Consider the following 115,343-nt stretch of genomic DNA (forward strand, 5'->3'; position numbering starts at 1 on the left):
TGGGCCAGTTTCTGGCCCGAGCCCCCACTATTGGTGGTAAGGCGTGAACAGGTCACCATCACGCCCCGGCAAACACGGCCACAGGCGTCCTCCGAGGCCCGGCACCCCTTTGCCCTGCCCCTTATAACTCCACGTCGCCATCCGTGACCAGGGGCCGCTGGGATGGCCTCTTTTTCGATTCTGCGGCGGACAGCAGACTGTGACGGCCCGAAGCCACAGTCTGTGCTCTACGGCACCCGAACCGGGCGCGAAATACCACGCAATGATGGAAAGGTCTCCTGTTGAGCGACGGACTCGATTTTGTCACTTTGTTCCGCAACCGAGTTGCCGAAAACGCCGACAAGCGTGCGCTCGTCTTTCTCCGTGAGTCAGGGACCGGCATGACCGAAGAGAGCGTGACATATCGCGATCTCGATTCGAGGGCCAGGCGTGTCGCGATCTGGCTGCGGGAGAACACCGAGCCGGGTGAGCGAGCGATCCTGCTGTTCCCGCCTGGGCCAGAGTTCGTTGTCGGCTTTCTGGGATGCCTCTACGCCGGCGTCATCGCGGTACCCGCGCCGCTTACCGCATCAGGCGGGAATGGCGCTGCTCGTTCCCGGGCCCTCGCGCACGATGCTCAAGCGAGCGTGATTCTCACCGAAAGCAGCCACGCGGCGACCATTCGCGACTGGCTTGATCACCACGTCCTGCCCCGCCGGATGCGTCACGCCGCGACGGACTTGCTTCCCGCGGCCTCGCCGCGCGCCTGGTTCCCCGTCAAACTGAGCTGGCAGACGACCGCCTTCCTCCAGTACACGTCGGGCTCGACCGATCGGCCCAAGGGAGTCGTGGTCACTCAGGGGAACCTGATGAGCAACCAGCACCTCATCCGGCAGGCACTGGGCACGGGCCGGGATATCTCGCTGGTGGGCTGGCTTCCGCACTTCCACGACATGGGTTTGATCGGGCAGCTGCTGCATCCGCTCTACTTGGGTGGAACTACGCACTTCATGTCCCCGATGACGTTCCTGATGCGCCCACACCGGTGGTTGTGGGCGGTCAGCCGCTACCGCGCCACCGTGAGTGTCGCACCGGACTTCGCCTTCAGGCTGGCTACGGACAGGGTCACCGACGAACAACTCGCCGAACTGGATCTGTCTTCACTGCGTGTGCTCTGCAACGGGTCCGAGCCCGTGCGGCACGACTCACTGAAGGCCTTCATCGAGCGGTTCCGGCCCGCCGGACTGGATGAACGCGCGATCCTTCCGTGCTACGGGCTCGCCGAGTCGACTCTCTTCGTCACAGGTACCAAGAGCCGGGGAATGGTGACCCGCGCGGTGGACGCCCAGGCGCTGGAACGAAACGAACTGAAGGACGCGGATTCGGCGGCGAACAGCAGTGTTCTGGTGAGCTGCGGAACGCCATCGGGGGTCACGGTCCGAATCGTCGACCCGCTGACGCGGAGGCCCTTACCGGACGGCCAAGTGGGTGAGATCTGGGTGCGCGGCGGCAGTGTGGCGGCGGGATACTGGAACCAGCCGATGGAGAGTGTGCAGACGTTCCGTGCGACGGCCGCCGACGGTGACTATCCCTTCCTCCGTACCGGAGACCTCGGCGTGCTGGACGGCGGCGAACTCTATGTGACCGGCAGGCTCAAGGAGCTGCTGATCGTCAACGGCCGCAACCTCTACCCGTGGGACATCGAGCGAACAGCCCACCTGGCCCATCCCGCGCTGGGCAGGGGAAGGGCTGCCGCCTTCGCCATCGGCGAGCGCTGGGACCAAGTGGTTCTCGTGCACGAAGTGAGCGCGGCGCGGTTGCGGGAGGCCAGTGCCGACGAACTCGCCGCGCTGGTGCGGCGCAAGGTACGAGCCGACCTGGACGTCCAGTTGGCCCACGTGGTCATAGTGCGCTCCGGAGCGATCGCGAAGACGACCAGTGGCAAGGTGCAACGACGGCTGATGCGGGAGAAGTTCCTCTCCGGGCAGCTGAAGCCCCATCAGACGTCCTCGACCACCGTGACCTTCGCCGACTCGAAGGTGGGTCGATGAAATACCGGCCTTGGGAGCCCATACAGCGTTTGGAGCCGGTCCTCGGAAACCCTGAGGACCAGGGTCAGGAATTCGGCTATGCCCAGCTTGCCGCGCTTGACCACGCCGGCGAATTCCCGCATGGTGTCTGCCGGTACTTGGACGAACTCGGTCTGGGCCGGTACTACGTTCCCGCGCACCACGGCGGCCTGCTCACCAGCTATGAAACCACCGCGCATTTGGTGCGGATGCTGGCGAGGCGGGACATGGGAGTCGCCGTCGCGCACGCCAAGACCTACCTCGGTGCCGTTTGCGTCTGGATTGCCGGGAACCGATCCCAATCGACTTCCCTCGGCCGCATGATCACCGCCGGCGTCCCGGTGTCCTGGGGCCTCACCGAGCGGGATCACGGGAGCGACCTGGCCGGCGGCGAACTGGTCGCGGAGAAGTCGGGTTCCTCATACCGGTTGCGGGGTGAGAAGTGGCCGATCAACAACGCGACCAGGTGTGGCGTGATGTGCGTACTGGCGCGGACCGATTCTCTGGGTGGGCCGCGAGGGTTCAGCCTCTTCCTCGTCGACAAATCCACGCTGCCCGGCAGCTACCGATGTCTGCCGAAAGTTCGCACGCTGGGCAATCGGTGCGCTGATGTCAGTGGAATCGTGTTCTGTGACGCCGAGGTTCCGGCGGATGCGCTGATCGGCACCGAGGGTTCGGGGCTGGAGAACGTCCTCAAGGGGCTACAGGTCACCCGGACGTTGTGTTCCGCACTGTCCCTCGGCAGCAGCGATCACGCGCTCCGGATCGCCATCGACTTCTTGGAGAACAGTAGCCGGGATGGCCGCCCCGTCATCGATCTCCGGCGAGCGAGGAGGACCATAGCACTCGCGTACGCGGATCATCTGCTGGCGGAAGCGCTTTCCGTGGTGGCCGTTCGCTCCGTCCACGCGCTCACCTCCGAACTCGCTGTGATCGCCGCCGTCACGAAGTACCTCGTCCCCACCCGCACGGAGGCGGCGATCGCGCGCCTGCGGCACTTCATGGGACCGGCCGCGCTTCACCAGGACAACCAGCGCCGGGGCAGCCTCGGCAAGGTCGAACGCGACCATCGCGTCGTCTCACTCTTCGACGGCAACACCGTGGTCAACCTGCATTCGCTGATCAGCATGTTCCCACTCCTTTCCCGGGCGCGCGACAAACGGCTCGCTCCGGATCACGAAGGGCTCGCGGCATGCTGCGAGCTGTCCCGGCCGACACCACCAGCCAAACTCGACAGGCTGGCTCTGATACCGCGAAACGGAGCGAGCTTTCTGCTCGCCGCGGAATCGTCGATTTCGAAGGTCGCCGCGCTCGCGAACGACAACCCACTGCTCATACCACTCGCCACAACGGCAAAACGGCTCGGCGAGGCACTGGACGAACTGTGGATGGACATCTCCGAGGAACCTTTGTCCGGAACGGACATCTCGAACCGCCTCTTCGCTGTCGCCAAGCGTTCCGCCCTCTTTTTCGCCGGCGCGGTAGCGATCGAACTGTGGTTGCGAAACCATCGAGAAGTACCGGTACGGCGCCCCACGGGACGTCCGAGGCAGGCCGAAGATCTGCTGTGGCGCAACGGTGTCTGGCTTCATGCCGTGCTATACCGGATCCTGGCCACGACCGGCGACCGGCACGGCGCCGTCGCCACCCCGCCGTTCGACGTGCTCTTCGACGTCTTGGCCGACCAGGTGAAGGACGAGCGACTTCCGTCGCTCTTCGGTTTTCAGCTCGCCGAGGCGACGACCGCGGGGACCCCGAACAGTTACGGCAAGCTGTCATGACAGTGGATCTCGAGACCGAGTTCGGAGATCCGTATCTGCCCGGAAACCCGCTCGGACACAATGCCATCATCGAAGCGGACGAACGAGGCGAGGTCTTCGAAGCCGGCGAGGAACTCCTCGATTGCTTGTCCCTCAATGCCGAGTTCGTGCCACCGCGGCTGGGTGGCAGGCTGGGCACCGCGGACGAGTTCATCAGACGTTTGCGACCGGTGTTCCGGCGCGACGCCGCCCTGGGCATCGGCTACGGGGTGCCGACACTGCTGGCGTCTCTCAACGTATGGCTCGCGACGGACAACGCCCAGCAGCAGAATGCCCTTGCCGAGAGGATCTTGGGCGGGAGCAAGGTCTGCCTGGCCCATGGGTCACCGGGAATGTACCCGGACCCGGCCGCGCTAGAGCTCACGGCTCGTGAGCGAGGCGACCGGTACGTCCTCGACGGACACGCCGGTCTCGTCTTCAATTCCGACCGTGCCGACAGCGCTGTCGTCATCGCGCGAACGGCCTACACCCAGAATCAGCGCTCGAGGTCGCTCCTGCTCGTCGACTTGACGGCACTGCCCGACGAGAGCCGACGGAGATCACCCAGGGTCCGCACCCTCGGGCTGCGAGATTGTCATCTCGGTGGACTGGAGTTCAGCATGTGCCCCGTCCCGCGGGACAGCCTCATCGGCTGGTCTGGCACCGGCGCCAGTCTCTCGTGTCGCGCTTCCGAGATCGGCGGCTGCCTGACCACGGGACTGTCTCTTGGCATGCTCGACGCCAGTCTTTTCACCGTGTTGCGTTTCGCGCTTCACCGCCGGCTCTACGGCCGGGCCGTCAGCGACATGCCCCATGCCAAAGCGACCATCGCCGGCGCGTTCGCCGATTTGCTGGTCGCCGATTGCCTCGTCACTACGGCGGCCCGGGCCCTGCATCTACTACCGGGCCATTCCCGGGCCTACGCGGCGGCTACTCGGTATCTGGTTCCGCTATTGATCGAAAACGCGATGAACGAGCTGTCAGTGGTCCTCGGCGCGAGGTATTACCTTCGCGAGGGGGAACATGCGATCTTCGGCAAACATTTCCGTGATCTTCCATCCCTGAGCTTGGTCTACCCGGACCACACGCCCTATGAGATCACCATCGCGGCGCACCTGCCCGCCTTTGCCCACGCGCAGCGCCATCCCTCGAGTTCGACCGAATCGATGTCCATCTTCACTCCGGACACGACGCTGCCCCCGCTCGAGCACAACCCGCATCCGACGCGCGCGCAGGGCGATCCCCTGCTCGCCTGCCTTGAGCCCTGGCTGGACGAGTTGCGCGGTGAGACGAGGACGACCACGGACCTCTCGACCATCGCCACCCTCCTGCTCACCGAGTTGGACCACCTCGCGACCCACGTCAGCAGAGCACACGTTTGGCAGCTGGACCCGGCGAACCATACGGACGGCGGGACTCTGTCGGAACGCTATGCGATCTTGCTGGCAGCGACCGCATGCCTGGGCATCTGGCGGCACAACAGAGATCGGCGTGTACTGGCCGGCTCGGCTTGGATCCGGGTCGCTCTGCGACGGCTGCTCAGTCGGCTCATGCCCGGAACCCCACCCGGCGCGAGTGAACTGGACGACGAGCTGTTCAGCGAGCTGCTCACCCGCGCGGCCGAAGAGACCAGCTTCTGCCTCGACGAAGACCCCGTCCGCCGAACGCTGCCTCGTTGAGTGGCGAACCGCCCTCCCCCACGACAAGGACAAGATCATGCCCGCAAACGAAATAGCCAGGTGGCTCATCCAGAAGGTCGCGAGCTATCTCGCGATGGAGCCGGACCGTATCGACATAACCCGTCCGCTCGCCGAGTACGGACTCACTTCCGTCTACGCGCTCACCTTGTGCGGAGAAATCGAAGACCACTTCGGCGTACCGGTCGAACCGACACTGGCGTGGGACTACCCGACCGTGACCGCGATGTCCGAGTACCTGCGCACTCAGCTGGCGGCGCCGCGATGACATGGGGAGCAGGACCGATCAGTCCCGTGGCCGTGGTCGGAATCGATTGCCGATTCCCTGGAGCGCCTGACAAGAACGCATTCTGGGATATGCTGCTCAAAGGTGATCATGGAATCACCAGGATTCCCTCCGACCGATGGGACGCTGAGGCGTTCTATTCGGCCGAAGGTAAACCGGGAACCATGAACACCACGATGGCAGGCTTTCTCAGCGACCCGGCGTCCTTCGATCACGAGTTCTTCGGTATCTCACCGCATGACGCGCGCGAAATGGACCCTCAGCAGCGTCTCCTGCTCCAGACGAGCTGGCGTGCGATCGAGGACGCCGCCATCGACCCGGCGTCGTTGGCAGGCAGCCGGACGAGTGTCCACGTCGGAATCATGTCCAGTGAATGGGCCATGCTGCACATGGCCGACTACGCGGAGATAACCCCGCAACGGGGCACGGGCAACGGCTACCACATGGCGGCGAACCGTATTTCCTACCACCTAGATCTCAAGGGGCCGAGCGTGGCGGTGGACACGGCCTGCTCGTCGTCCCTCGTGGCCGTACACCTCGCTATCGCCGCGTTGTCCGCCGGCGACTGCGACCTCGCGATCGCGGCCGGCGTCAACATCATCCTGACTCCCGCGCTTTCGATCTTCTACACGCAGGCGGGTCTGTCCGCGGCGGACGGGGAGTGCAAGCCGTTCAGCGCTCACGCCGATGGGATCGGCCGGGGCGAGGGGGTAGGCGTGGTCGTGCTGCGGCGGCTGAGTGACGCGATCGCCCACAAGCAGCCCATCTACGCGGTCATCGAAGGGTCCGCGGTCAGTCACGACGGCCGAAGCAATGGCGTGACGGCACCGAACCGGTGGTCACAGCAACAGGTCATCGGTAACGCGTACGCCCGCGCCGGAGTAAGGCCCGGCGAAGTCAGTTTCGTCGAGGCACACGGAACAGGCACCACGCTCGGCGACATGATCGAAGTCCAGGCTCTCGGCGCTGTGCACGCGGGTGAACGGGAACAACCTTGTGCGCTCGGTTCCGTGAAGGGGAACATAGGACATACGGAAGGAGCGGCCGGCATCGCGGGGTTGATCAAGACTTGCCTCGCCTTGGATCGTCGAATACTGCCGCCAAGCAGGCACAGCGACGACGAGAACGCCGATCTGCGCTTGGATCAGCACGGCCTGTGGCTGGCCCGGCTGCCGATGCGGTTGCCCGCCGAGGGCACGGTTCGCGGCGCGGTGAGCAGTTTCGGCTTGGGCGGTACCAATTCTCACCTGGTATTGGCGACTCCCCCGGTCGCGGACCGCCGGCCGGAACGAGGTGGTGCGGGGGTGCTGACCGTCTCGGCCGGCACTCTCAAGGCGCTGCGGCGCAACCTCGCCGCCCTCGCCGAGGTGATCGATCGCGAGCCGTCGGAACGTCTCCCTCAAATCTGCCACAGCACCAACCTCGTGAAGACCTCCCTCAAGCACAGGTGGGCCTTGCCGGCTTGGAATCGTGAGAAGCTCAAAGCCGACCTGCGCTCGCAGATCGGCGATCCTCGAATGCCGGTCGGCAGCGGGTATGCCACTCCGAAGGTGATCTTCCTGTTCACCGGACCCGGTTCCCAATACCCCCGGATGACCCGCGCACTGTACGACAACCTTCCCGCTTACCGCGATCGGTTCGATGAGGTCGACTCGGCCATGCGCCCGTATTTCGGCCGGTCGATAGCCTCCGTGGTCATTGACGACATGTGCCCCGACGGCGCCTCCATTCACGACCCCGGGCTGGCCCAGCCCGCATTGTTCGCGGTCGGGTATGCGCTGGGCGCCACCCTCCGGGACCTCGGCGTGTGGCCGGAGGCGATGCTCGGGTATGGCATCGGCGAGTACGCCGCCGCAAGCCTCGCGGGGGTTCTGTCGCTATCCGCCGCCTGCGAGATCGTCGTGGCGCTCGCCGCATCGGTCCAGAAATTGACCGACTACGGCGCCATGGTCGCCATCGAGGCGACGGCCGCTCAAGTGCAACCGCACGTCGACGCCGAGCCGCATGTCGCGATCGCCGCGTTCAACGGCCCTCGCGACTTGATCATCGGAGGTGACGCCGACGCCATCACCCGGCTCAGCGGCACGCTCAGTGAAGCCGGCATCGTCACGAAGCCGGTGCTCGGCGCGCCTGCCTTGCATTCGCCACTGATGGGGCCGATGGTGACCGAGTTCAGCAGGACCGCCGACGGTATCACCGCTCATCGTCCGGCCGTCCCGATCGCGTCGACCGTGCACGGCCGTCTCGTCACAGACGATGAGCTGGGCTCCGCCTACTGGGTCGAGCAGGTCACCGCCCCGGTCCGGTTCGATGCCGCACTCGGCGCGGTACGTGCACTGACGCCGACCCACCTGATCGAGATCGGTCCCACGTCGGTCGCCTCCGACCTCATCCGGCGCGCCGATCCTGGCCATGAGATGGCCATCCTCACGCCGTGCCCCGGCGAGGCGGCCACCGGCCACGAGGTCGCCCAGGTACTGGCCTCGTTGTATCGCGATGGGCTCACCCCGCGCTGGCAGCGGCTGTACACCAAACAACAGCAGGTGCCTTGGCGGCTGCCGCCATACCTTTTCGACGATCACGCCGTTCCTTTGCCCGTCATGACCACCCGGCGCGCGAACATCGAAGGTGGCACGACGGCCCCTGCCCCTGCCCCTGCCCCTGCCCCTGCCCCCGCCCCTGAATCTATCGTCGAGCGAACGCTCGCGGCGCTGGCGGAGGTCGGTGGGTACGCGACGGCCGACCTGGCGATGGACGCCCGGCTGCTCGACGACCTCGGATATGACTCGCTCACCCTGATCCGGTTGAGCGACCGGCTCACGACGATCCTTTCCCTCGACGGGTCGATGGATCTTTCCGAACTCCCCCAGCTCGAAACCGTGAGGGACGTTGTCTCGTACATCTCCTCGCGGCACAACGCTTCCTAGAGAGGAACGACCATTGCCCGCGGCACATATCGTGTCCACCGGAACGGCCTTGCCCGGCGACGCGATCGACAACGAGGTCATGGCCAAGAAACTCGGCATCAGCGCCGAGTGGATCGAAATGTTCATCGGAACCAGGAAGCGGCACTTCGCGATCGACCTGGAAACCGGCAAGCCTACGCACACGCTGGCGGATCTCGGTGCGCAAGCCGGTGCTCAGGCACTCGCCAGAGCGGGTCTTGAACCCGAAGAACTGGACTTCGTCATTCTGGCCACGGCCACTCCCGACACACTGATGCCCGCGACCGTGAACCTGATCGCCAGCCGGCTCTGCCTCAATCACGTCTCCACGTACCAGCTCCAGTCCGGCTGTGCCGGTGCCGTGCAAGCGTTGGACCTCGCTCGACGACTACTCGATGACCAGCACCGTCTCGGACTGGTCATCGGTGGCGACGCCAGCGTGAAACACTTCGTCGCCGACCGGGAAATGCAGGGCCTGCCCACCTCCGAACTCGTCAACTACCTCCTGTTCGGCGACGGTGCGGGCGCCGTCGTGGTCACGGCGGATGCCGTGCCGGGGGCGATCGTGCTGCGCCAGGTGCTCAACCGGTTCACCGGGCTCGGCCGCGCACCCGGGCAAGTCGTGCGCTGGTTCGGTGCGGGAGATCTGGCCCGTTCGCAGTCCGAGCCCGACCCGCCGTTCGAAGAGGACTACAAGGCGATCGAGGAGCAAGTACCACAGCTGGCCAAGGAAGCTCTCGACGAGATCCTGTCCTCGACGGACTGGGATCGTGAGTCGACGTCTTATCTGCTGCCTCCGCAATTGTCAGGACGGATGACCAGCAGGATCACCTCCGATCTCGCCCTTGGCCACGCGACGGAGATCAGTTGCGTCGCGGAAACCGGCAACACCGGTAACGCCACACCGTTCTTCCAGCTCGATCTGCTCTACGACCGAATCCGGCCTGGCGAACGTGCGGTCGCGATCGCGATCGAGTCCAGCAAATGGATCAAAGGCGCATTCACCGTGGAGGGAAAGTGACGACGGCCACCACGACCCAGTTGCTCGGCAGGTGCCCGGCACCCGGCGACGTCCGCCTCAGCCACCTGCACGCCACCGGAGAACTCATCGACAGCTACACCGCGGTGCCGGGGCTGCTGGCGGGTTTGGACGAAGCCGCCCTCCTTCGCGCCGGAACCGTGCTGTCCCAAGTGCACCCCGATGCCCTGATCCGACGTCATCCCGACCTTCCCGAGGCGACTGTGGCGATCACCGGAAGCTCCACCATCCGGCCGCTGGTGTCGCCGTTGAGCGCACAGCTGGCCCGGCATGGTTTCATTCCGCGCATACAGGTCGGCGGTTACGACCAGTACGCGATCGAACTCCGGGAAACGCACAACGAGCTGTTCGCGACCGAACCGGATGTCACGGTGTGCCTGCTGGACGCCGACGCGGTATTCCGGCGGATCCGGACTCCCTGGACACCGACGGACGTCCGGTACACGCTGCGGCAGCTGAGCACGTCGCTCGAGGAGATCACCGACGCGTATCAAACCAGGCACACCGGCACGTTGGTCTTCAACACGGTTCCGCTGCCTTGGTACTGGGCCGCTCAGCTCATCGACCACCGTTCGCGTGCGCTGCTCGGTGCCGCGTGGCGAGAATTCAACGCGCATCTGCTCAGGTTCTCCACGAACCGGCCGGGGGTGCTGGTCGTGGACACCGAACCGCTGCTCGGCGAGTCCGGTGTCCTCGCCGACCCCCGGGCGAGCAGCTACGCCAACGTCCACTTCTCGGACGCGTTCTTTTCCACCTATGCCAGGGAAATCGGCCATGTGGTGCGATCGCTCACCGGGCGCACCGGAAAGTGCCTCGTTGTGGATCTCGATGGCACGTTGTGGGGTGGAAGCCTCGCCGACGACGGCCCGGACGGTATCGAAGTCAGCGAGGGTTTCCGGGGTGAAGCCTTCCGCTCCTTCCAGGCGGCCGTGAAACAGCTCAGCGCCCAGGGTGTGCTGGTCGCCGTGTGCAGCAAGAACGACGAGGACAAGGTCCTCGAGGTGTTCAAACAGAACCCAGACCTGGTGCTACGTGCGGACGACATCGTGGCGATGGCCATCAACTGGGGTTCCAAACCCGGCAACCTGGCCGAGATCGCCGACAAGCTGGGCATTGACGTGAGCAGCCTCGTCTTCGTCGACGATTCGGCGGCCGAACGTGGCATGGTTCGCGGCGCCTTGCCCGGTGTCCCGGTGATCGAGGTCGACGCCGACGAGCCCGCGCTGCATGTTCGCCGCCTTCTCGCCGACCGCTGGTTCGTCACCGACGAGATCACCCAGGCCGACCGAACCCGCGTTCAGCGCTATCTGACCGAGCGGAAACGCGTGAAGCTCCGCGAACAGGCCGAATCGAAAGCCGAGTACCTGGCCGGCCTTGGGACCACGGTAGAACTGTTTCACGCCGGCCACGGCAACGCCGGGCGGGTCGCACAGCTGACCCAGCGCACCAACAGGTTCAATCTCACGGCGGACCGCCTGGACACCGCGGCCGTGCTCGACCTGATCGCGGGCCAGGACACCGAGGTGATCGCGGTCCGCTGCACCGACCGCTTCGGCGAATACGGGACGGTCGGCGCGGTCTTCACGCGCCGACGAGGTCCGGAGCTTCGAATCGACAACTTTGTCCTGTCCTGCCGCGTCCTGGCCCGGGACGTCGAGACCGCCTGCCTGCGGGCGATCCTCCGCCAAGCGGCACAGGCAGGGGTCACAAAGGTCACCGCCGCGTTCCGTCTGACCGGGATGAACGACGCGGTCAAGGACTTCTATCCGTTGAACGGGTTCATCGCCGATCCCGACTGCGAAGACGACGACACCGGGTTCGTGCACGACCTGAGCACGGTGCCGCCGAACCCGTCTCACATCGAGCTCATCGTGCGGCTGAACGAACGTCTCGGCGATCGGGCGGCCAAATGAGTATCGACGAATTCCTGGAGATCGTGGGCAGGGAATGCGGTCTGTACCTCACCAAGGACGATCTGCGGACCGATTTCGACCAGTTGCCGCGGTGGGATTCGTTCCACTTGCTGAAACTGCTGTCCGCGTTCGAAGCCGCGACCGGCCGGCTCCTGTCCGCCACCAGCTTTCTCGAAGCACGCAGCCTGGCCGACCTCCACGCACAGGTGGGAGCGACCAAATGACGACGATCCGGTGCCTGCCCGCCGCACGACGGCATACCTGGCACTTCCTCCGATTCGTCCGGGCGGCCAGCCCCGTATACCTCGACACCGAAGTGGACGCCACGAAGCTGCTGGCGCACAAACATGCGGCGAACCGCAAGTACTCCGTGGTGAGCTACGTGATGCACGGCGTCAGCCGCGCGGTGGCCGAGTACCCCGCGGCGAACGCCGCCTGCGCGGGCGGTCTCCGTCCTCGCATCGTGTACCGCGGCTCCGTCGATGTGAAGCTGGCTCTCGACAAGGGAATCGGCAACCAGCGAGCGGCGCTTTCGGTCGTGGTTCCCGACAGCAACCTCATGAGCATCGACGCGATCCAGGACACTGTGGACCGCCTGCGGGACACGCCCAGCGACGAGATCCCCGAACTTCGCGGCGCTCGTGCCTTGCAGCGGCTTCCGTTGCCCGTGGGACGGGTCGCCTTCGGCTGGGCCAATCGGCCGCGAAGCCGCCATCGGCGAATGGGGACCGTCGCGGTCACGTCCTTGGGCCACCGGCCGGTGGCCCGGTTCTTCTCCTCGGGTGGTACCACACTGACCTTCGGACTGGGCAAGATCACAGACCGCCCGGCGGTGCGTGATGGAGGAATGTGCGTCATGCCGATCCTCCCGGTCTCGCTCACCTTCGACCACCGCACCATCGACGGTGCCACGGCGGCCGACGTCCTCGGCAGTCTCAAGAACCGGCTCGAAACACTCACGAGCCGGAACGCCGGCGGGCCGATTCCCTGATGCCGTACCTCGCCGAACTGAGCGATCTCGTCCGGTTGCACGCGCGAGTGCAAGGGCTTCCCGGCGCAGTGTGCAGGGAAATACTCGAACGCATCGACCACACCGACGGTGACGGGCCGGGATCCTGGTGCTGGGAATGGGCGCTCGCCGCCGACCGGATGGCCGAAACAGGACGTCACCTCGAGTCCTGCAAGCTGAACAACCTGGCGCGTTTTCCCTATCCGTCGAACCCGGCGCAGGAGCGCGCCGCACACCGGTGCGTGGCCGAGTTCGATCAATGGCGGTCGAGCCGGGGAGGGATCGATCGGCTCGAACTGGAACTGTCCGGGCACCGCGTGCCGGTGTGGGCCACCGGCCTCGACCCCGATGCGCCCCGCCCGCTGCTGCTGCTCATCGGCGGGATCGTGAGCGTCAAGGAGCAATGGGCTCCCTCACTTCCGACGGCAAGGAAGCTCGGCATGGCCGCCGTCGCCGCGGAAATGCCCGGCGTGGGGGAAAACCCGTTGACCTACGATCATGACAGCTGGCAGATGCTTTCCGGCCTGCTCGACAGGATCAACGAGATCGCCCCGGTGCGCGAGGTCTACGCGGTCGCCATGAGCTTCAGCGGGCACCTCGCGTTGCGCTGCGCCGCACACGATCCGCGGCTGAGCGGTCTGGTGACCGTCGGCCCGCCGGTGTCGGCCTTCTTCCAGGACCGCACCTGGTGGGCAGGGGTGCCCGAAACCACGAAGCGAACGCTTGCTCATCTCCTCGGGGTCCCGGAAGGCGACGTCCCGGAACGTCTCGGCACCTTTGCCCTGCGGCCCGACGAGCTCACCCGGGTAACGGCTCCCGTCCATTCCGTGGTGAGCCTCCGCGACGAAATCATCCCCTCCGCGGACACTCGCTTCCTCGAGCGGCACCTCGCGAAGTTCAAGTCGATTCGGTTCGACGACGTCCATGGCTCACCCGGTCACGTGCTGCGGACCAGGCTGTGGATCGCGCACTCCCTCCTTCGCTTTCGTACGGCCCGTTATACGGCCTCGTTATTCAAGGGGTTCAATGGATAAGTTGTCCGTGGATGTCTGTGTGGTCGGCGGCGGACCGGCAGGGATGGCCCTCGGCCTGGAGCTTGCTCGCCGCGGGTGCGACGTCGCCGTCGTGGAGCAGACCAGTCATTTCAACCGATCGTTCCGAGGCGAAACGGTATCCCCCGACGCCGTATCACTGCTGGCCCGCCTCGGGATCCTGGAGAACATCACGGCCGCCGGCGCGTTGGTGAATCGGAAGATGAAGCTCGCAGAACACGGGCGAACGCTTCTGGAAGTCGATTTCGACGACTTTCCGCATCACCATCGACACCCGCTGGATGTACCGCAGCCGACCTTGCTGGCCATCATGGAGCATGAGGCCCGCCTCCACGCCAGCTTCACCTTGCTGCGGAATACCTCGGCCATCGGCCTCGTGGAATCCGATGGAGCCATCGTGGGTATCCGCAGCCGAGGTCCGGCCGGCGAGCAAGAGATCCACGCACGAATGACTGTCGGCGCCGACGGTCGATACAGCAACATACTCGAAATGTCAGGCCTCACGTACCGCCGGGAGCCGCTCGAGCGCGATGTCGTGTGGCTGAAGCTTCCCGTCCCGGCGGACTGGACGAGCGACACGTACCACATCCGGATCGCCGGTGGCCGGCACGGCTTGTTCATCCCGACCTATCCGGACCTCATGCGAGTCGGCTTCAACATCCCCAAGGGCGGACTCCGGAACCTTCGACGAGCCGGTCTGACGAGTTTGCACACCCGCTTGGACGAGCTCGCACCCGAACTCGCCGACTTGGTCCGAGACAACATCCGGAACTGGTCGGATACCTCGGTTCTGGACATCTTCACGAGCGTCGTGCCCCGGTGGTCCCGACCGGGGCTGCTGCTCATCGGCGACGCCGCGCATACCCTCTCGCCGATCTTGGGCCAAGGGGTCAGCCATGCCTTGTTCGATGCCATGACACTCGCACCGCTCCTGTCCGAAGCACTGCCCAAGGGCCGGGACGAACTCACGCTGGCGGCCAGGGAGTTCCAGCGGATCCGAGAACCGAGCCTACGGCGATCCCGTTCACTGCAGCTTCGCCAGGAAAAACTGTTCACCTTTTCCGACCCGGTAAGGGTACTCCTGCGGTCCACGTTCTACCGGTCATTGAATCGGACTCCTTGGCTGAAGAAGAGGCTCTTGAACAACGTCTTCTTCCAACTACAGAAGCAGTGAGCGAGGAGACAACAAAGCATCAGCCCCATGATCGCGCCGGTCACTTTCCCTACGCATGTCTCGCCAAAGCGGCTTTCGCGACACTATCCCGGCACCTTTCCTTGCCCGTCAAGAGAAGCTCTGCCGAACTTCCTGGATTCACCCATTCGGCCTCGCGCCATCCGCCAGGAGGGAGCCAGTCACCTGGCATCTTCCGGCCTACCACAAACCCTGGAAAGAATCGCTGCGTCCTGAACGAAAAAGAAAGGTAGGCACCAGCGTGCGTCGAATCTTCTCGGTTCTGCTCATCACCGCGGCCGCGATCGCCATCCCCTTCGTGGCTCCTGCGACCGTCGCCGCGGCACCGCGGCCGGATGCCGTTTCCGCGAGCGGCGTGGACCTTGGGGTACGGCTGGGCGGGCTGGTCGGGACGATCCACCTCGACCGCGGATGCGTCTCCGAAGAGCTGACCGGGGAGCTCTTGCGCCTCGATCAGTATCTGACTCTCGGTTGCTGATCCGCGACAGGCGTTGACCCCATGGTGCCGCCCGGTTGCCGGTTCGGGCGCCGGGCGGCACCTTCTTCGAAAGGCTCTCATGAACGGCAGCACTACCGGTTTTGTGGAACGGCCCGACGGAAGGCTCGCCTGCACGGTGATCGGGGAAGGGCCACTCGTGGTGTGCTCCCCCAGCCTCGGTGATCTCAGGAGTACCTACACCTATCTCGCCGACGACCTGGCGTCCGCCGGATTCAAGGTGATCTCGGTCGACTTGCGTGGTCACGGTGATTCGAGCGTCGGCTGGCAGTCCTATTCGGCCGATGACGTCGCCGATGACCTGCTCGCCGTCGCCCGCGCGCATGATGCGGATACCGTGACACTACTCGGAAACGGCTTCAGCGGGGGCGCCGCCGTCATCGCCGCCGGCAAGGCGCCCGAACTGGTCGCCGGGGTGATTCTCAGCGGCGCCGTCGTCCGTGACGTGCAGCTCGGTGCGGCCGAGAGGGCGATGATGCGGCTGGCGAACTTGCCCCGGCTGGGACAGACCTTGTGGATGTCCTACTGGCCCAAACTTTTCGGCTTCGAGAAACCGGCCAACTTCGAGCAGCGCCGGCAGGAGCTGGCGGAGAACATGGCCGAGCCTGGCCGGTTCGCGGCAGCCAGGGAAATGCTCAGGAGCAGCCGGGCCGCTGCGGAGAAGGCACTCAGCCAGGTCAGCTGCCCCACGCTCGTTCTGATGGGTGACCATGATCCGGACTTCCGGGATCCCGCCGTCGAGGCGCAGAACACCGCGACCCGCCTCGGCGGTCCGGCGACCGTCGTGATGGTCCCGGGGGCCGGGCACTATCCACACACCGAAGACATGGAAACCGTCGCTCCGGTGGTGATCGACTTTCTCCGCACTGTGGCGCCGGCCAGGTCCTGAACCTCACCACGGAGGGCTTCAGCGATCCGTGGGCGCTTGAGAGGTGGATCGCTGGGTGCCGTCGTCCGCAACCGGGTTGGGAACCAGACCACGGAAGGCAACCTGAAGGCCGGCCTGAAATCGGGTGCGGGCACCCAGTGATTCGATCAAGGAGACCAGTCTGCGCTGGAACGTGCGGTAGGACAACCCGAGTTGCCGCGCGATGGCCTGGTCGGGAAGGCCGGCTGTCAGCAAACCGATGAGACGGAGATCTTCGGCGCTGATCGAGTCCGCGGACATGCCCCCCCGCTCCGCTGCCGACAGCGGAGCGGCCGATCGCCATAGCACCTCGAATAACGCACCGAGCGCGTCCAGCAGAGCCGAGGGATGAACGATGACGACACTCTCGACCATTGTCGGATCCGACTGAAGTGGCAGCATGGCACGGCGGTTATCCGACAAGATCAGTTTGACCGGCGCTTCGGGAAGCACCCTCGCCTGCTCTCCTCGCGCGATCGCAGGTTCGACCTCGGTCTGCAAACTACGTGTCGCCAGTCCGGCCGTGTCATAGAGCGCACGGAAAACGACGCCCCGTTCCAGCATCTGTGCCTCGACCGGAGCGAGAACCTTGGGCGCCACCACGTATGGATGCTTGTCGATAAAGCGAATCTCATTGCTGGTACCGCGGAGAAACTGTTCGACCCGCAGAGCGACCGCGTCCGCACCGGTGACGACCTCGACCAGTTCGGAGGGCTCCCAGCCGGCAGCGGTGCGGAGATTGCGAGCCGAGAGTTGCTCGGCATAGATCCGCGCACGCTTGATCCGCTCCTGTTGCTCGAGGAGCAGAACTTCAAGTGTGGCATCGGGAGCCGGTGTCATGAACGCCGGCGGTCTGTTCTCGGTGCGGGCGACAAGACCGAGGGCTTCCAGCCTGTCCAACAGCCGCCGAAGCTGCTCCCCGCCGAGCCCGGTCTGATCACGGATATCCTCGAAAGTGACCGGCGGGCTGCCGACGAGGAACTCATATACGGTCTGTGCGGCAGCGTCCAAGCCTACGATCTCAAGCATGAGTCGATCCTCTCGCTTACCCCAGCTCGATCCGGCGACAAAACTGGCGGGAAGTCGAAAATGGCCAGAATACGCCACCGGTCGAGATTGACGGTTCGCGTGTTCATCCAGAATCATAAGACCTACGGCAACGCAGGGAGTGGTGACGGAATCGCCACTTGGGAGTGTGGAATAGTCGCTAGTGTACAGCGACTGAGGAGGGATGCCGGGTGGAACATGTGGAGCAGCACTGTTCCACTCGGCACTTCCTCAGAGAAACACTGGTTTCGTCAGTAGCAGGCCGTAGAGCGCCCCTGAGCTGTTTCCGCCCAGGGAAGCCGCCTGCCGAGTGCTTCCTCGGTCATCTCTTCGAGCGCCCGCTGAACGGGAGCACGCAGGAGTTCGGGTTCCGGCTGCACGATCTCCTTTCCCACCAGATAGAACTCGCGTGGCATCGTCCGCATCGTGGCGGCGTACAGCACGTTGTCGGCCGCTTCCGAAACCACGCCTCCCGGAAGCACCACCAACTTTCGTCGCAACTTGGTCTCGGTGACGCCAGGGTCAAGGCAAACTGCCGTGCATCGACTTCCCGCGAAAGCCGACGCCAGCGATGCGGTGTGCACCGCCAAGGCGAACTTCGACTGCGCATAGGCGAGCAGGGGATGATAGCGCCGGCCGTCTACGCACCCCAGGCCTATCGCCCTCGCCTGCCGATGTATGTCACAGACTACGTTGACAACACGGCAACAACGGGCCGCCCGCAGCAGATCGTAGAGTTCGGCCACCAACAGCACGGGGGAAAGATAGTTCACCTGGAAGATCGACTCGTTACCATCCTCGGTCAGCGCACGTGGGTGCTGGCCCGCGGTCGCGGCGTTGTTGACGAGAATGTCGATGTGGTCGAACGTAGCCCGGATCGAGGCGGCCATACGCCGTACGTCAGCGAAGGAGCGCAGGTCAGCCAAGACCGGGACGATACTCGTGCCGGGGTGGGCCGGAGCCAGCTCCGCGGCGAGTGCGCTCAGCAGAGAAGCCGACTTACCGTGTACCAGCAGTGTATCGACGATCCCGGCGAGGCGATGCGACACCGCTTCCCCGATACCGTCCGTCGCCCCGGTGACAAGAGCCAATAGCCGTTGCCCGGTCGATGTGATGCCTCTCCGCTCCGACCGGCCACGAGTAACTGAATTGTTTTCCGCTGATCCCATGTATCACAACCTTTTGTCCACCGGCGCGACCCTCGCCATCGTGCGCAGAACCGGCATTCTCCAGCCGATCGATCTCACTCGCCAGGTAGCTATCAAGGCACACCGCGCCCCCGGCCGGCCAAAGCCCGGAATGGCCAGACCGCCTGCAATGGGGACAAACCGCAAGAAGGTGTTGCATCACAGCGTGACGAGCCCAAGCTTCGATCATCCCCAATCTCGCCCAACTGGCCGTCAGCGCGTGACCGACGCTTAACGTGATGCAATACTGGCGCGACCCCATATTTCACACAACACCCGATCGTGTGGTTCGATTACATCCTCTGAGTAGGATGTTAATTGCCAACGTCTCGGTGACCACTGCCTGGGCGCGTCGCACCGTCACTCGAATGGCACAACAGGATGTTTCGTCCCACTCCGGCTTGAACTCCGTTCAAGAAGATCCACAGCCGAATCGGTCGCGAATACGATCCAGGTTCTAGTACTCGTAGCAGTCGTTGATACGCCGGCGAATTCGATAGAGCGCCGAGTACGTTCCCTGCGGGGTGGTACGCAGCACTTTCGCGATCTCCGCAGGGGGCAAGCCATCCGTGACCATCGACACCAACTTCCGGTCGCGCGGCGAAAAGTTGGCAAGTCGGCGCCTGACCCAGTGCGCCTCAGCCCTGTCGCATACGGACTCGGAAGGATCCTGTGAACTCGCTGGGAACAACCTTCGGTCCCTGGCCATTCGCACAGCGACCGCGGTGCGGCGATTTTCGTCGATGCACAATCTGATCACGACCGTGACGAGAAACTGCGGCAGGCGGTCCATATCGAGTCTGGAATAGCAGGCTCCGCGAACGAGCGCCTCATGCACGATGTCTTCCGGATCGCCGGACGGGGAACACCTGCTCGCCGCTACCCGTATCAAAAACCCGCGCAATTTGGCGGACTCCCGCCAGTAGGTGCTGGGCGAGGCGGTCATGACGTCCCCCCAACCGCCGCAACACTCCTCAGGTCAAGGTGATCCCAGACCTGCATCAACGATCGCTCCCGTACAGAGAATTTCAGTCAACGTATTTGTTCCACGAGCGTCCGCATACAAGACAGGACCGCTTCATGAAGGAACGCTAACGTTACCTGAACGAAAAGGCCAGGGCCTTAGGACCCTCGTTCCACTCGGCCGTTCGACTGTATGGCGCAAGCGGCGGGGGCCATCCGAGTTAATCGCGTGAGATCCGCCGACGCACCGCGAAACATAGTGGAGGCGAGGCACTGGAGACAGCCTGTCCTTGCGCGAGTGTCATCCGATCGTCAGGCGTGAACACGTGGACGGGAAGAAGGGCGAAGATTCGAAGTGATCTACAAATACGCTCTTTGGCCTTTGCTGGCCATGATCCTTATCTCACACACCGGGACCGCCGGTGCCACCGGCACCGCGACCGTGGCCGAACTACCGCATCAACGGTCGAAGCATTTCATACAAATGGAACTGAAGGTATCCGACGGGCCGACCGGGTCGGTCGCGCGCACTCGTTACCTGTACTGCGACCCGACCGGCGGCAACCATCCCTACGGAACCGGCGCCTGCCATGATCTCGATGTCGCCCACGGTGAGCTTGACAAGCTACCTGGTAAGCCCGGCAAGCCCTGTAGCGGACTTTACGCTCCGGTCAAGGTCACCGCGATGGGCGAGTGGCGAGGTACACCGGTGTATTTCAGCCACACCTACCGGAACCAGTGCATTCTCCGCACCAGCACTGGGCCGGTGTTCCAGTTCTAGATGTTCGCCGGGTCTCAGCACACCGGTCACCGCGCGAGGAGGACCACGTCTCCATCGCGCGGCGACCGGATACAGTGGCGTTATGGAGCGGGGTGTTCCGTAAGCGCGTACGCCCGTTCGAGAGTTTGACTCATCCGATTCCCGGCTGTGTCCCAAGCTTCAGCACGAAGCGAGACGAACCCCGATGTCTCACCGAGCCTCGGATGCGCAACCCGTACCGAATAACGGCCGTCAGCAGAACGAACCACCTCCGCTCGGTCCCATTTGGCGCCGTCATTCGTCGAGTACCAGAGCCGAAACTCGTTGATGCGGCCCGCTCCCTCTGCACCGTGATGGTGTCCAGCCGTGACGTCGAAGACATGGAGCTTGCCGGCCGGCGCCTGGTTGAGCAGATCAAGCCCGAGCTGGTAACCAATGGTGATGAGCGGTTGGTAGCTACATTTCCGCCAGTCGTCGAGGCAGCCATACCCGGGCGGGATTGCCTCCGGGGGAGCCGACCTGAACGTCGATGTCGTACTGATCCGCGGTGTCAGGCGGTGCACTGCCTTGTTCGGCCAGCCGAACACCGGACGGTCCGGCACGGTGTCCTCCGAATCGAGCCGGAAGGTCCCCGTTCGTCTGTCGAGCTGGAAGAGAGGGATGGGCAGGTCCGGGCGCCGCATGGCAGGAATCTCTTCACCACCCTGGCGCAAGGTGACCTTACTGAGGTACTCCCCGGACTGCCAGGGCTCGCTGTAGTGCCCCGACGTGGAATCCATCCACTGGGCGGCAGGCAAGAACTCTCCGTTGTCGCCGCGGCACAGCGAGCACAGTACGGGGAAGGCGCCTGGGTTGTGGTCTGCCGCGCCACCACGAATCGGTGACTGGAACCATCTTTCCTCCGGTGCGCGTCCGGCATTCGCGAAGATGTTTTCCGCGATCATGGTGAAGGTTGTCGAAAAGTCCGGCACGCCGTTCTTACCCGGTGCCATCTGAGTGACGTACCGCTTCCAGAACACCGTGTCGTCGGCGGGCCCGACGTACTCCGTCCATTTGCCCTGCCCCTGGAACTGGGTCCCGCTGAGCGCGATGCTGGACGGGCCGTCCGTGGGCAAGGCGAACCACCTCTTCCGGTACACCAGATCTGCGCGGTCGCCGTGATAGCGGGTGTCGATGGCCAACATCCGCCGACGATCGACCTTGTTGACATGCTGCGCGGGCACGCCGTTCCGATCACGGAAGTAGACGTTGTACATGTATTCCGGCTGTTTCCGGCTGCTCAGCAGAAGGAGAGCATCACCGCCGCGGATCAACTGCTCAAGCCGGTCGCTTTCCGGCCGGTCCAGTGACAGCCGAACCTTGCCACCGGTCAGCATGTCCAGGACCTTGGTGGGTTCGAAGCCGGACGCAGCCATCGAAGCCGGCACCGCCACCTGCCGCTCGCCGGCGTTTTCGCCGGCGACCGCGGCGGGATCGTACTCGGGATGCAGGATCTGCTCGCCGGCCCGCGTTCGGACTCGCAGGCTGACCAGTGCCTGGCCTAGCGTCAGATAGTCCTGTGACCCCACCGTTCCGCGCCCGGCTGGGGTGGCCGGTGTGACGAACATCTTCCATCCGGCTCCGGACGTGAGAACACCACTCGCGAAAGCGACCGGCGCGCCGGGGATGGTGCGATGTACCGAGGTGAACCGCTCTCGAGTGTCGGTGAGTTCCTGGGTCTGGATCTGCATCGGCACTGTGGCGCGCGCGTCCAGGGCGACGGTGCTGGGCTTGTGAACAGGGAAGCCGGCCGCGACAAGCAGGCTGGCACGCCGCGTCTGCCCCCTTCGCTCGGCGATCGTGGCCGTCACCGAATAGTGCCCATGCGGCACTGAGATGGTGCCGGTGCCTCCCTGCACCGTCACCGAGTAGACGGGCGGAAGGAACGGATCGTTGTTCTTCCAATTGCTCCAGTCGTAGTCGTCACGAACGACGGTCAGTGATTGCGCCCCAGGAGCCTTGCCCTGGGAGTCGATCAATTTCACGGTCAAGGAGACCTTTTCGGGCTCCTTGTAGAAGCTGATCGGTGTCTTGACGTCAGCCTTGCCATCAGCGGCCTTCGCCCTGACCACACCGCCATAGGCACCTGATCCCCCGCCGACGGCGGGATCGATCGTCACCGTGGCGGTGGCCTTGCCGCCGCTGGGCACGACGAGGGTGTCGGAATCGAGCGTGACCATGCCGGCAGGCGCCGGCTCACCTTTCCACGTCGTTACGGAAGCTTCGAGCGAAACCGTGACGGCGCGGTCGGAGAGGTTGGTGTAGGTCACCGGACGCTTCACTTTCGCGCTACCCGCCGAACCAGGTAGGCGGCCGAAGGAGATCGCCGACGGTGCGAGCACCGTGCTCGCCAGTGTCTTGGGAATGTCGACTCGGCCTGCGCCTTGCTCATACCAGGCGACACCGACGTCCTTACCCGTCGAGGTGAGCATCGCCTTCAGCTCGCTCGACCGCCATTGCGGGTGCTTCTGGGCGAGAATGGCCGCCGCTCCGGCAACATGCGGTGTGGCCATGGACGTACCGGAGAGCCGCGTGTAACGCTCACCCACCGGTTCCCCGATGTTGGTTCCGCTGGCGCGGGCAGCCGCGATGCCCACGCCCGGCGCAACGATTTCGGGTTTCACCATCGCGTCGGTCAGCCGCGGCCCCTTGCTGGAGAATCGGGCCGTCTTGTCCGCCTTGTCCACAGCGCCCACCGCGAGCGCCGTACTCGCCGCCGCCGGAGTCTCCACCATGGCGATCCCGCCCGAGTTACCCGCGGCGGCCACGAAAAGCGCGCCGGTCGCCGCGGTCAGCTTGTCAGCCATCTCGCTGAGCGGGTCACCACCGGCCGAAGGGCCCGCGCCGAGACTCAGATTGATCACTCGTGCTCCGGACCGAGCCGCCCACTCCATACCGGCCATGAGCTGTGATTCCTCGCCATAGCCCGCGCTGTCGAGAACCTTGGCGTTGAGCAGCTTCACCCCCGAGGCCACGCCGCGATACTTGCCCGCCGACGCCGTGCCCGATCCGGCGATGATCGAGGCCACATGCGTGCCGTGGCCGTACCCGTCATTCGTGTCCGGGTCCGTGGTGAAGTTCCGCGAACCCGCGATCTTGCCCGCCAGATCAGGGTGCGCGGCGTCGATACCGGTGTCCAGCACCGCAACGGTGACGCCGCTGCCGTCGAGTCCTGCCCGCCAAGCCTGGGGAGCACCGATCTGCGCCGCGCTCTCGTCCAAGTTCACCCTGACCCTGCGGTCGAGGCGAATCTTCACGTCACCGCTGAACGCCTCTGGGTTACCACCTTGGCCGACCAACGCCCGCCAGAACGCTCCCGCCTCGGCGCGGCGGACCTTCACGGCCGCCGCGTTGATGGTGGACAGGGTCAGCGTCCGGTCGCTCGCGGGAAAGGCATCCGCCTGGTGGGCGACGACCTCGGCAGGCGTGTCATTCCCGTAGCTCACTATCACCGGCAGCTTCCCGGTCTTGGCATCGGTCAAACCCTGACGGACGAGTTCCTTGATGTCGAACAGGTCCGGGTCGATCGCACCGGATACCAGGTAAGGCTCCACATCCGAGGGGATCACAGAGAAGCCGTCCGAATCGGTCCTGGTCAGAAAGATGGGTGGCTCCCCGGGCCGGGGAGCCGGCTCGATCGACACTCCTGCTTGGCCGCCTGCACGTTCGAAGTAGGTGACGACGTCACCGGTCAGCAAGGTCACGCGATGCGACTGCTCGTCGCCACTCGCGAGCCTGTCCGCACGAGTGGCGACGGACTGCTCTGCCGACGCTCCACCTACGACGATCATGGTGAGGAGAAGGCTGAGCACTATCAGGAACAGACACGGGCGGCTGCGTAGAACACCACCAGCCAGCGGATTCAAATGGGCCTGCATAACACCCTCGTTTCCAAGAAAACACAGAGAACATGGATCGGGCGTCGACTGCAGGCTGTATCGCCTTCATCCGCCCGGCACGTCTGCCCTCCTTTGTCATCCGTCGGTCGACTTCGTCAACGCATGATGACCTGGTTCTCTGGCCCCTGGTTACAGGAATCGTCGGCGGAATCTCGACAATGACCACTACTCGCCGTCACACGTCGAGGTGGTGAGGGTGCACTCAGCGAGGCCACGGGCCTGCTTCCGTGGCCCGTCGACGACGTCAGCCGCCCTACCTCCGCCAGTTGGGGCACGCGAGTGTCCTCCTGGGGCAGGGGACCGTGGTTCAGTATCTCGCGGCACGTGCGGCGACAAGGGCGCTTACCACGGCCTCCCTGCCGCGTTCATCGGCGCGAATTGTGCTACTCACCTCGATATGCACGAAAGCCGTGCGTTTGGCAGCCGCCATCTTTCCCTGCACATTGGTGTCACCCTCGAGGCCGCGGCACGATTCAGTCCAGGCATGACACAGCGCGAATCCGGCCGCCGTCAGCCGATCGGCCACGCCCAACGCCATGTCATCGACCTCGGCCGCCCCGGTGGAGAGCACGATATCCTTGCCGGGTTGGCTCGAGTCGTGAAATCCATGGAGCTGAATTTGACCGTACCCGCGTTCGGCCAATTCCGTGGCGATGGCGTGAAACATGGAATTCTCCCGATGCGCGACATCCGCTTGTGTACCGGCGCGCCGGTGAGCTCCCGCCATCAGCAGCACCGCACCGGGGACCATTCTGAAGTAGGACAATCCCATCTGTTCGGTGCGCAGATCCGAGTTGGGATGCGGTATCTCGACAACGATCGACGGAGGTGCTGAACGATCGATCAGGTAGACGCCCCAGGCACGCTCGGATTCAGGTTCGTTCATCACGAGCGTGTAACCTCGGCCGGTCGCCGAGTCGACACCGTCATGAACGGAAAATCCCAGCTCGTCAAGCCGGGATCCGGTCGCCTCCCCGCGGTCGAGGAGCGCGGTGAACCCATCGGCCCCAGCACGGCGTTCAGCCACATTCGGTGACCGATACGGTCGTTCTGCATCAAGTCCGGCGACGAAGGACGAGATATGCGGGGCCAGATCGAGGCCCCTGGACGATTCCTGAGGACCGCGTCCGAGCTTGAAGATCACCACCAGGACAATCGCCAGCGTGACAGCTACGCTGACCACGGCGACGACTCGAGATCTGCTACGCATTCGAGAAGTGTATTACCGGCGGCCGTTCAGCAGAAGGTCCAGCGCTTCCCATCAAGAATAATGCATACCTGGCTTGGCTGGAGGAAACGGTGATACTGTCTGGAGCTGCGATTCGAATGGACAGGCACCAAGACGGATCCGGCCGGCGCATTCGGATTCTTGATCATTTTCCTTTACGAGGCCCCGCCGGCTGAGGACACCTACAAGGAACCGGTCACCCCGGAGAGGACTGAAACCCTTGCAGACACGTGGCACGGCCACCTGATCCCGGCGCCGGCCGTTCACTGAAGGTGAATTTCCCTCGAATCCAAGCCACATGAGGCGTGATGAAGCCGCATTCTCGCGCAAGACCCGCCCTGATCACGGCGAGGACTTGTCCATCGACGTCGAAGCGGCCAGCAGACATCCTTGACCTCCGGCTCTCGCGCGCAGATCCACTCCGGTCCCGCGGCAAACGTCCCAGGTTCGGAGCGGACCCGATGGTGATCTCCCGCCTTCGACCCGCGGGGACCAGCCTTGGCACCGCGGTCCATCACCATGTGATACCGCGAGTCCCCACCGGCGGGAACTCGCGGACCGCGGCTAATCCTTCCGGCAGTGGTCGACGAAGGTGACCGTGGTGACCCTGTCCTTCACAACCTTGACCACGGCGGTGGCTCTCTTGACATTGATGCGCTCGAAAGGTCCCTGCACCCTGATGTTGACGACCTCGCAGTTCTTGGGCATGTCCCGTTCCCTCACCTGATAACTGCCAACAGCAAGCTTTGACTCCGAGCGGCACTCCCAGCCGCGCAACAGCCACTCCGCGATCTTTCCTTCGCCAGGTTGACGGATGATGAATCTGAACTTCCCCTTCACGTCTTCAAAACCGCGAACCTGCTTGCACACCCTGATTTCCCCCAGGTCCTTGCGATCAGCCGCCGCCTCTGGCGCCACCAGCGCCGACCCACCCGACATGAGCGCGAAACCAGCCGTGAGCGCGACGGTCGAACGGCCGCGAACTTGCCATTTCATCGGCATTACTCCTCCCGTATCGGCCGATTTTTAATATGACCTCAGTAGCATTGCAGAATTCCATGAACAGCTAAAGATTTCCGCATGGCGAATATTCGTCACTGACCGATGTGAAATATTCCGCAAGAAGGAACACTGTTCGCGATTAACCCGTGCGCCCATGACGACAGGCGAGCCCGCCGACGGCGAACTCTACCCGGCCACCTCGTTTGGCCGAGCGATTGCGCCAAAATGCGCAAGGGAGGGGTCCGTGTGCGAGGTGTCGAGGTGACGCGGTCCGCACAAACGCCTGTCGAACCAGACGCCCTGTCCCTTGTGTCCCCTGGTCGAAGACGCCGTCGGCGACTTCCCCCGGTGACCGCCGCGCGCACGGTCACGTTCCTGCTGCGCACCGGTGCGATCGTCACCGGAGTCATGATCGTGGTGTTCGGTGGCCACGATCATGACGGGCCGCCCGCGCGGTGGTGGTCGCTCGCCCGCGGCGCCGGGGTCGCCCCAATGTCACGTAGCTTAAGTTGATCTTGGGTGAGGTTGACAGGTGGGGTGAAGACGCTGTCGTAGAGCCCGGTCTGCCCGTCCGGCACGGCGCGGACGGCGCGCAACCGGTCGACGGCGGCCAACTGCTGACGGACCGGCGCCATCGGCAGGATCTCCCGGTAGTCCCGCTCACCGTCCACTTTGGTCGCGAAGGCCAGAAAACGGATCTGTGACGTGGATTTGAACAGATGCAAACCGTTCTCCGCCGCCTCCAGCGTGATCCGCAGGCGGGACTTGCCGGTTCCCGGGACCGGCGCGCTCATCGAGCCGGACACGTCGATCAACACCTGGACCCGGGCACTCGCGTTCACCCCGGCCCACTGACTGAGCGTTTTGGCGACCTCCTCGGCGGCCGGGATCTCGGCACTGCGCTGGCCTTGAGTCTCGACGCGTCGATCGGTTTCGATGAGCCGCAACGCTTGCCCGCCAGGGGCACGCAGCTCGGACCGCGGGCCCGTCGCGGCACCGTAGAGCAGGGTGCGTTTCAGTTCCGCGACGGCTTTGCCCTGCTGCGGGGTCGCCCCCGCGACCTCGACGAACGGGTAGTCGAGCGCTGGAGCGTCGGGTGAGTACACGGCCACCAGCGCGGTCCCGCCTTCGAGAAGCCCGGAGTTGTGGCGCAGCACCACGTTCTCCGCCGCGGGGAACACCGTCGCGCCGGACGTGGTGGCGGAAAACTTCCGCAGCGAAGCGACGTACGCGGCGGCCGGATCCGAGGCGCCCTTCGTGACCTCGCGGAGTGCCACCAGTGCGGAAACCCCGGCGGGATCGCGTACCGGATCCGGCATTCCCGCGACGATTCCGGCGTGGCCGAGTACTTCCGGCCAGGTCGGCGACTTGCGCGGCCAGCCGAGCGCCCGCGCGACCGGCTCCGCGACCGCGAGCACCACCGGCGAACTGGCGATCGACGGGCCTGAGGCGGGAGCACCGTCGGCTCGCCTGAGGAAAAGCGTCGAGGACGGGATCCAGGCTTGGGGCTTGGGCGCGGTTCCGGACAGCTCTTCCGCCACTTGGACGGATTCCCGGGGCTGCACGTCGAAGGCGACGCAGGCGAGATCGAGGGCCCGGGCGGCTTCGGTGACCGCGGGGGCGATGTCGGGCGACGCGGCGACGACCACCCGCACGGGCTCGCAGGCGGGTTCGGACCTCGCCATGGCCACCGCCACCCACGTGGCCGCGCCGAGCACGACCGCCAGCAGTGGAATCAGTATCCGTCTTCGGGTCCGGGTGGTGGCGTGGCGTCCCATCGACTCTCCCGGCATGGGGTTCGAGGAGCGTCCGAGGGTACGCCGCGAGCACCCCTAGGGGAAGGCTGCGACTTTCGGCGTAGAAAAACCCCACCGAGGCGGGAGGTGCCCCGACGCGGGTCGCGGAACACTTGCCCGGTAAGGAAAGCACTCGAAATCGGGGGAATTCGTGATGAACCGGCCCACCCGTGCGGAACAGCGCAAAGCCCGCAACGCCCTGTTCGGTCAGGCGATCACGGTCGCCCTCGCCCTGCTGCTCGCGGCCGCCAGTCGCGCGTGAAGGCCCCCTTCCTTCGGCCAACTGCGGCGGCGCGCTTACACGCCTGTCGATTTCAGCGGGCTGGTCGCNGCGGGGTCCGCCGGGGCGAACACGGTGATGGCCTGCTGGCTGTTGAGCGTGTCCACCAGGTTGGTGGCCTTCACCGCGGCGACCAGCTTGGTCAGCAGCGGGTTGGTCGAGGCGGCGCTGGCGACCGGCTGCGGGCCCATCGAGTCCAGCGAACCGGGCGCACTGCCCTGCGGCAGCTGGGAACAAGCGGGGCCGAACACGTCGGCGTTGGTGGTGACGCCGTCACCGGAAGCGGCGCTGGACATCGGGGCCGACATCGACGAGGACGGGGCGGGCGCGGGGGCGCTGCTGGAGCTGCCGGACGAAGCGCTGTCGTTGCTGCTGCAGGCGGCCAGTGCCAGCGCGGTGACCGCGGTGAAACCGATTCCTGCGACGCGAAGCTTGCTCACGGAAAATCACTCCATTTGTTTTTCGGACTCTTGCCGGGTATTCGGACCTACTGCGAAATCGGATTGCCACTCTTTCGAGTGACGCCGATCACCGTGCGGTGAAACTGATGACATGCCAGCCCGTCGCGCCGTCCGGAACGGTTCCCGCACGGGCGTCGGTCTGGGTGTAGCCGGATTTGTCCACAGCCCGGACGGTGACCTGATGACTTCCGGCCGGGACGTCGAATTCGGTCCACCACATCCGCCAGGTGTTGACGCCCACCTCGCGGGAAAGTGTTGCGGGCTGCCAGTTCCCGTTCGCGCCGAGCCGGACTTCGACCCGCTCGACACCGGTGTACTGCGCCCACGCCACGCCCGAGATCCGGACCTTGCCCGCGGGTACCGTTTCGAATCCTTTCGGGCTGTCGATCCTGGACTGCGTTTTGATCGGGGCCTGTTCACCCCAGCCACGGTCGAGCCAGTACGCGCGGCGCGCTTTCCAGGTGGTGATCTCCAGGTCTTGGACCCATTTCGTCGCCGAAACATAGCCGTAGAGGCCGGGGATCACCATTCGCGCGGGAAAACCGTGCTCGACCGGGAGCGGTTCGCCGTTCATCCCGATCGCCAGCATCGCGCCCCGCTCCGGGTCGAGCGCGGCCACGACCGGGCTGCCCGCCGTCCAGCCGTCGACACTGGTGGAGAAGATCTGTTCCGCGCCGGGCAGGACTTCGGCCTCCCGCAGCAGGTCCCCGAGGTCGACGCCGATGAAGTTCGCCGTGGACACGTAGGTGCCGCCGACCTCGTTGGACACGCAGGTCATGGTGATGGTGCGCTCGATCAGCGGCCGGTTGCGGATGTCGTCGTAGCCGAACCGTTTTTCGTTGCGCACCATGCCGTGCAGCCGGAGGCTCCAGTCCTCGGCGCGGACCTGCGGCACCGACAGCGCGGTGTCGACGCGGTAGAAGTCACGGTTCGAGGTGAGGAACGTCGGCGTGCCCAGTTTGGCGAAATCCGCGTCGGCCGGGATCGGCGGCGCCGGCTCGGCGGGAACGAGCCGCCCGACGGCCGCACGGGAAGACTCCGCGTCTCGCGTGCCGGAGAGAAGCTGCCCTCCGGCCCCCGCCGCACCCGCGGCGACGACGGCACCGGCTCCGGCCAGCAGCACCGACCTGCGGGACGGGGCGGCGCCGGAGGTCTCCTCTTCGGCCCGCGACCTGGCCGAGGCCAGGCGATGCAACCAGAGGAAGACGCCGACCCCGGCGATCAGGCTGGCCAGCGGCGCGAGCAGCGCGACCAGGGAGAGGTCGGGACGCTGCGACACGGCGAGTCCGCCCAGCAAACCGAAGGCGGCGATCAGCACGACCCCCGGAACGGGTGACCGGCGCGAGACGATTCCCGCCACGGCGGCGGCGAGCACCATCACGACGGCCATCCCGGCGAGCAGCACGAGTTTGTCGTAGACACCGAACGTCCGGACCGCGAAGTCCTTCAGCTCCACCGGTGTCAGATCGATCGCCCCGTTGCCGACCGCGAGGTACGGCGAGGCGTTGGCGCTGATGAACCCGGCCACCAGATGACCGGCCGCCAGTGCCGCGGCGAGGGCCACGACACCGATCAGCGCCGCCCCGAAGAGAGGGAGGCGTGGTTCCCGGTCGGCCCGCGAAGTCTTCATGCCAGGTATTCGGCACGGACGGGTCCGCGGACAGGTCGTGAGTGGCGATTCGGGTCAGGGCCAAGAGTGCCTTAGGTACCTACTGACTGGGTTTGACTGCGGCTGATCGTGGGTCAGGTAGTGAAGGCCTCCTTGCCTACCCTGAAGGTAGNGAAGCGGGATCTTGCAGGCGTCACCCGAGGTGAAGCCCTGCGCGGTGATGTCGAGCGCGCTGTTCATCCGGGCACGCATGTTCTCGAGGCCGATCTGGTAGGTCAGCTCGATCACGCTTTTGCGGCCGAACTCCCGTTCCAGCTCGGCGACCTGCGCGGTGATGTCGAGCGCGCTGTTCATCCGGGCACGCATGTTCTCGAGGCCGATCTGGTAGGTCAGCTCGATCACGCTTTTGCGGCCGAACTCCCGTTCCAGCTCGGCGACCTGCTCGTCGGTGACGGTCACCGGGCTCGCGGTCATCGCGTCGGCGTACGCGAGCGCGAGCCGTTCCTGGTCGGTGAACGCGGGCGACTTCGCGTAGTCGTCGATGTTCTTCAGCCGTTCGATGTCGAGACCCTCGTGCAGCTGCAGCATGGTCCCGAAGTCGATGCACCACGAGCAGCCGAGCTGGGTCGCGACGCGGTACACGGCCAGCTCGCGCACGTTCGACGGCAGCGTCTTGCTGGCCTTCTCCGCCATCATTTCGTGCATGCCGTTCGCCCGGAGCAGCGCCGGGTGGTGCGCGTAGACGGCCATCGGCTCGGGCACGGCGCCGAAGCGCTTGCCGGCGAACTTGTAGAACAGCTTCAGCAGGAAGCCGGCTTCGGCGGTCTTCACGGCGGGAATACGCGGCATGGTGTCCTCCTCGTGCGGTTGCGATCACCGAATGGACGAGACGGCCCGCGCGGACGTGACAGTGACGCCGGTGACGCGCGCCACGCGACCGCAAGGGCCTCGATTTAGCCTTTTCGCCGGAACCCCGAGTCGATCATCGAAGGTAGGCTGGCGAGTCGGCCCTTTCCCTCTCCTCCCCCTCTCCTCCCCCTCTCCTCCCCCTCTCGGCGTGGGAGATGACGCGCGAGGCCGAGCTCAAGGCCCGCGACTTCGTCACCCTGGTGCAGCGCGGCGTGCACACCGAGACCGAGGTCGGCGTGGTGCAGCGGCTGCTGCTGCAGGCGCAGACGGCGCTGAACTCGTACGCGAACCCGGCGTGGGCGGCGGACAAGGGCTGGCCGGAGTTCTCCGCGCGGCTGCTGGAGCTGGCGCAGGGCGCCGAGGCCGGTTCGGACCACCAGCTGGCGTTCGTGAACTCGCTCGCCGGATGCGTGCTCGACGACAAGACGCTGGCGATCATCGCGGGCTGGCTCGACGGCACGGCGCCGCTGGAGGGCCTGACCGTCGACACCGACCTGCGCTGGCGCCTGCTGCACGCGCTGGTCGCGCATGGCAAGGCGGAGAACCCCGAGATCGACGCGGAACTCACCAAGGACGACACCGCCGCCGGACGACGTCAGGCGGAGCGCTCGCGGGCGCTGCGGCCGACCGAGGAAGCGAAGGCCGACGCGTGGCAGCGGGCGGTGTACGACGACGAGCTGCCGAACGCGGTCAGCGACTCGCTCATCACCGGCTTCTCCCACCCCGGTCAGAAGCACCTGCTCGGCGGCTACGTGACGCGCTACTTCGAGGTCATCGACGAGGTGTGGCAGCGGCGGTCCAGCGAGCGGGCGCAGCCGACCGTGGTCGGGCTGTACCCGTCGTGGGCCGTCGAGCCGTCGACGGTGGAAGCGTCGGACGAGTGGCTGGCCGGGGAGCACCCGGCGGCGCTGCGCCGTCTCGTGTCGGAAGGCCGGGCCGGGATCGTGCGGGCGCTGGCCGCCCGAGAGTTCGACTCGCAGGCCGGGGTCTAGAAAGAGCTGAAGGGGCCCTTCACCGCATGCGATGCGGTGNACCGCTCGGTACCGCCCAGTGGATCGCCACCGGCTATCTGCTCGCACTCGCCGCGATGGTGCCGGTGAGCGGCTGGGCGAGCCGCCGCTTCGGGACGACGCGGCTGTGGCTGGTGTGCGTAGGTCTGTTCGCGGTGCTTTCCGCGCTCTGCGCGAGGGGCCAGGCTCACAGCGGCCGGATGGCGCCTGCCTGCTCGAGTCTGTCGCGGCGATCGAGGATCGCCTTGGTGACGGCCTCCGGGGTCAGCGCGCCCGGACCGTACTCGTGCGCGAGATCGATACCCAGTTGCACGGACGCCTGGTCGGCGGGATCGGTGGGATGGCCGTCCTTCCAATCGGCGGCGTTGGCGCCGGCGTGCAGGGTCCATTCGTCGATTCCGCCGACGGTGCCGACGTATCCGTAGTGGATGTTGGACCAGACGTCGTACCGGATCTGTCCCTGCAGCCCCGGCAGCGGGGTGAACGTGTTGTCCCCCGTGGTCATGTCCAGGATCCTGCCCTTGTGGTCCCACTGGGCGCCGGTGTTCACGAGGTCGTACCACTCCTTGAGCGCCTCGACCTTGTCACCGATCGAGGTGAAGGGATTCACCTTGTCCTGCAAGAGATCTCGGATGTTCCGGATATCCGTCGACTGCCCGTTGCGCACCATCTCGTCGGTGATGAACGCGAGAATGGCGTCGTATTCGGCGCCCGGGTTCTCCGAAGGGTTCTGAGTGGTGACGCCCGAATCGAGACCGGTGACCGACGCGACGCCCGCGGTGAGCAGGTCCCGGACCGCGTTGGCCACGACGAGGACGAAATCGCGCCGTTCCCCTTCGTCCCGCATGTTCGCGTAGGGCTGCTCCCGGTCGTCGACCGTCGCGCGGATGGCCTGCTTCACTTGCGCGACCAGCGACGCGAACCGGCTGACGTGGTCGAACAGCTGCTGACAGCTCGTCCTGACGTTGGTGGTCGTGCGTATCGTGCCCTCGACGCGCTGCGCGAACATCTCGCCGGCCTTGTCCCGCCACGCGTCCCGAATGTCGTTCGGCTCGACCCGGACCGGTGTGAACGCCAGTGAGGCGTCACGCCAGGCGACTGCGAGCGCCTGGACCTTGTCCTCGTCGGTGTCGGGCCAGGCCATCGCGGGCTCCCGGCTCCCCCGGACCGCTTCGATCTCGGCTCTGACGGCCGCCCACAATCCGTGGGCGTTGTTCGGCGGCGGCACGACCATCCGGCCCTACTTCCCGAACCCGGAGGCAGCGTCCCGATCCGCCTGGGCGTAGGTCGCCGCGGAGATCTTCGCCCCGTAGCCGTCGGCCTGCCACAGCGCCGGGAGCGGATCGGCGTGACTCAGCACCGAGATCTCCGACGGCCGGTATTCGCCGAGGAAAGCCGTGCCGAGCGGGTCGACGCCGATCCCGGCCCGCTCGGTTTCGACGGTCCGCCGGAACTTGCCCCACTCGCGTTCCATGTCGTCGCCGATCGCGACGAGTTGTGCCCCGATCCGGTTCACCGTGGTGATATCCATGTCGACGGACATCGGCCCTCCGTTCCCTTCGGGTGATTCTCCGGCCGCTCGACGAGGACCGGGCCGTCGTGACCGGTACCGGCCAGACCGTGTCCCCGGCGTGTCAGCGCCGTGGCGGTCCGGTGTCAGGCCGGTCGGTGATCGTTGCTTTCACCAAGAGAGATCACCACCACCGAGGAGTTCGAGATGTCTGTTTTCCCCACGCCGGAGCCGATCACCGCCACGCTGACCATCGCCGGTGCCCGGGTGCGCGTCGCCGCGAGCGACCGCCAGGACACGGTGGTGCTGGTCGAGCCGATCGACGCCGCGAGCAAGTCGGACGTGAAGGTCGCCGCGAACACCAAGGTCGCCTTCGACGACGGGAAGCTGTCGATCGAGACGAAGAAGGCGGGCGGCAAGGAAGGCTCGGTCGCGATCACCGTCGAGGTGCCCGCCGGTTCACAGCTGGTACTGAACACGGCTTGGTCGGACGTCAGCGCGGAAGGGCGGTTCGGCGACTGCTCGCTGGAAATGTCGTCGGGTCAGGTCCGGATCGACCGCGTCACGGCGGTACGAGGCAACCTCTCGGCCGGTGAAGTCGCGATCGGGCACGTCGACGGGACCGCGGACCTCGAAGGCGGCTCGGCCGGGGTGCGGATCGGCGAGGCAGGCGGCGTCGTCAAGTACTCGGGTGCGACCGGCAAGGTCTGGATCGGGCACGCCCGGTCCGACGTCGACCTCTCCGGTTCGAGCGGGAGTTTCGACATCGACCGCGCAGACGGCGACGTCGTCGCACAGGCCGCCGATTGCCCGATCCGCGTCGGACGGCTGTCGCGCGGTTCCGTCGAGCTGGCGAACGCGTCCGGCGGTATCGAGGTCGGCGTCGACGGGGACACCGCGTCGGTGGATGCCAAGAGCACCAAGGGTTCCGTGCGCAACTCCGTCGCCGAGGGCGGCGGCGTCAAGGTCCACGCGCGCACGCGACTCGACGACATCGTCATCCACCGCGCCGCGTGAGCCCGGTCCGAGGTGGTCGCAATTAGTCGGCTGATTGCGACCACCTCTCGGCCTGCAGTCTTTTCAGTAGCTGCTTCGCACCCTTAAGGCGCTTCGTCGCTTTAAAGCGCCTTCGCAGTTGCCATTTTCTGGCAATTTTCCACGTAGGGCCATTTGAGCTAGCGCATGTGTTCGATACGGAGTAGCTTTGCGGTCGTGGCCAGCAACGATGCAGCTCCGGGAACGTCCACCGAGTGGTGGCGCGTCGNGAATGACGGGCTACGGCACCGAGCGGGAGGCCTATCTCAAGCGCCTGCGCCGGATCGAGGGACAGATCCGCGGCTTGCAGCGGATGGTGGAGGAGGACAAGTACTGCATCGACATCCTGACGCAGGTGTCCGCGGCCACGAAGGCGCTGCAGTCGTTCTCCCTCGAACTCCTGGACGAGCACCTTGCCACCTGCGTGGTCCACGCCGCCGCCGCGGGTGGTGAAGAGGCCGACCTCAAGGTCCGGGAGGCGTCCGACGCCATCGCCCGGCTGGTCCGGTCCTGATCAGGCGTTCCCGCGGAACCGTCGTAGCCGCAGGCTGTTGGTGACGACGAACACCGAGGAGAACGCCATCGCGGCCCCCGCGATCATGGGGTTGAGCAGGCCGAGCGCGGCCAGCGGCAGCGCGGCGACGTTGTAGGCGAACGCCCAGAACAGGTTGCCCTTGATCGTGCCGAGCGTGCGGCGCGAAAGCCGGATGGCGTCCACGGCGGCGCGCAGGTCTCCGCGGACCAGGGTCAGATCACCGGCCTCGATCGCGGCGTCCGTCCCGGTCCCCATCGAGAGACCGAGATCGGCCTGCGCGAGCGCGGCCGCGTCGTTGACGCCGTCGCCGACCATGGCGACCACGCGGCCTTCGGCTTGCAGCCGCTTGACGACGTCGACCTTGTCGGCGGGCAGGACCTCCGCGACCACCTCGTCGATCCCCACTTCGGCGGCGACGGCCTTCGCGGAACCGGTGTTGTCGCCGGTCAACAGGACCGGGCGGAGCCCGAGCGCTTTCAGTTCCGCCACGGCCTTGGCCGAAGTCGGCTTGACCGTGTCGGCGACGACGACCACACCGCGTGTCTCGCCGCCCCAGGCGACGACGACCGCGGTGGCGCCACGGTCCTCAGCGGCCGTCTTGACCTGGGCATACTCGTCGCCGACAGCGATGCCGTGCTGCTTGAGGAGAGCGGGCCGCCCGGCCAGTACGGTCTTGCCTTCGACGTCGCCGAGCACGCCCAGGCCCTCGACGCTGCGGAACCCGTCGACCGGCGGCAGCTCGCCGAGCCGCTCTTCGGCGGCCGCGACGATCGCGCGGGCGATCGGATGCTCGGAAGCGTGCTCGACCGCCGCGGCCAGGCGCAGGACTTCGGTCTCGTCGCCGCCGAACAGGTCGGTGAGGCTCATCGTCCCGGCGGTCACCGTGCCGGTCTTGTCCAGCACGACGGTGTCGACGGCGCGAGTGGACTCGAGCACCTCCGGCCCCTTGATGAGGATGCCCAATTGCGCGCCGCGGCCGGTGCCGACCAGCAGCGCCGTCGGCGTGGCAAGGCCGAGCGCGCACGGACAGGCGATGATGAGGACCGCGACCGCGGCGGTGAAGGCGGCGTCGGCTCCGCTGCCGGCTCCGAGCCAGAAGCCGAGCGTGCCGACCGCGAGCGCGATCACCACCGGGACGAACACGGCCGACACCCGATCGGCGAGCCGCTGGACCCGCGCCTTGCCGTTCTGCGCGTCCTCGACCAGCCGCGCCATCTGCGCGAGCTGGGTGTCGGCGCCGATCCGGGTGGCGCGGACGACGAGCCGTCCGCCGGCGTTGACCGTCCCGCCGACGACGGTGTCCCCGGCGCCGACCTCCACCGGGACCGCTTCCCCGGTCAGCATGCTCAGGTCGACGGCCGATCCGCCGTCGGTCACGACGCCGTCGGTGGCGATCTTCTCCCCCGGCCGCACGACGAACTCGTCGCCCGTCTTCAGCGCGCCGATCGGGACCCGGCTCTCTGTGCCGTCTTTGAGGACCTCGACATCCTTCGCGCCGAGTTCGAGCAGCGCCCGCAGCGCGGCGCCGGAGCGGCGCTTGGACCGGGCCTCGAAGTAGCGGCCCGCGAGCAGGAAGGTGGTCACCCCGGCGGCGACTTCGAGATAGACGTTGCCCGCGCCGTGCCCGCGGTCCATGGTCAGCTCGAAGCCGTGCCGCATACCGGGCACCCCGGCGGTGCCGAACAGCAGGGCGTACAGCGACCAGAGCGTGGCTGCGACGACGCCGAGTGAGATCAGGGTGTCCATGGTGGCGGCGCCATGGCGGAGGTTCGTCCAGGCCGGTCGGTGGAACGGCCACGCGCCCCAGGTGACGACCGGCGCGGCCAGTGCCAGCGAGACCCACTGCCAGTAGGTGAACTGCCAGGCCGGGACCATCGCCAGCACGATCACCGGCACGGCGAGCACGGCCGAAACGACGAGACGCGTACGAAGCGCGCCAGTCTGGTCTTCGTCTTCGTCGGGTTTGGGCGGCTGAGCCGTGTAGCCGGCGGACTCGACGACACCGACGAGGTCTTCGACCGAGAGCGCGGCGGGGAAGTCGACCTGCGCCTTCTCGGTGGCGTAGTTGACCGTGGCGGAGACGCCGTCGACCTTGTTCAGTTTGCGTTCGACCCGCGCGGCGCAGGACGCGCAGGTCATACCGCCGATGGCCAGCTCGACCCGCCGGGATGTCGCGGCGCTCACGGCGTGCCTCCCGGGTGGCCCTCGTGATGGCCTTCGTGCACGCTGGTCGGCGCCGGTGCCGGCGTCTCCTCCAGCGGCCCGACGGCGGAACCGATCGCCCAGGCGACGGCGAACACCGCGACCAGGGCCGCGGCGAACGCCGACACCTTGACGGCGGTGCTCACGAGACGAGCTGGTAACCGGCCTCGGTGACGGCCGCGTCGACGGCTTGGACGTCCAGCGGCGCGTCGCTGGTGACGGTGACCTTGCCGCTGGCGACGTCCACGTTCACGGCGCTGACGCCCGCGATCCCGCTGACCTCCTCGGTGACGGAGGAGGCGCAGTGCCCGCAGGACATGCCCTTGACGGTGTAGGTGGCTTCGGCCATCGGTACGAACTCCTCTACAGGACAGGTGGAGCGATCACTTCCTTTATACCCCGTGGGGGTAGGGGTTTGCACAGAGGGTGCGGGCACACTGCGGAAATGAGGAAGATCTCCGCCATCGGCATCGGCGCCGGCGACCCGGAACACCTGACCGTCCAGGCCGTCCGGCGGCTGAACGAGACCGATGTGTTCTTCGTCCTCGACAAGGGTTCGGAGAAGCAGGACCTGACGGCGCTGCGCCAGGAGATCCTCGACCGGTTCGTCGAACGGCCCGGCTACCGCGTCGTCCGGGCGCCGGACCCAGAACGCGACCGTACTCCGGACGACTACCGGAAGGCCGTCGCCGACTGGCACCGGCTCCGGACCGACGTCTACGAAAGCATGATCGCTTCCCTGGGCCCCGACGAGCGGGGCGCGTTCCTCGTGTGGGGAGACCCCGCCCTCTACGACTCGACCCTGACGTTGCTGGACGCCGTACTGGTCAGGGGGAACGTCGAGTTCGAGTACGACGTCATCCCAGGCGTCAGCAGTGTGGCCGCGCTGACGTCCCGGCACCGGACCACGATGAACCAGATCGGCCGCCCGGTCCTGGTCACGACCGGCCGCCGTCTTGAGGCCGGCTGGCCCGCGGACGTCGACGACGTCTTCGTGATGCTGGACGCGAACTGCACTTTCTCGCAGTTCGTCGACACGGGCCTGGAGATCTACTGGGGCGCATACCTCGGAACCCCCGATGAACTCCTGCTGTCCGGTCCCCTGTCCGCCGACCTGGCCGCGGAAATCCGCACCGTCCGCGCCTCCGCCCGGTCCCGAAAGGGCTGGATCATGGACATCTACCACCTACGCCGCCCGACCCGTTCCTAACCCCTCACCCGCCACGCCCCTCCCGTCACCCACGTGCCCAAACCCGTGACTCGTGTGATCAGGGGCGTGACTGGCGTGATCAGGTGGACGACACGCGTGTTTGGGTGGACGACACGGCCCACGACCTCGGGCGACGCCGTGTCGTCCGTCTGATCACGGGAGTTACGTCCCCTGATCACGCGAGTTCCGGATTCCATCNGCACTGGCTCGCCTCCCCGTGGACGCCGGCGCCTGGAGTACGCCGGGGGCAGCCTGTCCGAAAGGGTCTTACTTGACCTGGAGCAGCTTGTTCGCCGTTCCGCCGGTCGGGTTGCTGATCTTGCCGTCCGCGGCGGCGCCGACCAGGCCTTCGGCGACCTGGGCCGGGGTGGCGTCAGGGTGCGCCGAGAGGTACAGCGCGGCGGCACCGGCGACGTGCGGCGCGGCCATCGAGGTACCGCTGATGGTGTTCTTGGCGTCGTCACCGGTCGCCCAGGACGAGGTGATGTCGACACCCGGCGCGTACAGGTCCACGACCGAACCGTAGTTCGAGAAGCTGGCCTGCTTGTCGGTCTTGTCACTGGCCGCCACCGTGATGGCCTCCTTCACCCGGGCGGGCGAAGTTGTGCCGGCGTCGGAGGACTCGTTGCCCGCCGCGAGCGCGAAGGTCACGCCCTTGTCGATGGCTCCCTTGACCGCCGCGTCCAGGGCGTCGTCCGCGCCGCCGCCCAGGCTCATGTTGGCGACCGACGGGCCCTTGGCGTTCGCCGCGACCCAGTCGACACCGGCGACGACGCCTTCGGTGGTGCCGCTGCCGTTGGCGTCCAGCACGCGGACGCCGACGATCTTGACGCCCTTGGCCAGGCCGTACTCGGTGCCGCCGATGGTGCCGGCGACGTGCGTGCCGTGGCCGTGTTCGTCGTTGGGGGTGTCGTCGTTGTCGACGAAGTCCTTGCCGCCGGTCGCACGGTCACCGAACGTGGCGTGCGAGCCGCGGACACCGGTGTCGATGACGTAGGCGGTGACGTTGTCGGCCTTCGTCGGGTAGGTGTACTTGTTGTCGAGCGGCAAGTCGGCCTGGTCGACGCGGTCGAGGCCCCACGACGGCGGGTTGTCCTGGGTCTCGCTGATCTTGAACGTCTTGTTCTGGACGACGTACGCGACCTGCGGGTCGGCGGCGAGACGCTTCGCGGCGGCCTCGTCGGCCTTGATCGAAAAGCCGTTCAGCGCCGAGCCGAACGTGCGGGACAGCGTGGTGCCGTACTGACCGGTGAGGCCCTGCGCCTTGGCGGCCACGTTCGCGGTGATCTCGTTCGCCGCGGCCACGCCCTGGCCGACCGCGGTCGGCTTGAGGACGACGATGTAGCTGCCGCCGACCGCGTTGGCCGCACCCGCGCCGCGGATCTCGCCCTGCTGCTCGGCGTTGGCCGCACCCGCGCCGAACGTGGCGACCGCCGCGGTCACACCGGCGAGGGCGACTCCCGCCACGAGGCCGCTACGGGTCTTTCGGGACTTCAGGTTCTTCCGGGACTTGCTCACTGGTTCCCTTCCTGCCGCGCCGTGCGGATCACCCGGGAGGATGATCGTTGTTGAGAGCCATGCAAGCCGGTGCGCTGGTGGCCGGGCAATGATTCACAGTTACCAGTACTAGGCCATAAGGCGTAACGGCGCTGGTCCGGAAAGTCGTTTTCGCCTGGCAGAAGGCGCCCCTGAAGCGTTACCTCAGACTGTTAAAGTTATTCGTGTTGTTATCAACCGGGCGGTGTCAGGGAACGGCAGACGGGGGCGGTCGGGCAGCATATGGTGGCGGGGAGCGCGGCGGACCGAGTGACCACGGACGATGAAGACCAGCCGCGTACCGCGTTCGCCACCGCGTTGAGATCGGCCATCGCCACCAGCGGCCTGAGTCTCGACCGTATCCAAGCCCGGCTCCTCGCGCGCGGCGCGTCGGTGAGCGTGACCGCGCTGAGTTACTGGCAATCGGGCAAACGTCAGCCGGAACGGCAGAGTTCGCTGTCCGCGGTCCGGGTCCTCGAGGAGGTCCTGGCGATCCCCGCCGGTTCGCTGCTCAGCCTGCTGCCGCCGCCGCGGCCGCGCGGGGCGTCGTCACGCCGCAGCCGGGCGACCACCGAGCAGCCGCTGACCTTCCCGCTCGAGGCGCTCCAGGCGCTACTGGAGAAGGTCGGTGCACCCAACGCGCTCGAACAACACCATCAGCTGAAACTCGTCGGCCTGCACGACCTGTGCGAGATCGCCGAGGACGGCGGGCAACGCGCGGTGACCGCGCGGGCGGTGTTCCAGGCGGGCGCGGACGGGCAGGACCGCTGGCTGCTCGTCTACGCCCAGGGCGATCCGGAGGCCGGGCCGCCGGTACTGAACACACTGCGCAACTGTCACGTCGGCCGCGCCGAGGTCGACGATGAGCACGGGCTCACCGTCGCCGAGTTGCTCTTCGATCGGCCCATCGACCGCGGCGAGACGCATCTGATCGAGTACTCGCTGACCAATCCCGGACCGCCGTACCCGGAATGCCGGAACACGCATTACCGCGAGTTCCGGCGTCCCGTGCGCGAATACCTGCTGGAGGTCCGGTTCGCCCCGGGCACCGTCCCGGCCAAGTGCTGGCAATATTCGCGCCAAGGCACCTCGCCGATGGACCGGAAGGAACTGAAACCGGACCAGGGCAACGGCGTCCACGCCGTCGCGCTCGACTTCGGCCCCGGCGTTTTCGGCATCGACTGGGAGTACTGATCGCCTCAGTGCAGCTTGTTGCGCAGCACCTTCCCGGTCGCGTTGCGCGGCAGCTCGTCGAGGAACTCCACGTCGCGCGGCACCTTGTACCGGGCCAGGTTGGCCTTGACGTACTCGCGCACGCCGTCGACGTCCAGATCCGATTTCTCGGCCCGCACCACGAAAGCCTTCAGCCGCTGTCCGAACTCGGGATCGTCGACCCCGACCACGGCGGCTTCGATCACGTCCTCGCGTTCGACCAGGAGGTTCTCGACCTCGATCGGGAAGACGTTCTCGCCGCCGGAGACGATCATTTCGTCGTCGCGGCCGTCGATGAACAGCAGGCCGTCCTCGTCGAAATGGCCGACGTCGCCGCTGGAGAGCAGCCCGTCGATGATCTCCTTGTTACGCCCGTCGGTGTAGCCCTGGAAGCTCAGCCCGCTGCCGACGAACACCCGGCCGGTCACATGCGGCTCGGTGATCTTGCCGCCCTTTTCGTCGTACAGCGCGACCTTGCAGCCCACCGGCGCGCGGCCGACCGTGCCCGGCGCCTTGCGCCAGTCCTCGGGCGTCGCGACCGTCGCGACCGCGACCTCGGTGGAGCCGTAGAGGTTGTGCACGACGTCGCCGAACGCTGCGGTCGCGCGGTTTCCCAGATCCGGTGACAACGCCGAGCCGGCGACGAAGATGATCCGCAGGCACGAGGTGTCGTACTTGGCGCGAACCTCCTCGGGCAGGTCGACGATCCGCTGCAGCATCGTCGGCACGAGGACCAGCGTGGTGCAGCGGTTCTCCGCGACACCGCGCAACGTCTCCTCCGGCACGAACTTGCGCCGCATGACGACCTTCGAGCCGAGCGCGAAGGACAGGATGAACTGCGACAACCCGGTGCCGTGGAACAGCGGCGCGCCCATGTAGGTCGCCTCGCCGGTCCGCAGCGGGATGCGGTCGAGGAACTGCGCGGAGGCCAGCGCGGAGGTGTGCGGCCGCGGCGCGCCCTTCGGCGTCCCGGTGGTGCCGCTGGTCAGCAGGATGAACCCGCCCGGTTTGGCGGGCGCGGGCCACGGGCGGTCGTCGGTGCTGGCGACCAGTTCGGTGACGATCGGGATCTCGTGCCCGGAGAGCTCGGCGTCCGAATCGACCCACGCGAGGTAGTGGTCGACGTCGCCCTCGACCGCGTCCAGCAGGTCGGTGAACTCCTGGTCGTACACGAGCGCGGTGACGCCTTCACGCTTCGCGACGTCCGCGAGCTGTGGTTTGGCGAACCCGGTGTTCATCAGCAGCAGCTTGGCGCCGAGCTTGCCCGAGGCGAGCATCGTCAGCACGAGACCGCGGTGGTCCCGGCACAGCGCGGCGATCACCGAACCCGGGCCGAGGCCGCGTTCGGACCACGCCCTCGCCAGCGCGTTCGACTGAGTGTCGAGCTGTTTGAAGGTCAGCGGGCCGAGCTCGTCGATGATGCCGGTCGCGGTCGGGTCCCGGCGGGCGGCGATCATGTTCGCGCCGGCGAACGGGCCCCATTTGCGCACCATGACCAGCGAACGCAGGCCCTCGTCGACCCGCGGGATGGGGAGCAGGCCCGCTTGGCGCATCACGTCGATGCTGCGCACGGTCTCGGTCACCTTGCCCGCCACCAGGGTGGCGAGGCCGGTGGGGTTTCTCATCCGGGCACCTCCGTTGCTGCTGCGGCGAGACACCATGCCCCCGGCGGGTTCGCGTACCGGCGGTATGGGGTTGCTACTCGACAGTAGCCGACCGATAGCGCAGGCGCACTAGCCCTCCCCGCCCCACTACCACCCTCAACGGACAGCTGCGCTGACCTCCACACCCAAGTGACAGAAATGTCGGGGGGAACCACCACAATGTGAGTGTGCAGGCGATCGCAGGTCAAGAGGAGGATGGCGACTTCGCGATCGCTTTTTCCGGGCAGCCGCCGCGGCAGGGCCTGAAGCTCCCGGAGTTCGTCGGCGAAGTAAGGCGGTTGGAGGCCGAGCACTCACCCCGTTGGGTGTTCCCGTCGGTCGACGGGACGTATCCGGCGCTGATCAAGGCGGGTGTCCGGGTGCGGCGCTGTCATGACCTGGCGCTGACCGAGGGATTGCTCCTGGCCCACGAAGGCCGTCCGCAGGAGTCGCGGAGCCTCCGTGCCGCGCTGGCCAGGGCGAACGGCCAAGAGGCGCCCGCCGACGAGCCGCCGCTCTGGGCCGAGGACGACCAGCCGACGCTGTTCGAGACGCGGGGGCCGCGGCTCCCCTCCGGTGTCACGGTGATCGACGCGGCGCGCCGGGTGCTGGCCGAGCAAGAGAAGCGGGTCGCCGCCACCGAGCGCCCGGAGCGGTTACGGCTGCTCTTCGCGGCGGAGTCGGCGAGCGCGCTGGCGGCCGCCGAGATGTCGGCCGACGGGCTGCCGTGGCGGGCGGACCTGCATTTGGCGTTGCTCGCCGACCAGCTCGGGCCCCGCGTTCCGGCCGGGCACCGGCCGAAGCGGCTGGTCGAGCTGGCGGCCAAGATCAGTGCCGCGTTCGGTGGGCGTCCGGTCAACCCCGACGCTCCGGCCAGCGTCGTCCGCGCGCTCGGCAGGGAGGGCATCGAGGTCTCGTCGGCCAGGAAGTACCTGCTGCGCGACATCGACCACCCCGCCGTCCCGCCGCTGCTGGAGTACAAGGAGCTCGCGCGGCTGCATTCGGCCAACGGGTGGACCTGGCTCGACGAGTGGGTGCACGACGGCCGGTTCCGCCCGCACTACGTCGTCGGCGGGGTCGTTTCCGGCCGGTGGGCGAGCCGGGGCGGGGGCGCGCTGCAGATCCCGAAGATCCTGCGGACCTGCGTCCGGGCCGATCCGGGCTGGAAACTGGTGGTCGCCGACGCCGCCCAGCTGGAGCCGCGGGTGCTCACCGCGTTGTCCGGAGACCGGAAACTGGCCGAGGTCGCCGCGGCCACGGATCTGTACGCGAGCCTCGCCGAGGCGATGTTCTCCGGAGTGCGCCGCGTTCCGGTGCCCGCGTGGGACGACCGGGACGACCGAGACCGCGCGAAAATCGCGATGCTGTCGGCGATGTACGGCGGCACGTCCGGCGAGGCGGGACCGTTGCTGGCGTTGCTGCGCACCAGGTTCCCCGACGCGGTGTCCTATGTGGAGCGTGCCGCGCAGGCCGGCGAACGCGGTGAGCGCGTCCGGTCCCGGCTCGGCCGCACTTCGCCCGCGCCGTCCGAAGCCTGGCGAGCGCTGACCGGCGGGGCCGCGGAGGACGAGGCCGCCGAGCTGAAAGCACGCCAGGCGTCCCGCAACTGGGGCCGCTTCACCCGCAACTTCGTCGTGCAGGCGAGCGCGGCGGACATGACCGCGGTCCTGCTCGCGACCCTGCGGAGCAGGCTCCCCTCCCCCGCGCATCTGGTGTTCTTCCAGCACGACGAGGTCCTGGTGCACACCCCGGCCGAGTTCGCCGACGAGGTCTCGCAGTCCATTGTGGACAGTATGACCGAGGCGGCGCGGATGCTCTTCGGTCCCGCTTGCCCGGTCCGGTTCCCGCTGCACATCGCCGCCGTGGACACCTACGCCGACGCGAAGTGACCCCCTCCTCCATCCCATCCCGTCCCATCCCGCGAGTCGTCCGTTCAAACACACGTGTCGTCCGTCTGATCACACGTGTCGTCCATCGGATCACGCGAGTTCCGTTCCAGGCGATGGGACACGTGACCAGATGGCGAACTCGCGTGATCCGATGGACGACACGCGTGATTGAACGGACGACACGCGTGATCAGGCGGCGGCGAACTCGCGTGATCGGAGGCGTAACTCGCGGAGCACCGCAAGTAGCTGACTAATTGCGGGGGGCGGCGGCGTCGTCCAGTGCTTTGATGACGCGCTTCAGCGAGACGGGGTGGGCGGTACCGAGCGTCTGGGCGAAGAAGCTGACCCGCAGCTCCTCGAGCATCCACCGGATCTCCCGCAGCGCGGGCGACGAGGTGCCTGGCGGCAACGCGTCCAGCGCCGCCTGGTACTCGTTGCGGAGCCACGCGATGTCGCCGGTGCGCTGGATGTCCCGCGTCGGCTCGGTCGGGAGTTTCTCCAGCCGCCGTTCGATCCCCCGCAGGTATCGGATGACGTGCTTCAGCCTGTCCTGCCCGGTCTCGGTGACGAAACCCTTGTGCACCAAGCCGTCCAGCTGCGCGCGGATATCCGCGAGCGAGTCCTTCGGGCCGCGCGTGTCGGCCAGCCGGGTTTCGACGTCGTTGGCCGCGCGCAGGATCTTCTCGACGTTGGTCAGCACGTCGAGTACCCCGGGGTTCAGCCCGGCGCGCACCTTTTCCAGCAGGACGGCGAATCCGGCCTCGTCCCAGCGCGGGCCGCCGTTGTCGGCCACGAGCTTGTCGACCGCGCAGTCCACACAGTCTTCGAGCAGTGCCGCCACGGAGCCGTGCGGATTCCGGTTCAGCACGAGTTTCGACGAGTTGCCGAGGTTGCGGGTGATGAACTTCATCGGCGACGGGATGTTCAGCCGCAGCATCCGCCGAGTACCCGCCCACATCGACTGTTCCTGCTGGCCCGGCGTGTCCAGCAGCCGCACCGCCACGGAACCACCTTCGTCGACCAGCGCCGGATACGCCTTGACGTCGTGCCCGCGCTGCTTGCTCGCGAACACCTTGGGCAGCTCGCCGAACGCGGGCGTCGTCAGGCCCTCACGCTCGATGCTGTCGGCGGCCTTGGAGATCGTCGCGCGCACCTGGCCGCTCAGATCTCGTTTGAGCGCCTCGATGTCCTTGCCCTCGGACACCTTCTTGCCGCGGACGTCGACCACGCGGAAGGTCATCTTCAGATGTTCGGGAACCGCCGGCAGTTGCCAGGCGTCGTCGGGGATCACCACCCCGCGCAACGCTTCCAGCTCGTCGGCGACGACGTGCAGCAGCGGCCCCTCGGCCGGGCCGACCCGCGACAGCACCAGTTTCGCGTGGTCGGGCGCCGGCACGAAGTTGCGCCGGATCGCCTTGGGCAGCGACTTGATCAGCTGCGTCACCAGTTCTTCCCGCAGGCCGGGGACCTGCCAGTCGAAGCCGTCCGCGGTGACCTGGTTCAGCACCGGCAGCGGGATGTGCACGGTGACGCCGTCCGCGTCGGCCCCCGGCTCGAACTGGTACGTGAGCTTGAAGGTCTGGCTGCCTTGGGTCCAGAAGTCGGGGTAGTCGGCCTCGCGCACGCCGCCGGCGGTCTCGTTGATGAGCATCGTCTTCTCGAAGCTCAACAGGTCGGGCTCGGTGTGGCGCGCCTTCTTCCACCAGCTGTCGAAATGCCGCGCGGAGACGACGTCGGCCGGGACGCGCTGGTCGTAGAACTCGAACAGCGTCTCGTCGTCGACCAGGATGTCGCGGCGGCGGGCGCGGTTCTCCAGGTCCTCGACCTCGTCGAGCAACGCACGGTTCTCGCGGAAGAAGTGGTGCCGGGTTTCCCAGTCGCCTTCCACGAGCGCGTGCCGGATGAACAGCTCGCGGCTCGTCTCCGGGTCGATGCGGCCGTAGTTGACCCGGCGGTCGGCGACGAGCGGAACGCCGTACAGGGTCACCTTCTCGAGCGCCATCACCGCGCCCTGCTTGCGCTCCCAGTGCGGCTCGGAGTAGTTCCGCTTCACCACGTGCCCGGCGAGCGGCTCGACCCACTCCGGCTCGATCCTCGCGTTGACCCGGCCCCACAGACGGGAGGTTTCGACGAGTTCGGCCGACATCACGAACCGCGGCTGCTTCTTGAACAGCGCCGAACCCGGGAACACCGAGAACCGTGCCCCGCGCGCGCCGAGATAGTCGCCCTTGGCCGGATCCTTGAGGCCGACATGCGACAGCAGCCCGGCGATCAGCGACGTGTGCACACGTTGCGGATCGGCCGGGCCGGAGGTGTCGAGGGTGATACCGAGCGGTTTGGCCAGCTGACGCAGCTGGCTGAAGATGTCCTGCCATTCGCGGATGCGCAGGTAATTCAGGTACTCGTTGCGGCACATCCGGCGGAACTGGTTGCTGGACAACGCCTTCTGCTGCTCGGTGACGTACTCCCACAGGTTCAGGTACGCGAGGAAGTCGGACGTCTTGTCCGCGAACCGCGCGTGCTGCTCGTCCGCCGCCTGCTGCTTCTCCGCCGGCCGCTCGCGCGGGTCCTGAATGGACAGTGCGGCGGCGATGATCATCACTTCGCGGACGCAGCCGTTGCGCGAGGCCTCCAGCACCATCCGCGCCATTCGCGGGTCGACCGGGAGCTGCGCGAGTTTGCGGCCGGTCTCGGTCAGCTTCTTGCCGTCGGACATCTCGAACGCGCCGAGCTCCTGCAGCAGCTGGACACCGTCGGTGACCTGACGGCGATCCGGCGGCTCCACGAAGGGGAACGCCGCGATGTCGCCGAGGCCGAGCGAGGTCATCTGCAGGATGACCGACGCGAGGTTGGTCCGCAGGATCTCCGGATCGGTGAACTCGGGCCGGGCGTCGAAGTCGTCTTCGGAGTACAGGCGGATGCAGATACCGTCGGACGTCCGGCCGCAGCGGCCCTTGCGCTGGTTCGCCGACGCCTGCGACACCGGTTCGATCGGCAGCCGCTGCACCTTGGTGCGGTGGCTGTAGCGCGAGATCCGCGCGGTGCCGGGGTCGACGACGTACTTGATGCCCGGCACGGTCAGCGAGGTCTCGGCGACGTTCGTCGCGAGCACGACACGGCGCCCGGTGTGGCGCTGGAACACCCGGTGCTGGTCCGACGACGAGAGCCGGGCGTACAGCGGCAGGATCTCGGTGTTCCTGAGGTCCTGTTTGGACAGGGCGTCCGCGGCGTCGCGGATCTCCCGCTCGCCGGAGAGGAACACCAGGATGTCACCCGGTCCCTCGTGCTGGAGTTCGTCGACGGCGTCGCAGATGGCCTGCGTCTGGTCGCGGTCCTGATCGGCGTCCGGATCGTCCGGATCGATGATCGGCCGGTAACGGACCTCGACCGGATACGTCCGGCCGGAGACCTCCACGATCGGCGCGTCGTCGAAATGCTTGGAGAACCGCTCCGGGTCGATGGTCGCCGAGGTGATGATCACCTTGAGATCGGGTCGGCGCGGCAGGAGCTGCTTGACGTAGCCGAGGATGAAGTCGATATTGAGGCTGCGCTCGTGCGCCTCGTCGATGATCAGCGTGTCGTACTGCCGCAGCATCCGGTCGGTCTGGATCTCGGCGAGCAGGATGCCGTCGGTCATCAGCTTGACCAGCGTGTCCTGGCCGGAGTGGTCGGTGAACCGGACCTTGTAGCCGACGGTCTCGCCGAGCTCGGTGTTCAACTCGGAGGCGATGCGATCGGCGACCGTGCGCGCGGCCAGCCGCCGTGGTTGCGTGTGCCCGATCTGGCCCCGGATACCGCGGCCGAGCTCGAGGCAGATCTTCGGCAGCTGGGTCGTCTTCCCCGAACCGGTCTCGCCGGCGACGATCACCACCTGGTGGTCGCGGATGGCCTCGGCGATCTCGTCCTTGCGCTGGCTGACGGGCAGCTCTTCGGGGAACGAGATCTTCGGGACGCTGTCCCGCCTGCGGGTGATCCGGAGTTCGGCGGCCTCGATGTCGGCCTCGATCTGGGCGGCGATCGACTCGGCGTTACGCGCTTTCCGGGCACCGTCGAGCCGGCGCCGGAGGCGATGCTCGTCGCGCGACATGAGTTCGGGCAGGCGAGCGCGCAGGGCGCCGAGCGGGGAAGGTTGAGAAGCCATGACCGGCACCAGGATAGCCGTGCGTGACGATCCGGGCCTCCGAATATGCCGGAGGCGACACCGCGCTGGTCAGGAGCGGGTGAGCGAGCCCGGCGTGAGGTCGGCGAGCCGCCGGTGCCCGGACAGGCCCATGGTCAGGTCGAGGTCGGCGAGCAGGCTCCGCAGCACGTGCCGGACGCCGTCCTCCCCCGCGTGCGCCAGGCCGTACACCCACGGCCGCCCCACCAGCACGGCCTTGGCCCCGAGCGCGAGCGCTTTGGCGATGTCGGCGCCGGTGCGGATGCCGGAGTCGAACAGGATCTCCAGCCGGTCGCCGACGGCGGCCACGATCTCCGGGAGCGCGTCGAGTGAGGCGATCGCGCCGTCGACCTGACGGCCGCCGTGGTTGGACACGACGATCCCGTCCATCCCGGCCTCGACGGCGCGGCGCGCGTCGTCGGGGTGCTGGATGCCCTTGAGCACGATCGGCCCGTCCCAGTGCTCGCGCAGGAACGGCAGCCGGTCCCAGGTGCTGTCGGTGCCGGTGATCATCGAGATCCAGCGCAGGATCGCGGTGGGCGGATCCTCTTCGGGCGTCTTCTCCAGCAGACCGCGGAACACCGGGTCGCTGAGCGGGACACCGAGCCCGATGCCCTTGATGAACGGCAGGTACGCGTGGTCGAGGTCGTTCGGGCGCCACGCGAGGGTCCAGGTGTCGAGCGTGACCACGAGCGTCGTGAAGCCCGCGGCCTTCGCCCGCGCCAGGATGCTCGCGCAGACCTCGTTGTCCGTCGGCCAGTACAGCTGGAACCAGCGCGGCCCGTCTCCACTGGCCTCGGCGACGTCCTCGATGCTCGTGGAGGACGCTGTCGACATGACGTACGGCAGGCCGACCGACGCCGCGGCCCGCGCGGCCGCCGGTTCGGCGCCCTCGTGCACGATCGACTGGACGCCGACCGGCGCCAGCAGCACCGGCGCCGGCACCGGCGTCCCCAGCACCGTCGTCGACAGATCGCGTTCGGTGGCGCCGGTGAGCATCCTGGGCACGAGGCGCCAGCGGTCGAACGCCTCCCGGTTGGCACGCGCGGTGGCGCCCGATCCGGCCGAGCCCGCGACGTACCAGAACGGTCCGGGCTCCAGGATCTCCCGCGCGGACTCCTCCAGTTTCGTGGCGTCGGTGGAGCACGGCGGGAAGGTCCCGCCGAGCCCCTGCAGGTAGATCTCGTTCTGGTAGCCGCCGAACCGTTCGGTCACCCAGGCCTCCTCGTCACGTCGCCCTGGCCGGCTCGTCGCGGCGGGTCGAGCCTCGGACAATACTCGCCGGTAGCAACCAGGTGAGCTTCTCGGAGCGGATGACCGCGACTGGACCGATCACGGCCAGCAGCAGGACGTAGCCCGCGACGAACGGCGCGACCCGCGAGTCGAGCCCGGCCGCGGTCGCCATCGCCGCGAGCACGAGCGAGAACTCGCCGCGGGTGAGCACGGTGAGCCCGATGTTCACCCCGGCCTGGCGGCCGAACCCGTGCAGCCGCGCGGCCAGCGCGCCGGCTCCGAGGTTCAGCACGATCGTCAGCGCCACCGCGATCAGCACCGGCACGACCACCGAGCCGACCGCGTTCGGATCGATGCTGAGCCCGAAGATGAAGAAGAACAGCGCGCCGAACGCGTCCCGCAGCGGGAGCACCAGCTTGTGGATACGCGGCGCGACCTTCGAACCGCCGAGCATCATGCCGACCATGAACGCGCCGATGGCGTCGGACACGCCGACCTCTTCGGCGACAGCGGCACCCATCACCGCGACACCGACGAAGCAGACGGTGAGCAGCTCGTCGTCGGCCGAACCGAACAGCTTCGACACCACCCGGCCGCCCCAGCGGGCGAGCGCGGCCATCACGATCAGGAACGCGAAGGCCTTGCCGAAGTCGGCGAGCGCCGAACCGAAGCTCCCGGCGCCGGACAGCACCGGCTGCAGCAACGCCAGGTACAGCGCGAGGAACAGGTCCTCGATCACGATGATGCCCATGATCAGCCGGGATTCGGGATTGTTCATCCGGCGTGATTCGAGCAGGAGTTTGGTGACGATCGCGGACGACGAGATACCGATGGCACCGGCGATGACCAGCGCTTCCCTGGTCCCCCAGCCCAGCAGGAAGCCGAACGCGAGGCCGCCGCCGATGTTGAGGATCAGGTAGATCAGCCCGGACCAGACGAGTTTGCGCCCGCCCTTGGCCAGGTCGTCGAGGGAGAACTCGAGGCCGAGGTAGAACAGCAGGAAGACGAGACCGAGCCCGGCGAGCACACCGAGTTCGGCCGGATCGTCCACAAGGGACAGTCCGGGAGTGTTGGGGCCGAAGACGAAACCGGCCAGCATGAACAGGGGGATGGTCGGCAGCCCGATACGGGCGCCCGCTCTGGCGATGACACCGGCGGCGAGGAACGCCCCGCCGACGGCCAGCAAGGCATGACCGGAACTCATGGAGACCTCCGATGGTGGCTGATGCGGCGATGTGAGAACCGGTCAGCGCGGAGGGGCCCGTGCGGGCGCCTGGGGCACCGCTCGGGTGATGACGACGGATTCGCCCTGCTCAGGGGCGTGGCCGGCGTCCGGGAGGTCGACGGTCTCCGCTTCGGCGGGAGCGTCGGCGAGGGGAACGGCTTGCCCGCCATGGAAGGCGGGCAGCGGATGGGTCGCGAAGACGGCGACGGGATCTTCCTTCGCGGTCCGCCCGTGCCCGTGGGGAACGGTCGGCGTGACGAAGGCGAAGACGAGCAAGATCAGCAGGAAGAAGACGGAACGGTGCCGCGTGGCGGGGGCACCGTTCGTCGTCATCTGCCCGCCACTTTACCAGTCCTTTATAGACATATCGACGAGAGATCTGTCACGGCTCGCGCCACATCGGCCGCATCGGCGGCCCGCCCTCGACCGCGAAAGCCGGTCCGTGATCGCGGAAACCCAGCAGCCGGTACAGTTTCGCGCTCTCCGCGCTGCTCACCTCCAGGTACGCGGGCACCGCGCCGCAGCGGTCGAGCCCGTGCTTCAGCAACCGTGCGCCGATCCCTTGCCGCCGCGCGGTCTCGCGGACGCCGATGAACTGCGCGTGGTGGTACTCCCCGCCGGGAGCGTGCTCCGTCATCAGCTCGGACAACGCCGTCAGCCTGCCGATTTCTTCCCCGGTGAGCCCGGCGAACGCGTCGTCGTCCAGGTCCTCCTCTCCGGCCGGCGTCCAGAGGACGGCGCCGGACAGGTCGCCGGAGACATCGACGTGACCGCCCGCGGCGGCGCTCGTCCCCTGGGAAGACCCACGCGCTGACCAGGTCGTCGTGGAACACCTCGGCAAGCACGTCGATCACGGTGTCCATTTCGGACGGTCGGCGGCCGGACGATCATCGCCCCGCTCTCAGCGCGACGGGTTCGTCCTCTTCGAGCGGACCGCCGATGGCGGCGTACGTCTCGGGATCCTTTGTCCGCAACACTTCCGCGCGCAGGAAGCCGGCCAGTGCCGCGACGAGCACGAGACCGGACAGCCCCCAGCGCAACAGGAACGTCCCGGCCGGGCCGAGCAGCAGATCGAAGTTGAGCAGGATCAGCGCGAGGACGGCCGACAGGGCGAGCATCGCCGCCCCCGGCGCGATCCAGCGGCGCCAGGCGTTTTCGGCGTCGCGGCGCCGTTTGAAAAAGCCGATCACCGAAAGGGAGACGGCGATCATGATCACCACGACACCGGTGGACGCCGTCGTGCCGAGCCAGGTGAACAGTTCGGTCACCGGATCGCGGCCCGCGATCGCGAACAGCGCCACGACCACCAGCGCCAGCGCGGTTTGCGTGAGCGAACCGGCCACCGGCGCGCCGGTGCGTTTGCTGGTCTTGGCCAGTGAGCGCGACAGCAGCCCTTCCCTGCCCAGCGCGAAGAAATACCGCGCGACGGCGTTGTGGAAGCTCAGCAGCGCCGCGCACTGGCCGGTCACGAACAGCGTGTACGCGACATCGGAGAACGTCTCGCCGAGGTGCTCGCCCGCGAGGTTGAACAGCAGGTCCGGGCCCTGCGCGGCCGCGGTGGTGACGATGACGTCCGGCCCGGTCGCCACCGCCAGCGCGAGCGACGAGACGACGTAGAGCACCGCGGTGAGCCCGATCGCCGCGTACGTCGCGCGCCCGACCGTGCGGCTGGGTTCCCGGGTCTCCTCGCCGTAGGTCGCCGCGCCCTCGAAGCCGATGAACGCGGCGGCGGAGAACGCGAACACCGCGCCCACGCCGGTGGTGAACAGGCTCGACGGCTCCAGCGGGGCCCAGGAAACGGTGCCACCGGCCGGATTCGCGAACAACGCGATGTCGACGATCGCGACGACGGCGACTTCGAGGCACAGCGCCACCCCGAGCACCTTGGCGTTGAGATCGACCCGCAGGACGCCGAGCGCGCCGACGATCAGCACCATCACCAGCGCGCACAGCCACCACGGCGGCGGGGATCCGGTGAGCGTGCCCAGCCAGGTCGACACCGACCAGCCGAACAGCCCGTAGATGCTGATCTGGATGGCGTTGTAGGAGATCAGCGTGACGAACGCGATCCCGGCGCCGGTGGATTTGCCGACCCCGTTGGCGACGTAGGGGTAGAACGCACCCGCGTTGGTGATGTAGCGGCTCATCGCGGCGTATCCGACCGCGAACAGCCCCAGGATCGGGCCGAGCAGGAGGAACGACAGCGGCACCCCGATACTGCCGGTGACCGCGTAGTTGGTCGGGACCCCGCCCGCGATGGCGAACAGCGGACCCGCCGCGGCCACCACGAAGAACACGATCTGCGCGGCTCCGAGCCGTCGATGGCCGAGACCGCGCCGCGGTCTTTGCGTACCCATGAACCCGTCCCCCCGGACGTCGGTTTGGCGCTGAAGATTCTTGATCTTGCGAGAGCCATCCCACCCTAGGGCCGGCCACTTCGGCGAGGTACGTCCGTTCAGGCTAAAAACGGGCCTCGGGTCGCAGTGGTCCGTGCGCTACCGCTACTTTGGCCGTCCCGCACTACAACGCCGGAGGGCGTGCCATTCATGCGTCGGCTGACCTTGGTCGATTCCCTGTTCTTTCTCGCCCACGACGAGTTCACCGGAAAACCCGCGCTGCGCGGCACGGGACTCGGCATCGGAATTGCCGGTTCCGCGCTCTGTGATCTCCTCCTCGCCGAGCGGATCACCGTGGAACGCAAACGAATCCGGCCGCTTTCGCGCCGCGGCCTCGCCCATCCACCGCTGGATCGGGTGTTCTCGGAAATCCTCCGCGAACCCGAGCGGCACACCGTCCGGGAATGGGTCGGCCATCTCCGCCACGATCTCGGGGGAACGGTCGCGGTGAACCTGCTCGCCGCGGGAGTGATCGACCGCGAAACCGACCGGATGCTCCTGCGGAAGAATCACCGGTATCCGCCACGGGATCTGCTGATGTCGACGGCCGCGCGCAGCAAGGTGCGGGCGGCCGTCCTCGGCACCGAACAGCCGGATCCGCATTCGGTCTGCCTGGCCCTGCTGGCCTGGACCATCGGTCTCGACGATTTCTGCGAACCGGAGCTCGACCGCGCCGGCCTGCGGGCCTGGGCCGGGTCCACGCACCGGGAACTCCCGAAGGCGCTCGCCGAACTGATCTCGGGGGTGGACGCGGTGAGCGCCGCCGTCGTCTACACCGGCGACAGGCGATGACCCCTCGTGAGTGGTGAGGACGGGCCAACCGCCTGGGTACTGCTGCTGTGGTGGCTGCGGCGGCGGGAGTACCCGCTCCCCGACGCGGGCCTGCGGGCCGTGGCCGCGCTCGGCGAGATCAGGCCGTGGCGGCGGTGACGTCGAGCTCGACGAGCTGCCCGGGATACCCGAGCTGCGCGACGCCGAGCAGGGTGCTCGCGGTGGTGAAGGCCTCCCCGATCTCCGACTCGACGAACCGGTCCCACACGGCCGAGAGCACGTCGGCGTCCGGCGTGACCACGTAGATCACCGTGCGCACCACGTCGGCCGGGGTCGCCTTGGCGAAGGCGAGCGCGGCGGCGGTGTTCGCGACGACCTGGTCGACCTGGGCGAGCACGCCGCCCTCGACGACCTTGCCGTCCTCGGCGAGCGGGCACTGGCCGGCGAGGTGGATGTCCCGCCGTCCTTCGACGATGGTCACGTGGTGGTAGGTGGGCGTGGGGTGCAGACCGGGCGGATGGTGGCGTTGAATGGTCACGAGCCGCATCCTCACCGAGGCGGTCGCGACGGGACAACCGGATTTCACGGGAGAGCCATGCGCAGAACGATCGACTGGACCGGTGGCGCGGTCACGATCATCGACCAGACCGTCCTTCCCGCCGAGTATCGCGTGCTCGAACTGCGCACGGTCGGCGAACTCGTCGACGCCCGGCGTGGGAGATGACGCGCGAGGCCGAGCTCAAGGCCCGCGACTTCGTCACCCTCGGCTGAGCCGAGAGAAGGGGGCCTTCACGCGTGTTACCCCCTCTCGCGTTAAGTCCTCTGAATGCGGTAGTTACGTCCGCAACCACCGCATGCAGAGGACTAAATGCGGGGCGTGATCGACACACTGGTCCTTTCGAGTGAAAGAACCGCCGGAAGAGTGTACTTGCGGGTGATGACAGCGAGCTTTCGGTATCGGTTGTATCAAGGGTAAGACCCACACGGCGACCGGCACAGACCTGCCGGAGCCGCCGGACCGGGTTCACAAGGAGGGGGTTCCTTGCCATGTCCGTCGATCTGACCATGCCCTTGGAATGGAAGACCGCGACCGGCGACGCCGCGAAGATGCTCGACGAACTACAGCCGAACATCCTCAAAGCACACGCTCGCGACCATTTTTCCGCACTGTTCCTCCGTTTTTCGGAGGCCCAGGACGCGATGGAGTTCCTCGCGTCGCTCGTCCCGCTGATGAAGTCCGCGAAGACCCACCTGACCGAGGTCGAGCGCTTCAAAACCGAAGGGGTGAAGGGGTCGCCCTACGTCGGCACCGGACTGACCGCGGCCGGCTACCGGTTCCTGAAAATCGAGGTGCCGCAAGACGCATCGTTCCGTCTCGGCATGCGTGCGCAGGAGACCCGCGAGAAGCTGAACGACCCGCCGCGCTCCACGTTCGACGGTGGATACCACGACGAGATCCACGCGGTCGTCATCATCGGCGACGCCGAAGACGCTCCGACGACCGCGCGCCGGAACGAGGTTCTGGCGCTGATTCCGTCGACGGTCTCCGTCGTCGCCGAGGAAACCGGACTCGGGCGGGTGAACGCCAACGGGGACGGGATCGAACATTTCGGCTACGTCGACGGCCGGAGCCAGCCGCTCTTCCTGGTCGAGGACATTCACGCGGAAAAGACGGAAACGGACGGTATCGGCGTCTGGGATCCGACCGCTCCCCTGAACCAGGTGCTCGTCCCGGATCACGCCGCCCCCGATCCAGGAGTGCATTTCGGCAGCTACTTCGTTTTCCGCAAACTGGAACAGAATGTGCGGCGATTCAAGCAGTCCGAGGAGGCCTTGGCGGATCAATTGGGCCTCGTCGGCGAAGACCGGGAACGGGCGGGCGCGATGATCGTCGGCCGTTTCGAAGACGGCACCCCGCTGACCGCGCAACGGGAAGAGGGTGCGGAAAGTCCGGTACCGAACAACTTCGACTACGGAAGTGACGCCGCCGGCGCCAAATGCCCATTCCAGGCCCATATCCGGAAGACGAACCCGCGCGGCAGCGGAGGCGCGGAACAGCCGCCGCGGGAACGCCTGCACCTGATGGCGCGACGGGGCGTGCCCTACGGCGAACGAGCCGACGACCCGAACGCCGACCTGCCGCCGTCGGCCCGGCCCAGCGGCGGCGTCGGCCTGCTGTTCATGGCGTTCAATTCGGTGCTGGGCAACCAGTTCGAGTTCACCCAGGCGACCTGGTCGAACAACCCGGGGTTCCCGATCCCGCCCGTCGGGGTCAAGCCGCCGGGCCTCGACCCGGTCATCGGCCAGGGCCCGCGGCCGGAATCCGTCTACACCACGGAATGGGCGGGCGACCGCACGGTGACCGCGGATCCGATCCCGCAGTCGGTGACACTGAAGGGCGGCGACTACTTCTTCATGCCGTCGCTCGCCTTCCTGCGCGGGCTCGGCGGAAAGGGCTGATCGGGCAGCGAATATCCGCTGAACGTCACCGGAACGGGCGTAAATCCGATATCGGTTCGGAGTCCGCGGAGATAGCCTGCGAAACGGGCCGGTCCTGGGCGTGCCGGCCACCGGGCGGACGTCGTCTCGGCACCGACCGCCGTCGCCACCAGCCGCCGGCACGGCCACGATCTGGGCGCATCCAAACAGCTCAGTGTCTCGCTTCCGGCGCGACCGGCGAACGATGAGAGCGGCTACCAGGGAACGCGCNTTTTGGGTTAGAACCCGAAACGCCACTCACGACCAACCCGACCCACGACCAAGGCCGAAGGCGCCCCTTCGTCGCATCAGACGCAGCGAAGGGAGCCTTCACCCCACATGTCAACCTCACCCAAGATCAACTTAAGCTGCGTGACATTGGGCGGTCACGACTCGTCGCACGAACGCGCGGAGCGGCAGGCTAGGTTGACCGGATGAGTCTTCTCGATGACGTGGCCGAGCGCGACGGCTGGCGCTGCTGGGTGTGCGACGAGCCGGTCGACCCGGACATGTCGGTGAACGACCCGCGCGGGCCCAGTGTCGACAGCCGGACCGCCGACCGGAAGGCCAAGATCCCCGAGCGGCTCGCGCATCGCGGGTGCAACACCCGCAAGGGCGCGGTCAAGGTGGTCATCGCCTGGCCGGACCGTCTGCACGTGGCCGACCCCGCGCCGCTGATCACGGTCGCCGGACGGCTGGAGCGCAAGGGAGGCCGCGAACTGGTGGCCCGCTGCCCGACCGAGCAAGACGCCAAAGAGGCGGCGGAATGGCTCGAAGATCGGTTTTCCCGCCTGGTACCCGGATTACCGGTGACCGCGGGCGTCGAGCCGGGTGGAGGCCAGTTCCTCGTCATCCTGGCCGCCGGCCGCCGGTGACGCGAGCGACGGACCAGGTCTGTCCACAGAGGACATTTAGCGGTCGTCGTCCGTGAAATAACCATATGTTCGGCCAGGGACGCCCTGCCGGCGACAGGGCCTTGATCGCTCGGAAGCGAGCGACACCACGGGCGAAAAAGCCTTACCGCGCAGGCTGGACACGATGGGCGGCAGGCCTCTCGATCACCGGCTCGGTCACGGCTTCGGCCGTCGCTGGGTGGTCGTGAGTGTTTCGTGTCGTTCTAACGACACAAAACACTCACGACCCCCGCGGCGGGTGAGGCGTACACGGTCACCCAAGGACCCGAGGGAACGTTCTCCCGCGTCGGCCTCCGCAACGAATACGCCTGGGTGGACGGTTCCCGGCCGGGGCCTGAGTCCACGAAAGACCACTTGAGCCCAGAATGAAAACTTCACCCGAAAGTGGGTACGAAGTCCGTGATCTCCCGCATTTCATCGGTATTTCATCGGCGCTCATTAGCGTTCGTCGAGGAAATTCGACAGTGGGGAGAAACCGATGAGAAGAGCCGGAGCACGTCTGCTCGCGACCGCCGTCCTGTCCGTGGTCACCCTGGCCGGAACCATCGCCGGATCGGGGGCGGCACAGGCGGCGCCCGCGCGGCCCGATGGCCCGTGCGGACCCGTCATGTTCGTCGTGCCGGGATATCAGGACGGCGGGGCACAGAAACTCCTGGACCGGGCGTTTGCGCCCGGCGGCGCCGACCCGGTGCGCATTCCGTATCCGAACGGCGCCGGGGACGTGAATCTGTACGCCGACGTCGACGCGGGTGTCGCCAATCTCCGCACGGCGCTGTACAACCTCTACGTCACCTATGGCTGCGACCTCGAAACGAAGGTCTACATCGTCGGATTCAGTCTCGGCGCGCTCGTCGCGGGCACGGTGCTGGAGACCGAACCGCCCGGACGGAACATCCAGGGTGTGCTGTTCGCGGACGGGCGGCGGCAGCCCGTCGAGTCGAACTGGCCGGGTGACCCCGGCGGGCTGATCGGGCACCTGCCCGTTCCCGGCCCCGGCGGCGCCGGTTTCCGGCCGGTGGATTCGTTCCGGTACCCGACGCTCAGCCTGTGCAACGGGCCGAGGGCGGCCGGCGGCGCGGATCTGATCTGCTTCGGTGGTACCAATCTGGACAGCTATTTCAGCTCGCACCCGTATTACAGCTTCGAGGTGAGCAACGAGTTGAACATCCACGGCGAAGGCCCGTACCCGAACAACCTGCGCAACCGCGTCATCCCGTAACCGGCTTCGCGGCCTCCTCGGCGTTTCGCGTTCCACGCCGGGGAGGTTGCGCGGCGAACCGAGGTCGTGCCCCCGAGGACACGACGGTTCGAACCTTCGGGCAACTCCGCGCCGTACCGGCTTTTCGGAGCTACCCCATTCCGCTTCCGGCGTCTTCCGGACAAAGCTTCACCAAGGAATGCGAGAGGGGCGCTGAAATGAAATTCACCGCGAAGAAGACCCTCAAAACGGCCATTGTGGGCGGGGCGGTCGCCGCCACCGCACTCCTTTCCGCGTGCGGCGGGGAAATGTCGCGGGAAATGGTTCTCCGGTGAAGAACGCGGCCGTCGAACAGGCGCAGGTGGGCGGTGGCCAGGGGGCGGCCGCCGGTGGTTCCGGCGCCGAGTCGTCGGGCGGCGACGTCAACTGCGGCAAGCACGGTGGCCGCCCCGGCGCGCCGGGGCGGCCGAAGATGGATCTGATCGCGGTGGCCGCGACCGACGGCACCACGCCGGGCTGCACCGAGGCGTACAACGTGATCACCGAGTACTACGAGAAGCTGCCGCAGGCGGAAGGCCCCGGCGAGCGGGTGCTCGACGTGCGGGGCAAGTGGACCTGCGCCCGTCTGACGGAATCCGGGACCGAGGTGGTCTGCGGCGTGCCGAACAGCTCCCTGCAGCTGGAGACCAGGCCCTCGGGCGCCGGGAAAGCGCCGGTCGAGCGGAAGCGCAAGTTCCCGAACACCACCCAGCGGGTGCGGTTCACCGGATACGACGCCCCCCTGCGGATGGCCCGCTTCCAGCTGATGACCGACGGCAAGACGTACCGGCTTCCGCTGGAGCCGGGTGCGGAGGTGTTCAGCGCGGCCACCCTGTGCACTGGCGAATCGGTCACCATCGACGACGAGGGCTACGGCAACCAGCCGTGCGCCAAGGAGCAGCTGATCCAGCAGGTGCGTGAAGGCAACCCGGTACTCGCGCAGATCACCGTGAACGGTGAAGACCAGATCACCACGGTCAAGGAGATCTACCGCCCCTGATACCGGAAGACGAAAACCGGCGGCCGGGAATCCACCGTCGGCCGCGTCGGCCGCCTCGATCTNTGTCCGGGGTTCACCAGTTTCGCGCCGACGTGGACGAGCAGGCCGGCCAGCGCGGCGAGCGGGATGTTCTGGATCAGCCCGGCGAACGCGGCGACGAACACCAGGATCCAGACACCGTGCAGGATCGCGGACACGCGGGTGCGGGGGGCGGGCCACCCGGGTTGCGTTCGTGTGGCACATCGCACTCTCACTGCACGCACCCCGGGCCGCAACCGTCTCCCCTCATGAGAGCACTTTCGGTGAAAAGTTCACCGGAAGCGTGGGAGGGAGAACACCATGCACCACACCGGCATCATCCGTACCGCCACCATCACCGGCGTCGCCGCCGCACTGAGCCTGGCCGCCGTCGTCCCGGCGCTGGCGAGCCCGCTCAGCAGCTCGATGGCCGCACCGTCCGGCGACCCGGTCACCACCGTGGCCGACCTCGACGGCGACGGGGAGATCGAGACCGTCACCGCCCAGCTCACCGGCGACAACGACCAGGTCATCTCCGCCACCGTGCACGGCACCTTCACCTCGATCCACCTCGGCGCCGACAGCTCCGTCCCGCTCGAGGCCCCGCGCGTCACCGACCTCAACGGCGACGGCCGCGCCGAACTGATCGTCACCCAGTCCGTCGGCGCCAACACCACGTTCTTCACCGCCCTGCACTACGACGGCCGCAACCTCAGCCAGGTCGTGGACAACGACAGCAAGCCGCTGTCGGTCGCCGAGGGCGGTGGTGTCGCCGCCCATCTGGGTTACCAGTGCACCCCGCTCGACGGCGGCGGCCGCACCTTCGAAACCGTCGCGGCCGAAGCCGACGACGTCGGCGCCGACCCGCTCACCTACTCGGGCACCCGCACCGTCTACACCCTTCGCGACGGCGCGCTGACCACCCAGAAGAGCATCCCGATCCATAACCGCCCGGTGACCGACCCGGTGCTCGGCACCGACGCCGCGAGCTGCGACCAGGCCGGGAGCTGACGCCGCTCCGCGACGTCGCGAAAGCCCAAGCGCGTGAAGGCTCCGTCGTCCAGCGAAGCCGCCGCGCCTGATCGCCNGCGGGCGCGACGATCCTTTACCGCCTGTGGGACAAGAACGTCCCGTACCGCCTCACCCTGACGACGTGCGAACGGTCCGCTGTCGCCGAAGCGGTGTGGGACGTCCTGTCGTCTCCTTCCCTCGGCTGAGCCGAGGGAAGGGGGCCTTCACGCGCTTCACTACGGGGCGTAGGTCAAGCAGTTGGCGGCATGGTCACCCTCGCCCGGTCCCACCCGGACACTCGATGCGGTGCATTCCAGCGCGGAATTGTGGCGGCAGTCGGACCGGGAGCAGGCGCCCACCTGTGCGGTCACTCGATCGAGTCCGCCCTTGGTGTTGAGCGGGACGAACGTTCCGCAATCGGCCGATCCGTTGCCGCCACCGACCGTGATGGCGAAAGCGTGACAGCCGTCGTGGTTGTACGAACAGCCGCTGACCGTGCATTCGTGGACAGCGGGCATTTCGGTGGTGGTCATAACGACTCCTGTACTTCGTGGTGGTGGTGTCGTTCGGTATGACCAGGGTTACACCGGCCCGTTCCGGCGGCAATTCGGGGAAATTCCTTCATGTCCGGGCAGCGGCAGGTCCAGCCGGATCAGAGATCGAGGTCGAGACGTGACGACGCGCGGGAGACACAGCAGTACATCCGTCCCGGTGGCGCGCCGATGTCGTCGCGGTGGTCCGGTTCGCCGCCGGCGACGCCGATCTCGCAACTGCCGCAAACCCCTTCACGGCAACCGGACGGGATACGGAACCCCGCGTGGTTCAAGGCGTCCAGCAGCGACTCTTCCGCGGCGACCGGTACCGTTCGCCCCGATCGGACACAGTGCACTTCGAAGGGCTCGGTGGGCGCGAATTCCTTGGCCACCGGCCGGAAACGCTCGATATGCAGTCGATGTGCGGGGAACGCCGCTTCGGCCGCGGCGAGCATCGACGCGGGACCACAGCAGTAGACCAGCGCGTCCGGGCCGAGCCCGGCGGCCAGCGCGGCGAAGTCGGGCCTGCCGTGCTCAGCGGTGGAGTGAAGGCGCACCCTGTCGCCGTACGCGGCCTTGAGCTCGGCGGCGAACGGCATCGTCGCTTCGGACCTGCCGACGTACACCAAGCTGGCCGAAGGACCCGCCGCCGCCAGCATCGGTTTGAGGGGCGTGATACCGATCCCGCCGGCGACGAACAGGTGTTCCGGCGCGGGAAGCAACGGGAAGTTGTTGCGTGGCAAGGAAACGTCGAGCGTCCGGCCCGCGCGCAGGAACAGGTGGACGTACTCCGAACCGCCCCGGCTCAGCCGGTCGTACCGGACGGCGACCCGATAGCCGCCGCGATCGGCCGGGTTCCCGCACAGCGAATACTGCCGGGTCAGCCAGTTCGGCAGCGCCACATCGACGTGCGCGCCCGGCTCCCAGGGCGCCAACGGGCCTTCGGCGCCGCGCAAGACGAGCGAGACGGTTCCTTCGGCGACCGGTTCCACGCGGTCGAGAACGGTCTTCTGCATCAACGAATTCACCTCAGTACAACTGCCGATAGCCGGTTTCGAGCATGGCCTCCACCACGGCCGGATCGACGTCGAGCCCCATCTGCTCGGCGGCGACCTCGCCGACGGACGGCAATTCGTCCGCCAGTGCCTGGCTCGCGGGATCCCAGAGCCGGGACCGGATCAGCGCGCGGCCGCAGTGGAAGAAGGTCTCCAGCACGTCGACGATGATCGCCAGTTCCGCCGGTTTGCCCTCGGTGCGCATCCTGGCGAGCACGTCCGGCTCGTCGGTGGGATAGGCGCGGCCGTTGACCCGGAACACCTCCCGCACGCCGGGGACCACGAACATCAGGCCGATGCCGTCGTTCTCGGCGAGGTTGCGGAAGGAGTCGGCGAGCTTGTTGCCCGGCCGGTCCGGGATCGCCAGGGTGCGCTCGCCGAGCACCTTGACGAAACCCGGGTAGTCGCCACGCGGCGAGCAATCGGGCAGGCCGCTCGCGTCCGACGTCGCCATCGCCACGAACGGGGCATGGGCGATGAACCGATGGCCGTGCCGGTCGATCCGGTCGTGGACCTTGGCCCTGATCATGGCCTCCGGCTCCCCCAGCCGGGCACGGACCTCCTCGGGCGAAAGTCGGCGCGGGCGCGTATCACTGCTGGTCATGGCACAATTATGAGCAATTGTTCAGCCCGCTCGCTACTCGCTTTCGCGCCGCTTCACCGGGAGTGTCATGACGTCGGAGCAACGACGGCTTCAGCCACGTAAACAGCCACGCCAGGTCCGGGCCGAGCTGACCAGGCAGCGCATCCTCACCGCGGCTGCTCACGTTTTCGCCGAGTACGGCTACGCCGCGGGGACGACGAACCGGATCGCCGAACGGGCCAGGATCTCGATCGGTTCGCTGTATCAGTACTACCCGAACAAGGACGCGATCCTGGCCGAGCTGCTCACCCGCCACCTCGACGGCGACCGGGCCACCGACACGCTGCGCCGGTACAAGGAGTCGCCGGAGCCGCTCGAGACCGTCATCCGGGAGTTCGTGCACACGGTGATCGAGAACCATCTCGACGATCCGCGGCTGCTGCAGATCATGATCGAGCAGGCACCGCGCTCCGGTGAGCTGCTGGAACGTGTCACCCGGCTGGAATGGGAGATGATCAATGATCTGCGGGACCTCCTCCACGGCCACCCCGAAGTCCGGGTGCGGGACAAGGACACCGCGGCCAGGCTCGTGGCGTCCACTGTGGAGTTGACCGTGCACCAGCTCATCGCCGCGCCCGGCTCCATCGACATCACCCGGCTCGAGAACGAGCTCGTGGCGATGATCACCGGCTATCTCCGCGCCTGATTTCCGGGGGTTGACCAGGCGTAGAGCGGGTATCCGGCGGTGTGAGCCGAGAACGGGAGAGACTGCGCGGCCTCACCGCCCGGTGGCGGTGGCGGGGCGGCACCCTCGCGCTGATCTGGACGCTGATCACCCTCGGTCTGGCCACGATGCTGTGGGCGTCGGGTTTCCGCGCGTGGCCGGTGTACCTGACGGCGGTGCCGGGCGCCGTCGTCTCCGTCCTGCTGTGGATCGGGGTCGCCCGCACTCGCCGCAGGAGGGTCGTCGAGAAGCAGCCGAACGGTTGAGCTATTTCGTCGCGCGCATGGCCAGCTGGTCGAACTCGCGGTCCGGCAGGGTCCTGTTGAGTTCCAGGAGTTTCTCGGCGAGGTGACCGACCGCGTAGCGCGTTTCCGGGTTGTCGGACTCGATGGCGGGCGCGCCGCCGCAAACCCGGTCCGCCGAACTGGTCGCCAGGCTGGAAGTCAGCCCCGCGTCGGTGTCCGAGGCCGTGGGCTGGCTCGAACAACGCGGCCTGATCATCCGCGAGCGCGAGGGCGGACGGCAGCGGTACGTCGTCGACGACGACTTCGGCTATCGCGCCTGGCGCATCAGTCTCGACGCGATGACCCGATGGGCGGAGGTCACCCGGCGGGGCGCCGGGCTGATGCCGGTTCTTCCGGCATCCGCACAAGGACATGAGCGAGGCGGCGGAACACTGGCGGCGAACGCCGCGGTGATCACCACACGGCAGGGCGGGCGGCCGAAGCCGTCCGAACGGCTCGTCGAGGCCTACCGGCTGATNCCCGCAAGCTCAGAAAGACCAGCACGAATCTGAGTCGTATGCGCGGCATCAATCCACCACACCAGATCATAATCCTGAAGATGCCGATAAATATACTCAGCAGCCATCTGAGTCTTACCAATACCACCAAGACCATGCAACGCCGAAGGAAGCACGGCGGTGGTACCACTGCTCAATCGCTTGGTGAGCTGCTCGAGCAGTTCGTCGCGACCGGTGAAGTTGGGGTTCCGCGGGGGGACGTTCCCGAAGATCAGCGGCGGGTCGTCGGGCTGGCGGTCGGGGAAGTGCCGGGAACTGTCCACCGCCGACGGGTGGACGATCCTGGTCGTCGGTTCGTTCGCGTCGGGCTCGCTGAGATAAGTCGACCGTCCCTGTGGCACAGGTGTCGAAGCAGGTGGACGTTCGGCCGTCTCAGGCATTTTTGGGCTCACAGCCTTCTTTATTGATTCAGATTCGAATGCGACGAGACCCCGGCCCCGTACCGCGTTCCGTAGCCGGTCGGCCCGGGACAGATACGGTCCGGACAGCGCGCGCATGAGCACGCTTTCCAATTCCACATCGGCCGGGGACTCGCGGGTGAGGTCTGGGTCCGGTGTGTTGTTCGGGTCGGCGATGGCGTCCCGGAGGTGACCGAGCAACCTGATCCGGTCACCGAAATGGGTGGCGGCCACTCGGACGACGCTGGCCGTTTCCGACCGTCGCGCGCCGCTGAGCAGCAATTCCCGGACTGCCTCGGGAAAAGCGAAGACCCCGTCGGTGTCCCAAGTGGACTTGCCCTCCCTGAGTGCGGGAGCGTACATCATCCCCGAAAGCAAAAGTTCGAGGAGGTGCTCCACTCCCGCTTCCGGCACGAACCGTTGTCCCACCAGCTTCGCCACGTCGAGACGGACCGGTACCGCCGCGAGCAACTGCGCCAAGCGTAGCGCCGGCGGCGACGCAACACTGCGGAATCTGTGCACTCTTTCGGCGGGTGACAAAGTTACCGGCGGGTCCGTGAAATCGGACCGGGAAATCCGTTCCGTGGTGAGGACGACCGTTCCTTCGACGGCACCGGTGTTTTCGCCGGTCATCAGCCCGGCCCACCAGCCCAGCGACCGCGGCCGCAGTTCGAGCACCGGCACGGGGACGAGGTGGCCGGGCACTTCCGAGCCCGGTTCGAGCCAGGCGTCCGCGAGGTCGCAACCCCATCGGCTGTTGGGTGCCAACGCGTTCGGGACACGTAACCACGCCTTGTGCGGCTCCATTCCGCACCGGCCCCACAGCCATGGCGGGAGCAGGTGGACGATGCTCACCGGCATCCGCCTGCCCCAACGCGCGAGCATCGGGTACAGCGCGTCCTTGTTCTGCCAGGCATCGCCGACACCGTCGGTCAGCAGCAATACGGCCCGCCGTCCCGAAGAATCCACGATCTCGTCCGGGTCGCGGGCGGGCGCGCCGGGCGTGCCACCGCGAAGAACGAGACCCTCTTCGCTGTCCTTCGCCGTTTCCAGCAGCCGGACCTGAATGGTGCGGAAAGCACCCACCTGCCGGAGTAATTCGACGAAGGCCGACACCCTCGGCCGCCACAAGGCCATCGAGGGACCATTGTCGAGGACGAGCGTCAGGTCCAGCCAGCGCTCTTTTCTCGATCGGGTGACCGGCCACCACCGGCCGGTCTCCGCGACCCGGACGGCGGTCGCCACTTCGTCCAGGACCACGTTGTTGTGTCGCCGCGACACCGTCTCCCGTTTCAGTGATCTCAGTGCGCGGAAGTACTCCAGCGATTCGAGGAGTACCACTCCCCCCGGCCCGGTGCCGTCCACCGCGGGTTCGGGCAGCTCACCGGGCACGGCCTCGATCCCGACGACCTCACCGTCGTCCCCGGAGGGCACCTCGGTGTCGACGATCCGCGACGGCCGCGACTCGGGAGGTTCCGGGTTCTCCCCGCGTTCGGCGGGAGCATTGCGGATCCGCGTTTTCTCGGAAGGCCGCTCCGGCTCCTCGGCGGGCTCGGCTCCGTCTGCGGCCCGCCGCGGCGAAATGGCCGCGGCCAGCCACACGATGTCGGCGACGTCGGTCCAGCTCAGGTCCTCGAATCCGAACCGCTCGACCCCCTGGGGGGAACCGGTCTTCCGCCGCTCCGCCACCGGGGCGGAACGCGAGTCGGACACACCGCCCGGCCCCTCCATGTCACCGCACCGTCAGTCGTTGCCAGAGGGCGTCCACCAGCCGCGGCCATGCCTCCTGATCCGGCTGGTACGCGCCCGACGTCGCGAGATAGACGGCGTCGAGCAGCCTGTCGGTGGGGAGACCGCCTTCCGCCTTGCTCCGTTCGGCGAATTCCCGGATGAGCCTGTCCCGGTGTTCGCCGTTCTCGCCGACCAGATGGCCCGCCACGATCGCCGCGAGCTGCTCCTCGTCCGGGTTCTCGATCCGCAATTGGAGGCAGCGGCGCAGGAAGGCGGGCGGGAACTCCCGTTCGCCGTTGCTGGTCATGACGATGATCGGGAAGGCGTGGCAGGCGATCCTGCCGTCGCGGACCACCGCGGTGCGCTGCGGATCGGCGGTGTGCACGGTGACCTCGGGATGCCGGTTGCGCACGCGCGCCAGTTCCTCGATGGAGAATTCGCCGTCCTCGAAGACCGACAGCAGGTCGTTGGGCAGATCCGCCTCGGATTTGTCCAGCTCGTCGATCAGCAGTACCCGCGGCAGCCTGCCCGGGAGGAAGGCGGTGCCCAGCGGGCCGAGCCGGACGAAATCGCCGATCGGTGGTTCTTCCGCCTCGCCGCCGCGCTGCGCCTGACTGGTCGCCGCGGCCTGGACCCGGCCGATCGCGTCGTAGCCGTAGAGGCCGGAACTCAGCGCGGTGTGACTGGTGATCGCCCAGCGCAGCACCCTGCCGAGACCGAGTTCCCTGGCGATCCGGTACGCGAGGCTGGATTTCCCCGTCCCCGGGTTTCCGGTGACCAGCAACGGACGGCGCAGATACAGGGCGGCGTTGACCATGTTCAGCTCGCCGTCGTCGACGGTCAGCTCCGAAAGCGTGAACGCGGTGCCGAGACGGCGCTCCGCCTCGCCGTCGTCCGGCGGCGGCACGTCGTTCTCCGGTGGCGGGTCGCCGCGATACGAACGCCACGGCGGCGGCGCGGGCAGCAACTGCGCGAGGTCGATGTCGTGAATGGGCCTTCCGGTTCCCCGGTAGATCCACCAATCGGGTGCGTCGTGCTGAGGCGTCCGGCCGTTCACGGCCGCGTCCTGATCGTTCCCGCTCATCCGCGGCATCCCCTTACAGTCGAGTCGGGATCAACGGTTGGTCCAGAACGATCACCCGTTTCGGGTCGTCCCACATTACCACCAGATCGTGAGCCAGAGAATTCTTGAACGGTACCGCCGCACCCGAATTCGCCAGTTTGCGGCGATCCGGGAGTTCGATAAAACCGCTGTCCGCGGCCAATACCCAGTCGAGCAACTCGCGCAGGTTCTCCGGCTCGGCGTCCGGATGCCAGAGCACCACCGGAAGACCGCTGCGGAGCGCGCTCGTCAGTTCGTCCGGCACGCCGCCCGGTTCCGCTTGGGACGAAGGGGGTTTCGCCAATACCAGGCCGACCCAGTGATCGTCGCTCAGGACGGCGTCGATCGGATGATCCTCGAACTCCACGCACCCGGAATAGTGCAGCCGATCGGCGGCGGGGTCCTTCACCATCGAATCCCAGCGAACATGCCATGCGCGATGCCAATGCCTCGCCCGCATCCTCTCCAAAGACCGTATTCCGAGCCGGTACCCGTAGCGCAACGGCTGGGGATGGCCGGTCTCATGTTCCTTCGCCCAGCGCTGCACGGGCAAATTGATCAACGTCCTCGGCAGCAGGAATTCCACCGACGCGGACATGCTCTGGCCGGACCAGACGCCTTCAGTCTCCAAGATGACGTCATCGACCCTGAACTCGACCTCTTCTATCCCGATTTCCCGCACTCCACCGAGTGACGGCGGCCAGACCTCCGGATCGTCCTGCCGCCAGAACGCGAGCGTGCACCGCGTGGGGTCCCCGGAAACCGGTTCGAGCATGATCAACAGATGGAGATGGGGCCGCTCCGGAATCGGTGGCCTGCTCTGCCGCTGATGCAGAAGGGCGGGGCCGAGCCGCAACGACCTGGCCTGGTCAGCGATCCAGTTCGCGATCATGGCCGCGGGCTCGCCGTCCACGTTTTCCGCGAGCAGGCCCAGAAAAGTCATGGCCGGCGGGATACCGTCCGGCCCCGCGTTGAAGTCGGCGAGCAACTGGAAAGCGCCCCACGCGTCGGTGATGCCCTCCAGCCGGGGCAAGGGGACCGCGGGGCCGAGCGCGCGGCTCACCATGACCGCCAAATGGGGGACTTCCAGCCGGGTCAGCCTTCGGTGCAGGCCGGCCAGGTCCTTGCGGGGGATCAACTCCAGAACGGCGCTGTTCAGGTCGGCCAGAAACAGGTCTTCGGCGGCCACGACCGCCGGTTCGGGGAATTTGGCGGCCGTCGCGGCACCTTCTCCGTGCAGCCGTAAATAAGCCGTTCCGGTGAAGGTCTTCACCGAAACGGGTATCGGACTGTATGACTCGGGCAACAGGCCCGGGTCCTTTTCGATGACGTCGGCGAAAAATCGCTGCGAACAGATGAACGCGATCATGCGGCCGGATTCCGCGAACGCGTCCTTCGCCTGTTGCGCGTCCAGAATGCGGAAAGCGATGTCGACCGCTTCCCCGACCCACCCGTTGCCGTCGTCGATCACCTCGCCGGAGTTGAAGCTCACCCGGAGCCGCATCTGCGCCTGCGGCGTCCGCGTGTGGTTGTACCGGCGGAGGGCGACCGCGATGCGATCCGGGAACAGGTCGGCGACCAGGCTTTTGGTCGTTCCGGGCGGCAGAAGGACCAGCACACCGTCGCCGCGGTCCTCGTGCGCGCAGGAATCGAAATCGATACCGCTTTCGGCGAAGGCCGTCTTCAGCACCTCGTACATGCCTTGGTGCACGGCGAGTCTGTCGAGCCGGTTGCGGTCCGGCGCGGTGAACCCCACGACGTCCACCACGACGATCGTGCGGTCGAGAGCCCGCGTCGGTCGCGCCACTGGCCCCCTCCCAAGGTCCACGGCGCCGCCCCACCGGCGCCGACCGCCACATTATCGCGTCGATCGGCCCTGAGGGTGAGTGTCAATTGACAAATAGGGGGCGGCGGGAGCGTGCTAGGGCTCGTGAGTGGTGAGGACGGTTCTAACCGTATCCGCCCCAACTCGTCGTGGACGATGCCGCCTACGCAGCGGACGGTGCTGTCCGGGAACCGGCGAGCGATACGGCTTTCCCTCCCTGGAAACCGGACCGCCCGGTCTGGGTCAGGCCGTCGTGGACAACCGGCTCACCCGGTCGAACACGAGCGGCACCGCGACAGCGGGATTCAGTTCGGCGAGGACCGCTTCCGCGTCCAAGCCCGGCAGGTGGATCCACGCGCTGTCCGCGAAATCCGGTGTCGTGACGCTGATCCTGGCGCAGCGGGCCGGCGGGACCAGCGCGACCCCGAACGGCTCGACCACGTTGCGCCACACGGATTGCGAGACGATCATCCCGGCACCGAACTTGTCGCCCGTCGGATCCGAACGACACCAGTAGCCCACGGCGTCGTTGAAGGTGGAGGCGCACAGCAACCGGGTCAGCGTGATGTACGTGCGGTGGTAGCGGTGGTTGTCCGCCATCGGTCCCATGTGGACCGCCACGCGCGCCCGCATCGGGACCCGGGCGTAGCGGTTGCGGGTCCGGAGGAGATGGTCCAGGTGGAACACGACCTCGCAGAGCTGGCCGACGGCGTGGTCCGGGTACGCGACCATCAGCCCGTCCCCGGTCTCCCGGAAGTGACGCGCTTCCCCCGGCGCGAGCCCGACCGCGGTGAACGAGCGGGAAACCAGCGTTTCCATCTCGGTCTTCATCGGGTCCAACAGGTCGTCGCTGGCCTTGGACGAACCGACGATGTCGACGGACAGGACGGCGTGGGTGTGCGCGTTGTAATGGCCTGAGGTCAGCACCTGCATCTCTGCGACCCCTCCCCTGATCGGTGAAAACTGGCGGCAGGAAGCAGTGTTCCCACTCCTCACCGGAAGTTCTGTTCGGAACCGAACAGAACGTGACCTCGCGTTGGTCAACGCCAGTGAGCTAAGTCACACCTTTTTCCGTGACCACCCGCAATGCCTCGCGATCGATGACGGTGATCGCCCGGCGCGAACTGGCCACCACTCCCGCCTTCCGGAGTTTGTCCAGTGCCTGCGCGACCATGGTCCGGCCCATCGGGATGAACTGCGCGAGTTCGTCCTGGCTCAACGGGATCCCGATCCGCCAGCCGGCGGGTGTCCGGATGCCACAGACGTCGACGAGATAGTCCAACCTGGTCGCGACCCTGGCCACCGCCTGCGGTTTCCAGGACTGGGTCCGCTGCCGCTGGGCGAGCACGAACCTGCGGGCGACGCTGACGAGCACCTCCCGCATCGCCGCCGGATGCTCCAGCAGGAACCGGTTGAACTCGCTCGCCGCGATACGCCGGACGTGCACTTCTTCGATGGCGACGACGTCGGCCATCCGGATGCCGCCCGCGATCACCGCGATCTCGCCGTGCAGATCTCCGGGGACCCCGACGTCGAGGATGACCGTCGCGCCCATCCGGTCGGCGCTGGTCACCTTCACGTAGCCGTGCCGCAGCAGCATGACGAAGTCGCCGGGTTCGCCCGCCCGCATGAGCGCCTGCCGTCCCTCGTAGGTCTGCGGGGTGCCCATTTCCAGCAACCGGGCGCGGACGGGTTCGTCCAGTCGCTCCAGGAACGGACGTTCTCTTTCTTCGGCGGCCTCCTGGCCCAAACCCACGAAACACCCTCCCAGGCAGTCGTGAACACCTATCGCGGAGAGTAACCGAATCGGCCACCCGATCCGGCGGCGGAACCGTCGTGGGTGGTGAAGATGCCCAGCCGGACCAGCTCCGATCTGATCCACTCGGCCAACCGGTGCAACGGTCCGTCTTCGGCCTCGACGAAATAGCTGTCCACGATCTGGTGTCGTCTGTCGGCGTGTTTCGCCGCATAGAGCAGCGCTGACCGTACCTCCGACACCTTCAGCGGAGCGACCTTGATTCCCGGAGCGGGCCGCACGGTGCTCTTGGCGGCCATCACCGCCAGCACGGCCTCCTCCAGGCTGAACCGGTGCTCCACCGGTACGACCACATGTTCCACGCCCTCGACAACCCGGCGCCCGATCAACGGCATACTGTCAGATCAGCATGACGCACGGCCGTAGTCTGTTCGGCACCGAACACTCAGCGCGGTTCGACCGCCGCGAGAGCGTCTTCGAGCGTTTCCCGGTACAGCCTCATCCGTTCGACGAGCATCACCGGATCAGGGTTCTCGTCCCGCGCGTGTCGTTCCAGCTTCTCGGTGGTCTGCTTCACCGTCACCCGCAGTTCGACGACTTCGGGAGTGTTCCGGTCCGTCCGGCTCTCCAGTCTCGCCACCGCACGCCGGAAGACCCCGGCGAGTTCCGTCTCGCCCGGCCGCACCGCTTCGATGGCCGTCAGCGCCCGCCCGAGCAGGCTGTAGTGGTCGTAGGCGACGGCGGGTTCCGGCACACGCTTCTCCCGCACGGGCTTCGGCCGCCTTCCGTTCAGCACGAAGAACGCGGTCTCGGCCGGGACCAGCACGGCCACCGCGGCGACGGCGGCGAAAAGCCAGGCCTGCGGATGCGGATAGGTCACCGCGCGGCCGATCATCCCGGCGATCAGGCTGAGCACCACCGCGACGACGTGGAACGGGCGGTTGTCGTGAGCGGCCATGTCAGAAGTTGCTGAACACGTTGACGAACATCTTGTCGATGCCGTACGGGTCGATGGCCTGGTAGCTGCGGGCCTTGGACTTCTGCGCGATCTCGTCGAGAACCCGGCTGTCGGCCTGCGCGCCGTAGGCCATGGTGAAGATGCGGACGGAGTTGTCCAGTCGCTCGGCGTCGACGTTCTGCAGCACCTGCTCCTTCGTCCCGGCCTCGGTGTTCTCGCCGTCGGTCAGGAAGACGACGGCGTTGATCAGGTTCGGGTCGAACTCCCGCCGCATCTTCTCGTTGGCGGCCATCACGGTCTCGTACAGCGCCGTATCGCCTTTCGGAGTCAGGTTTTCGACCAGGTCGAGCATCGGGCCGCGGACGTTCTTCACCTTGCCGATCGGCATCTTCTCCTCGTACCGGTCGGAGAACGTCCAGAGCCCGACCTCGTCTTCGGGATGCAGGTACTCGAGCTGTTTGCGGATCGCGGGTTTCAGCAGGGCGATCCGGCTCTCCGAGTACGGCTTGTCCTTGCGGTTCTTGTCGAACGGTTCGTTCATCGAGCCGGACAGGTCCAGCACCAGCAGGATCCGCCCGCGCCGCTGTGTGTACTCCCAGCCGTCGAGCATCTTCTGGATCTGCTCGCCGGTCGGGACGCCGATCTTCGGGGGCTCCTGGGTCTGCTGGGTGCCCACGACCTTGGCCAGCTCCGGGTTCCCGCTACCGCCGGGGTCGCGGAACCCGAGCTCACGGAACCGGTCCTGCTGGGCGGCTTCGAGGAGGAAGTCGTAGAAGTCCTTGGCCGCCGCCTGCTGCTCCGGCGACGCGTTCGCGGTGGTCAGGAAGGGATGGTCGATCAGCATCGTCCCTTCCCTGGGGTGGACGGCGACCAGCGGGCGCAGCGGCGCGACGGGGTTTCCCTTCAGCTGCGCCGGATCCCCGGTCGGCACGCCGCGGTTGTACAGGTAGACCATCTGCTCCTGCATCGCCATCGCGCTGATGTAGGGCGTCGGCTTCTTGCGGTCCTCGTCGTACAGCGTCTTCAGGAAGGCCACCGAATCGTCGCTGTAGTAGGCGACCGACGCCTCGATCCCGCGGACGAACCGCACGGTCTCCGCGGTCTCGATCTTGCCGTAGTCGCCGCCCGTCGCCGCGAAATAGGTCGCGATGGTCGCGGCGAGCCCGGACGTCGACCGCCGCGGGTTGTCCTTGCCGAGCGTGAAGTTCCCCCACTGGGCGTACGCGGCGCCCTTCGAGGCCCAGCCACCGTTCCGGTTCACCTCCAGAACGTCACCCCAGCCGAGGGTCCTTTCCGGCCAGCCCATGGCCTTGGCCATCGGTTCCGGCATCGCGATCACCATCGGACTGGTCGCGAGCGACGTCTTCGGACCGGTCCTGATCCGCTCGCCCTTTCCGCGCTGGCGCAGCAGATCGAGCCAAAGCGACGAACTGGGCATCCAGACCTGGGGCTCGGGCTGGCGTTCGTCGATGTCGTTCCAGCCGTCGGCGATGAGGTCGAGTGTGGCACCCGAGGTCTTCTTGTACGCCTCGACCTTCGCGCACCGGCCGCCGTCGAACGTCCGGCCGGTGTTGTTGTACCGCTCGGCCAGTTCGGCGATCAGGTCGCCCTTCTCCGTGGAGGAACTGGTGACCAGCCGGACGCAGTCGGCCCTGGTCGCGTTCGAGGGCGCGGTGACCGTGGTGGCGAGCAGGACGAGCACGAGCGTCCCGACGAGCGCGCCGAAGACGAGCGAAAGCCAGCCTGATCTCCGCATGCGCCGCCCCCTAGCCGTCGTAGCGGGCAAGTGTAGCTACAACGTGGTTCCCGGTTCCGTCTCCTCGGTCACGAGATCGTAGGTTTCGAAACTGAAGCGGGCGAGGGTGCCCACCCAATTCCGATAGACCTGTAGATCATCGAAGGATTCGGCGTCTAGCCGCCATTCAGGTGGAAAGGCCTCCCGTAACGATTCGCCTGCCGAAAGGGCGATGAACGTCTCGCGCGCGGCGTCGGGATCGGCGACCAGCAGGGTCAGCAGGACGAGGACCGCGCGGTAGGGGCCGCCGACGAACCGCGCCAGCTCCGCGTCCGGAATGCCGATGCGCACGAGCCGGTAGAGGTTGACCAGCTTCCGGATCTCGCGCGGCGTGTTCAGCCTTTTCCGCAGCACGTGGACGAAAGCGCGTTCGACCTCGGTGAGCCGCAACCGGTCCGGCCGCATGTTGTAGAACGTCGGCGGGGCCGTTTCCTGGACGACGACCTCCCTCGTTTCGCCGGGTTCGGGGTTGCTCTCGTCCTCCGGCCATTCTTCGGGCTCGGACGGCTCCGATTCCCGTTCCTCGATCGGCATCAGCGCATCGATCAGCTCGTCCGCCGCGCTTCCCATGGGGCGCAAGGCGAACACGATCTGGAAGATCTTGTCGAGGTACTCCGCCCGTCGCGCCTCCCCCGTGCCGAACAGTTCTTCGTGGTGCAGATCGAGGCAGCGCCGCAGCCACCGCGGGTCGACCGCGACCACCACGACGAATGCGGGCAGCGCCAGCAGTAGATGCACCGCGGCCAGTACTTCGATCACCTTCGACGGCGGGCAGCGGTCGAGATCGTCGATGTAGAGCACGATCCGTTCCAGCGGCGGCTTGCCCGTGCCGCCCGCCCGCAGCCATTCCTCCCTGGCGTCCACCAGATCGGCGCTCAGGTTCGCGAGGTCTTCGCGGACCCGGGCGAAAACCCCTTGGTAGTCCCCGTATCTCCCGGTTTTCGCCTCTTCGATCAGATCACCGAGCCTGCTCGCCGCGTCGAGCCGCCGGAGCCGTTCCTCGGTCTCCCGGACCTCGGTCTCGAACCGTTCCGCGCGTTTGTCTACGTCGTGCCGCAGCTTGTCCAAAGTGGACTTCACCGGCGCGAGGGCCGCCCTGGCGGTGGTGAGCGCCGGGGTCAGCACGGCACCGAGCGCGACGACGGCGCCCGCCGCGGCGAGGATAGCGTTGTGCCACAACGCCCAGCCGGTGATCGCCGCGGCGACACCGAGCACGCCCAGCACCGCGTATCCCGCGACGGCGAGCCTCCGCCGACGGCGTTCGGCTCGGTCCGCCCCGGACACCAGCAGCCGCCAGCGCCAGGTGTGCGGGGAATCCGCCTTGACCGCCTTCAGTCCCGCGAGCCGATTGCGCAGCTCCTCGCGTTCGGCGCGGACCTCGCCGGCGTCCGCGTGCGTCTCGGGCGCGCCGAGGTTGCGGAACAGGTGGTCCACGAGCCCGACCCACAGATGGTCGTCGTGGTACTGCCAGGCGTTGAACCGGATCTGCCGGATCTCACCGGTGAACACGCTGTTGGCGGCGTCGCCGCGGGACCGGCGCGCCAGTTCGGCCACCCGGTCGGTCACCTGCCGGACGAAACTCGATTTGCCGGAGCCCCACGGGCCCAGCAGCGCGACGCACAGCGGCGGGCTGGTCTCACGGTCGGCGATGACCGCGGCGAGGGTGCGCACGTCGTCGTGGAAACCGATCAGGTCGACCGGACTTTCGACGTCGGGCGTGATCCGCGGCCGCGCCCGGCCCGGTTTGGGCTCGACGAAGCCGGTGCCGTCGATCTGGTTGCCGAAGCGGTCCCACACCCGGATCGTGCGGTCGTCCCCGACGGTGACGATCTTCTCGTTGCCCGCGGTGCAGACGATCGCCCGGACGTTCCCCTGATGTCCCTTGAGGAGCGTGTAGTCGCGCGGGTCGTCGATCTCGCGGACGCGAACCTCGCCGTCGGAACCGCCGGAGAGCACCAACCTGCCGTCCGCGCCGAAGGCCAGCGCCCGCACCACGCCGGTATGCCCGGGGAAGACGAGGGCCGGATCGCCCTTGCGTCCCCACAACCGGACCATCTCCCCTTCGGCGGACAGCACCTGCCGGCCGTCCGCCGAGATCGCGACCACGTGGACCGCGCCCGCGCCGCCGAACCGGTAGTGGGAAACGATTTCCCCGTCCCACAACCGCACGCCACCGGCGTCGTCCCCGGCGACGACCACCCGGCCGTCCGGGGTCACCGCGACCGACTCCACCTCCGGGCCGCCGGTGCGCAGAGCCCGTACCGTCGCGCCGTCCAGCCGCCGGACCTCGACGGTGCTTCCCGCGCCGGACACGGCGAAGTCCTTCGCCACCGCGACCGCCACGGTCCGCCTGGTGGTCTGGACCTCCGGGGGATGCGCGCCGGTACCGGTGATCCGCCAGCGCCGCACCGTCGCCCCATCGCAACCGACCACGTACTGACCCGAAATACCCACCGCCAGCACCGGCCGATCGTGGCCGCTCAGCGCGAAACGCTGCTCTCCGGTCTCCAGGTCCCAGACCCGCACCGTCCGGTCCGCACCGCCGGTGACCAGGCGGTTTCCCTTCACCGCGACCGCGAGGATCGGTTCGTCGTGTCCGGTGAAACGCGCCGTCGTCATAACGGCACAGTCTTCCGGTCGCGTCAAGATCATGGTTAACGACAGGCGACTATCGGCGGGTACCCCGACCGCCTCGAAAGGTTCAGTGTCGACACTGCTCCGAAATTCCAGCACGCCTTAAACGCGAGGAGTTCAACGTGCTTCGACGTACCTTCGCCGCGGTGCTCACCGGCGCCGCGCTCTCCATCTCGGTGCTCTCGGCCCCCTCCGCCGGTGCCGCCGAGATCATGGCGACCACCCTGACCTACGACGACAGCCAGGCCGCGGAGTTCAAGGAAGCGGTGGCCGCCGGCGTCAACGTCTGGAACACCAACGTCACCAACGTCCGTATCGTGAAGGCGACGCCGGGGCAGCGGGTCAACATCCGGGTCATCGCCGACAACGGCTGGCCGCGCGCCACGCTCGGCCCGGTCCGCCCCGGCGGCACGGTCACCGTGTGGATGGGCAGGCAGGCCGTCCAGCAGGGCTACCACACGCCCCGGATCGCTTCCCACGAACTCGGGCACAGCCTCGGCCTGCCCGATGTGAAGCCCGGCCCGTGCTCGTCGCTGATGTCCGGCTCGACCGGTGGCGTCAGCTGCACCAGCGTGAACCCCAACGCCCAGGAGAAGGCCAGGGTCCAGCAGCTCTACGCCGGCACCGCGGTGCAGAGCGCCGACGCGGGCAAGGTCCTCGCGGAAATCGGCTGATCCCGCGCCAGGGGGTGCCCGCCCGGCACCCCCTGGCCGGTCATTCGCTCGCCGTGATCGCCGCCGCCGGACACAACTGCACGGCGTCGCCGATCTCCGCCGGGTCCCGGTCCAGCAACCGGACACGGCCGTCTTCATCGTCCTGTGCGAACACATCGGGCGCGGTCAGCACGCACATTCCGGCGCCCACACAGCGTTCCCGGTCCACTTCGAGTTTCATCGCGATCAGTCCCACGCCACCGGGAGCGCGTACACCCCGTAGATGTCGGAATCCGTCCGCATCGGGATCTCTTCGGCCGGAACGGCCAGTCGCAGCTTCGGGAACCTGGCGAGCAGCCCGGTGAAGGCGACCTTCATTTGTACCCGCGCGAGCTGCTGACCGAGGCACTGGTGGACCCCGTGCCCGAAGGAGGCGTGCCCGGCGGCGTTCCGGCGGACGTCGAGCCGGTCGGGATCCGGGAATTTCAGCGGATCACGGTTGGCCGCCATGCCCGACAGCGCGACCGCCTCCCCCGCTTTGACGAGCTGGCCGCCGATCTCGACGTCTTCGAGCGCGGTTCGCGCACCGGTGTGCGCGATCGTCAGGTAGCGCAGCAGTTCCTCGATCGCGCCGTCGATACGCTCCGGGTCTTCACGCAAGACCGCGAGCTGGTCCGGATGCTGGAGCAAGGCGAAAGTGCCCAGCGCGAGCATATTGGCCGTGGTGTCCAAACCGGCTCCCAGCAAGAGGAACGCGATACTGGTGAGCTCCTCGTCGGTGAGTTCCGTGGTCGTCAGTTCGCCGAGGATGTCGTCGGTCGGCTCGGCCCGTTTCGCCAGGATGAGCTTGTAGAGGTACTCCCCCAGCGCGTTGATGGCGGCTTCCTGCTCCTCGGCCGGAGCGTCCGGCAGGTTCAGCGGCAGGACGTTAAGGCGGAAGAACTCGTGGTCTTCGTAGGGAACGCCGAGCAGCTCGCAGATCATCAGCGCCGGAATGGGCTGCGCGAAAGCCGTCACCAGATCGGCCGACGTACCTTGCCGTTCCATCGCGTCGAGGTATTCGGTGGTCACCTGCTCCACCCGTTCGGAGAGCAGCCGCATCCGGCGGACGGTGAACTTGCCGGTGAGCAGCTTGCGGTACCGCGCGTGCTCCGCACCGTCCATCCTGATGAACATCCCCGGGGCCGCCGGTGGCATCTCCACCATCGCGGCCGCTCCCGGCAGCGGTGAGTGCATCAGCTCCTGCCGGGCGCTGAACCGGGGATCCGCGAGGACCGCCCGGGCGATCGCGTGGCCGGTCGCGAGCCAGCCTTCGTGCCCGTCGGGAAACGTCAGCCGGACGAGCGGGTGCTCGTCGCGCAGCGTGCCGAGCTCGGCGGGCGGGTCGAACGGGCAGCCCTTCGGCCGTTCGAGGGGCAGTTCGGTGAGATGAGGCACCGATGTGGTCATTGCTGTTCCTCCCAGTTTTTACCGATGCCCAAAGGCTACGTTGCATTTACAGATCGCTCAAAGCTCAAGGCTGGCTTTTTCGGCGTAATAGCTGGTAGATTTCAGTAAATCGTTGCAACGGTCGTGGCGGTGAATGCAACGTCTCGTTGCAATGATCTGCGCGTGAACGCACAGGAGGTGCCCGTGCCGGGCGGCAGGCTGACCCAGGAGGACCGCCGGCTGATCGCGACCTGGCTCAAGGACGGTCTCGGTTACGCCGAGATCGCCCGGCGGCTCGGGCGGCCGACGTCGACGATCAGCCGCGAGGTCGCGCGCAACAGCGGCCGTTCCGGCTACCGCGCCGACGAAGCGAACCGCGTGACCGGCGAACGCGCGCGGCGCCGCAAACCGCAGCCGCGCGCCGTCCCCGTCCTCGAGAACGGCTACGGACGGGACCCGGAAGCCGTACGCGCCTTCGAAACCGACTTCGCCGAGATGATCGTGGCGACCGGACTCCCCCGGATGACCGCGCGCGTCCTCGCTTGCCTGGCCGTCAGCGACGACGGCGTGCTCACCGCCGCCGAACTCGCCCGGCGGCTCCAGGTCAGCCCGGCCTCGATCTCGAACGCCGTCGCCTATCTCGAAGCGCAGGCGATGCTCAAGCGGGAACGGGACGGCCGCCGTGAGCAGTACGTCATCGACGAGGAAATGCCGCAGCGAGTCTGGGCCGAAAGCGTCCGCTCGAACCAGGAATGGGTCAAGATCTCCCGCCAGGGCGCCGAAGTCCTCGGCGTCGCGACACCCGCGGGCGCCCGCTTGGACGATCTCTCCCGGTTCCACGCCCGCATCGACGAAGTCATGCACGACGACCGCGTCGCCGTATTCGCCGGTGACGCGCTGACCGTACTCACCGCACTCCTCCACGCCGAGCGCGCACTCTCCCTTCCTGCCCTCGCGTCCGCACTGGATTGGTCCACCGAGCGGGCGGCGGCCGCCTTGCGGGTGGCGGAAGAACATCCGCACATCGCCGGCCCGGTTCGGGTGGATTCTCGCGCTGGGGAGTATCGGGCGGTCCCGTTGGTGGAACGGCTCACGACTGCGCAGTTGGCTGCTTTGAGGTCTTGAGTGGTCCCGGGTGGCTCGGGTAGGCGATGGCTGTGCCCGGTTTGAGCGGAGTCTTGCGGACTCGCCGCCTATTGCCGCTTTCGGCGACGCTGGCCTAATGGCGAGTCTTGGCAGCGGCTTTTGAAGGGGCCGATGCGGATCCCTGCGCATGCGGTGCCCGTCGCCACTTTCCGGCAACGCGAGTCCAATGGCGAGACTTGCCAGCGCGGACCTCGAAGGGCCAACGCGGAGCCCCCTGNGCAACGCGAGTCCAATGGCGAGACTTGCCAGCGCGGACCTCGAAGGGCCAACGCGGAGCCCCCTGCGCACGCAGTGCCCGTCGCCACTTTCCGGCAACGCCTCCAATGGCGAGACTTGCCAGCGCGGACCTCGAAGGGCCAACGCGGAGCCCCCTGCGCACGCGGTGCCCGTCGCTTTCCGGCAACGCCGGTCTAACGGCGCGACTTGTCGGCGACAGCCCCGAAGGACCAAAGCCGAGCCATCCACACAGGCCGCCCGTCGCCACTTTCCGGCAACGCCTCCAATGGCGAGACTTGCCAGCGGCGGACCTCGAAGGGCCAACGCGGAGCCCCCTGGCCGGAAGCCAGCGATGCTGCATGGTGGCTGAAGTCGGTGGTCTGCCTTTCGTTGTCGAAAATCGGCGATCCCGCCACTCGTCGTGAAGCCGGAAACTGTCGGTGGCCGGTCGTATGGTCGTGGGGTGGACACACATTCCGCGCCCGTGGCGCTACTGGAAAAACTCACTGACCCCGAGGTGCTGGAAGCGGTGAATGCTTCGGTCACTTCGTTGGACGACAAGGATTCCGTCGCTGTCGCGCAAGCGGCGTCGGCATGGATCGCGCGGCTGGAAGCGGTCCGGTTCCGGGCGCTGGCACAGCTGAACCGGCATCGCGACGGGGCGCGGAGCGTCACGCAGGAAGTCGCCTTCGCGCTGTCTCTTGTGGACAATCATGCCGGTGCGATGGTCGCCGCTGCCGACGCGTTGACCGCCCGCCTGCCCCGCACTCTGTCCCTGATGGACCAAGGAGAAGTGAGTGGCTTCGGCGCGATGAAGGTCGCCGCGGCCACCGCGTGGCTGTCGGACGAGGACGCCCGTACCGTCGATGCGCTCCTGGAGGAGCGGTTACCGGGCAGGAACCCTGACCAGATCCGGAAAGCAGCGAACCACGCGGCGACCACCGTCGACCGCGAGGGCGCCGAAGCGCGGGCCGAACGCCATCGCGAAGGCCGTCGCCTGACCTTGCGGCAGGGCGAAACGGGAGTGGCGTCGATCGAGGTCGAAGACGGACCGGTCGAGAAAGTCACCGCCGCCTACCGGCGCATCGATCGGGAAGCACGGGCGCTCAAGACCGGGGAAGAGACCCGCACCCTGGAGCAGCTACGCGCCGACGTCGCGCTCGACCTCCTGCTCGGCGGCCAAGGCGGCACCGGTGAACGCACCGAAGTGTTCCTGTACATGGATCTGTTCACCTACCTGGGCCTCGACGACGACCCGGCGGAGATGGCCGGACACGGTACAGTCCCCGCCGGACTCGCCCGGCACATCGCCACCGGCCCGAACACCGTGCTGCGCCGCATCATCACGGACCCGCTCTCCGGCCAGGTACTCGATCTCGGGCGGGGCCGGTATCGACCCACCGCTGGTTTGGACGAGTTCGTCCGGGTCCGGGACCGCGAGTGCCGAAGACCCGGCTGCCACCGTCCCGCGCAAGCATGCGACATCGATCATTCCGTGCCCTGGCAGCACGGCGGCCATACCAATGTCGACGAACTGATCGATCTCTGCCGACGTGACCACCGCCTCAAAGACGAACCCGGCTGGACCTACCACCTCGCCACCGACGGCACACTCACCATCACCACCCCCACCGGACAGAGCTACGACAGCTCACCCCCGCAGCTTCACGTACCCCGCCCAAGGACTCCGCTCGCCGACGAATCGCCACCGTTCTGAGACTCATTGCCGGGAATCGGCGACAGGCGGCTTTTGTGCGGAGGGCTCGACTTTCACTTTCAAGGACGTTCACGGCAAGTCTTGCTGTTAGAACCGCGTCGCCGGAAAGCGGCGACGGGCGGCCTGTTTGGAGGGCTCGGCTTTGGTCCTTCGGGGCTGTCGCCGACAAGTCGCGCCGTTAGACCGGCGTTGCCGGAAAGTGGCGACGGGCACCGCGTGCGCAGGGGGCTCCGCGTTGGCCCTTCGAGGTCCGCCGCTGGCAAGTCTCGCCATTGGAGGCGTTGCCGGAAAGTGGCGACGGGCACTGCGTGCGCAATGAGAACTCGACGTACACCACCTATTACGACCACAGTCCGGCATCCCCGACCTCCGACAACGAGGAATCCGTGCAGCGTCGCCGACTTCCGGCAACAAGGTCTCAGCCGAGACCTGCCGATAGGCACCACCGGGCGTCCGTCGCCGGTTTCCGGCACTGAGTAGCCACCGGATCACGTAGCCGATTTCCGGCGACAAAGGCAGACCGCCGACAGAACCTGCCACCCGAACGCCCAGCAAGAACCCGCCGAGAAGCAACCGAGCCCATCCACCGGGAAAGCCCTACATCACATCACGCACGACCATTCGCTCCGAAGCGCGCTCGATAGCCGCCTCGACCGCGCCGACCCGGTCGGCCAGCAAGCCCATCGCGCCGACCGCGCGGCTCATCGGGTCCTCGTCGTCCCCGCCCAGCGCCTGCGCGCGCAGGTAAGCCGCCTTCACGTCCGCCCATCGCTTCGCCTCCGAGGAGCTCAGCCGTCCGCGCAGTTCGGCCAGCTTCAGCAGGTTCGCTTCGGCGCCCGAGGTGAGTGTCTGAGCTTCGCCGGCGTAGTGGTCGTCGATCAGCGCTTCCAGTTCGGCGTCGTTCATCGCGGGCACGATCCGGCCGGCGAGTTTGTTCATGTTCCGATACGAGCCTTGCAGCTGGAACGGCGGTTCGACGCGGGACGAGTCCGCTTGTGCGGCCGAAGCGATGTATGCCTGATTGTTCGTCAGGACGATCCGCTGCACCTTGATCAGTTTCCGCAGTACGGCGAGGATCTGCTCCAGCTCGGTGGCCGAGTAGGCGTGCTTCAGCTGATCCGCCCGCACCGAGCCGTCGCCACGGGCCAGCCGGACGAGAACGTCCACATCGGACCTTTCGCGTGAGACCAGCGGGGCCAGGACGGTGTTCGCGGTGAGCGAGTTCTCGATGTAGCTCAGCGCGAACAGCTCTTCCTTGCCCGACAGCACATCGCCGAGGTTCCACACGTCCGCGCGGTTGGCGAGCATGTCCGGGATCCGGAAACGCTTGCCCTGCTCGGTGTACGGGTTGCCCGCCATGCAGACCGCGAACCGCTTGCCCCGCAGGTCATAGGTCCGCGTCCGGCCTTCCCACACGCCTTCCATCCGCCGTTGCGCGTCGCACAGCGAGATGAACTTCTGCAGCAGTTCCGGCGACGTGTGCTGAATGTCGTCCAGATACAACAACACGTTGTTGCCCTGCTCCAGCGCGAACGAGATCTTCTCGACCTCTTGCCGCGCCGTCGCGTTGGGCGCGTCCGCCGGATCCACCGACGTGACCTCGTGCCCGAGGGCCGGCCCGTTCACCTTGACGAACACCAGCCCGAGGCGGCTCGCGACGTACTCCATGAGGGTCGTCTTGCCGTAACCGGGCGGCGAGATGAGCAGCAGCAGACCGGACTGGTCGGTCCGCCGCGCGTCGCCGGTCGCGCCGAGCTGCTTGGCGAGGTTGTCGCCGATCAGCGGCAAGTAGACCTCGTCGAGCAACCTGTTGCGCACGAAGGCGCTCATCACCTTCGGCTTGTATTCGCTCAGCCGCAGCCTGTCGCGTTCGGCCGCCACCAGGTCGTTGCGCAACCGTTGATACGCCCGGAAACCGGGGACGCGGTCGCGCCGGAAGCGCAGCGTCCTGGCCAGCGTCTCGTCGAGCCGCAGGGTCAGTGACCGGTTGACGATCCGCGGATGCGAGCCGAGCAGACCGTCCACAGTGGCCGAAAGCTCCGCCGAAGAGTCATATCGGGGCAGGTCCGCCAGTTCGATTGCGACGGCCTCCGCCAGCTCGTCGTCAGGCAGACCTGCCGAATCCACAAAGGACCGTAGCCAGGCCTCGGCGAGCTGGTGACGGTCCGCGAGGTCTTCGAGGGCGCGCAGGTCTTCGGCGAAGCTCCGGCGGTCCAGCCGGAACTTGTCGAGCAGCGTCCGCGCGCCACCGCTGGTGACGAATCCCGGCGACGCGTCGGCCAGCTCCTCGAACAGGTACTCGCCGGCGAGTTCGAGATCCAGCGTCAGCCCCGAGGACGTCGCGAACGCGGTCATCGCCTCGGTGAGTTCCCCGGCCAGTGAGTCGATCGCCGTGGTGTGACCGAAAGCCTCCCGCACCCGCGCGAGCGACGCGGCGCGCGTCGTCCACGCGGACTTCGCCGCCTCATCGGCGCCGAAGGCCCAGAACAGCTGGGCGGCGGCCCTGGCGGCGGGCGGGTAACGCAGCAGCCCGGCCCCGGATCGCAGGCGCAACAACACCGACAGGATCGCGGCGGCGTCGTGGTCGTGCACACCACGCGCGTAACCCTCGTCGTAGCGGTCCCCCGCCACCCGCCGGACGACGTCCAGCAGATCGGCTTCCTGCAGATCCGGCTTTTCCGCCAGGATCGACGTCGCCAGGTACTCGGCGCGGTAGACCTCGGCCGACTCCGAGACCAGCAGCTGGTCCCAATACTGCCGCGTCTCCTCGAACGCGGAATCCCGCACCGGCGAGCGATAGTCGGTGCCGGTGATCGCGAACTTCATCCCGCCGTCGTGCGGCACCAGAGTGAGGTCGATGTCCTGCGTGTTGACCGCGAAGGTGTTGCGGCCGAGGCGGATCGTCTCGCCGCCCTCGCCGTAGAGGTCGAGCCTGTCGCGCAGCGCGCGGCCTGCCTCCTGGCGGGCGGCCTTGACCCGGCCTTCCAGCTCTTCGGCGCGCACCTGGTCGCCGAGGTCCCGCAGTTCGGCGACGACGCTGCGCAGCTTCGCGACCATCGGGTCGGAGGCGAAGTAGGTGTTGATCTCGTCGACCGAACCGAGCGTGCCGACCCGCCTGGTGACGCTCGAGAGGATCCGCTCGGCCGAATCGACCAGCCTGTCCGCACGGCGGGCCCGCTCGTCGAGCAGCGCCTGCTTGCGTGAGGAGAACGCCTCGTAGACGTCGGTGCGCTTCTCTCCGAGCGACGCGAGGAAGTCGTCGAATTCGCCGAACCGCGATTCGAGGTTCTCCAGCTGCAGCAGCAATCTGCCGAGCTGTTCGTCGCAACGGTCGGGGGTGTCCGCGACCGCGAGCCCGCCGGTGATCGCCTGCGCGAGCAGCGCGAACTCGGCGGCGAACTCCGCCCGGCCCTCGGTCTCCAGCAGTTCCTTGCGACGCGCTTCAAGGGTCGCGCGAGCCCGGTTGACCGCGCCGATGACCTCGCCGACGCGTTCGAGGATCTTCGTCCGCACCACGGCGTCCGCGATCTCCAGCCCGCCGACGACGTCGGTGAGGACTTCGAGCCCGCCGGACTGTTCGTCCAGCCGCTCGGCGACCGGGACGGCTTCGGCGACCGTGGAGATCGCGCCCGCGGCCTCGATCAGCCCGTCGACCTCGGCGTGATAGCTCGTGAACGCGTCCTCGCCCTGCAGGAACCGGACGGCCCGCTGCGCGGCCTCGCCGAACTCCGTGTCGAGATCGGCGATCAACTTGTCGACCCGGGCGGTGTCGACATACCGCAGTTCCCGCACGGTGACGAGGTGCCCCCGCGCGCGGTGCATTTCGGCGAGCCTGCGCACCCACGCGTCGGCCGCGTTCAGTGCCTCGCCACGGACCTTCCGCACGAGCGACGCGGTCTCCGCGGCCGCCTCTTCGACAGCGTCGGCCGCCTGCGAGGTGAGCGCGGTGACCGTCTCGAACTCGTCGAGCACCTGCTCCGCGGTGACCCGGACGTCCGACAGCGGCGACCGCAGATCGCCGAGTTCGGCCTCGCCGAGCCAGTGATAGTGGTCGAAGACCCGCGCGCATGCTGCGATCAAGGCCTCGAACACCGCCGCCGACGGCGCCATCTCGCCGACCATCCGGCCGATCGAAAGACAGTCGGAGATGCCGCGGACCAGATCGGCGTTGCCGACCCGCTCCAGCGGTCCGGTGCCGGCGGGCTGCGACGCGGCGTACGTGTCCGATTGGAACGGCGTCCGCCACACCTGCATCGGGTGCACGCGGCTCGGCTCGTCGGACAGCGCGCGGAACAGCACCATCGTGCCGTCGTCGAACAGCGAGTACCCGTGGCACGGGATCGGGTTCGAGACCTCTTTGCGGATCACGTTGTACGGAAGGAGCAGCGAGCGGCCCTCGGCCCGCGCGTGGAAGACGTAGAGCACGTCCTCCCCGTTGGGCGAGCGGATCACGCGCTCGAATTCGAGCTCGTCCACGGTGGTGTCGAACGTCTTGCTGACACCCGTGTCGAGGTAGTAGCCGCCGGGGAAGATGATCCCGTGGTCCTCGGGCAACCGCTGGCACGCCTGCCCGATCCCGTCGAGGCGCACCACGTCCCGCGTACGGGTGTTGAACACCAGGTACCGGTACACCGTCTCCTTGTAGGGCAGGATCCGCAGCAGGATCAGCGGGCCGATCCTGGCGTAGGAGACCTCGGCGTCGGCGAGGCTCTGCAGTGGCTCGTCGACCGGTTCGGCGTAGACGCCCTCACCGGTTTCGGTGTTGTTCTCGACCTTGATCGTCAGGTTGCCGCCGACGGTCTCGACGAACACGTCGTCCTCGATCGAGATATGCGGATGCCGCCCGAGGACGTGCTGCTCGCGGCTGGTCTCGATCCATTCGAAGTCGTGCGACGGCGGGAAGACGTGATCGCGTTCGCCCCGGCTATCCACATAGGACACTTTGCCGTCGGCGGCGATACCCCAGCGCAGCACGCGGATGTCCTCGGTCCGCGGACCGATCTGGAACACCGCGAGCAGTTTGCCCTCGACCCGCCGCAGCTGCAGCAGCTTCGCCTGCCGGTAGTACCGGTACAGCTCGGCGAAGTCGCGGACGAACTGCTCGTCGCGCAACAGCTCCGGCAGCTCTTCGGCGGGCACGTCGTCGAAGCGGAAGGCTTCTTCGTCATGGCTGAAGCCGTGCAGCGAGAAGACGTCATCGACCGTCGTCTCCGGCTTGAGGCCGATGAAGACGTTGTAGCCGAACAACATCCGCCCGCCGACCGACACGACGTCCCGCGGTACGCAGTTGTTCGCGGTGCGGATCCGCTCCGTGCCGATCAGCGCGAGCTGCGCGCTGCCGAAGACCCCGAGCCGCGCGGTGTTGAGCTCGTCCGCGCGTTTCGCCAGTTCGGCGGCCTGTGCGGCGAGCCGGGCGCGGAGCACCTCGTAGGTGCCCGCGTCCAGCTGCTCCGTTCCTGCCGCCGGTTCGGTCGCCGTCACTGCTTCGCGGGGGCGAGAGCGGCGACGGACGTGTCAGCCAGGCCGAGCCGCTGCGCCATGGCCAGCAGCTCCTGCACCTTGCCGCTGTCCGGGCCGCCCGCCTGCAGCTGCTTGGCCAGGAAGGCCGACAGCGTCAGGTTCTTCACGTCCTCCGTGCTCACCGAGCCGACCAGCTTCGTCAGGTCGTCGGTGAAGCTGCCCGAACCGTCGAGCCACGACTTCCCGAGGGTCTGGACGACGTCCGAGTGCTCGACGAAACCGTCCACGCTCTTGCCGAGCCCGATCGAGCCGATCACCTTCTCGAAGAACATCGTCTCGCCGCCGACGATGTCGATGTCGGCCTTCTCCAGCCCGATGCCCAGCACCGTGGCCTGCGCCTCGGCGACCTCGCGCTGCACGTTGAGCGCGGCGAGCCGGATCTCCTTCTCGGCCTCCAGGCGCAGGCGGTACTCCTCGTGCTGGCGGCTGGCGGAGTCGAGCGCGGCCATCGCGGCGGCCTTCTCGGTGAGACCTTCGGCCTCGCCCTTGAGCTTGTCGCGCATCGCGTCGGCGAGCACGATCGCCTTCTCGCGTTCGACGATGGCCTCGGCGCGGCCGACCTTCTCCAGCGCGTCGGCGTCGCGTTCCTTGACCTGCGCCGCGGCCAGGCCGACGGCGGCCTCCTCGGCCTGGATGCCTTCGGCCAGGCGGATCTTCGCCCTGGTCTCCAGCTCGGCGGCCTGCTGGCGCGCCTCGGCCAGCGTCAGCTCCTCGCGGGCCTTGTGCTTCGACGCGGCCTCGGCGGCTTCCGCGGCCTTGATGTCCTTGACGAGGTTCTCCTGCGCCTCCGCCTCGGCCCGGATGATGGTGGCCTCACGCTGGCGCTGCGCCTCTTCGACGACGCGGAGCTTCTTGATGTTCTCTTCCTGCTCCGCGACGGTCTTCTCGACCGCGATCCGCTCGCGGATCACCTCGGCGATGGATCGCTTCTCGGTCTCGACTTCCTTGTCCTTGGCGATCCGGGACAGCTCGGTCTCACGTTCGCGGCCGATGACCTCGAGCAGCCGGTCCTTCTCGATGCGCTCGCTCTCGATGGCGATGACCCGCTCACGGTTCTTGCCGGCGACCTCGATCTCACGCTGCTGGTTCTGGTGCTGGATGCCGAGCTGCTCGTCCGTGCGGAGCTGCGCGGCCTGCGACTTGAGCCGCTCCTCCGCCTGCACCTTCGCGATTTCGGCCTCTTCGCGCGCCCGCATGGTCTCGACCTCGCGGCGCTGCTTGATCTCGGCGTCGGCCTGCCGCCGCTCCAGTTCGAGGATCGCCTCCTTGGCGTCCACGTTCTGGCGGGTGATCTCCTTTTCCTCGCTGCGGCGGAACTCGTTGGTGCGCACGTGCTCGATCGCGGTCAGCTCGGTGATCTTGCGGATACCCTGCGCGTCGAGGATGTTCGCGGAGTCGAGCTGCGCCATCGGCGTCTGCTCGAGGTAGTCGATGGCCGCGTCCTCCAGGCTGTACCCGTTGAGGTCGGTGCCGATGACGCGGATGATCTGGTCGCGGAATTCGTGGCGTTTGGTGTAGAGATCCACGAAGTCCAGCTGCTTGCCGACGGTTTTCAACGCCTCGGAGAACTTGGCGTTGAACAGCTCCTGCAGGGTCGCCTCGTCGCTGGCGCGTTCGGTGCCGATGGCCTGCGCGACCTTGATGACGTCCTCGACGGTCTTGTTGACCCGCACGAAGAACGAGATCCGGATGTCGGCGCGGATGTTGTCCCGGCAGATCAGGCCCTCGCGGCCGGTCCGGGTGATCTCCATGGCCTTGACCGAGGTGTCCATGATCTCGGCCTTGTGCAGCACCGGCAGGACGATCGCGCCGGTGAACGTCACGTCGACGCGGCGGACCTTCGAGATGATCAGCGCCTTACCCTGCGGCACCTTTTTGAACAACCTGGTGATCGTGAAGAGCAAGACCAGGAGGATGACAACTATCACGGCGATCAGTACGCCGGCCCCCACGCTGATGGCACCCATAGTGTTCCTTTTCTGCTTCAGATGTCCAAGGACTCGACCCAGAAGAACTCGCGTTCGGAGTCGTAGTCGTAGAGAACTACGCGGCTGCCCGCCGTGAGGTTGCCTTCGCCTGCCTGACGAACGTCCACAATGGCCGTGGACCCGTCGGCGGCGGCGACTTCGGCCTGGCCGAAGTCATGGGTGACCGACGAGGTGCGGATGACCGCGGCCCTGCCGATGAAGTCCCTCCTGCTCGGCTCCTTCGCGGGGCCGAAGACACGACGTAGCGGCACCACGATCACCCTCGTCCCGAGTGTGCCGAGCACGAGCGCGACGGCGAGCACGCCGACCCCGAGCCCGATCCTCGATGGTGTCGAAAGCTCCAGGTCATCGAGAAGAACCGTCCCTGCCAGGCTGGCGAACCAGGTGAATGCGATCAGTAAAGAGAGCGAAAGGGACAGTGGGACCCCGCCGAAGCCCGCCAGGAGCCCGTCGCCGCCGTCGAAGTCGTCGACGTCGACCGCGCCGAGCAGTGCCAGCAGCCAGTAGCCGATCACCACGATCAGCAGGAAGCTGAAGAGCACGGCCGGAAACCCCAGAGCCGCGGTGACGAACCCGCCCATCGCCGTCGTTCCCTCCCCCATTACCCCGGGTCAGGACTATAACCAGCGCGTGACGGCGGGCGGGCCGTTTTCGGCTACGACTGGGTCACGGTACCCGGAAGCGTGCGAGAGGTCTGCGCCTTTCGTCCTCTGAATGCGACAAAGGCACCTGTACCGACGCCTTACCGCCGGCGTTACGCCGACCGGCCGCTCCGAAGCCATCCGGTTGGCCCCTGTCGCGGCACCGGGGTGAGCCCTACTCTCCAGTATTGAGAGTGACACAGGACACACCACGGTCTTGGGAGGCTCCATGGGGTGGCACGTTCGCGAAACGATCGACGAGGATCGACGCGAACGGCGAATCCGCCATGTCACCCGATGTCTGAGCTGCACGCTTACCTGCGTCCATTGTGGACTTCCCGCGCGATTCTCCGTTCCCCCAGGACATCCCGGCCTCGGCGTCGTCGAGCATCTGCCGGGTGTGACCACCCCCGGCCTCCCGGATCTGGCTCTGCTGCACCGATTCTGCCGGGACACTCTCGCCGCGGAGCCGGGGATCGCGCTCAGGCGTGCCTATCTCGGCCTGGCGACCGAACTCTTCGAAACGGGGCGGCGGATCCGCCGTCACCGCAGGCTCGGCGTGCATCCGCCACGGCCGGGACATCTCGAGGCCTACCGAAAACGGTGGCGAGTGGCCAAAATGCGGTACGCCTGCAAGGCGTGCCGGTACTACACCGGCTCTCACTGAGCCGATTCTTCCCCGGAGGACTCGTGCTCGTTCGTCTCATCCTCGGTCTGCTCATCACCGTCGCCGGTCTCGCTTTCGCCGCCCGCCGCGCCGCCTGGCTCTACAAACTGATCCGTTCCGGCCAGCCGGACGAAAAACGCTCGGACGTCCTGGCCCTCCGCGCGAAAACGCATCTGGCCGAAGTCTTCGGACAGCGCAAACTGCTCAAGTGGTCGGTCCCCGGGCTCGCGCATCTCTTCACGTTCTGGGGTTTCGTGATCCTCGGATCGGTCTACGTCGAGGCGTACGGCGCCCTGTTCGACCACGACTTCCACATCCCGCTCATCGGGCACTGGGCGGTTCTGGGCTTCCTCCAGGACTTCATCGCGGTCGCGGTGCTCGTCTCGCTCGCGGTGTTCGCGGTCATCCGGATCCGCCAGGCACCCGAACGGAAAGACCGCGCGTCGCGGTTCTTCGGCTCGCACACCGGCGGCGCCTGGCTGATCCTGTTCATGATCTTCAACGTGATCTGGACGATGTTCCTCTTCCGGGGCGCGTCGGCCGCGGTCGGCGTCTTCCCGTACGAGTCGGGCGCCTGGGTTTCCCTTGGCGTGGGCGAACTCCTGGAGCCGCTGGGTCCGTCGGTCACCGAGCCGCTGGAGACCGTCGGGTTGCTGCTGCACATCGGCGTGATGCTGGCGTTCCTGTCGATCGTGCTCTACTCCAAGCACCTCCACATCTTCCTGGCGCCGGTCAACGTCACGGCGAAGCGGCTCCCGGACGCGCTCGGCCCGCTGCTGCCGATGGAATCCGGCGGCAAGCCGATCGACTTCGAGGATCCGGGCGAGGACGACACGTTCGGCCGCGGCAAGATCGAGGACTTCACCTGGAAGGGCATGCTCGACTTCGCCACCTGCACCGAATGCGGGCGCTGCCAGTCGCAGTGTCCGGCGTGGAACACCGGGAAACCCCTGTCCCCCAAGCTGTTGATCATGGACCTGCGCGACCACCTCTTCGAGAAGGCGCCGTACATCCTGGACGGAACGGAGGCACCTGAAGGGCGCCCCCTCGTCGGTCCCCAGGACGACGGCGGCGTGATCGATCCGGACGTCCTCTGGTCCTGCACCACGTGCGGCGCCTGCGTCGAACAGTGCCCGGTCGACATCGAGCACGTCGACCACGTCGTGGACATGCGCCGCTACCAGGTGATGATCGAGTCGGCCTTCCCGAGCGAACTCGGCGTGCTGTTCAAGAACCTCGAAACCAAGGGGAACCCCTGGGGCCAGAACAACTCCGACCGCCTCACGTGGACGAAGGAGCTCGGCTTCGAGGTGCCGATCTTCGACGGCGAACTCGCCGACGACGTCGAGTACGTCTACTGGGTCGGCTGCGCGGGCGCCTTCGACGACAACGCCCGCAAGACCGTCCGCGCCACCGCCGAGCTGCTGCATCTCGCCGGGGTGAAGTACACGATCCTCGGCACCGACGAGTCGTGCACCGGCGACCCGGCGCGCCGCTCCGGCAACGAGTTCCTCTTCCAGATGCTCGCGCAGCAGACCGTCGAGACGCTGAACGCGGTGTTCGAGGGCCGTGAACCGGGTACCCGCAAGATCGTCACCACCTGCCCGCACTGTCTCAACACCCTCGGCCGCGAGTACCCGCAACTGGACGGGCACTACGAGGTCCTGCACCACACGCAACTGCTGAACCGCCTCGTCCGCGCGGGCAAGCTGACGCCGGTCAAGCCGGTCGACGCCGGCCCGGTGACCTACCACGACCCGTGTTACCTCGGCCGCCACAACAAGGTCTACGAACCGCCGCGCGAACTCGTCGGCGCGACCGGCGCGACGCTCAGCGAGATGCCCCGCCACGCCGACCGCTCGCTCTGCTGCGGCGCCGGCGGCGCGCGGATGTGGATGGAGGAGCAGATCGGCAAACGCATCAACCTCGAACGCGTCGACGAAGCCCTCGGCACGGACGCAGAGACCATCGTCACCGGCTGCCCGTTCTGTCGCGTGATGCTGAACGACGGCCTCGTGCAGCGGCAGAGCGAGCAGCGTGGCGAGAACGTCACCGTGCGCGACGTCTCCCAGCTCCTGCTGGAGACCGTGCGGGAGCGGGACCGGACCACCACGGAGATTTAGGTACCGGGTGGCGGAGCTGAGATGCATGCCGGGAACGGACACAACGCGCGAACCCGCCCGGCCGAAGGCCCCGCTATCGCGGTGGCAGGGCGCCCTTCCTCCTCGGCCTGCCCGGTCCGGCCAGGCCGTGTCCTGCCGACGTCGATCGCGGACGCGGGTTCACCCGGAGATTTAAGGCACACGAGAGTTGGAAGTTCGGTGTACCGAACTCTAGACTCGCGGCATGGCGAATCTGCGCAAGACCGTGTGCGCGCTGGCGGCGTCGACGGCACTCGTCCTGTCCGCGTGCGGCGGCGCGGGCGACGCGACGAGCGGCGGCGGGGACGACAAGCGGCCCGTCGTACTGACCACGTTCACGGTCCTGGCGGATATCGCCTCGAACGTCGCGGGCGACAAGCTCCGGGTCGAGTCGATCACCAAACCCGGCGCCGAAATCCACGGCTACGAGCCCACCCCGGACGACATCAAAAAGGCCGCCAAGGCCGACCTGATCCTCGACAACGGACTCAACCTGGAGGCGTGGTTCGCCCGGTTCGTCAAGGAGAGCGACGCGCCGCACAAGGTGGTCAGCGAGGGTGTCCAGCCCATCGCCATCGGCGAAGACGCCTATCAGGGAAAGCCGAACCCGCACGCGTGGATGTCCCCGACGAATGTGGGTATCTACGTGGACAACATGGTGAAGGCGTTCAGCGAGCTCTCCTCCGGCGACGCCGCCGTGTTCAAGGCCAACGGCGACGCCTACAAGGCGAAACTGAAGGAGGTGCGGGACGAGATGACGGGTGCGCTGAGCGGTCTGCCGCAGAACGAACGAGCGCTGGTCACCTGCGAAGGCGCCTTCTCGTATCTCGCGCGCGACACCGGCCTCACCGAGCGGTACATCTGGGCGGTCAACGCCGAACAGCAGGCCACGCCGCAGCAGATCACCCGCGCCATCGAATTCGTCAAGCAGAACAAGGTCCCCGCGGTGTTCTGTGAGTCGACCGTCTCCGACGCCCCGATGCAGCAGGTCGTCTCCGCGACCGGTGCCGCGTTCGGCGGCGTCCTCTACGTGGATTCGCTGTCCGGTCCGGAAGGCCCGGTGCCGACCTACCTCGACCTCATCCGCCACGACTCGAAGACGATCGTCGCCGCCCTCACCGGAGCGAAGCCGTGACGGCCGCGATCCGCGTCGAAGGCGTCACCGTGCACTACGGCGACGTCCTCGCGCTCGACGGTGTCGACGTCACTCTCGAACACGGGCACGTCTGCGGACTGGTCGGGATGAACGGCTCCGGCAAGTCGACGCTGTTCAAGACCATCATGGGCATGGTCCGGCCGGACACCGGCACGGTGTCGATCGACGGCGGCACCCCCGTCCGCGCCCGCAAGACCGGCGTGATCGGGTACGTGCCGCAGAGCGAGGACGTCGACTGGTCGTTCCCGCTGGCGGTGCGGGATGTCGTGATGACCGGCCGCTACGGGCGGCTCGGCTTCACGCGGCGGCCGCGCCGCGCCGACCACGAAGCCGTCGACCACGCGCTGGAGCGGGTCGAACTGACCGAACTCGCCGGACGCCAGATCGGCCAATTGTCCGGCGGGCAGCGCAAACGCGCCTTCGTCGCGCGCGGCATCGCGCAAGGCGCCCGTGTCCTTCTGCTGGACGAGCCGTTCGCCGGCGTGGACAAGCGGTCCGAAGCCACGATCACGCGGCTGCTCAAGGAACTCGCGGCCGACGGCGCCGCGGTCCTGATCTCCACGCACGATCTGCACGCGCTGCCGGGACTGGCCGACGAGGCGATCCTGCTGATGCGCAAGGTGCTCGCGCACGGCTCCCCCGGCGAGGTTCTCCGGCCGGAGAACCTCGCGCTGGCCTTCGGACTCGATGTCCTGCAACGGGAAGAGGAACCCGCGTGAGTCTCTACGACCTGTTCCTCGAACCGCTGAGCTACGACTTCATGGTGCGGGCGCTGGCGTCCACGGTCATCGCGTCGGCGGTCTGCGCGGTGCTCTCCTGCTGGCTGGTGCTGATCGGCTGGTCGCTGATGGGCGACGCCGTCTCGCACGCGGTGCTGCCCGGCGTCGTGCTCGCGTACGTCCTCGGCGCGCCCTTCGCGCTGGGCGCCGTCGTCTTCGGTTTCCTCGCCGTGGCGCTGATCGGCGTCGTCCGCGACACCAGCCGCGTCAAGGAGGACGCCGCGATCGGCATCGTGTTCACCACGCTGTTCGCGCTCGGGCTCGTGCTGATCTCGGTGACGCCGAGCCAGACCGATCTGAACCACATCATCTTCGGCAACCTGCTCGGCGTCGCCACCTCGGACCTGATCCAGATCGGCGTCCTCGGCGCGATCACGCTCACCCTGCTGGTGCTCAAACGCCGCGATTTCACCTTGTACGCCTTCGATCCCACGCACGCGCACGCCATCGGGCTGAACCCGCGGGTGCTCGGGGCCGCACTGCTCGGCCTGCTCGCGCTGACCGCGGTGGTGGCACTGCAGGTGGTCGGCGTGATCCTCGTGGTGGCGATGCTGATCATCCCCGGCGCGACGGCGTACCTGCTGACCGACCGGTTCGGCCGGATGCTCGTGATCGCGCCCTCGTTCTCGGTGCTCGCGGCGGTGACCGGGCTGTACCTGAGCTATCACCTCGACACCGCGTCCGGTGGGATGATCGTGCTGGTCCAGGGCGCGGGGTTCACGCTGGTGTACCTGTTCGGGCCGCGGCACGGGATCGTCGGGAAGCGGCTGGCCAAGCGGCGACGGGAGCTCGCGAGGGGCTGAAGGGGACTTTCCCCGCATGCGATGCAACGAAAGCGTCCTTCACCGCGTGAGATGCGGTGAAGGCGTCCTTCAGCTCCCGTAACCGGACAATCACCCCGCGCTCTGTGTCTCTCGTGACATGGGTTGCCACCTTCCCTTAGGTTAGGCTCCCCTCATGTCTACGGAAGACGCGCTGCTCACCGGCCATGACCTGGTGCTCGCGCACCAAGAGCGGGCCGTGGTGGACGGCGTGTCCTTGTCACTGCGCGCCGGCGTGGTGACCGCGCTGGTCGGTCCGAACGGCTCCGGCAAGTCGACGCTCCTGCGTTCGCTGGCGCGGCTGCACAAACCCCGCGAGGGCGGCGTCCGCCTCGGGGAACGCGCCGTCTGGGGCGGGAACGCGTTGTCCGGCAAGGAGTTCGCCCGGCGGGTCACGTTGCTGACCCAGCACCGGCCCACGCCGAGCGGCGTTTCGGTGCGCGACGTCGTCTCCTACGGCCGGTACCCGTACCGCTCCGGCTGGCGCGGGGTGGACATCGACGGCGCCGCCGCGATCCGCCGCGCGATGGAGCTCACCGGCGTGACGGCGATGGCCGAACGCGGTGTCGACGAGCTCTCCGGCGGCGAACTCCAGCGTGTCTGGCTCGCTTCCTGCCTCGCCCAGCAGACCTCGGTGCTGCTGCTCGACGAGCCCACCAACCATCTCGACCTGCGCTATCAGGTCGAGATCCTCGACGTCGTCCGCGATCTGGCCAACGAAGGCGTCGCGGTCGGCGTGGTGCTGCACGACCTCGACCACGCGGCGATCATCGCCGACGAGGTCGTGCTGCTGAGCGAGGGAACCATCGTGGCCACGGGTGACATCGGGCAGGTGCTCACCACCGAGCACCTCTCCCAGGCCTACGGCGTCACCGTCCACGTCGCGAACGACCCGGTGACGGGCGCGATCCACTGCAGGCCACTCGGGCGGCATTCGCCCAGGCCCGCCTGAGAAATCCAGGAAGAACCATGCGTTTGCTGACCCCTGCCGTCCTCGTCGCGGCGACGGCCCTGCTGCTGTCCGCCTGCGGCACCACCGAGAACACCGCGGACGCGCCGAGCGACACCGGCGCCGCGAGCGGACCGGTCACGGTGACCGACGCGCGCGGAAAGGCCGTCAACCTCAAGGCCCCGGCCAAGCGCGTCGTCGCGCTCGAGTGGGGCGAGGCCGAGATGGTCGCGTCGCTCGGGGTCATGCCGGTCGGCGCCGCGGACGTCGCGGGCTACAACGTCTGGGACAAGGCCGCCCCGCTGTCCGCCGAGGTCAAGGACGTCGGCAAGCGCAACGAGCCCAGCGTCGACGCGATCGTCGGGCTGAACCCCGACGTCGTCATCATGGCCGAGGAGCGCGACTCGACGCTGGTGCCGCAGATCGAGAAGTACGTGCCGGTCGTGGTCACCAAGGCCAGCGACGCGAGCCGTAACTTCGACCGCCTGCGTGAGGACTTCAAGCTGATCGCGAAAACGGTCGGCAAGGAGTCCGAGGCGGACAAGCAACTGTCCGAAATGGACGCCAAACTCGCCGAGGGCAAGAAGGCCGTCGAGGCCAAGGGCGCCGCGGGCACCCCGTTTCTGATGGCCGACGGCTACCTCGAAGGCAGCACCGTCAGCATCCGCCCGTTCGGCAAGGGCTCGCTGGTCTCCGACACCGCCGAGGCCGTCGGCCTCAAGAACGCCTGGACCGGCAAGGTCGATCCGCAGTGGGGTCTCGGCCAGACCGACGTCGAAGGCCTGACCGCGCTCACCGACCCGAAGACCGTGCTGTTCTACAGCGCGGCCGAAGAGGACGTCTTCACCACCGGGCTCGCGCAGAACGCCGTCTACCAGCGCCTGCCGTTCGTGGTCTCGAAGAAGATCCACAAGCTGGAGGCCGGGACATGGACCTTCGGCGGGCCGAAGTCGGTCATCATGACCGCCGACCAGATCGTGAAGGCCATCACCGCCTGATGATCAAGGAACTGCGCGCGCCGCAAGCCGTGCGCACCGCGGTGGTGTCGGCGGGGCTGGTGGTGTTCATCGTCGTCCTCGCCGGCGTCCACCTGACCCAGGGCACCTCGACGTCCGGTCCGCTGGACGTGGTGAAGGCGATCTTCGGCCAGGGCGACGCGCAGACCCTCGCGGTACTGGAGGGTTCGCGCGTCCCCCGGCTGCTCGCCGCGTTGCTGCTCGGGGTCGCGCTCGGCGTCGCGGGCGCGGGAATGCAGTCCGTGGCACGGAACCCGCTCGCCTCGCCCGACACGCTCGCGGTCAACGCGGGCGCGCATTTCGCCGTGGTGGCCATTTCCGCGTTCGGGCTTTCGCTGCCGCTCGTGCCGGTGGGCGGGGCGGCGTTCGCGGGCGGGCTCGCCGCGGCCGTCATCGTGCTGGGACTGGCGGGCGGCGGTTCGGCGAGCCCGCGGCTGGTGCTCGTCGGCTCGGCGGTGTTGCTGGCGCTCCAGTCGGTGACCATCCTGCTGCTGCTCCTGTTCGAGCAGGAGACGTCCGGGCTGTTCGCCTGGGGCAGTGGTTCGCTCACCGTTTCCGATCTGCGGGCGACCGCCCAGATGACGCCGATCGTGGTGATCGCCGTGGCGGCGCTCATCGCGATGGGCCGCAAACTCGACGTCCTCGCCCTCGGTGACGACAACGCGACCGTGCTCGGCTTGCGGGTGCGCCGGACCCGGATCGGCGCGGTCGTGCTGACCGTCGCGCTGACCGCGGCGGCGGTGACCGTGGCCGGACCGGTCGGGTTCGTCGGGCTGAGCGCGCCGGTGATCACGCGGCTGCTGCTGCCGATCGCCAAACACCGCGCGCTGCTGCCGGTGTCCGGGCTGGTCGGTGTGGTGACGGTGCTCGGCGCCGACGTCGTCCTGCGGGCGATCATGGGTTCGGCCGCCGCCGTGCGGGTGCCGACCGGTGTCGTGACCACGATCGTCGGCGCCGTCGTGATGGTGTGGCTGGCGCGGCGGGGGCGGGGCAGCGGCTCACGCCGTCCCGCTCCGGCAGGACGGGTCGGGGTCGCCGGATCGACCCGGCGGCTCGTCGCCATTTCCGTCGTGCTGGTGGCGCTGCTCGCCGCCGTCCCGGTGGCAGGCCTGATGCTGGGCGACCGGATGGTGCTGCTCGGCGACCTCGCGAACTGGGTCACCGGCAACACCGGGACCGCGCTGACTTTCGTGCTGGACCAACGACTTCCGCGGGTGCTGGCCGCGCTGCTCGCCGGTGCCGCGCTGGCGGTCTCGGGCTGCGGGATCCAGTCGGTCAGCCGCAACCCGCTCGCCGAACCCGGTCTGCTCGGCATCACCGCGGGCGCCGGGCTCGGCGCGATCACCCTGATCACCATCGTCCCCGCGGTCGGCGCCTGGTCGATCGCCGGTGCCGCCGGCGTCGGCGCGACCGTGGTGTTCTTGCTGGTCTACGGGCTGGCTTGGCGGTCGGGGCTAGATTCGGACCGGCTGGTGATCATCGGCATCGCGGTCTGGTCTGCCGGGATGGCACTGATCACGCTGCTGATCGTGGTCTCCGACCCGTGGAACTCCGCCAAGGCGCTGACCTGGCTTTCTGGGTCGACCTACGGCCGCACGCTGGAACAGGTCGCACCCGTGGCACTGGCGCTCCTCGCGCTGACGCCGTTGCTGTGGATCAAGCACCGGGAACTCGACCTGCTCGCCCTCGACGAGGACACCCCGCGCGTGCTCGGGATGCGCATCGAACGGTCGCGGCTGGTCGTGCTGGCCGCCTCCGGGATCCTGGCGGCCACCGCCGTGTCCGCGATCGGCGTGGTCGCGTTCGTCGGGCTGGTCGCGCCGCATCTGGCGCGTTCGCTCGTCGGCGGACGGCACGGCCGGGTGATCCCGGTGGCCGCGGCGCTCGGGGCGCTGCTGGTGAGCGTCGCGGACACCCTCGGGCGGACGGTCATCGCGCCGGCCCAGATCCCGGCGGGCCTGGTCATCGCGATGGTCGGGACACCGTATTTCGTGCTGGTGCTCTGGAAGACCAGGCCGTAATGGGCTGAAGGGGCCCTTCACCGCATGCGATGCGGTGNCCAGGTCGCGATCAACTGGGTCGCGACCCAGCCGGGCGTCGCGGCCGCGATCGTCGGGGCGCGCAGCGCCTCCGTTGAGGGTGGTGGCGGGGGCATGGATGGAGCGGGGAAAGTCCCCTTCAGCCCCTACAGGGTCTTCTGGAGGTGGGTGGCCAGCAGCTTCGTGAAGCGGGCGGGGTCGCCCAGTTCACCGCCTTCGGCGAGCAAAGCCATGCCGTACAACAGTTCCGCGGTCTCGGCGAGTCCGTCGTTCTCGCCCTGCGAGGCGAAGGCGTCCCGCAGCCCGGACACCAGCGGGTGGCCCGGGTTGAGTTCCAGGATCCGCTTGATCTGCGGCAGTTCCTGGCCCATCGCGCGGTACATCTTCTCCAGCGTCGGGGTGACGTCGTTCGTGTCGCCGACGATGCAGGCAGGCGACGTCGTCAGCCGCGACGAGAGCCGCACCTCCTTGACCTGGTCGGAAAGGGTCTTCGTGAGCCAGGTCAGCAGCCCGGAGAACTCTTCCTTCTGCTCGTCGGTGGTGTCGGAGTCGAGTTCGACCTCGCCCTTCGCGACCGACTGGAACTGCTTCTCCTCGAAGCCCGGAACCGCGTCGACCCACATCTCGTCGATCGGGTCGGTGAGCACGAGCACCTCGTATCCCTTGGCCTTGAAGGCTTCCAGATGCGGGGAGTTCTCGATGCTCTGCCGCGACTCGCCGGTCAGGTAGTAGATGTGCTCCTGGCCGTCCTTCATCCGCTCGACGTACTCACGCAACGACGTGAGCTTCTCCGGATCGTTCGTCGAGGCGAACGAGCAGATGTCGAGGATCGCGGTGCGGTTCTCGTGGTCGTCCAGCAGGCCTTCCTTGACGGCGCGGCCGAACTCCTTCCAGAACGTCTCGTACTTGTAGGGGTTCTCGTCGGCCATCAGGGTCTTGACCGTCGAAAGGACCTTCTTGACCAGCCGTCGGCGGATCAACTGGATCTGCCGGTCCTGCTGCAGGATCTCGCGCGAGACGTTGAGCGAGAGGTCCTGAGCGTCGACGACGCCCTTCACGAAGCGCAGGTACTCCGGCATCAGCGCTTCGCAGTCGTCCATGATGAAGACGCGCTTCACATACAGCTGGACGCCGCGTTTGCGCTCCCGCATGAACAGGTCGAGCGGCGCGTGGCCCGGCAGGAACAGCAGCGCCTGGTACTCGAAGGTGCCCTCGGCCTGCAGCCGGATCGTCTCCAGCGGGTTGTTCCAGTCGTGCGCGACGTGCTTGTAGAACTCGTTGTACTCGTCTTCGGTGACGTCGCTGGAGGGGCGGGCCCACAGCGCCTTCATCGAGTTGACCGTGACGACCTCGTCGCCCTCGGTCATGCGGATCGGCCAGGTGATGAAGTCCGAGTACTTCTTGACGATCTGCTTGATCTTCGTGGCCGAGGTGTAGTCGAAGAGCTGGTCTTCGGCGTCCTCGGGCTTGAGGTGCAGGATGACCGACGTGCCCTGCGGCAGGTCCGGCACCGTCTCGATGGTGTACGTGCCTTCGCCCTCGGACTCCCAGCGGACGCCCTCGTCCGATCCGGCGCGGCGGGTCAGCAGCGTGACCTTGTCGGCCACCATGAAGCTGGCGTAGAAGCCGATGCCGAATTGGCCGATCAGATCCTGTGAAGCCGCGGAATCCTTGGTCTCTTTCAGTTTCTTCAGGAATTCGGCGGTGCCGGATTTCGCGATCGTGCCGATCAGCGCCACGACGTCGTCCCGGCTCATCCCGATTCCGTTGTCCCGCACGGTCAGGGTGCGGTTTTCGGGGTCGGTCGCGATCTCGATGTGGAGATCGTCGGTGTCCGCCTGGAGGTCCTTGTCGCGGAACGCTTCGAGGCGGAGTTTGTCCAGTGCGTCGGAGGCGTTGGACACCAGTTCCCGCAGGAAGGTGTCCTTGTTCGAGTAGATCGAGTGGATCATCAGCTGGAGCAGCTGACGTGCCTCCGACTGGAACTCGAGTGTTTCGGCAGAGGTTGTCACGCGCCGATATTACCCAGCGTGGAACGGGCTCAGGCCAGCCTCCGCCTGGCCACTTCGACCAGCCCGTCGCCGATGGCCTGTTCGATCGTCGTGACGCACGCCCGGCCCTCGGTCTCGACCGTGGCGATGACGTTGCCGAAATGCGGGCCGGACACCTTGGACCAGGTCAGCGGGTCGGGTGCGACGCCGCCCCGGCGGGCCCAGCGCCGCGCGATCGACGCCACCGGCGACGACCACGTGGCGGCGAAGGCCAGCCGGAGCGGGCGCGGCATGGCGTTGTGGACCGGGGAGCAGGTGAGCTGGAAGACGGTCGAGGTCACCGGCTCGGGATAGCGCGCCTCGGCGATGTAGGCGTGATGGACGTCGCCCGAAAGCACCGCGATGGTGGCGGGCGGTTCGTCCCGGCGTCCCTCACGCGCGATCATCGTCGCGAGCCGGTCGAACGAAGCGCGGAAGGACGCCCAGTGCTCGAGGTCCGCGGCCTGACGGATCTTCTCCGCGAGCTTCCCCCGCCATCCGGGCCGCTCACACGCGCGTTCGTTCAGCGACTGCAGATGGGAGACGACCGGAGGCAGCAGCCACGGCAGCGAGGAGCCGATCAGCAGGTGGTCGCAGGGCGCGGCGGCGTTGTTCTCGATCCAGTCGAATTCGTCGTCGTCGACCATGCACCGGGCACCGCCCGTCAGGATCCGCCCCGCCCGGGTGTCGATGACCAGCAGTCGCACTCCACCGAAGTCGCGGCGATAGCTCCAGCGCGCGCCTTTGGTGCCGTCGCGGTCGTCGTCGGCCTCGTCGGCGAACGCGGTGAGCAGGCCGGCGTTGTCCCCTCCGGAGGTGAGGGCCTTCTGGAAGGTCGCGTCCTCGGCGAGTTCGGCGGGGCCGAGGTTCCCGAGGTGCTGGTAGACCCAGTACGACATGATCGCCCCGCGCAGGCGCCCCCGCCACCACGGCTGGGCGCGCATCCGCTCCCGCCACGTGTGCGAGGTGTTCCAGTCGTCGCGGACGTCGTGGTCGTCGAAGATCATCGACGTCGGCACGGTGGAGAGCAGCCAGCGGATCGTCGGCTCACCCCAGGCTTCGAGGTAGAGGTGGGTGTACTCCTCGAAATCCTTCACCTCCGTGCCCGGCGGCTCGGAGACGTCGCGGCGCTGTTTCAGCCATTCCTGCGTCTCGTCGGTGGTCTCGTCGGCGTAGACCTGATCGCCCAGCATCAGCAACGCCTGCGGCCACTCGGTTTCCGCGCCGGCCGCCATCCGGCGGGCGTACGCGGCCAGCGCGTCCGGGCCGAAGGCGTCGTCTTCGTGCGGTTTGCGGCACGAGCCGAACACGAGCCGGACCCGCGACTCGTCCTCGGGCAGCGTCCGGATCCGGCTGGGCGGGAACCCGGAATCGGCGAGGGGCCACACCTTTTCGCCGTCCACGCGCACTTCGTATTCGACGCACGAACCGGGTTCGAGACCGGTCAGCACGAGCAGGGCGTAGTGGTGGCCCTTGATCTCGAACGTCCTCGCGGTCGTGCCGAGTACTTCGACCTCACTTGCCGTGTCTGTCTCGACCCATACCGTCGCCGACGTCTCGTCGACATGCCGCAGCAGCGGTCCCAGGCGCAGACTCATTCCCGAAACGGTGCCACAGGGAAGCCAAGATCGTGCGCTGAGCGGACTCCTCAGCCGAGCCGCGAGAAGATCTCGCGGATCTCGGCCAGCGACTTCTCCCGTTCGGCGTCGTCCTCGTACCAGCCGTCGGCGGCCCGGTCCTCGACGATCAGCTCGGGGGAGAACTCCTCGCCGAACCGGTAGTCGCCGAGGCAGTAGGTGAACCCCGACTCGCTCAGCGGGTCCAGCCCCTCCCGGCGGCAGTGGGCGAGGAAACCTTCGGCCTGCGCCCACCTCGTGCCGTCGAACCAGAACACGCCACCGGCGTAGAGGATCGTCGCCCCCGTCTCCGCATCGACGATGTTCAGGGATTCGTAGTTCTCCGGCCGGTTCCGCACCAGCGCGACGAGGTCTTCGGGGACACCGCCGTAGAGCGCCTCCTGCACCGAGTAGGTGCCTTCGGCGTACAGGTTCAACGCCGATTCGTGGTCGAAGGTCAGCAGCAGCGCGCGCCCGTCCGGAGTGAAATACCAGACGGCCGACTGGCCGCCGCCGTCGTTCCAGGCGTAGCGCACCGCGCCGTCCACCTCGATCGGCTCGATCTCGGTGACCGCGTCGATCACCGCGGCACGCCGCCGCACCTCGTCGAGGGATGTCGCACCGAGGGCCGCCCAGATCTCTTCGCTCACCCGCGCAGACTACCGGTGCGCACGTGGCCGATCCGGATGCGCTGCGGGTGGTCGCCGACGGGCACGGACTTGACCTTCGCGCCGGTCGCGAAGTCGATCGCGGTCACCTGGTCCGATCCGCTTTCCGAGATGACGCAATGCTTTCCGTCGCCGCTCACGGTCGCCCAGTAGGGCTTCGCGGCGGTCACGAGCTGTCCTTCCCGCAGGCTCGCACGGTCCACAATGGTCGCGTAGTCGTCCATCGTCCCGGCGACGCAGAGCTTGTCGCCCGCGGGACTCATCGAGAGCCCGTGGTGGCGCGAATCGTTGACCCAGGTCGTGCGGTCCTCACTGGTGTTCGGGTTCTTCGGCAGCGTCTTCGACCTGGTGATCCGGTCGGTGGCGACGTCGTATTCGAGGAGCCCGTTGAAGAACGACACCTGGAAGTACAGCTTCGACTCGTCGGGGGTGAACGCCACCGGCCGGACCGCGTCGGAGAGGTCCTCGCGCCCGAACGCGTCCAGGCGTTCGCGCATGTCGATCACCTTGACCTGCTGAAAGGTGTTGGCGTCGACCACGGTGAGCTTCCGGTCGCCCTTGGTGAAGTCCTGCCACGGCGCGTCGAGCGCGGTGTTCACCTCGCCGATCGAGCTGTTCCAGAGGTAGCGGCCGCCGTCGGTGTAGGTGTTCTCGTGCGGTTTGTCGCCGGTCTTGAACGAACCGAGCTGCCGCCCGGTCTCGATGTCGAGCACGTGGACGGTGTTCGACGTCGAAGCGGAGACCGCGATGCTGCGGCCGTCCGGCGACACCGCCATGTGGTCGGACCGGAAACCCGACACCGGGAACCGCCAGTTGACCCGGCCGGTGGCGAGGTCGATCGACACGACGTCGGCGAAGCTCGGGCGGGACGCGACGACCGCGCGGCCGTCTGGGGTCGTGTAGAGGTCGTCGACGAGCTGGTCGTGTCCCTCGCCGACGCCGTTGCGGATGCCGAGGAAGAACGCGAGTTTGATCGGGTTCAGGTAGATCTCGGTGAGCCGTTCGTCCTTGTCCGGCACCATGTTCACGCGCGCGATCTTGGCGTAGTCCCCGGAGGGCGCGATGACGTCCGCGGTCCCCTCCCAGTTGTTGCCCACGAACAGGACCTGCCGCAGGCCGTCTTCCGCCGCGGCGGCGGGCACCGGGCCCAGCGCCGTGACGGCGAGGCAGGTCACGAGGACGGTGTTCAGCAACCGGCGTTTCCGCATCGGGCGCACCTTTCGGCGAGGGCCTGTTACCTTTCGGTAGCTCACAGGAAACCAACCGGCCGGACACCCTCGGTAGGGGACGGTCGCCAAGGACCGCCGGCTTCGTTGTGCACCGGACACAATCCGCGCGGGAAGGCGGTGGCGATGGCGCACCGGTCGCTCCACGACGTGCTGCGGGAGATGGCGGCCGACGCCGGCGTCGTCGACGAAGTGGTCCGGGCAGCCCGCACGGAGTCGCCCGAAGTGGCGCGGTTGCCGGTGGACGAGAACCGGCGGCATGTCGCGATCGTGCTCGCCGCCGGGCTCGCCTCGTTCGACCGGCCGGGCGGAGCCGGGGAGCAGGACTACGCCGCGGCCGCCGTGCTCGGCGCGGACCGGGCCGCGCAGGGCGTGCCGCTCGCCGCGCTGCTGCGCGGGGTGCAGGCGGGCCGCAGCCGCGCGGTGGAGATCGCCGTCGAACGCGGCAAGGCGGCCGGGGTACCGGACGACGTCATGCTGGCGGCACTGGTCGATTTCGACCGGAACACCCGCGCGCTCGAACGCCAGGTCATCGCCGGGTATCACGAAGCCGAACTCGAACTCTCCCGCACGGTGCACGACAGCCGCGCCCGGTTGCTGCGGCGGCTGCTGGGCGGCGACACGACGGCGCCTTCGGCCGAGGAGGTCGCGAACGCCGGGCTGAACCCGGGCGGGCGCTACCACTGCCTGCTCGCCGACGTCGGCGATCCGTACCAGGCACGCGTCGTCGAGCGACGGCTCGGCGCGACGGGTGGCGTCTTCGGCCTGGTCGAAGGGCGGCTGACCGGGCTGGCGCCGCGGCTCCCCACGCGAGCGGCGCTCGGGGACGACGTGCTCATGGTGGCCTCCCCCGCCGTCCCGCTCGCCGAAGTCCGCGGCACGTACGCCCTGTGCGTGATGGCCCTGCCGACAGCCGCGCGATCCCGCGGCCTGCACGCGGTGGCGGATCTGGCCGTGGAGACCGCGCTGGCCGCCCAACCGGGGCTCGCCGCGCTGCTCGAAGGCACCCTGCTGAACGCGCTGACGCCAGGTGATCCCTTCCACGAACAACTCGTCTCGACCGCGCTGGCCTACCTCGACCACGGGCGGCGGCTCGACCAGACGGCCGCCGCGCTGCACGTCCACGCGAACACCGTCAGGTACCGGCTTTCCCGGCTGGGCGAGATCACCGGAACGTCGCTCGACCCGCCGGAGGAAGACGGCGGAGCGCATGTGCGACACACCGTCAGCTGGTGGTGGGCGCTGCGCACGTGGCACTCGGGCTGAACCGCCGGAGCCCCCCGTCCGTGTAACCCGATGAAGGCAGTCCACCCCGGAAGGAACCCGCCTTGTCGGTTTTCCCGCGTCCCGCACTGGCCGGCCTGCCCGGCGACCGGACGACAGCCCGCGAAATCGCGTCCAGCGCGGCGACGACGCTGTCCGCCGTGCTCGTGCTGTTCGCCCTGCTCGCGCCGGACGACCTCGACGGGCTGGCGCCGGAGGCGTTCGTGCGGCTGCCGGTGGAGGCGCTGCTCGGGGTGGCGGTCGTGCTCATGCTGCGCGACGGCGCGCGACGCGTCGTCGCGGTGTCGGCCGGCGCGCTCCTCGGGTTCCTGACCGTGCTCAAGGCCATCGACATCGGTTTCGGGCTCGCGCTGAACCGGCGGTTCAACCCGGTGTTCGACTGGGGTGTGCTCGGCAACGGTGTCGACCTGCTCGGCACGTCGATCGGCCGGGCGGGCGCGCTCGCGTCATTCGCCGGGCTGACGCTGCTGGCCGTGGTCGTGATCGTGCTGACGGCGCTCGCCGTCCTGCGGTTGAGCCGGGTGGTGGCCGGACGGCGCACCGCGTCGACCCGGGTGACGGCAGTGCTCAGCGTGCTCTGGATGGTCTGCGCGGTCACCGGCGCGCAACTCGCTCCGGGACAGCCGTTCGCGTCACGCAGCGCGGCCGCCTTCGCCTACGACGACCTCCGCCAGGTGCGAGCCGGTATCCGGGACAGAGAGGCCTTCGCCGAGGAGATCGCCGTCGACGCTTTCCGTGACACTCCGGCTTCCGGGCTGCTGAACGCGTTGCGGGGCAAGGACGTGCTGTTCACCTTCGTCGAGAGCTACGGGCGGGTGGCCGTCCAGGACTCGGACATCGCGCCGAAGGTCGACGCGGTTCTCGACGCCGGGACGGCGCGGCTGAAGAACGCCGGATACGGCTCGCGCAGCGCGTTCCTGACCTCGCCGACGACCAGCGCGGGGAGCTGGCTGGCGCACTCGACGTTCCAATCCGGGGTCTGGGTCGACAGCCAGCACCGTTACGACGACTTCGTGAAGACCGACCGGTTCACCCTCGGCGGCGCGTTCAAACGGGCGGGCTGGGAGACGGTCGGCGTCGTCCCGGCGCATACGGAGGACTGGCCCGAAGGCAAGGTCTACGGCTACGACCGCTACTACGACTCGCGCGGCATCGGCTATCGCGGCCCGCCGTTCTCCTACGCCACGATGCCGGACCAGTTCACGCTTTCGGCTTTCCAGCGCGCCGTTCGCGCGAAGGCGGACCGTCCGCCGCTGATGGCGGAGATCGACCTCGTCACCAGTCACTGGCCGTGGACGCCGCTCCCCCGCATGGTCGACTGGGCCGCCGTCGGGGACGGGTCGATCTACAATCCCATGCCTTCCCAAGGAAAAACGCCCGAAGAGGTGTTCACCGATCCCGCCAAGGTGCGCGGCGCGTACGGCGACTCGATCGCCTATTCGCTGAACTCGCTCATCTCATACGTGGAGACGTACGGGGACGACGATCTCGTGCTCGTGTTCCTGGGCGATCATCAGCCGAACCCGATCGTCGCCGGCCCGGGCGCGGATCACGACGTCCCGATCACGGTGGTCACGCGGGACAAGGCGGTACTCGGCAAGATCGCCGGCTGGAACTGGCAGGACGGCCTGAACCCGGACCGGAACGCGCCGGTGTGGAAGATGGACGCGTTCCGGGACCGGTTCCTGACCACCTTCGCTCGCTGAAACCCCGCATTCAGAGGACTAAATGCGGGTGGCGTCGCGATACCGGTCGGCCAACTCGCGCAAGTAGTCGACTAATTGCGGAGGTTCGGTGACGCGGAAAGGGCGGTTGAGCAGTCCTAAGTGGACGGCCAGGGTCTCGATGCTGTCCGCACCGGTGTGCAGGACGCACGTGTTCGCGTCGACGGCCTCCACCGTCCCGACGGCCGGGTTGATCCGCGCGGTCACCTCCTCCGCGGACGCGTACACGGTGACCTCGGCCCGGTAGCGCCATGCGGCGGACGAGACGCCGCGCCGCACCCGGTCCGTGACGTCCTCGGGCAGCTCACGCGCGGTGAACCGCGGACCGGTGGGGACGCGCGGCGTCAGCCTGTCGACGCGGAACGTGCGCCAGTCGCCGCGGTCGAGGTCCCAGGCGACGAGGTACCAGCGGCGCCCCCAGTTCACCAGGCGATACGGCTCGACCTTGCGGACGCTTTCCGAACCGTCGTGGGTCAGGTAGCCGAACCGCAGCACCTCACGATCGCGGCAGCACGCCGTCAGCACGGTGAGCGTCTCGGCGGCGACACGCGGGCCGGGCTCGTCCCTCGGCACCGGGACCGTGTACGCCTGTAAGGCGTTCACCCGGCGGCGCAACCGGGACGGGAGTACCCGCTCCAGCTTGGCGAGCGCGCGCAACGACGTCTCCTCGACACCCGCGATGGTGCCGCCCGCCGCGGTGCGCAGGCCGATCGCGACGGCGACGGCCTCCTCGTCGTCCAGCAGCAACGGTGGCAGATCGGCGCCCGCGCCCAGGCGGTATCCGCCGACCGAACCACGGGTCGCGTCCACCGGATAGCCGAGCGCGCGCAGCCGCTCGACGTCGTTGCGGATCGTCCGGGGGCTGACCTTGAGGCGTTCCGCCAGTTCAGTACCGGTCCAGTCACGGGGAGTCTGCAGGAGGGAGAGCAAACGGAGTAGTCGTGCCGAAGTTTCCAACATTTTTTCAGGATGCTCCTCCTTTAGGAACGGAACGTTCCTAATGAAACTCTACCTTGGTCCTATGAGCGAAAACACCGAGATCAAGCCCTTCCGCGTCGAGATCCCGCAGGCCGAGCTGGACGACCTCGCCGACCGACTGGCCCGCGTCCGCTGGGCGAACGAACTGCCCGCCGACCAGGTGACCGACGGGGTGCAGCGCGGACCGGTCACGCCGGGCTGGGAGTACGGCGTGCCCCTGGAATACGTGCAGCGGCTCATGTCGTACTGGCGCGATGGCTACGACTGGCGCAAGTGGGAGGCGAAGCTCAACGAGTACCCGCAGTTCACCACGGAGATCGACGGGCAGAACATCCACTTCCTGCACGTCCGCTCGCCGGAACCGGACGCGAAGCCGCTGATCCTCACCCACGGCTGGCCGAACTCGGTCTTCGAATACCTCGACCTGATCGACCAGCTGACCGACCCCCGTTCCCACGGGGGCGACGCGGCCGACGCGTTCCACGTGGTCATCCCGTCGCTGCCCGGGTTCGGCTTCTCCGGCCCGACACGCGAGAAGGGCTGGAACCGGTACCGCACCGCTCAGGCTTGGGCCGAGCTGATGCGCCGCCTGGGTTACGAACGCTACGGCACGCACGGGAACGACGCCGGTTCGTTCGTCGCCCCCGAGGTCGGCCGCGTCGACAAGGACCACGTGATCGGCGTGCACGTCACGCAGCTGTTCTCCTTCCCCAGCGGCGACCCGGCGGAGTTCGAGGGCATGACCGAGAAGGAACTGGAGTACATGCAGTTCCTGCAGACCTTCAACGACGACATGTCCGGCTACGCCAAACTCCAGGAGAGCGCGCCGCAGAACCTCGCGCACGCGCTGGCCGACTCGCCGACCGGGCAGCTGGCGTGGAGCGCGCAGCTGCTCTCGGCCACGAGTGACGACCACGTGCTCACCAACGCCACGCTGTACTGGCTCACCAACACCGCGGCCTCGGCGGCGCGGTTCTATTACGAGGACAAGCACAGCGAGCACCCGGCCGAGCCGACGACCGCGCCGACCGGGCTGGCGAGTTTCGCCTACGACTTCCGGCCGCTGCGGCGCTTCGCCGAGCGGGACCACGCGAACATCGTTTCGTGGCAGGAATTCGACCGCGGCAGCCACTGGGCGACGCAGGACGCGCCGGATCTGCTGGTCGGCGACATCCGGCAGTTCTTCCGCAAGCTGGCGTGACCCTCGTGAGTGGTGAGGACGGTTAGCACCGTCCTCACCACTCACGAGGTGGTCAGCCTGGCAGCACCGACTGCACGGCCTCCGGGGTCCGAGCGACGACGGTCGTGCCGTCGTCGGCGGTGATGATCGGCCGCTGGATCAGCTTCGGATGGGTGACCAGCGCCTCGATCCATCGATCACGGTCGGCGGGTGCGCGCCCCCACGTCTTCAGCTCGAGTTCCTTCGCGATCGGCTCGGCGGTGCGGGTGATGTCCCACGGCTCGAGGCCGAGCCGCTTGAGGACGGCCTTCAGTTCCTTCGCCGTCGGCGGCTCTTCGAGGTACTTCCGCACGGTGTACTCGGCTCCCGCCTCGTCCAGCATCGACACCGCGGACCGGCATTTGGAACACGCCGGGTTCACCCAGATCTCCATCCGGGGCCACCTCCCTTCGAAAAGCGCTCACTCGGTGAGCACTTTGCTTCCGATGATGGTCACAGACGTTACGACGGAAGGAACCCGGCCATGGACGAGACCACCTTCACCGCCGCCTCTCCCGCCGAGTGGCGCGCTTGGCTGGCCGAGCACGCCGGGACCGCGAAGGAGGTCTGGCTGGTCATCCGGCACAAGGACAGCGGCGTTCCCAGCGTCCGCATCGAAGAGGCGATGGAGCAGGCCCTGTGTTTCGGCTGGATCGACGGGCTGCACCGCAAGAACGACGCCACGAGCTCCCGGCTGCGGTTCACTCCGCGCAACCCCAGGAGTTCGTGGAGCCGGGTCAACCGCGAGCGGGCCGCCCGCCTGATCGCCGAGGGACTGATGACCGAACGCGGGCAGGCGATGATCGATCTCGCCAAGAAGAAGGGCCGCTGGCAGGTCGTGCCGGACGGTGACGGCGTCCCCGAGGACCTGCGCGCCCGGCTCGACGCCGACGAGGCCGCCCGCACCCATTTCGAGAAGTTCCCGCCATCATCGAAAAGGCTGATCCTGGAATGGATCCTGACGGCGAAGAAGCCGGAGACCCGGGAGCGGCGGATCGCCAGGACTGTCGAGCTCGCGGCCGTGAACCTCCGCGCCAACCACCCGGTCCGGTGACTCAGTTCCGTTCGCGGCGGGCCACGAGGAGGGCGATGTCGTCCTGCGCCGGCGTGGCGCCGACGAGCGCGGCCATCACCCGCGCGCACACCGCCGAAGGCGGATCGGTGGTGACCACGCCGGCGAGCCGTTGCAAACCGACGTCGATCAGCTGGTCCCGGCGCTCCACGAGACCGTCGGTGTAGAAGGCGAGCACGCCGCCGGGCGGCAGTTCGATCTCGGTTCTTCGTCGCCGCGGTCCGGTGACACCGATGGGCGGGTCGACCGGGGCCTCGACGAACACCGAAGGGCTGTCGGGCGCAGCGAGCACCGGAGGCAGGTGCCCGGCCAGCGAGATCACCGCCCGGTCCCGCGAAGCCGACACCGACCCGTAAACGACGGTGGCCAGCGCTCCCGGCTCGAAATGCTGGACCTTTCGGTCCAATTTGGACAGCACTTCCGCCGGGTCGTCCGATTCGAGCGCGTAGGCGCGAAGGGCGCTCCGCAGCCGTCCCATGATCACCGCGGCGTTGAGGCCGTGCCCGGCGACATCACCCATCACGATGCCGAGACCGCCGTCCGGCAACGAGAACAGGTCGTACCAGTCACCGCCGACGCCGGGCTCGGTCCCCGGCACGTACCGGGCGGCGAACTTCATCCCGGGGACGGCGGGCAGCCGCGCGGGCACCAGGCTCCGCTGGAGCGCCGCCGCGGCCGCGCGATCGCTGGCGGCGACGTCGATCTGCACCTCCAGCGCGAGCCGCGCGGCCACCAGCCGCAGCAGCTCGACGTCGGTCTCGGAGAACTCCCGCGCCGTCACCGACCCGACGTGCAGGACGCCGACCAGCTCGTCTTCGGCCAGCATCGGCACACCGAGCAGCCTGCGCAGCCCCCGTTCCCACAGGAGCGCGTTCACCACCGTGGTCTCGTCCACGCGGTCGATGATGACCGGCCGCCGCTGCTCGGCCACCCGTCCCGCGAAACCGGCTCCCACCGGGATCCGGACGTCCTGGTAGACCTCCTCCTCGATCCCGGAGGCGGCGATGGCCTGCAGCTGCTGCACTGTGGGGTCGAGCCGGAGAACCGTGGCCGTGTCGACCCCGAGGACTTCGCGCACGCGAGCCAGGATCGTGGCCATCACCTTGTCCTGACCGAGTTTCCCCAAGGACGTGTCGGTGATGGCCTCGAGCACCTTGAGCCGCTCGTCGGCGGTCGGGGTCTCGGACATGCGCAGAGCCTATCCAGTCCGCCCGGCCCGCACCGCCCAGCCCGCCGCCAGTCCGTCGAGGTCCTCCGTCAGTACGGCACTCGGCGGAATGGCGTCCCGCGGGACGCGGCAGGCGAGCGCCGTGCCGAGACCGGCCATCCGGATGACGGTGTCGATCAGCGCCTCGGGTTCCTCCGGCCAGCCGAAGCCCGGCTGGGCGATCAGCAGGCTCACGCAGCCGTGCATCGCCGACCAGAGGCCCATCGCGAGCACTTCCGGTTCGCCGCGCAGGATGCCGGCCCGCACACAAGTGGCCGTCGCGTCGGCGAGATACCGGAAACAGGCGATCGCACCGGGAGACGAGCCGGCGGAGGGACGCATCAGGAGCACCCGGTACTGCACCGGATGGTCGAGCGCGAACCGCGCGTACACCCGCGCGCACCGGCTCAGCGCGCGCATCGGATCGGTGACCTCGACGGCGTGTTCGCGCATCCGGTGCGCGAGTTCGTCCCACACCCGCAGGCAGACCGCCTCCAGCAAGGCATCGCGGCTCGGGAAATGCGCGTAGACGGACGGTGTGGAGACGCCGGTCCGGCGCGCCACGGCGCGCAGCGTCAGCGCCTCGTCGGTCCCCGCCTCGCCGAGCAGGGCTTCGGCGGCGCACAGGATCTCGCCCCGCAGCTTCTCCCCTTCACCCGGCCGCGCCTTCGTCCGCTTCGCGCCCATGCCGTGATGCTGCCAGCATTGACTTGACACCGTCAACTTGACGATGTCAGCTTGAGCCATGGCGCCTTTCCAGACCGCGACCGCCCTCGTCCGCCGGGGCGAGCACCCGGTGTTCGACACCGAACTCGATCCACAGTGGACGATCGGGACGAAGCTGCACGGCGGCTATCTGCTCGCCGTACTCGCCAGGGCCGCCGCCCAGGTCTCCTCCCATCCGCATCTGACCGCGATCAGCGGCTCGTTCTCCGTGGCTCCTGAGCCCGGCCCGGCGGTCGTCGAGGTCGAGGTGCTGCGCGAAGGCCGCGGGCTCACCCAGTTGCGCGCGCGGCTGAGCCAGCACGACAAGCCCTGCACCGAAGCCCTGATCACGCAGGGCGTGCTGACCGACGGTGACGCATGGTGGTCCGGAGTGGACCCGGTCGAGATCCCGCCGGAGCAGAATTGCCTGCCCGTACCGGCCGACGGCGGGGGCGGCTTCCGGATCGGCCTGATGGACGTCGTAGAGCAGCGGATCGACCCGGCCTCGGCGGGGTTCGCGGTGGGACAGCCGTCCCGGAAAGGCGTCATCTCGTCCTGGCTGCGGCTCGCCGACGGCACCGACTGGGATCCGGTGAGCCTGCTCGTGGCACTCGACCCGGTGCCGCCGATCTCCTACGACCTCGGCATCGCGGGCTGGGCGCCGACCGTCCAGTTCACCGCGTACCTGCGCGGAATCCCGGCGCCGGGCCCGGTTCGGGTGCGGATGCGCGCGGGCGAGATCGGCGGCGACCGGATGGACGAGGTCGCCGAACTCTGGGACGAGAAGAACAGGTTGATCGGGCAAGCGACGCAAATCGCCGCCGTACGCGTCCCCTGAACCACCCGAAAGCAGGACCATGACGCGGCGCCGGGAGTTAAGATCCGGCGTCGACGTCATTGTTCTGGGGGCAGGACCATGGAAGCGGAACCGCGCCGCGCGGACGGCTCCGGCGGAGCCGAGATCACCCGGCTCTGCCGGACCTTGGTGCCACTGGCGGCCGCCGGCAAGTACGCCGAGGCCGCGTCGACCTACCGATGGGTGACGAGGGCGTCC

General features: G+C 67.6%; 94 protein-coding genes and 4 pseudogenes (1 of these 98 only partly in view). 48 read left to right on the forward strand and 50 right to left on the reverse strand.

All coding sequences use genetic code 11. The annotated features are described in order from the left end of the window. Positions 1 to 308 precede the first annotated feature (308 nt). The 13 genes from LCL61_RS37510 to LCL61_RS37570 all read left to right on the forward strand — a co-directional run bounded on the left by LCL61_RS37510 (position 309) and on the right by LCL61_RS37570 (position 16,365). Complete coding sequence (locus LCL61_RS37510; protein WP_340688776.1) at positions 309 to 2,030, forward strand: fatty acyl-AMP ligase; 1,722 nt, start codon at positions 309 to 311, stop codon at positions 2,028 to 2,030. Then, positions 2,027 to 3,829, forward strand: coding sequence for an acyl-CoA dehydrogenase family protein (locus tag LCL61_RS37515; protein WP_340684125.1), 1,803 nt, complete (start codon positions 2,027 to 2,029; stop codon positions 3,827 to 3,829). Before LCL61_RS37510 ends, LCL61_RS37515 begins: the two co-directional genes overlap by 4 nt. A gap of 2 nt (positions 3,830 to 3,831) precedes the next feature. Next, complete coding sequence (locus LCL61_RS37520; RefSeq protein WP_340684126.1) at positions 3,832 to 5,526, forward strand: acyl-CoA dehydrogenase; 1,695 nt, start codon at positions 3,832 to 3,834, stop codon at positions 5,524 to 5,526. A 37-nt stretch (positions 5,527 to 5,563) separates the two neighbouring features. Continuing rightward, a complete protein-coding gene (locus tag LCL61_RS37525) occupies positions 5,564 to 5,812 on the forward strand; it encodes an acyl carrier protein (RefSeq protein WP_340684127.1) in 249 nt (82 codons plus the stop codon). Beyond that, positions 5,809 to 8,757 carry a type I polyketide synthase gene (locus LCL61_RS37530; protein ID WP_340684128.1) on the forward strand — a complete coding sequence of 983 codons (2,949 nt, stop codon included), beginning with the start codon at positions 5,809 to 5,811 and terminating at the stop codon, positions 8,755 to 8,757. The genes LCL61_RS37525 and LCL61_RS37530 overlap by 4 nt, the downstream gene beginning before the upstream one ends. Then, positions 8,720 to 9,796 carry a 3-oxoacyl-ACP synthase III family protein gene (locus LCL61_RS37535; RefSeq protein ID WP_340684129.1) on the forward strand — a complete coding sequence of 359 codons (1,077 nt, stop codon included), beginning with the start codon at positions 8,720 to 8,722 and terminating at the stop codon, positions 9,794 to 9,796. The genes LCL61_RS37530 and LCL61_RS37535 overlap by 38 nt, the downstream gene beginning before the upstream one ends. Next, complete coding sequence (locus LCL61_RS37540; RefSeq protein ID WP_340684130.1) at positions 9,793 to 11,727, forward strand: HAD-IIIC family phosphatase; 1,935 nt, start codon at positions 9,793 to 9,795, stop codon at positions 11,725 to 11,727. The genes LCL61_RS37535 and LCL61_RS37540 overlap by 4 nt, the downstream gene beginning before the upstream one ends. Then, positions 11,724 to 11,951, forward strand: a complete 228-nt coding sequence (locus tag LCL61_RS37545; protein ID WP_340684131.1) for a hypothetical protein — start codon at positions 11,724 to 11,726, stop codon at positions 11,949 to 11,951. Before LCL61_RS37540 ends, LCL61_RS37545 begins: the two co-directional genes overlap by 4 nt. Further along, complete coding sequence (locus LCL61_RS37550) at positions 11,948 to 12,718, forward strand: 2-oxo acid dehydrogenase subunit E2 (protein WP_340684132.1); 771 nt, start codon at positions 11,948 to 11,950, stop codon at positions 12,716 to 12,718. Before LCL61_RS37545 ends, LCL61_RS37550 begins: the two co-directional genes overlap by 4 nt. Beyond that, positions 12,718 to 13,770 (forward strand): alpha/beta fold hydrolase, encoded by a 1,053-nt coding sequence (locus tag LCL61_RS37555; protein WP_340684133.1) that lies wholly within the window; start codon positions 12,718 to 12,720, stop codon positions 13,768 to 13,770. Before LCL61_RS37550 ends, LCL61_RS37555 begins: the two co-directional genes overlap by 1 nt. After that, positions 13,763 to 14,962, forward strand: coding sequence for an FAD-dependent oxidoreductase (locus LCL61_RS37560; RefSeq protein WP_340684134.1), 1,200 nt, complete (start codon positions 13,763 to 13,765; stop codon positions 14,960 to 14,962). The genes LCL61_RS37555 and LCL61_RS37560 overlap by 8 nt, the downstream gene beginning before the upstream one ends. A gap of 259 nt (positions 14,963 to 15,221) precedes the next feature. Further along, positions 15,222 to 15,458 carry a hypothetical protein gene (locus LCL61_RS37565; RefSeq protein WP_340684135.1) on the forward strand — a complete coding sequence of 79 codons (237 nt, stop codon included), beginning with the start codon at positions 15,222 to 15,224 and terminating at the stop codon, positions 15,456 to 15,458. Positions 15,459 to 15,537: 79 nt separating this feature from the next. Next, positions 15,538 to 16,365, forward strand: a complete 828-nt coding sequence (locus LCL61_RS37570; RefSeq protein ID WP_340684136.1) for an alpha/beta hydrolase — start codon at positions 15,538 to 15,540, stop codon at positions 16,363 to 16,365. Between the two features lie 18 nt (positions 16,366 to 16,383). Here the strand turns inward: LCL61_RS37570 and LCL61_RS37575 are convergent, their stop codons facing one another. The 3 genes from LCL61_RS37575 to LCL61_RS37585 all read right to left on the reverse strand — a co-directional run bounded on the left by LCL61_RS37575 (position 16,384) and on the right by LCL61_RS37585 (position 19,563). Further along, positions 16,384 to 17,412 (reverse strand): MarR family transcriptional regulator, encoded by a 1,029-nt coding sequence (locus tag LCL61_RS37575; protein ID WP_340684137.1) that lies wholly within the window; start codon positions 17,410 to 17,412, stop codon positions 16,384 to 16,386. Between the two features lie 269 nt (positions 17,413 to 17,681). Then, on the reverse strand, positions 17,682 to 18,599 hold the full coding sequence (locus tag LCL61_RS37580) for an SDR family NAD(P)-dependent oxidoreductase (RefSeq protein WP_340684138.1): 918 nt from the start codon (positions 18,597 to 18,599) through the stop codon (positions 17,682 to 17,684). A gap of 475 nt (positions 18,600 to 19,074) precedes the next feature. Next, positions 19,075 to 19,563, reverse strand: coding sequence for a sigma-70 family RNA polymerase sigma factor (locus LCL61_RS37585; protein ID WP_340684139.1), 489 nt, complete (start codon positions 19,561 to 19,563; stop codon positions 19,075 to 19,077). 372 nt (positions 19,564 to 19,935) lie between these two features. Here LCL61_RS37585 and LCL61_RS37590 point away from each other — a divergent pair, with 372 nt between their 5' ends. After that, positions 19,936 to 20,361 (forward strand): SSI family serine proteinase inhibitor, encoded by a 426-nt coding sequence (locus tag LCL61_RS37590; RefSeq protein WP_340684140.1) that lies wholly within the window; start codon positions 19,936 to 19,938, stop codon positions 20,359 to 20,361. Between the two features lie 80 nt (positions 20,362 to 20,441). Here LCL61_RS37590 and LCL61_RS37595 read toward each other — a convergent pair whose 3' ends face one another. The 7 genes and pseudogenes from LCL61_RS37595 to LCL61_RS37625 form a co-directional block, all read right to left on the reverse strand. Then, complete coding sequence (locus LCL61_RS37595) at positions 20,442 to 24,257, reverse strand: S8 family peptidase (RefSeq protein WP_340684141.1); 3,816 nt, start codon at positions 24,255 to 24,257, stop codon at positions 20,442 to 20,444. Between the two features lie 328 nt (positions 24,258 to 24,585). Then, positions 24,586 to 25,488, reverse strand: a complete 903-nt coding sequence (locus LCL61_RS37600; protein WP_340684142.1) for a hypothetical protein — start codon at positions 25,486 to 25,488, stop codon at positions 24,586 to 24,588. A 582-nt stretch (positions 25,489 to 26,070) separates the two neighbouring features. Further along, positions 26,071 to 26,502: a hypothetical protein gene (locus LCL61_RS37605; RefSeq protein ID WP_340684143.1), complete on the reverse strand. Its 432-nt coding sequence runs from the start codon at positions 26,500 to 26,502 to the stop codon at positions 26,071 to 26,073. Positions 26,503 to 26,942: 440 nt separating this feature from the next. Continuing rightward, the gene (locus LCL61_RS37610) at positions 26,943 to 28,286 is read right to left on the reverse strand and encodes a substrate-binding domain-containing protein (protein WP_340684144.1); all 1,344 of its coding nucleotides are present in this window, start codon (positions 28,284 to 28,286) and stop codon (positions 26,943 to 26,945) included. 351 nt (positions 28,287 to 28,637) lie between these two features. Then, positions 28,638 to 29,024, reverse strand: a pseudogene (locus LCL61_RS37615) (fasciclin domain-containing protein); the annotation flags it as partial. A gap of 88 nt (positions 29,025 to 29,112) precedes the next feature. Next, a complete protein-coding gene (locus LCL61_RS37620; protein WP_340684145.1) occupies positions 29,113 to 30,675 on the reverse strand; it encodes a molybdopterin-dependent oxidoreductase in 1,563 nt (520 codons plus the stop codon). Between the two features lie 54 nt (positions 30,676 to 30,729). Beyond that, the gene (locus LCL61_RS37625; RefSeq protein ID WP_425341962.1) at positions 30,730 to 31,503 is read right to left on the reverse strand and encodes a carboxymuconolactone decarboxylase family protein; all 774 of its coding nucleotides are present in this window, start codon (positions 31,501 to 31,503) and stop codon (positions 30,730 to 30,732) included. A 200-nt stretch (positions 31,504 to 31,703) separates the two neighbouring features. On the opposite strand from LCL61_RS37625, the pseudogene LCL61_RS37630 reads away from it, so the two are divergent. Beyond that, positions 31,704 to 32,555, forward strand: a pseudogene (locus LCL61_RS37630) (ERAP1-like C-terminal domain-containing protein); the annotation flags it as partial. 205 nt (positions 32,556 to 32,760) lie between these two features. On the opposite strand, the gene LCL61_RS37635 reads toward LCL61_RS37630, so the two are convergent. Together LCL61_RS37635 and LCL61_RS37640 are read right to left on the reverse strand one after the other, a co-directional pair. Further along, positions 32,761 to 33,807, reverse strand: a complete 1,047-nt coding sequence (locus tag LCL61_RS37635; protein WP_340684146.1) for a polymorphic toxin type 44 domain-containing protein — start codon at positions 33,805 to 33,807, stop codon at positions 32,761 to 32,763. Positions 33,808 to 33,813: 6 nt separating this feature from the next. Continuing rightward, entirely contained in the window at positions 33,814 to 34,116 is a 303-nt protein-coding gene (locus tag LCL61_RS37640) for a hypothetical protein (protein WP_340684147.1), read from the reverse strand. Positions 34,117 to 34,290: 174 nt separating this feature from the next. Here LCL61_RS37640 and LCL61_RS37645 point away from each other — a divergent pair, with 174 nt between their 5' ends. Together LCL61_RS37645 and LCL61_RS37650 are read left to right on the forward strand one after the other, a co-directional pair. Continuing rightward, positions 34,291 to 35,100 carry a DUF4097 family beta strand repeat-containing protein gene (locus LCL61_RS37645; protein ID WP_340684148.1) on the forward strand — a complete coding sequence of 270 codons (810 nt, stop codon included), beginning with the start codon at positions 34,291 to 34,293 and terminating at the stop codon, positions 35,098 to 35,100. 250 nt (positions 35,101 to 35,350) lie between these two features. Then, on the forward strand, positions 35,351 to 35,632 hold the full coding sequence (locus tag LCL61_RS37650; RefSeq protein ID WP_007034631.1) for a metal-sensitive transcriptional regulator: 282 nt from the start codon (positions 35,351 to 35,353) through the stop codon (positions 35,630 to 35,632). Here the strand turns inward: LCL61_RS37650 and LCL61_RS37655 are convergent, their stop codons facing one another. From LCL61_RS37655 to LCL61_RS37665, 3 genes are read right to left on the reverse strand one after another with little or no spacing between them, the layout of a single operon-like run. Beyond that, complete coding sequence (locus LCL61_RS37655) at positions 35,633 to 37,792, reverse strand: heavy metal translocating P-type ATPase (RefSeq protein WP_340688777.1); 2,160 nt, start codon at positions 37,790 to 37,792, stop codon at positions 35,633 to 35,635. Between the two features lie 41 nt (positions 37,793 to 37,833). Next, positions 37,834 to 38,001 (reverse strand): hypothetical protein, encoded by a 168-nt coding sequence (locus tag LCL61_RS37660; RefSeq protein WP_340684149.1) that lies wholly within the window; start codon positions 37,999 to 38,001, stop codon positions 37,834 to 37,836. Next, a complete protein-coding gene (locus tag LCL61_RS37665) occupies positions 37,998 to 38,204 on the reverse strand; it encodes a heavy-metal-associated domain-containing protein (RefSeq protein ID WP_340684150.1) in 207 nt (68 codons plus the stop codon). Before LCL61_RS37665 ends, LCL61_RS37660 begins: the two co-directional genes overlap by 4 nt. 96 nt (positions 38,205 to 38,300) lie before the next feature. Here LCL61_RS37665 and cobF point away from each other — a divergent pair, with 96 nt between their 5' ends. After that, positions 38,301 to 39,065 (forward strand): precorrin-6A synthase (deacetylating), encoded by a 765-nt coding sequence (gene cobF, locus LCL61_RS37670; protein ID WP_340684151.1) that lies wholly within the window; start codon positions 38,301 to 38,303, stop codon positions 39,063 to 39,065. Positions 39,066 to 39,332: 267 nt separating this feature from the next. Here the strand turns inward: cobF and LCL61_RS37675 are convergent, their stop codons facing one another. After that, complete coding sequence (locus LCL61_RS37675) at positions 39,333 to 40,583, reverse strand: S8 family peptidase (RefSeq protein ID WP_340684152.1); 1,251 nt, start codon at positions 40,581 to 40,583, stop codon at positions 39,333 to 39,335. Between the two features lie 261 nt (positions 40,584 to 40,844). Here LCL61_RS37675 and LCL61_RS37680 point away from each other — a divergent pair, with 261 nt between their 5' ends. After that, complete coding sequence (locus tag LCL61_RS37680) at positions 40,845 to 41,795, forward strand: hypothetical protein (protein ID WP_340684153.1); 951 nt, start codon at positions 40,845 to 40,847, stop codon at positions 41,793 to 41,795. A gap of 5 nt (positions 41,796 to 41,800) precedes the next feature. Here LCL61_RS37680 and LCL61_RS37685 read toward each other — a convergent pair whose 3' ends face one another. Beyond that, the gene (locus LCL61_RS37685; RefSeq protein ID WP_340684154.1) at positions 41,801 to 43,438 is read right to left on the reverse strand and encodes an acyl-CoA synthetase; all 1,638 of its coding nucleotides are present in this window, start codon (positions 43,436 to 43,438) and stop codon (positions 41,801 to 41,803) included. Between the two features lie 200 nt (positions 43,439 to 43,638). On the opposite strand from LCL61_RS37685, the gene LCL61_RS37690 reads away from it, so the two are divergent. Beyond that, the gene (locus LCL61_RS37690) at positions 43,639 to 45,345 is read left to right on the forward strand and encodes a bifunctional 3'-5' exonuclease/DNA polymerase (RefSeq protein ID WP_340684155.1); all 1,707 of its coding nucleotides are present in this window, start codon (positions 43,639 to 43,641) and stop codon (positions 45,343 to 45,345) included. 250 nt (positions 45,346 to 45,595) lie between these two features. Here the strand turns inward: LCL61_RS37690 and hrpA are convergent, their stop codons facing one another. The 6 genes from hrpA to LCL61_RS37720 form a co-directional block, all read right to left on the reverse strand. Next, complete coding sequence (gene hrpA, locus LCL61_RS37695; protein ID WP_340688778.1) at positions 45,596 to 49,432, reverse strand: ATP-dependent RNA helicase HrpA; 3,837 nt, start codon at positions 49,430 to 49,432, stop codon at positions 45,596 to 45,598. A 123-nt stretch (positions 49,433 to 49,555) separates the two neighbouring features. After that, on the reverse strand, positions 49,556 to 50,719 hold the full coding sequence (locus tag LCL61_RS37700; RefSeq protein ID WP_340684156.1) for a lactate 2-monooxygenase: 1,164 nt from the start codon (positions 50,717 to 50,719) through the stop codon (positions 49,556 to 49,558). Positions 50,720 to 50,732: 13 nt separating this feature from the next. Then, positions 50,733 to 51,941, reverse strand: a complete 1,209-nt coding sequence (locus tag LCL61_RS37705; protein WP_340684157.1) for a cation:proton antiporter — start codon at positions 51,939 to 51,941, stop codon at positions 50,733 to 50,735. Positions 51,942 to 51,983: 42 nt separating this feature from the next. Beyond that, positions 51,984 to 52,295, reverse strand: coding sequence for a hypothetical protein (locus LCL61_RS37710; protein ID WP_340684158.1), 312 nt, complete (start codon positions 52,293 to 52,295; stop codon positions 51,984 to 51,986). 49 nt (positions 52,296 to 52,344) lie between these two features. Then, the gene (locus tag LCL61_RS37715) at positions 52,345 to 52,803 is read right to left on the reverse strand and encodes a GNAT family N-acetyltransferase (RefSeq protein WP_340684159.1); all 459 of its coding nucleotides are present in this window, start codon (positions 52,801 to 52,803) and stop codon (positions 52,345 to 52,347) included. 46 nt (positions 52,804 to 52,849) lie between these two features. Beyond that, on the reverse strand, positions 52,850 to 54,319 hold the full coding sequence (locus LCL61_RS37720; protein WP_340684160.1) for an APC family permease: 1,470 nt from the start codon (positions 54,317 to 54,319) through the stop codon (positions 52,850 to 52,852). Between the two features lie 189 nt (positions 54,320 to 54,508). Between LCL61_RS37720 and LCL61_RS37725 the strand changes: the two genes are divergently transcribed. Together LCL61_RS37725 and LCL61_RS37730 are read left to right on the forward strand one after the other, a co-directional pair. Beyond that, complete coding sequence (locus LCL61_RS37725) at positions 54,509 to 55,150, forward strand: GOLPH3/VPS74 family protein (RefSeq protein WP_340684161.1); 642 nt, start codon at positions 54,509 to 54,511, stop codon at positions 55,148 to 55,150. A gap of 6 nt (positions 55,151 to 55,156) precedes the next feature. After that, positions 55,157 to 55,288 (forward strand): hypothetical protein, encoded by a 132-nt coding sequence (locus tag LCL61_RS37730; RefSeq protein WP_340684162.1) that lies wholly within the window; start codon positions 55,157 to 55,159, stop codon positions 55,286 to 55,288. On the opposite strand, the gene LCL61_RS37735 is transcribed toward LCL61_RS37730, so the two are convergent. Further along, positions 55,269 to 55,667, reverse strand: a complete 399-nt coding sequence (locus LCL61_RS37735) for a RidA family protein (RefSeq protein ID WP_340684163.1) — start codon at positions 55,665 to 55,667, stop codon at positions 55,269 to 55,271. The genes LCL61_RS37730 and LCL61_RS37735 overlap by 20 nt on opposite strands. A gap of 57 nt (positions 55,668 to 55,724) precedes the next feature. On the opposite strand from LCL61_RS37735, the pseudogene LCL61_RS37740 reads away from it, so the two are divergent. From LCL61_RS37740 to LCL61_RS37760, 5 genes and pseudogenes are all read left to right on the forward strand, one after another. Next, positions 55,725 to 55,838, forward strand: a pseudogene (locus LCL61_RS37740) (S-methyl-5-thioribose-1-phosphate isomerase); the annotation flags it as partial. A 338-nt stretch (positions 55,839 to 56,176) separates the two neighbouring features. Continuing rightward, positions 56,177 to 57,589, forward strand: coding sequence for a Dyp-type peroxidase (locus LCL61_RS37745; RefSeq protein WP_340684164.1), 1,413 nt, complete (start codon positions 56,177 to 56,179; stop codon positions 57,587 to 57,589). A gap of 452 nt (positions 57,590 to 58,041) precedes the next feature. Beyond that, positions 58,042 to 58,482 (forward strand): hypothetical protein, encoded by a 441-nt coding sequence (locus LCL61_RS37750; protein WP_340684165.1) that lies wholly within the window; start codon positions 58,042 to 58,044, stop codon positions 58,480 to 58,482. 517 nt (positions 58,483 to 58,999) lie between these two features. Continuing rightward, positions 59,000 to 59,740 carry a hypothetical protein gene (locus LCL61_RS37755; protein WP_340684166.1) on the forward strand — a complete coding sequence of 247 codons (741 nt, stop codon included), beginning with the start codon at positions 59,000 to 59,002 and terminating at the stop codon, positions 59,738 to 59,740. A 310-nt stretch (positions 59,741 to 60,050) separates the two neighbouring features. Next, complete coding sequence (locus tag LCL61_RS37760) at positions 60,051 to 60,758, forward strand: hypothetical protein (RefSeq protein ID WP_425341963.1); 708 nt, start codon at positions 60,051 to 60,053, stop codon at positions 60,756 to 60,758. Positions 60,759 to 60,823: 65 nt separating this feature from the next. On the opposite strand, the pseudogene LCL61_RS42760 reads toward LCL61_RS37760, so the two are convergent. Next, a pseudogene (locus LCL61_RS42760) lies at positions 60,824 to 61,021 on the reverse strand (SulP family inorganic anion transporter); the annotation flags it as partial. 76 nt (positions 61,022 to 61,097) lie between these two features. Here LCL61_RS42760 and LCL61_RS37770 point away from each other — a divergent pair. Then, positions 61,098 to 61,787 (forward strand): VCBS repeat-containing protein, encoded by a 690-nt coding sequence (locus LCL61_RS37770; RefSeq protein WP_340684168.1) that lies wholly within the window; start codon positions 61,098 to 61,100, stop codon positions 61,785 to 61,787. A gap of 236 nt (positions 61,788 to 62,023) precedes the next feature. On the opposite strand, the gene LCL61_RS37775 is transcribed toward LCL61_RS37770, so the two are convergent. The 3 genes from LCL61_RS37775 to LCL61_RS37785 all read right to left on the reverse strand — a co-directional run bounded on the left by LCL61_RS37775 (position 62,024) and on the right by LCL61_RS37785 (position 63,979). Then, positions 62,024 to 62,320, reverse strand: coding sequence for a DUF1540 domain-containing protein (locus LCL61_RS37775; protein ID WP_016331847.1), 297 nt, complete (start codon positions 62,318 to 62,320; stop codon positions 62,024 to 62,026). Between the two features lie 119 nt (positions 62,321 to 62,439). After that, positions 62,440 to 63,336, reverse strand: a complete 897-nt coding sequence (locus tag LCL61_RS37780; protein ID WP_340684169.1) for a PDR/VanB family oxidoreductase — start codon at positions 63,334 to 63,336, stop codon at positions 62,440 to 62,442. A gap of 13 nt (positions 63,337 to 63,349) precedes the next feature. Next, positions 63,350 to 63,979 (reverse strand): MSMEG_1061 family FMN-dependent PPOX-type flavoprotein, encoded by a 630-nt coding sequence (locus tag LCL61_RS37785; RefSeq protein ID WP_340684170.1) that lies wholly within the window; start codon positions 63,977 to 63,979, stop codon positions 63,350 to 63,352. A 67-nt stretch (positions 63,980 to 64,046) separates the two neighbouring features. On the opposite strand from LCL61_RS37785, the gene LCL61_RS37790 reads away from it, so the two are divergent. The 3 genes from LCL61_RS37790 (at position 64,047) to LCL61_RS37800 (ending at position 65,478) form a co-directional block, all read left to right on the forward strand. Further along, on the forward strand, positions 64,047 to 64,664 hold the full coding sequence (locus LCL61_RS37790; protein WP_340684171.1) for a TetR/AcrR family transcriptional regulator: 618 nt from the start codon (positions 64,047 to 64,049) through the stop codon (positions 64,662 to 64,664). Between the two features lie 41 nt (positions 64,665 to 64,705). Beyond that, a complete protein-coding gene (locus LCL61_RS37795) occupies positions 64,706 to 64,948 on the forward strand; it encodes a hypothetical protein (protein ID WP_340684172.1) in 243 nt (80 codons plus the stop codon). A 122-nt stretch (positions 64,949 to 65,070) separates the two neighbouring features. Then, positions 65,071 to 65,478, forward strand: a complete 408-nt coding sequence (locus tag LCL61_RS37800; RefSeq protein WP_425342079.1) for a MarR family transcriptional regulator — start codon at positions 65,071 to 65,073, stop codon at positions 65,476 to 65,478. Here the strand turns inward: LCL61_RS37800 and LCL61_RS37805 are convergent. The 9 genes from LCL61_RS37805 to LCL61_RS37845 form a co-directional block, all read right to left on the reverse strand. Beyond that, complete coding sequence (locus LCL61_RS37805) at positions 65,433 to 67,613, reverse strand: SAV_2336 N-terminal domain-related protein (RefSeq protein WP_340684174.1); 2,181 nt, start codon at positions 67,611 to 67,613, stop codon at positions 65,433 to 65,435. The genes LCL61_RS37800 and LCL61_RS37805 overlap by 46 nt on opposite strands. A gap of 1 nt (position 67,614) precedes the next feature. Then, positions 67,615 to 68,697 (reverse strand): MoxR family ATPase, encoded by a 1,083-nt coding sequence (locus tag LCL61_RS37810; RefSeq protein ID WP_340684175.1) that lies wholly within the window; start codon positions 68,695 to 68,697, stop codon positions 67,615 to 67,617. A 13-nt stretch (positions 68,698 to 68,710) separates the two neighbouring features. Then, a complete protein-coding gene (locus tag LCL61_RS37815) occupies positions 68,711 to 70,522 on the reverse strand; it encodes a hypothetical protein (RefSeq protein WP_340684176.1) in 1,812 nt (603 codons plus the stop codon). A 261-nt stretch (positions 70,523 to 70,783) separates the two neighbouring features. Further along, complete coding sequence (locus LCL61_RS37820) at positions 70,784 to 71,473, reverse strand: hypothetical protein (RefSeq protein WP_340684177.1); 690 nt, start codon at positions 71,471 to 71,473, stop codon at positions 70,784 to 70,786. Positions 71,474 to 71,594: 121 nt separating this feature from the next. Next, positions 71,595 to 72,296, reverse strand: coding sequence for a Crp/Fnr family transcriptional regulator (locus tag LCL61_RS37825; RefSeq protein WP_125680634.1), 702 nt, complete (start codon positions 72,294 to 72,296; stop codon positions 71,595 to 71,597). Between the two features lie 29 nt (positions 72,297 to 72,325). Next, on the reverse strand, positions 72,326 to 72,691 hold the full coding sequence (locus LCL61_RS37830; RefSeq protein ID WP_007034234.1) for a hypothetical protein: 366 nt from the start codon (positions 72,689 to 72,691) through the stop codon (positions 72,326 to 72,328). Between the two features lie 50 nt (positions 72,692 to 72,741). After that, positions 72,742 to 73,254, reverse strand: a complete 513-nt coding sequence (locus LCL61_RS37835; RefSeq protein WP_340684178.1) for a hypothetical protein — start codon at positions 73,252 to 73,254, stop codon at positions 72,742 to 72,744. A gap of 1 nt (position 73,255) precedes the next feature. Beyond that, positions 73,256 to 75,010, reverse strand: a complete 1,755-nt coding sequence (locus LCL61_RS37840) for a substrate-binding and VWA domain-containing protein (protein ID WP_340684179.1) — start codon at positions 75,008 to 75,010, stop codon at positions 73,256 to 73,258. 36 nt (positions 75,011 to 75,046) lie between these two features. Beyond that, a complete protein-coding gene (locus tag LCL61_RS37845; protein WP_340684180.1) occupies positions 75,047 to 77,668 on the reverse strand; it encodes a P-loop NTPase fold protein in 2,622 nt (873 codons plus the stop codon). A 137-nt stretch (positions 77,669 to 77,805) separates the two neighbouring features. Here LCL61_RS37845 and LCL61_RS37850 point away from each other — a divergent pair, with 137 nt between their 5' ends. Beyond that, the gene (locus LCL61_RS37850) at positions 77,806 to 78,357 is read left to right on the forward strand and encodes a snapalysin family zinc-dependent metalloprotease (protein ID WP_340684181.1); all 552 of its coding nucleotides are present in this window, start codon (positions 77,806 to 77,808) and stop codon (positions 78,355 to 78,357) included. Positions 78,358 to 78,397: 40 nt separating this feature from the next. Here LCL61_RS37850 and LCL61_RS37855 read toward each other — a convergent pair whose 3' ends face one another. Next, entirely contained in the window at positions 78,398 to 78,577 is a 180-nt protein-coding gene (locus LCL61_RS37855) for a ferredoxin (protein WP_340684182.1), read from the reverse strand. A gap of 5 nt (positions 78,578 to 78,582) precedes the next feature. Beyond that, positions 78,583 to 79,785 carry a cytochrome P450 gene (locus tag LCL61_RS37860; RefSeq protein WP_340684183.1) on the reverse strand — a complete coding sequence of 401 codons (1,203 nt, stop codon included), beginning with the start codon at positions 79,783 to 79,785 and terminating at the stop codon, positions 78,583 to 78,585. A 183-nt stretch (positions 79,786 to 79,968) separates the two neighbouring features. Here LCL61_RS37860 and LCL61_RS37875 point away from each other — a divergent pair, with 183 nt between their 5' ends. Beyond that, on the forward strand, positions 79,969 to 80,889 hold the full coding sequence (locus LCL61_RS37875; protein ID WP_425342080.1) for a helix-turn-helix domain-containing protein: 921 nt from the start codon (positions 79,969 to 79,971) through the stop codon (positions 80,887 to 80,889). A 721-nt stretch (positions 80,890 to 81,610) separates the two neighbouring features. Continuing rightward, positions 81,611 to 82,843: an HNH endonuclease signature motif containing protein gene (locus LCL61_RS37880; protein ID WP_340688780.1), complete on the forward strand. Its 1,233-nt coding sequence runs from the start codon at positions 81,611 to 81,613 to the stop codon at positions 82,841 to 82,843. 597 nt (positions 82,844 to 83,440) lie between these two features. Here LCL61_RS37880 and LCL61_RS37885 read toward each other — a convergent pair. The 3 genes from LCL61_RS37885 to LCL61_RS37895 are packed head-to-tail and all read right to left on the reverse strand — an operon-like array spanning position 83,441 to position 90,932. Beyond that, on the reverse strand, positions 83,441 to 88,324 hold the full coding sequence (locus tag LCL61_RS37885) for a DNA repair ATPase (protein ID WP_340684184.1): 4,884 nt from the start codon (positions 88,322 to 88,324) through the stop codon (positions 83,441 to 83,443). Beyond that, positions 88,321 to 90,330, reverse strand: coding sequence for a flotillin family protein (locus tag LCL61_RS37890; protein WP_340684185.1), 2,010 nt, complete (start codon positions 90,328 to 90,330; stop codon positions 88,321 to 88,323). Before LCL61_RS37890 ends, LCL61_RS37885 begins: the two co-directional genes overlap by 4 nt. A 17-nt stretch (positions 90,331 to 90,347) precedes the next feature. Further along, positions 90,348 to 90,932: a hypothetical protein gene (locus LCL61_RS37895; RefSeq protein WP_340684186.1), complete on the reverse strand. Its 585-nt coding sequence runs from the start codon at positions 90,930 to 90,932 to the stop codon at positions 90,348 to 90,350. A 289-nt stretch (positions 90,933 to 91,221) separates the two neighbouring features. Here LCL61_RS37895 and LCL61_RS37900 point away from each other — a divergent pair, with 289 nt between their 5' ends. The 8 genes from LCL61_RS37900 (at position 91,222) to LCL61_RS37935 (ending at position 100,542) form a co-directional block, all read left to right on the forward strand. Then, positions 91,222 to 91,659 carry a hypothetical protein gene (locus LCL61_RS37900; RefSeq protein ID WP_340684187.1) on the forward strand — a complete coding sequence of 146 codons (438 nt, stop codon included), beginning with the start codon at positions 91,222 to 91,224 and terminating at the stop codon, positions 91,657 to 91,659. Between the two features lie 23 nt (positions 91,660 to 91,682). After that, positions 91,683 to 93,782, forward strand: a complete 2,100-nt coding sequence (locus tag LCL61_RS37905; RefSeq protein ID WP_340684188.1) for a heterodisulfide reductase-related iron-sulfur binding cluster — start codon at positions 91,683 to 91,685, stop codon at positions 93,780 to 93,782. Between the two features lie 223 nt (positions 93,783 to 94,005). After that, on the forward strand, positions 94,006 to 94,935 hold the full coding sequence (locus LCL61_RS37910) for a metal ABC transporter substrate-binding protein (RefSeq protein WP_340684189.1): 930 nt from the start codon (positions 94,006 to 94,008) through the stop codon (positions 94,933 to 94,935). Beyond that, a complete protein-coding gene (locus LCL61_RS37915; protein ID WP_340684190.1) occupies positions 94,932 to 95,675 on the forward strand; it encodes a metal ABC transporter ATP-binding protein in 744 nt (247 codons plus the stop codon). The genes LCL61_RS37910 and LCL61_RS37915 overlap by 4 nt, the downstream gene beginning before the upstream one ends. Next, positions 95,672 to 96,538, forward strand: a complete 867-nt coding sequence (locus tag LCL61_RS37920; protein ID WP_340684191.1) for a metal ABC transporter permease — start codon at positions 95,672 to 95,674, stop codon at positions 96,536 to 96,538. The genes LCL61_RS37915 and LCL61_RS37920 overlap by 4 nt, the downstream gene beginning before the upstream one ends. A 154-nt stretch (positions 96,539 to 96,692) precedes the next feature. Then, a complete protein-coding gene (locus LCL61_RS37925; RefSeq protein WP_340684192.1) occupies positions 96,693 to 97,508 on the forward strand; it encodes an ABC transporter ATP-binding protein in 816 nt (271 codons plus the stop codon). A 17-nt stretch (positions 97,509 to 97,525) separates the two neighbouring features. Beyond that, positions 97,526 to 98,503: an iron-siderophore ABC transporter substrate-binding protein gene (locus LCL61_RS37930; protein WP_340684193.1), complete on the forward strand. Its 978-nt coding sequence runs from the start codon at positions 97,526 to 97,528 to the stop codon at positions 98,501 to 98,503. Further along, a complete protein-coding gene (locus LCL61_RS37935; RefSeq protein WP_340684194.1) occupies positions 98,503 to 100,542 on the forward strand; it encodes an iron ABC transporter permease in 2,040 nt (679 codons plus the stop codon). The genes LCL61_RS37930 and LCL61_RS37935 overlap by 1 nt, the downstream gene beginning before the upstream one ends. 164 nt (positions 100,543 to 100,706) lie before the next feature. Here the strand turns inward: LCL61_RS37935 and htpG are convergent, their stop codons facing one another. Genes htpG through LCL61_RS37955 form a run of 4 tightly spaced genes read right to left on the reverse strand, consistent with a single transcriptional unit; the run spans position 100,707 to position 106,082 of the window. Beyond that, the gene (htpG, locus tag LCL61_RS37940) at positions 100,707 to 102,572 is read right to left on the reverse strand and encodes a molecular chaperone HtpG (protein ID WP_340684195.1); all 1,866 of its coding nucleotides are present in this window, start codon (positions 102,570 to 102,572) and stop codon (positions 100,707 to 100,709) included. Positions 102,573 to 102,601: 29 nt separating this feature from the next. Beyond that, positions 102,602 to 104,188, reverse strand: coding sequence for an alkaline phosphatase D family protein (locus LCL61_RS37945; protein WP_340684196.1), 1,587 nt, complete (start codon positions 104,186 to 104,188; stop codon positions 102,602 to 102,604). Between the two features lie 50 nt (positions 104,189 to 104,238). Beyond that, complete coding sequence (locus LCL61_RS37950) at positions 104,239 to 104,856, reverse strand: hypothetical protein (protein WP_340684197.1); 618 nt, start codon at positions 104,854 to 104,856, stop codon at positions 104,239 to 104,241. Then, the gene (locus LCL61_RS37955; RefSeq protein ID WP_340684198.1) at positions 104,853 to 106,082 is read right to left on the reverse strand and encodes a YncE family protein; all 1,230 of its coding nucleotides are present in this window, start codon (positions 106,080 to 106,082) and stop codon (positions 104,853 to 104,855) included. The genes LCL61_RS37950 and LCL61_RS37955 overlap by 4 nt, the downstream gene beginning before the upstream one ends. Positions 106,083 to 106,226: 144 nt before the next feature. Here LCL61_RS37955 and LCL61_RS37960 point away from each other — a divergent pair, with 144 nt between their 5' ends. Beyond that, positions 106,227 to 107,366 carry a helix-turn-helix domain-containing protein gene (locus LCL61_RS37960; RefSeq protein ID WP_340684199.1) on the forward strand — a complete coding sequence of 380 codons (1,140 nt, stop codon included), beginning with the start codon at positions 106,227 to 106,229 and terminating at the stop codon, positions 107,364 to 107,366. Positions 107,367 to 107,428: 62 nt separating this feature from the next. Then, complete coding sequence (locus tag LCL61_RS37965; protein WP_340684200.1) at positions 107,429 to 109,090, forward strand: sulfatase-like hydrolase/transferase; 1,662 nt, start codon at positions 107,429 to 107,431, stop codon at positions 109,088 to 109,090. Between the two features lie 18 nt (positions 109,091 to 109,108). Here the strand turns inward: LCL61_RS37965 and LCL61_RS37970 are convergent, their stop codons facing one another. After that, positions 109,109 to 110,068, reverse strand: a complete 960-nt coding sequence (locus LCL61_RS37970; protein WP_340684201.1) for a YafY family protein — start codon at positions 110,066 to 110,068, stop codon at positions 109,109 to 109,111. Between the two features lie 61 nt (positions 110,069 to 110,129). On the opposite strand from LCL61_RS37970, the gene LCL61_RS37975 reads away from it, so the two are divergent. Beyond that, on the forward strand, positions 110,130 to 111,287 hold the full coding sequence (locus LCL61_RS37975; protein WP_340684202.1) for an epoxide hydrolase family protein: 1,158 nt from the start codon (positions 110,130 to 110,132) through the stop codon (positions 111,285 to 111,287). 52 nt (positions 111,288 to 111,339) lie between these two features. Here the strand turns inward: LCL61_RS37975 and LCL61_RS37980 are convergent, their stop codons facing one another. After that, positions 111,340 to 111,699 carry an arsenate reductase family protein gene (locus LCL61_RS37980; protein WP_340684203.1) on the reverse strand — a complete coding sequence of 120 codons (360 nt, stop codon included), beginning with the start codon at positions 111,697 to 111,699 and terminating at the stop codon, positions 111,340 to 111,342. Between the two features lie 90 nt (positions 111,700 to 111,789). Here LCL61_RS37980 and LCL61_RS37985 point away from each other — a divergent pair, with 90 nt between their 5' ends. Next, positions 111,790 to 112,359, forward strand: a complete 570-nt coding sequence (locus LCL61_RS37985; protein WP_340684204.1) for a YdeI/OmpD-associated family protein — start codon at positions 111,790 to 111,792, stop codon at positions 112,357 to 112,359. Position 112,360: 1 nt separating this feature from the next. On the opposite strand, the gene LCL61_RS37990 is transcribed toward LCL61_RS37985, so the two are convergent. Together LCL61_RS37990 and LCL61_RS37995 are read right to left on the reverse strand one after the other, a co-directional pair. Next, the gene (locus tag LCL61_RS37990) at positions 112,361 to 113,566 is read right to left on the reverse strand and encodes a GAF domain-containing SpoIIE family protein phosphatase (protein WP_340684205.1); all 1,206 of its coding nucleotides are present in this window, start codon (positions 113,564 to 113,566) and stop codon (positions 112,361 to 112,363) included. 9 nt (positions 113,567 to 113,575) lie between these two features. Then, positions 113,576 to 114,271: a TetR/AcrR family transcriptional regulator gene (locus LCL61_RS37995; RefSeq protein ID WP_340684206.1), complete on the reverse strand. Its 696-nt coding sequence runs from the start codon at positions 114,269 to 114,271 to the stop codon at positions 113,576 to 113,578. 58 nt (positions 114,272 to 114,329) lie between these two features. Between LCL61_RS37995 and LCL61_RS38000 the strand changes: the two genes are divergently transcribed. Next, positions 114,330 to 115,127, forward strand: coding sequence for a thioesterase family protein (locus LCL61_RS38000; protein WP_340684207.1), 798 nt, complete (start codon positions 114,330 to 114,332; stop codon positions 115,125 to 115,127). Between the two features lie 78 nt (positions 115,128 to 115,205). Continuing rightward, on the forward strand, positions 115,206 to 115,343 hold the start of the coding sequence (locus tag LCL61_RS38005) for a hypothetical protein (protein ID WP_340684208.1). Its footprint extends 1,905 nt past the window's final position; 138 of the gene's 2,043 nt are visible here — the first part of the coding sequence; the start codon lies at positions 115,206 to 115,208; its stop codon lies beyond the right edge, outside the window.

It is taken from the genome of Amycolatopsis coloradensis (assembly GCF_037997115.1).
Taxonomy (GTDB): Bacteria; Actinomycetota; Actinomycetes; order Mycobacteriales; family Pseudonocardiaceae; genus Amycolatopsis; species Amycolatopsis coloradensis_A.

Excerpts from the sequence above, each read along its gene's own strand:
- LCL61_RS37910 (WP_340684189.1), top strand. The coding sequence starts at position 94,006 with ATGGCGAATCTGCGCAAGACCGTGTGCGCGCTGGCGGCGTCGACGGCA.
- LCL61_RS37705 (WP_340684157.1), bottom strand. The coding sequence starts at position 51,941 with ATGAGTTCCGGTCATGCCTTGCTGGCCGTCGGCGGGGCGTTCCTCGCC.
- LCL61_RS37975 (WP_340684202.1), top strand. The coding sequence starts at position 110,130 with ATGAGCGAAAACACCGAGATCAAGCCCTTCCGCGTCGAGATCCCGCAG.
- LCL61_RS37830 (WP_007034234.1), bottom strand. The coding sequence starts at position 72,691 with ATGCCGTTGATCGGGCGCCGGGTTGTCGAGGGCGTGGAACATGTGGTC.
- LCL61_RS38000 (WP_340684207.1), top strand. The coding sequence starts at position 114,330 with ATGGCGCCTTTCCAGACCGCGACCGCCCTCGTCCGCCGGGGCGAGCAC.
- LCL61_RS37835 (WP_340684178.1), bottom strand. The coding sequence starts at position 73,254 with ATGGCCGCTCACGACAACCGCCCGTTCCACGTCGTCGCGGTGGTGCTC.
- LCL61_RS37645 (WP_340684148.1), top strand. The coding sequence starts at position 34,291 with ATGTCTGTTTTCCCCACGCCGGAGCCGATCACCGCCACGCTGACCATC.
- LCL61_RS37985 (WP_340684204.1), top strand. The coding sequence starts at position 111,790 with ATGGACGAGACCACCTTCACCGCCGCCTCTCCCGCCGAGTGGCGCGCT.
- LCL61_RS37685 (WP_340684154.1), bottom strand. The coding sequence starts at position 43,438 with ATGAGAAACCCCACCGGCCTCGCCACCCTGGTGGCGGGCAAGGTGACC.
- LCL61_RS37930 (WP_340684193.1), top strand. The coding sequence starts at position 97,526 with ATGCGTTTGCTGACCCCTGCCGTCCTCGTCGCGGCGACGGCCCTGCTG.
- LCL61_RS37665 (WP_340684150.1), bottom strand. The coding sequence starts at position 38,204 with ATGGCCGAAGCCACCTACACCGTCAAGGGCATGTCCTGCGGGCACTGC.
- LCL61_RS37525 (WP_340684127.1), top strand. The coding sequence starts at position 5,564 with ATGCCCGCAAACGAAATAGCCAGGTGGCTCATCCAGAAGGTCGCGAGC.
- LCL61_RS37935 (WP_340684194.1), top strand. The coding sequence starts at position 98,503 with ATGATCAAGGAACTGCGCGCGCCGCAAGCCGTGCGCACCGCGGTGGTG.
- LCL61_RS37555 (WP_340684133.1), top strand. The coding sequence starts at position 12,718 with ATGCCGTACCTCGCCGAACTGAGCGATCTCGTCCGGTTGCACGCGCGA.
- cobF (WP_340684151.1), top strand. The coding sequence starts at position 38,301 with ATGAGGAAGATCTCCGCCATCGGCATCGGCGCCGGCGACCCGGAACAC.
- LCL61_RS37620 (WP_340684145.1), bottom strand. The coding sequence starts at position 30,675 with ATGAAGACTTCGCGGGCCGACCGGGAACCACGCCTCCCTCTCTTCGGG.
- LCL61_RS37960 (WP_340684199.1), top strand. The coding sequence starts at position 106,227 with ATGGCGCACCGGTCGCTCCACGACGTGCTGCGGGAGATGGCGGCCGAC.
- LCL61_RS37585 (WP_340684139.1), bottom strand. The coding sequence starts at position 19,563 with ATGACCGCCTCGCCCAGCACCTACTGGCGGGAGTCCGCCAAATTGCGC.
- LCL61_RS37955 (WP_340684198.1), bottom strand. The coding sequence starts at position 106,082 with ATGCGGAAACGCCGGTTGCTGAACACCGTCCTCGTGACCTGCCTCGCC.
- LCL61_RS37890 (WP_340684185.1), bottom strand. The coding sequence starts at position 90,330 with ATGGGTGCCATCAGCGTGGGGGCCGGCGTACTGATCGCCGTGATAGTT.
- LCL61_RS37720 (WP_340684160.1), bottom strand. The coding sequence starts at position 54,319 with ATGGGTACGCAAAGACCGCGGCGCGGTCTCGGCCATCGACGGCTCGGA.
- LCL61_RS37925 (WP_340684192.1), top strand. The coding sequence starts at position 96,693 with ATGTCTACGGAAGACGCGCTGCTCACCGGCCATGACCTGGTGCTCGCG.
- LCL61_RS37605 (WP_340684143.1), bottom strand. The coding sequence starts at position 26,502 with ATGAAATGGCAAGTTCGCGGCCGTTCGACCGTCGCGCTCACGGCTGGT.
- LCL61_RS37515 (WP_340684125.1), top strand. The coding sequence starts at position 2,027 with ATGAAATACCGGCCTTGGGAGCCCATACAGCGTTTGGAGCCGGTCCTC.
- LCL61_RS37780 (WP_340684169.1), bottom strand. The coding sequence starts at position 63,336 with ATGCAGAAGACCGTTCTCGACCGCGTGGAACCGGTCGCCGAAGGAACC.
- LCL61_RS37655 (WP_340688777.1), bottom strand. The coding sequence starts at position 37,792 with ATGACCTGCGCGTCCTGCGCCGCGCGGGTCGAACGCAAACTGAACAAG.
- LCL61_RS37725 (WP_340684161.1), top strand. The coding sequence starts at position 54,509 with ATGCGTCGGCTGACCTTGGTCGATTCCCTGTTCTTTCTCGCCCACGAC.
- LCL61_RS37770 (WP_340684168.1), top strand. The coding sequence starts at position 61,098 with ATGCACCACACCGGCATCATCCGTACCGCCACCATCACCGGCGTCGCC.
- LCL61_RS37595 (WP_340684141.1), bottom strand. The coding sequence starts at position 24,257 with ATGCAGGCCCATTTGAATCCGCTGGCTGGTGGTGTTCTACGCAGCCGC.
- LCL61_RS37785 (WP_340684170.1), bottom strand. The coding sequence starts at position 63,979 with ATGACCAGCAGTGATACGCGCCCGCGCCGACTTTCGCCCGAGGAGGTC.
- LCL61_RS37990 (WP_340684205.1), bottom strand. The coding sequence starts at position 113,566 with ATGTCCGAGACCCCGACCGCCGACGAGCGGCTCAAGGTGCTCGAGGCC.
- LCL61_RS37640 (WP_340684147.1), bottom strand. The coding sequence starts at position 34,116 with ATGTCCGTCGACATGGATATCACCACGGTGAACCGGATCGGGGCACAA.
- LCL61_RS37860 (WP_340684183.1), bottom strand. The coding sequence starts at position 79,785 with ATGACCACATCGGTGCCTCATCTCACCGAACTGCCCCTCGAACGGCCG.
- LCL61_RS37560 (WP_340684134.1), top strand. The coding sequence starts at position 13,763 with ATGGATAAGTTGTCCGTGGATGTCTGTGTGGTCGGCGGCGGACCGGCA.
- LCL61_RS37755 (WP_340684166.1), top strand. The coding sequence starts at position 59,000 with ATGAGAAGAGCCGGAGCACGTCTGCTCGCGACCGCCGTCCTGTCCGTG.
- LCL61_RS37855 (WP_340684182.1), bottom strand. The coding sequence starts at position 78,577 with ATGAAACTCGAAGTGGACCGGGAACGCTGTGTGGGCGCCGGAATGTGC.
- LCL61_RS37650 (WP_007034631.1), top strand. The coding sequence starts at position 35,351 with ATGACGGGCTACGGCACCGAGCGGGAGGCCTATCTCAAGCGCCTGCGC.
- LCL61_RS37900 (WP_340684187.1), top strand. The coding sequence starts at position 91,222 with ATGGGGTGGCACGTTCGCGAAACGATCGACGAGGATCGACGCGAACGG.
- LCL61_RS37575 (WP_340684137.1), bottom strand. The coding sequence starts at position 17,412 with ATGCTTGAGATCGTAGGCTTGGACGCTGCCGCACAGACCGTATATGAG.
- LCL61_RS37570 (WP_340684136.1), top strand. The coding sequence starts at position 15,538 with ATGAACGGCAGCACTACCGGTTTTGTGGAACGGCCCGACGGAAGGCTC.
- LCL61_RS37545 (WP_340684131.1), top strand. The coding sequence starts at position 11,724 with ATGAGTATCGACGAATTCCTGGAGATCGTGGGCAGGGAATGCGGTCTG.
- LCL61_RS37845 (WP_340684180.1), bottom strand. The coding sequence starts at position 77,668 with ATGACGACGGCGCGTTTCACCGGACACGACGAACCGATCCTCGCGGTC.
- LCL61_RS37980 (WP_340684203.1), bottom strand. The coding sequence starts at position 111,699 with ATGGAGATCTGGGTGAACCCGGCGTGTTCCAAATGCCGGTCCGCGGTG.
- LCL61_RS37945 (WP_340684196.1), bottom strand. The coding sequence starts at position 104,188 with ATGAGTCTGCGCCTGGGACCGCTGCTGCGGCATGTCGACGAGACGTCG.
- LCL61_RS37895 (WP_340684186.1), bottom strand. The coding sequence starts at position 90,932 with ATGGGCGGGTTCGTCACCGCGGCTCTGGGGTTTCCGGCCGTGCTCTTC.
- LCL61_RS37820 (WP_340684177.1), bottom strand. The coding sequence starts at position 71,473 with ATGCAGGTGCTGACCTCAGGCCATTACAACGCGCACACCCACGCCGTC.
- LCL61_RS37680 (WP_340684153.1), top strand. The coding sequence starts at position 40,845 with ATGGTGGCGGGGAGCGCGGCGGACCGAGTGACCACGGACGATGAAGAC.
- LCL61_RS37600 (WP_340684142.1), bottom strand. The coding sequence starts at position 25,488 with ATGCGTAGCAGATCTCGAGTCGTCGCCGTGGTCAGCGTAGCTGTCACG.
- LCL61_RS37580 (WP_340684138.1), bottom strand. The coding sequence starts at position 18,599 with ATGGGATCAGCGGAAAACAATTCAGTTACTCGTGGCCGGTCGGAGCGG.
- hrpA (WP_340688778.1), bottom strand. The coding sequence starts at position 49,432 with ATGTCGCGCGACGAGCATCGCCTCCGGCGCCGGCTCGACGGTGCCCGG.
- LCL61_RS37840 (WP_340684179.1), bottom strand. The coding sequence starts at position 75,010 with ATGCGGAGATCAGGCTGGCTTTCGCTCGTCTTCGGCGCGCTCGTCGGG.
- LCL61_RS37750 (WP_340684165.1), top strand. The coding sequence starts at position 58,042 with ATGAGTCTTCTCGATGACGTGGCCGAGCGCGACGGCTGGCGCTGCTGG.
- LCL61_RS37810 (WP_340684175.1), bottom strand. The coding sequence starts at position 68,697 with ATGAGCGGGAACGATCAGGACGCGGCCGTGAACGGCCGGACGCCTCAG.
- LCL61_RS37790 (WP_340684171.1), top strand. The coding sequence starts at position 64,047 with ATGACGTCGGAGCAACGACGGCTTCAGCCACGTAAACAGCCACGCCAG.
- LCL61_RS37995 (WP_340684206.1), bottom strand. The coding sequence starts at position 114,271 with ATGGGCGCGAAGCGGACGAAGGCGCGGCCGGGTGAAGGGGAGAAGCTG.
- LCL61_RS37775 (WP_016331847.1), bottom strand. The coding sequence starts at position 62,320 with ATGACCACCACCGAAATGCCCGCTGTCCACGAATGCACGGTCAGCGGC.
- LCL61_RS37635 (WP_340684146.1), bottom strand. The coding sequence starts at position 33,807 with ATGGTCGTGCCGCCGCCGAACAACGCCCACGGATTGTGGGCGGCCGTC.
- LCL61_RS37745 (WP_340684164.1), top strand. The coding sequence starts at position 56,177 with ATGTCCGTCGATCTGACCATGCCCTTGGAATGGAAGACCGCGACCGGC.
- LCL61_RS37710 (WP_340684158.1), bottom strand. The coding sequence starts at position 52,295 with ATGACGACGAACGGTGCCCCCGCCACGCGGCACCGTTCCGTCTTCTTC.
- LCL61_RS37530 (WP_340684128.1), top strand. The coding sequence starts at position 5,809 with ATGACATGGGGAGCAGGACCGATCAGTCCCGTGGCCGTGGTCGGAATC.
- LCL61_RS37550 (WP_340684132.1), top strand. The coding sequence starts at position 11,948 with ATGACGACGATCCGGTGCCTGCCCGCCGCACGACGGCATACCTGGCAC.
- LCL61_RS37610 (WP_340684144.1), bottom strand. The coding sequence starts at position 28,286 with ATGGGACGCCACGCCACCACCCGGACCCGAAGACGGATACTGATTCCA.
- LCL61_RS37970 (WP_340684201.1), bottom strand. The coding sequence starts at position 110,068 with ATGTTGGAAACTTCGGCACGACTACTCCGTTTGCTCTCCCTCCTGCAG.